This is a genomic window from Gluconobacter sp. Dm-62, assembly GCF_018256155.1.
GTDB lineage: Bacteria > Pseudomonadota > Alphaproteobacteria > Acetobacterales > Acetobacteraceae > Gluconobacter.
The window spans coordinates 1-115343 of the sequence record NZ_JAERLY010000004.1; the positions used below are offsets into that span (position 1 = coordinate 1).

Sequence of the window (115343 nt, forward strand, 5' to 3'; positions counted from 1 at the left end):
GTGTCGGTCTGAGGGGGCGTTTCGGGCTCCGCCACGGCTTCGAAAAGCGGCAGGGAAGAGCGGGAATCGGCCTGCTCGCGTTCGAACTGGGTGAGGAGGCGGCTGGCGCGGTTGACGACGGATTGGGGGATTCCCGCCAGTTTTGCGACATGCAGGCCCCAGCTCTTGCGGGCGGCACCGGGGCGGACCTCGTGTTGGAAGATCACCTCGCCGCGCCACTCTTTCACGGCCATCGTGTAGGGGGCGAGGCGGGGGAGGAATTCGGTCAGGGCGCCGAGTTCATGGAAATGTGTTGCAAAGATTGTCCGCGAGCCGAGCTGGGTATGCAGGGCTTCGAGTGTGGCCCATGCGATGGACAAGCCGTCGAGGGTTGCGGTGCCACGGCCGATCTCGTCCACGACGACGAGAGATTTCGGACCGGCCTGATTGAGAATCGCCGCCGTCTCGGTCATTTCGACCATGAAGGTCGAGCGGCCCCGGGCAAGGTCGTCCGCGCCGCCGACGCGGGAGAACAGGCGGTCCACGACGCCGATCTGGGCTTCCTTTGCGGGAACGGGGAGACCTGCCTGCGCAAGAATGACGGCGAGGGCGGTCTGGCGCAGGAAGGTGGATTTGCCGGCCATGTTCGGGCCCGTGAGCAGCATGGCGCGGTGTTCGGGCGGCAGGGCGCAGTCATTGGGGATGAAACGGGCATCCGCACTTCCCGATTCGGCCAATGCGGCTTCGACGACCGGGTGTCGGCAGGCAACGAGACTGAACTCTGTGCCGTCCGTGACGGTGGGGCGGCACCATGAGCCGCCTTCCGCGAGCAGGCCGCAGGAGCGCAGGACGTCGGCGAGGGCCAGGAACTCCGCGACCTCATCAAGGGCTGGAGTTTGCAGGATGCGGGCGCAGAGCTCGGCGAAAATGCGGCGTTCGAGCGCGGAGGCCTTGTCGGCGGCTTCGAGGATGGCACGGTCCAGACCGGCCAGGTCTTCGGTGGAGAAGCGGGCGAGGCTGGCCGTACCCTGACGGAAGGACAGGTCGGGGTTGTCGCGCAGTTTCGTGCCGGCGGCGGACGGGACTTCGATGACGTAGCCGAGCTGCGCGTGGTGTTTGATCTTGAGGTTTGAGATGCCGAATTTTTCGGACAGCTCGCCCTGCATCGCGGCGATGATGCGGCGGCTTTCGTCGCGCAGAAACATCAGTCTCCCGGCGAACCGCTCTGCCTCTGCGCCACCGGCGGCTATGGCGCAGGTCTTCTCGCCCCCTTCAGCGATATCGACATCCTCTTCCTGATCCCAGGCGACCCGACCCCGGCCATGACCGCCCGGATCGAGTTCATCCTCTACGCCCTGTGGGATCTCGGCCTGCGCGTCGGCCACGCCACGCGCTCCATCGCCGACTGCGTCCGCGACGCCGATACCGACCTCACCATCCGCACCGCCCTCCTCGACCTGCGCTTCCTGCACGGCGAACGCAGTCTGGCCCGCGACCTGCGCTGCGCCCTCGGCGCCGATCTGCAGAACGACCGGCTGTGCGAATTCGTCATGGGCAAGATTGGCGAACGCGAACAGCGCCACCGCCGCTTCGGCGACAATCCCTACATGGTCGAGCCGAACATCAAGGAAGGCCGCGGCGGCCTGCGGGACCTGCAAACCCTGAACTGGATGGGCCGCGCCGCCCTCGGCTGCGCTGTCTCGACACCGGACCGCAACGGCAAACCCGCCGAAGCCCCCCAGACGCCGTCCTTCGCGTCCTTCGGTCTTCTGACGGAACGTGAAGCACACCGCGCCCGCCGGTCATGGGACTTCCTGTGGACCGTCCGCCTGCACCTGCACTACATCACCGGCCGCGCCGAAGAACGCCTGACCTTTGACGTCCAGCCCGTCATCGGTGGCCGCATGGGTTACGCCACCCATGGCCGTCAACGTGGCGTCGAACGTTTCATGCGCCACTATTTCCTGACCGCCCGCGACGTCATGCGCCTCACCAGCGTCCTGCAACCCGTCGTGCTGATGCATCTTCAGGACCAGACCACGGGCGAGCCGCCCAAAGTCGTCCCCGGCCCCGAAGAGTTCCAGACCATCGCCGGCCGCATCTGCCCCATCGAACCCGTGACGTTTGCGGCCCAGCCCCGCGAAATGTTCCGCCTGCTCGACTGCGGCCGCCGCCATGACCTGCCGCTACATCCCATCGCGATGCAGCAGATCATCCGCAACGAACGCCACGCCGTCACCCTGCGAGACGATCCCGAAACCGCAAAAATTTTCCTGGACCTGCTCTGCGAGCCCAGCGCGGACGAAACCAAAGCCGTCCCGTTCTGGCTCCCGATCCTGAACGAAACCGGCCTCCTCGGCCGCCTCCTGCCGGACTGGTCCCGCGTCGTCGGACAGATGCAGTTCGACAGCTATCATATCTATACGGTCGATGAGCACATCGTCGAAGCCGTTCGCATGATGGGCCAGATCGAAGCCGGACGCATGGCGGACGAGATCCCCCTGGCCTACACGCTGGCCAGCGATATCCGCTCCCGCCGCGCCCTCTACGTCGCCGTCCTGCTGCACGATATCGGCAAGGGACGCGGCGGCGACCATTCCGAAATCGGTGCTGACCTTGCGCTGACCATCTGCCCGCAGCTCGGCCTCGACCCCGAGGAAACCGACACCGTCTCCTGGCTGGTCCTGCACCATCTGCTGCTGTCCCAAACCGCCTTCACCCGCGACATCGACGACCCCCGCACGATCCTCGACCTCGCCGACACCATCCAGTCCCCCGAACGCCTGCGTCTCCTCCTTCTCCTGACCATCGCCGACATGCGCGCCGTCAGTCCGAAGGTCTGGAACGCCTGGAAAGCCACCCTGCTGCGCGAGCTTTTCTCCCGCGTCGCCGAGGTGCTGGAAGGCGGACTGGCCGCCACCGAACGCGACAGCCGCGTCAACCATGCCCGCGAACTCGCCCGGGACGGCCTCACCGGCACCCTCCCCGAAAGCAGCATCGACCGCTTTCTGGACCTCGGCTACCCGAGCTACTGGCTCGGCTTCGACACCGACACCCAGATGCGCCACGCCCGCATGGTCCACGATTCGGACCGCTACCGCTCCCCCGTCACGGTAGAAGCCTTCCCCATCCCCGAACGCGGCGTCACCGAACTCACGGTCCTCTGCGCCGACCATCCGGGCCTGTTCTCCCAGATCGCCGGTGCCCTCGCCGTCGCAGGCGCCTCCATCGTGGATGCCCGCATCCACACACTGAGCGACGGCATGGCGCTCGACACCTTCTGGGTACAGGACGGCGAAGGCTGCTCCTTCGAGGAACCCCACCAGCTTGGCCGCCTCAACCATCTCGTGGAGCAGGCACTTTCGGGCCGTCTCGACATCCGCAAAGGCATCGAGGACGCCAGCCATCACAGCACCTCACGCCGGATGCGCGCGATCCATGTCCCGCCCCGCGTCGTCATCGACAACACGGCCTCGGACCGTCACACCGTCATCGAGGTCAACGGCCGTGACCGCCCCGGCCTGCTGCATGACATCACATCCGCCCTCAGCAGCCAGTCCCTCCAGATCTCCTCGGCCCACATCACCACCTACGGTATGCGCGCCGTGGACGTGTTCTACGTCCGGGATCTGCTGGGCCTGAAAATCACCGATCCGGTCCGCCTCGCCCGCCTGCGCGAGACCCTGCTCGCCTCCCTGACGAGCCCCCCGGTCACTGCGCCCGTAAACTGAGCACAGATGCGACATCCCGCAGCACGGCCTCCCATCCCGCAGCAACCGCCGCACCGGAGGGCGGCCGGAACTGCCGGACGTTTTTGTACCAATCCACGTCCTTCCACCGCCAGTCGCCGCCTTCACGATTGAGCAGCCATAACGGCCGCCCCAATGCACCGGCCATATGCGCCACGAGCGTATCCACACTGATCACAAGCGCGCACCGGCCCACTTCCCGCGCCAGATCCACAGGCGTCTCAAGCGGAACCCGCTCCATCCAGTCTGGCGCCTCGCCCGGCTGAAGTGCGACAAACCGCACACCGGACACCTGCCGCAAACCTTCCAGACAGCCAACCGGAACCGACCGCCTGCGATCGAACCGGTAAGACGGATTCCCCGACCAGCAGACCCCGATCCGCCCGGGCTCAGGCGCTTCCGAAACAGCCAGATAAGGCTGCACGGGCGGCACATCGTCGATCCCCAGAACAGCAGGAAAACTCAGCAAACTGATTTCAGCCGCCACCACCCCGTCCGCTGGCAGAATCCGCGCCTGATCCAGCCCCGGCATCAGGCCCGCCAGCGCCGCCGCGCGAAACCGCAGCCGCAATGGCCGCCGCATTGCCGCCTGCGTCAAGAAGCGCAGAAACTGCACCTCATCGCCCAGCCCCTGCTCGCCCACAACGGCCACAGGCTCTTCTCCCGCCGAGCCGTCCCATTGCGGAGCGCCCGAAGCCAGCCGCAAAAGCACCCGGCGGCTCTCAAAGTCTCGCCACCCTTCCGTAAAACGCCCCTGCCCCAGCAGAATGGTCGCCCGATTGAACCGGGCCCGTTCCGCTTCCTCCCCCGTTTCACCGACCAAAATTGCCCCAAAAAGTGCCTCAGCCTCCTCCAGCTGACCGACTTCCATCAGGGCAGTCCCCAGACTGTTGGCGATCCGCCCATCCGAAGGCCGGAGTTCCAGCGCCTGCCTTAATGTTTCACAAGCGGCCTGAAGATCGCCCAGCGCCATTTCCACAAGCCCCAGGCTATTGAGCGTCTCCGCCGTTTGCGCACCCGCTTCACATGCGCGATGCAGGATTTTCTGCGCCTCCTCAAACGCATTGGAGGCAAAAAGCGCGGCACCTAGGTTTGCCAGCGCAGCCCCATCACCCGGCCTACGACGCACAACCTGTCGAAACTGCCCAACAGCCTGCCCGCCCAGCCCATCATCGAGAAAAAGCGACCCAAGCCGCGTCCTCACATTACTGTCATCAGCCGAAAGATCTGCGGCTTTCCCTAGCGCCTCACGCGCCTCTCCCCGACGCCCCAGTGCCAGAAAAATGTCCGCCAGCGCGACATGCGCGCGCGGATCGCAAGGCTGCAATATCACGGATACATGCAACGCTGCCCGGGCGGCCTCCGCATGCCCCTGACTGAGTAACGCAAGCCCCAGCGTGATATGCATCCTGGCCTTCCGATCGGGCGAAATGGCGGCTTTCTGCAGCGCGCGCCCTACCAGCGCGATAGCCGTGGCGTCCTGCCCACTGGCCCGGGCCAGACACGCCATCCCATGCAGGGCATCAGGCTGCCCTGGCTCCGCAGCCAGAATGGAACGGAAGGCCGCCTCGGCCCCCGCAAGGTCCCCTGCATCGAAACTGGCAAAGGCAGCGTCGGTCGGATCTGTAGAAAACTGAGACATCATCAACTCTTCGTGCTCCAGAATTTCCAAACAATCCAGCCGGACAGGTGTTAACGAAGTTTTCACAGTTTCTTGGCCAATATTGTAAATCCAAGACTGAGTCAGGGGTTTTTAGACGATGTATCTTGAACAACGAACCGGCCCTGTGCCGGGCCTGGTGTACGCAACGGTCCGGCAGGGAATGACAACGCGTACGTTCCCTATCGAAGTCCGTCGCACTGCTTCCGGCCACTACATCTCACGCATGCCCGACAATCGATGGTCAATCGAGTGCCTGACCATTGAAGCAGCGCTCCTGATGCATGCTGCCGTCCTCTTCCCGGTCGAGCATGAAATGGCCCCCTGGCTTTCAAATCCACGTCCTGCGCCTCTGGCCGTCGATCACATTCCTGGCCCGATCAAAAGTCCCATTGCCGACGGTCAGGAACCACAGGTAACCACCCCGTCGAAGACCGAAGTGAACTCCTGACCCCACTTCGGCCTTGCCAAACAGATCTGGCGAGGCAATGTCAGAGGCATGAAAACCCGTCTCCTGCATGTCGCCGCCGCTACCGGTCTGGCGGCACTGGCCTTCACGGCCACCCCCGCCAGAGCGGATCACCCCTGGCAGGACGCCCCCGTCCCAGCCTCCATCACAGCGGATGCAGCGCTCTCCGGCGTTCAGCCCAAAATCCTTCTCGCTGGCGAAAACGGCTCTTATTTTGCCCTGAATGCTTCTGGCCACCCGGTTCGGATTGACGCCAGCAACACAGCCGCTCCCTTATCCAGCTCCAGCGTCCCGTCCGAACCTCTTGTCGCCCTGACCCGCTCAGGCTCTGATCTCTGGGGCCTTACAGCCGGTGACGCGCCGACCCTTGTTCGCATGTCTGAGGACGGATCGGTTCAGGCCCGCATTTCCCTGAGCGGCGCCACCGTGACAGGCAGTAACCTGATCGCCCTTCAGGTTCATGATTCCCACGCCTATCTGGCGGATGAAGGCAAACCCGCCCTCGTCGTGGCAAACATCCAGACCGGCAAGGCCACCCGCTTCCTGCCTTCCGATCTGTCTCTGACGGGTCGTCACCCGCTCCTGCGCGACGGCCAACCTCGCATGGGGCCGGACGGACACCCCATGGCAGGCGGTAATGTGCGCTTTCTGATGCTGGACGCCAAAGGTCAGTGGCTGTTCTACCAGCCCGCATGCGGTCCCATGTCCCGCATTGACACCGCACTGCTGACGGACACGGATTTCACGGCCGTCGAACAGCTCGACGGCATTACCGAATGGCGGACCACGCCCAGTCTCGGCGGCGCAACCCTGACCCCGGACAATGTTTTCTACCTGTCCGACATTACCGTCGGCAGCGTCCTGAAATTCGGCAGTGACCGCATCCCCCTGCGCATCCTCAAGGACCCGCGCCTCTTCAATGCCGGCGCCCCCGCCGTCTCCGACAGCCACCAGATGGCCGTTCTGGTCACGGAAGATGGCACAACACACATTCTTCGCATCGCCTTGCCCTGACAGGACGTGATATAAAATTCCCCATGCGCTACCGATCTACACGCGGCGAGCTGACCGCCGACGCCCCGAACTTCTCTGACATCCTTCTCGCCGGCCTCGCGGGAGATGGCGGTCTCTACATGCCGGAGAGCTGGCCGAAGATCAGCCCGCAGACCCTGCGCGAGTGGCGCACGCTCTCCTATCCGGACCTCGCCGCCGAAGTCATCGCCCTCTTCACCGAAGGCGCGATCGACGTCGAAACCCTGCGCGACATGACGCGTGACGCCTATGCGGATTTCGACCACGCCGCCGTGGTCCCGCTCGTCGAAGTCGAGCAGGATCTCTATTCCCTCGAACTGTTCCACGGCCCGACGCTCGCCTTCAAGGACATGGCGATGCAGATGCTCGGCCGCCTGTTCGATCACGTCCTGACCCAGCGCAACCGCCACGTCACGATCGTCGGCGCGACCTCCGGCGACACCGGCTCAGCCGCCATCGAGGCCTGCCGTGGCCGCGAACGCGTCTCCGTTGTCATCCTGCACCCCAAGGGCCGCACCTCGGACGTCCAGCGCCGCCAGATGACGACCGTTCAGGACGACAACATCCTCAACATCGCTGTCGAAGGCGATTTCGACACCTGTCAGGATCTGGTCAAGGCAATGTTCGCCGACCACGCTTTCCGTGACGAGGTCTCGCTCTCGGCCGTCAATTCGATCAACTGGGCCCGCATCGCCGCCCAGATCCCATATTACGTCCGCGCCGCCCTTGCCCTCGGCGCGCCGGACCGCGAAGTCTCCTTCTCGGTCCCGACCGGCAATTTCGGCAACGTCCTCGCTGCCTGGGCTGCAAAGCAGATGGGCCTGCCCATCAAGAAGCTCTGCATCGGCTCCAACCGCAACGACATCCTCACGCGCTTCGTCATCGACAACGACATGAGCGTGCGCACGGTCGAGCCTAGCCTGTCGCCGTCGATGGACATCCAGGTCTCGTCCAATTTCGAACGCCTGCTGTTCGAACTGCTGGACCGCAACGCCACACGCTGCGCCGCCATCATGCGCGAGTTCCGCGAAACCGGCCGCATGGCCGTCCCGCATGACGCCTGGACCCGCATGAAGGACGTCTTCGAGGGCATGACCCTCACCGACGAACAGACCAGCGAAGCCATGCGCCTGTTCTACAACGAGAGCCTCTATCTCGCGGACCCGCACAGCGCGATCGGCCTCGCCGTCGGCAGGCGTTTCCAGGAACCCGGCATCCCCATGGTCGCGGCCGCCACGGCCCACCCCGCCAAGTTCCCGGACGCCGTCATCGCCGCCACCGGCATCCACCCCAAACTCCCGCCGCACCTGTCCGACCTGTTCGAGCGCACCGAGCGCTATGAGTGCATGGACAGCCAGATTTCCGGCCTTCAGGACGCCGTCCGCGCCCATATCAAGCGCGGCTGATCGTCCAACACAGGCTCCCCAGCCGGGGAGCCTGCCTTCCTGCGACAATACGGAACCTCATGCCCGATACGATTGAAGTCACCAGACTCGATAACGGCCTGACCATCATCACCGAACGGATGGACCGCGTTGAAACCGTGTCTTTCGGAGCCTATGTCTCCATTGGCACACGCGACGAGACCGCCGCCAATAACGGCGTCTCCCACTTCCTCGAACACATGGCCTTCAAGGGCACCGAACGCCGCTCCGCCGCCCAGATCGCGGAAGACATCGAGAATGTCGGCGGCTACATCAACGCCTACACCGCCCGCGAAACCACCGCCTATTATGTCAAGCTGCTGAAGAACGACCTCGCGCTCGGCGTGGACATCATCGGCGACATCCTGACCCACAGCACGTTTCTGGACGCCGAAATCGAGCGCGAACGTGGCGTGATCCTTCAGGAAATCGGTCAGGCCAACGACACGCCTGACGACATCATATTCGACCAGTTCCAGGAACGCGCCTTCCCCGAACAGCCCATGGGCCGCCCCACACTGGGCTCGGAAGACCTCGTCTCGACCATGACGCGTGACACGCTCATGTCCTACATGCGCGAGCATTATACGACCCACAACATCACCATCGCCGCTGCCGGAAACCTGCACCATCAGGACGTCGTGGCTCTGGTACAGGAACACTTCCGCGACCTCCCCACCCATCAGACGCTCCGCCCCCGCGCGGCCGCGTATGAGGGCGGCGAACTGCGCACGACCCGCGAACTGGATCAGGCCCATCTCGTCATGGGCTTTCCGTCCGTCAGCTACATGCACCCCGATCATTACGCGGTCATGATCCTCTCGACGCTGCTCGGCGGCGGCATGTCCTCGCGCCTGTTCCAGGAAATCCGTGAGCGCCGCGGTCTGGTCTACAGCGTCTATTCCTTCGCCTCCCCCTTCAGCGACAGCGGCCTGTTCGGCCTCTATGCGGGCACGGGCGAGGAACAGACCGCCGAACTCGTCCCTGTCATGATCGACGAACTCAAGCGCCTTCAGGATGGCCTGAGCGAAGCGGAGCTGTCCCGCGCCCGCGCCCAGCTCAAATCCTCGCTCCTGATGTCGCTGGAAAGCACCGGCAGCCGCTGCGAACAGCTCGCCCGTCAGATCCAGGTCCATAATCGCCCGATCCCGACAGCCGAAACGGTTGGCAAGATCGATGCGGTGACGGAAGACGACATCCTGCGCGTCGCCCGCACCATTTTCTCCGGCACGCCGACCTTCACTGCCATCGGCCCCGTCGGCAACATGCCCTCGCTCGAGGACATCACAGCAAGGCTCGCCGCATGACCACAACGCCCGTCGAAGCCCTCCTCGCCGCAGCCCGCCGCCACGGCGCAGACCACGCGGACGCCATTCTTGTCCGCGACGAGTCCGAGTCCGCGCTCGTCCGAAAAGGCGTCCCCGAAGGCATCGAGCGCTCCGAGAGCGTCGCCCTCGGCCTGCGCGTCTTTCGCGGCAAACGCGCGGCCACGGTTTCGACGAGCGTTCTGAACGAGGCCGAGTTCGACCGTCTGGCCGAACAGGCCTGTGCCATGGCCCTGGTCGTCCCCGAAGACCAGTATGCCGGACTTGCCGAAGCCGCCCTTCAGGGCCGTTTCGACGCCGCCGGACTGAACCTCGAATGCAGTTCCGCGCCGAGCATGGACGACCTCCTCGCCCGCGCCCGCGAAGCCGAGGATACTGCCCTCTCCTTTGAAGGCATCACCAACACCAACGGCGCCTCCGCCGGTCACGGCCGCACCTCAGTCGCACTCGGCACCTCGGCAGGTTTCTTCGGCGCCTACAGCCGCACCGGACATTCCACCAGCGCCAGCGTCCTCGCCGGCGAAGGCGCCACGATGCAGCGCGACTACGCCTATCGCAGCGCCGTGCATCTGGAAGACCTCGAAAGCGCGACCATCATCGGCCGCGAAGCCGCCGAGCGGGTGCTGGCACGCATCAATCCCGGCCGCCCCCGCACCGGCACTTACAGCGTGATCTACGACCCGCGCGTCTCCGCCACGCTGCTCGGACATCTGGTCGGCGCCATCAACGGGGCCGCCATCGCGCGGGGCACGTCCTTCCTCAAGGACAGCCTCGGCAAACAGATCCTCTCCTCCGGCCTGACCGTCCATGACGATCCGCGCCGCATCCGGGGCGCGGCCTCCCGTCCCTTCGACGCCGAAGGCTGTGCCGCCCTGCCTCTGAACCTGATCGCGGATGGCGTGCTCCAGACCTGGCTGCTCGACTCCCGCAGCGGCCGCCAGCTCAACATGCCCACGAACGGCCGCGCCAGCCGTGGCGTCGCCTCGCCCCCTTCCCCGAGTGTGACAAATCTTCATCTCGCACCCGGAACCCTTTCTTCCGAAGCCCTGCGTTCCGATATCAGTGAAGGGATCCTGATCACCGAGCTCATGGGTTCGTCGGTCAACATGCTGACCGGCGATTACAGCCGTGGCGCTTCGGGCTTCATGATCCGCAACGGCGAGATCGCCGAACCCGTCGCCGAACTCACGGTGGCCGGCAATCTCAAGGACATGTTTGCCCGCATGATTCCGGGCAGTGATCTAATGTTCCGGCAGAGCGTTAATGCTCCGAGTATCCGGATCGACGGCATGAACATTGCAGGACTTTGATGCGTAATTTTCGACTTCTCCCGATCGCCTTTGCCTTTCTCTGCGTCCTCGGAACCGCAGACGCACGGCCAGGCGGCGGCAGCTCCATCGGAAGCCGTGGCTCCCACACCTGGAGCGTCCCCCCGCGCACATCCATTACGCCCGGCTGGGCGCGCCCGATGGACCAATCCGCAACCCCGCGTCCATCGCCCAATTACGGCTCACCGGGCTACGCTTCCCCGGCCCGTCCGATGCCCGGCTATGGCGCTCCGGCCTACAGACCCTCCTACCCTGTCCGCCATCCGTTCCTGAGCGGCTTCGCAGGCGGCTTTCTGGGCGCAGGCCTGTTCGGCCTCCTGAGCGGCCACGGCATGATGGGCGGCATGACAGGCGGAACATCGTTCTTTGGCTTCCTGTTTCAGGTGCTCATCATCGGTGGCCTGATCGCTTTCGTCCTGCGCATGTTCGGCAACCGCCGTCAGAACCAGATGGGCGGCAACCCGTCCGGAATGCCCGCAGGCGCGGCACCTCCGTTCGGCAATGCAGGCGGCAGCGCCCCCGTGACGCTTACCAACGATGACTACACGAGCTTTCAGCGGCTCCTGCTCGACATTCAGGCTGCCTGGAGCGCACAGAACATGCGTGCCCTCTCCAGCATGGCGACACCGGAAATGACGGGCTATTTCAATGCCCAGCTTTCCGATCTCGCCAGCCGTGGTGCCCGGAACATCGTCTCCAACGTCCAGTTCCAGCGCGGCGACCTCTCCGAAGCCTGGCGCGAGGGCAGCCTCACATACGCCACCGTCGCCATGCGCTACTCCATGACGGACGTCACCACGGACTCCATGGGCAACGTCATCGATGGCAGCTCCACAGAGCCCGTCACCGTCACCGAACTCTGGACCTTCGTCCGCGCCGATGGTCGCGGCAACTGGATCCTCTCCGCCATCCAGCAGGCTGGCTGACAGGCCCCAGAAACAGAAAAGGCCCGGGAAATCCCCGGGCCTTTTTATTGCCTGCACTCCGGCCGAAAACCGGACCCGTTACAGCCGCGTCAGCGTAATGACGTAAAAGATCACGGCCAGCAGCACCACGCCACCCACAATCCCCGTAATCCGGCTCAGACGCCGCTTGCGGGCGAGATCAATATCAGTGGTCATGCTCATCCGATCAGAACCCGGTCAACCAGAAGTCCACAGAACAGCAGAAAGAGATAAGCCAGCGAATACCGGAACGCGAACCGCGCGGGCCTGTCCTTCGTCAGGCTCACCCCTTCCGTATCCTGCTGATCCATCAGGACCCGGAACGCACAGAAAATGAACCCCAGATCCAGCAGACTGGTCACAACCGTATAGGTCAGCCCGACTTCATGCACGAAGCTCGGCACCAGTGACACAGCCGTCAGAATGAACGTGTAGATCAGGATCTGCCACCGCGTATGACGCGCACCCTTCACGACCGGCAGCATCGGAATGCCCGCCTTACCGTAATCCTTGCACGCATAAAGCGACAGCGACCAGAAATGCGGCGGCGTCCAAAGGAACACGATCGCAAACATCGCCACCGGCAGAACGTCCATGGAATTCATGGTCGCAGCCCAGCCGATCATCGGCGGAAACGCCCCCGCAGCGCCACCAATCACGATGTTCTGCGGTGTGCTCCGCTTGAGCCACATCGTATAAATGACACTGTAAAAGAAAATCGAGAACGCCAGAATACCCGCCGCCAGCGCATTGGTCGCCAGCCACAGCACAACCACGGACAGAACCGACAACACAACGCCATAAACCAGCGCCGCCTGCTCCGGCATCCGCCCGTCAGGGATGGGCCGCACGACAGTCCGCTTCATGATCGCGTCAATGTCGCGGTCATACCACATGTTGATCGCACCCGCGGCCCCGGCCCCGATGCAGATGCACAGAATGGTAATCAGCCCGATGGGAATGGACGGCCAGCGCGGCGCCACGGCCATGCCCGCAGCGCCCGTAAACACCACCAGCGAAATCACACGTGGTTTGAGAAGCGCCAGCCACTCACGCAGGGACGAATCACCATCCTTGCCCGGAACGGAAAAAACCCCCGAAGGGGCCAGAGGTGTCGCCGTATCGCTCATGCCGAGACCCGGGCACGCCCGGTCTCCCTCAACAGAAACAGCCCAACCAGCCCAAAGGCCAGCAGGCTGACACCCATCAGAACCTCACCGTAGATCATCACGCCCGGCACGATCGAACAGAACGCCCCCACAAGCATGAGACCCGCATGGACCCGGCTCAGCAAAGCAGGAACACGACCGGGGAGAAGCATCTCAACCCAGGCGTAAAACCCGCCACAAAGCGCCATGATCCCGCCAAACGCCACAGCCGTATGATCACCCGAATGCCCCGGAAGCCAGTCAGACAGCCAACCGGCCGTAAAGAGCAGGATACTACCAATCGCCCAGAGCGCCGCGCCATCCAGATCGCGCCTCTGCTGCCATACATCACGACACAGCGTCCCGATCAGCACAACCGAGGGCACGATCTGCGTCATAAGAACAAGGCTCGCCAGAACGCCGGATGGCAGCGATCCATACAACCCGTCCATCCACAAAAGCGGGCCGCCAATACCCATCAGGCCGAACACATAAGGTGCGACCATCCAGGAAGCCCCCGCACGGGCAGAGCGCGACAATAGTGCGGACGTCACCAGCCCAAGGGCAGGCGTCAGCATCAGCGCGGTTTCCGGCAGGTGCAGCGTCTCGATCAGAGCTGTGGTCGTAATCCCGTCCATCATACCGCGCGTCACAACCGCGGCCAGAACCGGCGCCACAAGAACAACGCTGCAGGAAGTCGCCAGCAGAGACCAGGCCAGCGGGGACATGTCACGGAAACGGCAGGTCCGTCCCTCAAGACACGTCGTAATCACATCCGTCGCGACAGCCAGAATACCGACCGCCCAGAGCAGCAGGGCCGCAAACGGCAGGATCGGAAGCAGCACTACGCCGGAAGACAGGAACCCGAACCCGGCCATCGTCAGTCCCCGAAGCACCGTCCGATCGGTTCCCAGCGCAGACGGCAGAAGCCACTGCCCAAAACCACCCAGCGCGGCCGGACACATGACGAAGAACGTCATGAGAATACCGTGGCAGAATGCCTGACCACTCGTGGAATGTGTCTGAAGAAATGGCAGGGCCAGCGACCCGCCCAGCAGACCGGCAAACAGTGCCAGCAAAATAAAAGACGTTCCGACTCGGCGGCTGGAACGGGCTGGGGCAGTATCGACGGCCTGATAAGTCATGATCGCGTAGTCGGTCCCTGAATTAGGAATACCGCAGCGAGCGTCGGAATACTCGGCGCCGACACAAGTGCGGAACCAAACGCCGATCAGGCGACCAGGGCTGCTGCGTCGCTTTTACTCTCGCATTGCGGCAATGTCACGAGTGTAAACAACCCGGCCGGCGGAACTGGCATCAGTGTTGCACGACGCAGGTCTTCTGGCGGCAGAAGCGACTCAATGGCAAAATCCGGATGCCAGCCGAGCGAACGCGACGCCCGGGCCATCCCACGCTCAACCGAAAGACGAAGACCGCCCGTCGCCAGGAAGTGGTTGACGAACAGGATATGGCCACCCGGCTTTACGACCCGCTTGAGCTCGGCCAGCAGCCGGTCCGGATGGGGCACGACGGATGCAACAAACATTGCAACCGCAATATCAAAACTGTCGTCTTCAAACGTCGTGGCTTCTGCATCCATTTCCAGCAGATCGTCCACATTCGTCAGATGATCCTGCAGAACACGGATCCGCGCACGCTCCAGCATGTCTTCGGAAAGATCGATTCCCGTAATCCGCTTGTCATGAGAATAGGACGGCAGCGCCAGCCCCGTTCCAACTCCGACTTCCAGAACCCTCTCTCCTGGCAGGGCATTGACCGCGGCCACTGCTCTCTTGCGCCCGTAACCCGAAATACCGCCGAAAACAGTATCGTAAACACGGGCCCAACGACGATAAGCCGTCTTGACGGCTTCCGCGTCCAGTGCAGAACGCGGGGAAAGGGTTGAGGACATGATGATATGCGACCTTCTCTGTCCGCTCGACCCTCACAGGCCCGAGCTGTCCGGAACTTGTTCAATTGGCACCTTCTTGCCCTCCCAGATATGCATCTGGCAAGAGATGCTGTGCGCATGACGTTTCAAGGCCATGTCTCGAAACAGGCCAGGGAGGACAACCATGCTGATCTATTTTTTAGCTTTGATTACCTTTGTCATCTGGGCGGCGCTCTACTGTCTTTATTTCCGGGAGCAAATCGCAACATGGTTTGCCAACCGTTTTGGAAAAGACAAACCACCGCATTCCGATGAGACCGCGACCGGACCCGTTCAGCCCCTGGACTACACCAGCCATCTCAAAAACGAATGATCCTGAAGTAACTGCCTAAAGCAGGAAGCCCCCGCCGATCCGTCAGTCACGATCCAGCCGGGGCATGCCAAACCGGACGCCGCCTTACGGCCATTCCGTTTGTCAGCCCTGAAGACGGGGGTGGCCGTCAATGTCAGCCACCGCATATGCTTTGCTTGCGCCAGTCTGCAAAAATCCTGGGGGCGCTCAGGCCCAGACCCGCTTTTCAATCGCATTCCAGATCAGCCCTGCACTGTTCATCCCGTCAAAACGGTCCAGTTCCTGCAAGCCCGTCGGCGACGTGACGTTGATCTCCGTCAGCCAGTTCCCGATCACGTCGATCCCCGTGAAAATCAGTCCGTGATCGTGCAGATACGGCCCGATCGACTCACAGATTTCCTTATCCCGCGCCGTCAGTTCCACACTCATGGCCCGACCGCCCACATGCATGTTCGAACGCGCCTCACCCGTTGCCGGAACGCGGTTGATGGCCCCAATCGCCTCGCCATCCACCAGAATGATGCGCTTGTCGCCCTGACGTACGGCCGGCTCATAACGCTGGATCATGAGTGGCTCACGCGAACGTGCGAAATGCATCTCAAGTAACGCACCCAGATTTTCATCATCCGGCTTGATCCGGAAAATCCCCGATCCACCATTGCCGTAAAGCGGCTTGACGATGATGTCCTGATACTTCTCACGGAATGCCAGAATTTCGCGTGTGTCCCACGTCACAAGCGTCGGCGGCATCAGATGCGGAAAATGCGTCACCAGCAGCTTTTCCGGCGCATTGCGCACAGCCACCGGATCATTCACCACCAGCGAACGCCCCTCGCCCACACCGTGCACGTGCTCAAGCATATGCGTCGCCGTGATGTAGCCCATGTCGAACGGCGGATCCTGACGCATCAGGATCACATCCGTCTGCCCCAGATCCAGCACCTGCTCTTCCCCAAACGTCGCGTGATTGCCACGCTCGCGCCGCACTTCAACGCGCCGTGCCCGCGCCTGAACCCGGCCACCCTGGCCCTGCCCTTCGACAAGACTTAGCGTCGTGACCGGATAGACCCACAGCTCATAGCCGCGCGCCTGCGCTTCGAGCATCATCGCAAACGTGGAGTCGCCATCAATATTGACGTACTCCAGAGGGTCCATCTGGACAGCAACGCGAAGAGAACGGGACATCGGAAAACTCCGGCAGGGAGAAAGGGGAGTGGTCCAGTCCTCTGTAACCGCATGACCCGGTTTTTCAAAATCCCGCACCACGGAGTTTCCTAAATGACTACCCCACGCCGCGCTCCGTTTCAGGCTCTCGTCCTGCCGTTCCGCAAAGCCGATCGCGGCACCGAATACGCCCTCTTCCGCCGCAGCGATTCCGGAGACTGGCAACCCATTGCAGGCGGGGGTGACGAAGGCGAAACACCCCATCAGACCGCAAAACGTGAAATGCAGGAAGAAAGCGGCCTGTCCGCTGACACCCTCCTGTTCCCGCTACAGGCAAGCGCCACCATCCCGGTCAGCCATTTCGCAGCCCGATCCGAATGGTCGCCACAGCTCTACGCCACCAGACAGACCCTGTCCCTCTCCGCCGAACACACGATCTGCGGATGGTTTTCCTACGAAGACGCGCGCCAGCACCTGAGTTGGGACTCCAACCGCACGGCCCTGTGGGAAACAGCCGAACGCCTGCGCGACGGTAAACTGCTGCCGTAAGCGCTCAGACCGTCGCCACCGCCACGGGATAGACAATCTTCAGGATCTCGATCTCAACCGGCCCGCGCGGCGTCTGCAACATCGCAACATCGCCCACGCGCGTCCGCATCAGTGCCCGCGCCACCGGCGAAACCAGACTGACCTCTCCCCGCACAAGGTCGGACTCGTCCACGCCAAGGATCGTCACGATATGCTCGACGTCATCCTCGTCCACATACGTCACGGTCGCGCCAAAAAACACACGGTCCCGCGTCGTCTGCCCGGCGGGGTCGACGATCACCGCATTTTCCAGCCGCTTGCCCAGAAACCGCATCCGCCGGTCGATTTCCCGCAGCCGACGCTTGCCATACTGATAGTCCGCGTTCTCCGAACGGTCGCCGTTACTCGCCGCCCAGGACACGATCTCCACAATGCGCGGCCGTTCCTTCTGCGCCAGCTCCTTCAGCTCGGCCTGCATGACCGCAGCCCCTTTCGGGGACAGATAATGCGAGAGCGGCGTCTTCTCAGCCATCTCAGCGCCCCCGGCCACGCTTCTTTTTCGCGGGATCATACCCGCCCCCACCTGGCCCCAAAGGCACAGGCGTCTTCGGAGCTTTCCGCGCGCCCGGACGCCCTGCCGTCGAAGACGCAATCGGCGGCGGCTCCAGCCCCATATCGATCGCTTCCAGACGCTTGACCTCATCGCGCAGCCGCGCAGCCTGCTCAAAGTCCAGATTGGCCGCAGCCTCGCGCATCCGCTTTTCCAGATCCTGGATCGTCGCGGGCAGCGACTTGCCGACAAACTGTTCCGTATCGCCAGCCCCGTCCGGCGCCACCGTCACATAATCCTGCTCGAACACCGACGACAGCGCATCCCCGATCTTCGAGCGCACCGTCATCGGCGTAATGCCATGCGTCTCGTTCCACTCCGTCTGCCGCGCCCGACGCCGCGCCGTCTCTTCGATGGCGAATTTCAGACTGTCCGTCATCTTGTCCGCATAAAGCAGCACACGTCCCTCAACGTTACGCGCCGCACGCCCGATCGTCTGAATCAGGGAAGTCTTGGACCGCAGGAACCCTTCCTTGTCCGCATCAAGGATGGCCACAACCGAACATTCCGGAATATCGAGCCCCTCACGCAGCAGGTTGATCCCCACCAGCACGTCAAACGCTCCGAGCCGCAGATCACGGATGATCTCGATCCGTTCCAGCGTATCCACATCCGAATGCAGATACCGGACCTTGACGCCCGCCTCCCCGAGATAATCCGTCAGATCCTCAGCCATCCGCTTGGTCAGCGTCGTCACCAGAACACGACCGCCTTTGCTGATCGCATCCCGGCATTCATGCAGCAGATCATCAACCTGCCCTTCGACAGGCCGCACATCCGTCACCGGATCAATCAGCCCCGTCGGACGGATGATCTGCTCAGCAAACACACCCGCCGTCTGCTCCATTTCCCAGGGCCCCGGCGTCGCCGACACGAAAATCGACTGCGGCCGGAACGCATTCCACTCCCCGAACGCGAGCGGACGGTTGTCGATGCAGGACGGCAGGCGGAACCCGTAATCCGACAGCACGCTTTTCCGCGCCCTGTCCCCACGCTCCATCCCGCCGATCTGCGGCACCGTGACATGGCTTTCATCAACGATCAGCAGCGCATCTTCCGGCAGATATTCGAACAATGTCGGCGGCGGGTCTCCCGGACCACGCCCCGACAGATAGCGCGAGTAGTTCTCGATCCCCTTGCACGCCCCCGTCGTCTCGATCATTTCCAGATCGAACGTGGTCCGCTGCGACAGGCGCTCCGCCTCCAGCAGTTTGCCTTCTTCAGTAAACTGCGTCAGCCGCCCTCGAAGCTCGTTCTTGATCCCGATCATCGCCTGATTGAGCGTCGGTCGCGGCGTCACGTAATGCGAGTTCGCATAGACGCTGATTTCCGCCAGATCTGCCGTCTTGTTCCCCGTCAGCGGATCGAACTCCACGATCTGGTCGATCTCATCGCCAAACAGCGACACCCGCCAGGCCCGGTCCTCGTTCTGCACCGGGAAGATGTCGATCTGCTCGCCCCGGACCCGGAACGTCCCGCGTTCGAACGCCGCATCATTGCGCCGGTACTGCAACTCCACCAGCGCCTTGATCAGCCGCTCACGGTCAATGGTGCCCCCAACCTCAAGCCGCACCACCATCTTTGAATACGTCTCGACCGATCCGATACCGTAAATGCACGACACAGATGCCACGATGATGACGTCATTACGCTCCAGCAGCGCCTGCGTGGCCGCATGGCGCATCCGGTCGATCTGCTCGTTGATCTGGCTATCCTTCTCGATATACGTGTCCGACCGCGGCACATACGCCTCCGGCTGGTAGTAATCGTAGTAAGACACGAAATACTCGACCGCATTATCCGGAAAGAACTGCTTCATCTCCCCGTAAAGCTGCGCCGCCAGCGTCTTGTTTGGGGCGAGGATGAGCGTCGGCTTCTGCGTCGCCTCAATCACTTTCGCCATACTGAACGTCTTGCCGGACCCCGTAACGCCCAGCAGAACCTGGTCCCGCTCGCCGCCCTCAACACCCTTCACAAGCTCCGCAATTGCCGTCGGCTGATCGCCCGCTGGTTCATAGTCCGACTTGACGACAAGCTTGCGCGTCTTGGGTTTGACGGGCTGCTTCTCGGGGAGAAACTGCGTCAGAGGCATCGACACGGCATTGCGAACGGAAGAGGAAGATTTTGTGGCCATCATGGCAAGATGGGAAACCCCGTGACACAGGGCAAGAGGCATCTGCACAGAGGCCCGAAAGGACAGTATTCCGCCTGCGTATCTTTATGACATTTTATTGCTGAAAGGGATGGAGGGACTCGCAGCCCGGCGGTATCAACACCCATGTCTCTTTGAAGGAAGAACCGTCATGGACGTCCAGACGATCGAGCAGACCTATAATCAGCTCCAGCAGCAGGCCCAGCAATCCGCGCAGGCGCTTCAGGCCCTCGGCTCCAAAATGCAGGCTGCCGCCCAGACCGGCGACATGCAGGCCCGCGAATGGTCTCTCGACCTGCGTGAACTCGCCCTCGCCTTCCAGGCCGAACAGCAGCAGGTCACGAACCTCCTGCAACAGCTCCATGCTGCCCTTGCCAACGCCCAGCAGGATTACGGCACGCAGGCCACCTATCAGGCCCCGACGCCGCAGGTCCCTGTCCAGCCAGTCCAGTCCGTACCGGACAATAATTTCGTTTCGAACATCCTCAATTCCGGATTCGCCCGCTCCGTCGAAGCCGGCGCCGGATTCAGCATCGGCAACGATCTGATCAAGGAAATCTTCTGATTTTCACACGATGTTTCTGAACTGATTTTTCCGGTACCCCTGCCCGGTAACCCACAGACACCCAACCCGGACCCGGCTGACCACCGGGTCAAGTCCTCTCCCCGCCTCAGGTTTCATTCAACAGAAACAAACCGTCTCCCGGTGCAGTTTTCAAAGAGGCTCCAAGAAATCATATACGAAAACAGAACGCTCTCATTAGAAACCCACGTCATGCGTCGTGGAATAAATTAAAATTCTTTCAAGAATTTGTTTTCAATAATCAAATGAATAAAAATCATTCTCCCTGAATACAGATCATATATTTGCCTGTATTCAGGAAAACCGCACCCACTCTGCTTACTGAAGCGAGGCGACAGGTGATGTATTTATGAAACATAGTGAAAAAACCGTGCGATTTTGCCAACAAATATGTTGTTATGTTTCTTTTTTATGACGTAGCGTGACCTTCAGGATTTACTTGGACAAGAATTAGGACCAGCCCGTGCAGTCAGACTTGGGACGATATCTCTTATCCGGTGTCGCGTTGATCGGCCTTCTGATCAGCCCGGCTCAAGCCGCTACTACCGATCATAAAACGCATCCGCATCGTTCGAACCACACCCGGACCACAGCGCCCGCACACCACGCGCAGCCTGCCCGTGCCCACAAGCACGTGGAAGTGGCGTCCGGCTCCGAAGACATGACCGTTCATGCGCAGCGCAGAGGCTCCCACAGCGCGGTGGAAGTCGTCACACGCGAAACGATGGATCACTTCGTCGCCGGCACCAGCCCGATGCAGATCCTCGCCCTCACGACACCCGGCGCGAACTTCGCCTCCGATGACGCTTTCGGTCTCGATACGGTCGCCAACACCCTCTATGTCCGCGGCTTCAACCAGACCCAGCTCGGTGTCTCGCTCGATGGTATCCCGATGGGTGGCCAGGGCTTCCACAACTGGAACGGCCTCGGCGTCGACCAGATGGAAATCCAGGAAAACATCAGCAGCCTGACCATGTCCCAGGGCGCAGGCGCACTGGACACGCCCTCGGCACAGACGCTCGGCGGCGCCATCACCTTCACCTCAGCGGATCCGTCCGACAAAGCCGGCGGCCAGATCAGCCAGCTCTTCGGCAGCTATAACGGCTTCAGAACCTTCGGCCGGGTGGACAGTGGCAAGCTGAACGCCAGCGGCACCAAGTTCTACGCCGCCTATGCTCGCACGGATCAGGATCTGTGGAAAGGATATGGGGACCAGCAGGAACAGCAGGCCAATTTCAAACTGGTCCAGCCCGTCGGTGACCGCGGCAAGATCACGGCTGTCTTCGACTACTCGAATTTCGAGCAGTACAACTACCTCAGCCTGACGAAGAACATGTGGCAGAAGATGGGACGCAACACGACCTATCTGAAACCCAATTACGCCCTCGCCAAGGAATACGCCTATTACGCCCAGAATGGCGGTGTCCCCGCTGGTCTTGAAGGCGTCCTGTCCAACGACGAAATCGGCGATTACGCCTATGACGGCACCCAGACCCAGAGAAACTACCTCTCGGCCATCACGGGCGAATTCCAGCTGTTCCCCAACGTCACATCCAAGACAATCGCCTACGCGCATGTCTCGAACGGTGATTACAGCGCCACCAACCCGTTCCTGACCTCGCCAACCTCGCAGGTCCCAATGGCGATGGAAACCGGTCATCCCGACGTCCGCCGTCTGGGTTTCGTCCAGAATTTCGACATCCATGCCGGTCATCACAACGATATCAAGACCGGTATCTGGTACGAGAACGACCGCTTCAATTACCCGATGATGATGTATGAAGATGGCGTCAATACGCCGCATTCCTCCATCGCCGACTTCAAAAACGGAACGACCTGGTGGGCGGATTCCTTCAACACCAACACGTTCCAGTTCTATCTGCAGGACACATACCAGATCATTCCGGGCATGACCGTTGAAGCAGGCTTCCGTTCCCTGCTGCAGACAACGCATGGCGGAACCAGCGTCGACAACACCAGCACGCTCTCGTCATGGGGCGTCTATTACAGCCACCCTGCGTCCGGTAACCTGACAGCCGCGAACGCGTTCCTTCCGCATTTCAACTTCGACTACCACTTCCTCAATCAGCACGAAGTCTATTTCGATATCGCTGAAAACATGCGGGCTTATGACTACTCGGCCCAGAGCTCCAGCGGCTCGCCCTGGTCCGGTCTCGGAAGCGCCTCCAACCCCGCACAGACCGTCTTCGACGAAAACAAGAAGTCCCTGCGTCCCGAGCGGACCTGGAACTACGTGGTCGGTTACCGCTTCAACTCCCACTTCTTCTCCGGAAGTGCCGATTTTTACCACACCGATTACTACAACCGCCTTGCCGCCATCACGAGCGGCTCCACCGGCAATACCTACAGCTCATTCATGAATGTGGGTCGGGAAACCATGAACGGCGCCGACGTCGCCGGTACGTTCCGCCCGCTGCCCGGTCTGGCCATCACCAACAGCTTCAGCTGGAACGATGCCACCTACGAAGACACGCATCTGCCGTATAACGGCGGTTACGTCAGCATCAAGGGCAAGCAGCAGGTTTACTACCCGAAGTTCATGTACAAGGCTGACGTGAGCTACACATGGCACCGCGCAACCTTCAACTTCAACACGACGTACACAAGCGCACGCCAGATGACCTACACCAACGATGAGCAGATCCCGGCTTACTGGACATCAAACCTCAACGTTGCTTACGATTTCGGCAAGGTCGGCTTCGCCCAGAACCTGAAGACCTCCTTCGGAATCACCAACCTGTACAACCAGAACTATATCGGTGGCGTCTATGGCGCAGCATCCGTCGCCGGTGACGACAACGCCAACCTGTTTGTCGCAGCCCCGCGCGAATTCTTCGGAACCGTCGCAGCACAGTTCTGATCCAGCCGCCAAAATCTGGCGCCCTTTACGGGTGCCAGATACTGCGCGTGCCCACACAATCCCTCTGCGTCAAAACATATCACATACATATTGTGATATTATCATGCCAATTCCGTTATCACCGCTCATGCTAATGTTATATTTAACATAAGCACAAACGTGTCATGCATCGTTCTGATCAATCCTGATCCAAGGATTTCAGCCCGATGCATACCCGATCACCTCGTCTTCCCTGCGGAATGGCCCAAAGCCCAGCCCGCCAGACGCCTCCCTGCGCAGGAGGCCTCTTCAAATGAACAGCGGTCCCCGCGTCCTCTCGATGATCATCGGAATTCTGGGCGCCCTTATGGCGGCCTTCCTGATCCTCGAAGGTCTCCACCTCATCGTTCTCGGCGGCTCATGGTTCTATACCCTTGCCGGTATCGCGCTGGCCGCCTGCAGCTATTACATGATCCGTCGCAACATCCTCTCGACATGGATCGCCCTCGGCCTCCTGCTCGCGACGATCCTGTGGTCTCTCGCAGAGGTCGGCATCAGCTTCTGGCCCAGCTTCTCCCGCCTGATCGTGTTCCTGTGCGTCGCCCTGACCGCGACCCTTATGGCCCCCTGGCTCAGCGGCCCCGGCCGGCGCTACTTCACCCGCCCCGTCACAGGCGCCACATCCGGCGCTCTCGGTGCGGTCATCGTGGCCTTCCTGGCCGGCATGTTTCAGGTCCACCCGACCATCGCCCCGCAGGACACCACGCACCCGCAGGACACCGCATCCGCAAACGAGCCCGATCAGACCGGCCATGACTGGCCCGCCTATGGCCGCACGGCTTCCGGCACGCGCTACGCCAGCTTCACGCAGATCAACCGGGACAATGTCGGCAAGCTCCGCGTCGCCTGGACCTACCGCACCGGCGACATGGCGCTGAACGGCGCCGAATTTCAGGGCACCCCCATCAAGATCGGCGATACGGTCTATATTTGCTCACCCCACAACATCGTCTCGGCGCTCGACCCCGACACCGGCACGGAAAAGTGGAAGTTCGACCCCCACGCCCAGACAAAAGTCTGGCAGCGCTGCCGCGGCGTCGGCTACTGGCATGACAGCACGGCCACGGACGCCAACGCGCCCTGCGCCTCCCGCATCGTCATCACCACGATCGATGCGCGCCTCATCACCATCGACGCCCGCACTGGCCAGGCCTGCACGGATTTCGGAACGAACGGCAACGTCAATCTCCTGACCGGCCTCGGCCCCACAGCACCGGGCTCCTACTACCCGACAGCAGCCCCCCTCGTGGCGGGTGACATCGTGGTCGTCGGCGGCCGCATCGCCGATAACGAACGCACCGGCGAACCTTCCGGCGTCGTCCGCGGCTATGACGTCCGCACGGGCACACTGGTCTGGGCCTGGGACGCCACCAACCCGCATCGCGGCACCACACCGCTGGCAGAGGGCGAAATCTATCCCGCCGAAACCCCCAACATGTGGGGCACCGCCAGCTACGATCCCAAACTCAACCTCGTCTTCTTCCCACTCGGCAACCAGACCCCCGACTTCTGGGGCGGCGACCGCAGCAAGGCCTCGGATGAATACAACGACGCCTTCGTCGCCGTGGACGCCAAAACCGGCGACGAACGCTGGCACTTCCGCACCGCCAACCACGATCTCGTGGATTACGACGCCACCGCCCAGCCCATCCTCTACGACATCCCGGACGGCCATGGCGGCACCCGACCGGCGATCATCGCCATGACCAAGCGCGGCCAGATTTTCGTGCTCGACCGCCGCGACGGCACCCCAATCGTCCCCGTGGAAATGCGCAAAGTCCCACAGGACGGCGCACCCGAGCACCAGTACCTGTCCCCCGTGCAACCCTATTCCGCCCTCTCGGTCGGAGCAGAGCGGCTGAAGGCCAGCGACATGTGGGGCGGCACGATCTTCGACCAGCTCCTCTGCCGCATCCAGTTCGCCTCCTACCGCTATGAAGGCGAATTCACCCCCGTCAACGAGAAACAGGCCACCATCATCTATCCGGGCTATTACGGCGGCATCAACTGGGGCGGCGGCGCCGTGGATGAAAGCACTGGAACGCTGCTGGTCAACGACATCCGCATGGCCCAGTGGGGCAAGTTCATGAAGCAGGAAGAAGCCCGCCGCAGCGGCTTCAAACCCAGCTCCGAAGGCGAATATTCCGAACAGAAAGGCACCCCCTGGGGCGTCGTCCGCTCAATGTTCTTCTCCCCCGCTGGTCTCCCCTGCGTGAAACCGCCTTATGGCACGATGAACGCCATCGACCTGCGCAGCGGCAAGGTCAAATGGAGCATGCCCCTCGGCACCATCCAGGACATGCCCATCCACGGCATGGTCCCCGGCCTCGCCATCCCACTCGGAATGCCGACCATGAGCGGCCCGCTGGCCACCCATACCGGTCTGGTGTTCTTCTCCGGCACGCTCGACAATTACGTCCGCGCGCTCAACACCGACACTGGCGAAGTCGTCTGGAAAGCCCGTCTCCCCGTCGCCTCACAGGCCGCTCCCATGAGCTACCTGTCCGACAAGACCGGCAGACAGTTCATCGTCGTCACCGCAGGCGGCCTGACCCGCTCCGGCGTCGACAAGAACCGCGGCGACTACGTCATCGCCTACGCCCTGCCCTCAGAATAAGAGCGCAGACACAAAAAAAGGGGCGCTTCCCGCAAAGGAAGCGCCCCCTTTTCATAACCAGAGCCCCTCAGAGCGAAGACAGCGCCGGTGGCACCTTCGCCTTCTCCAGAGCGTCCTTTTGACGCGCCGCCAGAACATTCACATCGAAGCCCTCGATCAGTTCCTCGAACATCTTGTGCCAGTTCAGCCGCGCTTCCAGACGCAGGAACGCACTGCCCAGCCCGATCGCAGAACGGTCCATCAGCACGAACTCACGCGGCAACCGCACACCGCCCGTCCGCTTGAGACCTTCATAGACCTTTTCGAGAACCTGACGCGCCTCGGCCGGATCATTGCTCTCCTGCATGGAGCACACACGATCCGTCATCAGCGGCCGGTAGAAGAACCGCGCCCATTCATTCAGGATATTCGCCGTCTCGCGCGAAATCCCGACAAAACCCCACTTGCTGTAAGCGTGGAACGCCAGTTCCTCGTTATTCTCCCGCAGCGCCGTGAACAGATCGATGATCCCTTCCACAAACCGCGGCGAAAAGACCCGCACAGCCCCGAAATCCAGCAGGTTCAGACCATAATCATCCCGCACGGTGAAATTGCCCATATGCGGGTCGCCATGAATGACACCATAGCGATAGACCGGCGTGTACCAGGCCTTGAACAGCGCCGTGGCCATCGCATTGCGATCCTCCAGCGGCAGGTTCTCACCCAGAACGGTCCGCATGCTGCGCCCGCTCACCCAGTCCATCGTCAGCAGCCGCCCGGTGGACATCTCTTCAACCGGAGCCGGCACCGTCACTTCGGGCGTGTTCGAAAGCATGTCCCGATACAGCCGCAGATGGCTCGCCTCACGCCGGTAATCCAGCTCTTCGCGCAGCCGGTCCGCCAGCTCGGTATAGACCTCGTCCTGACGGATGGCCGTCTCGAACTGCCGGTAAATCCCCAGCGCCGCCCGGAACTGCCGCAGATCCGAGTCCACAGCCGCCTGCATGTCCGGATACTGCAACTTGCACGCGACTTCGCGCCCGTCGACCAGACGCGCCCGATGCACCTGCCCGAGCGACGCCGCCGCCACGGCCTCATGGCTGAAGGAGCGGAAATGCTTTTCCCAACCCGCGCCAAGCTCGGCCTGCATGCGACGGCGCACGAAGCTCCAGCCCATCGGCGGCGCATTGGACTGCAAATGCGCCAGCTCTTCGGCGTATTCGTCCGGAAGCGCACCGGGAATGGTGGAGAGAAGCTGGGCCGCCTTCATCAGCGGGCCCTTGAGGTTTCCCAACGCCGACTTCAGGCCCTCTGCATGAACGCCCTTGTCCGTCTTGAAGCCCAGACGGTTACCCGCCATCCGTGCCGCAATGCCGCCGACCGCGCCGGAGGTCCGCGCCATGCGACGCAGCTCCCCCATGAGGCCGGTGTTGTCGAGATCCCTCGCCATGATGCTCCTCAGTCCTCCTGCTCGAGCTGATCAATCAGCCCCGAGATCACATCCAGTCCTTTACGCCAGAAACCCGGATCTGTCGCATCAAGTCCGAACGGCGCGAGCAGTTCCTTGTGTCGCAGCGTCCCGCCCGCTTCGAGCATGGTGCGGTATTTCGCAGCAAAACCCTCAGGTTTTTCCTGATAAACGCCATAAAGCGCATTCACCAGGCAGTCCCCGAAAGCATACGCATAAACATAGAACGGCGAATGCACGAAATGCGGAATATAAGACCAGTAGAGATCATAATCCGGTGTGAAGTGGAATACGGGCCCCAGACTCCGCACCTGAACCTCACGCCAGATTTCCCCCAGACGCTCCGGCGAAAGCTCACCCTTCGCCCGCTCGTCATGAACCTTCACTTCGAACTGGTAGAACGCAATCTGCCGGACAACCGTGTTCAGCATGTCCTCGACCTTCGCCGCCAGCATGTGACGACGACGCTTCGGATCGCTCTCCGCATCCAGCAGTGACTGGAACGTCAGCATCTCGCCGAACACCGATGCCGTCTCCGCCAGCGTCAGCGGCGTATCGGCATTCAGATAGCCCTGCGTCTTCCCGGCGAGGGTCTGATGCACGCCATGGCCCAGTTCATGCGCCAGCGTCATGACGTCACGCGGCTGCCCACGATAGTTCATCAGGATATATGGATGAACAGACGGCACGCAGGAATGGGAGAACGCCCCCGAAGACTTCCCTGCGACCGGAGCCGCATCGATCCACGGATGCGTCAGGAACTTCTGGACGATCTCACCCAACGCAGGATCGAACCCGGCATAGGCGTTGCGCACGATCTCTTTGCCCTGCTCCCAGTCGATTTTGCGCACATCCACACCCGGCAGCGGCGCATTGCGGTCCCAGTGCTCCAGCTTTTCCAGCCCGAGCCACTTCGTCTTGAGCGCATAATACCGATGCGCCAGCCGCGGATAAGCCTCGTCCACCGCGCCCACCAGCGCATCGACAACCTTGTCCTCGACCATGTTCGCCAGATTGCGCGAACTCGTCGGACGCGGATAAGCGCGCAGCTTGTCCCCGATCGCCTTGTCCTTGGCGAGCGTGTTGGTAATCATCGTCAGCAGACGCGAATTCTCACCCAGCACCGCGCTAATCTGCTCGGCTGCAGCCTCGCGCTTCGCACGATCCGCATTCGTCAGCAGATTGAACGCATCGCCCAGCGGCTTTTCTTCACCGTCGATCGTGACACTCAGAGTCGCCATGGTCTCATCGAACAGCCGGTTCCAGGCGATGCGCCCCGTCACCGACTTATCCATCAGCACCTGCTCGACCTCGTCGGAAAGTTGATACGGCCGGTACATCCGCAGATCCCGCAGATAGGCATCCCATTTGCGCATCTCCGGCGCCTCGCAGATCCGCGCCAGCGCCTCGTCGGGAATCCGGTTCAGCTCCAGCGTAAAGAACATCAGATCGGAGGCCACCTCCGTCATCCGCTCCTGCACACCCTGCGCAAACCGCCCCCAGACCGGATCAGTCGTATGCGCCGCAAAGCCAAGGCTTGAGAAAGACCCGATCTTTCCCAAGCCCTCCTCGATCGCCTCATACTCCGCAAACGCCTTGGCAAGCTCCGCACCAGTCAGCGTCTCCAGATGTCCCTTGTACGTCTCGCAGAAACGCCGCGCTTCCCCGGCTCCGCGGTCAAAATCCGCAGCCAGAACCGGATCTTCCGGCGAAGCATAAAGATCAGAGAGATCCCAGCGGGGCGGCATCTGCTCCACAGAGGAAGAATTGGGCGTGCCGTCAGCGGCAGAAAAGAGCATGGTCATATCCTGACCTTAGAGCCACAATCACCGCCGTCAAACGGGATGTTGATGACAAATCCGTAGTGTAAAACCATAACATGGGCCGCCACACCGGATCTTCCGACGCTTTATGAACAGATACCCCCCCCAGGCATCACCTCTGCCGGCATCCACGCCTCTGGCATCTTTCGAAAACCTGAGGGAGCGAATCGCAGGCCCCGATCTGGTCCGCACGGTCGCCATTCTCGATGTCCTGATCTGCCATGACGGAAGCCTGTTTCTGGACTGGTGGCACCGGCCTCTTCCCACGCATCTGGCAGTCCTCGGCTTCTACGGCGTCATGCTGTTCTTCGTCCTCAGCGGCTTTCTGATCGGCACAATCATGCTGGACCTGCTGGAGCGTGGAACCAGCGCGAAAGGCTGGGGCATTTTCCTGATCCGCCGCTGGCTTCGCACGCTCCCCGCCTATTATGCGTGGCTGTTCGTCCTGCTGATCCCGCTCGCTTATTTTGGTCCCTATGGCGTGACATGGAACGAAGCCCGCCACGCCCTGCCCTGGTTCCTGACCCTGACGCAAAATCTCGGCTGGCCTATGGTTTCGAACTGGTACGGCGTCACATGGTCACTCTGCGTGGAGGAATGGTTCTACATCGCCTTCCCCACCTTGCTGCTGACGCTGCTTGCCTGCCGCGTCAAACCGGCGCTGGCCTTCGGAACCACGCTTGCCGCCTTCTTTATCATCCCGCTCTGCTGGCGCCTGTCCCTGCCCACGGACGTCAACTGGGACGAAGTCACCAGCAAGATCGTCCCCTGCCGCCTTGATTCAATTGCATGGGGCATCGCCGCCGCCTGGCTTTACCGATCTTCGGAAGGCGTCGCCCGGCTCCACAGACCCCTGGCCATTCTCGGCACGGCCATCATTCTCACGATCTGGATGGCGGATCTCCTGACTATCCCTCTCTGGACACACCATTTCCAGACCATGGCCCTGTTCGACGTCGCAGGCTTCGGCTACGCGCTCTGCATGCCCGCAATGATGCGCCTGCGCACCCTGCCGCCCCTGATCGGCCCGGCAGTCCGCAGCATCAGCACCCACAGCTACGCGCTCTACCTGTGCCATCTCCCACTGGCCATGCTGGCCGGAGATCTCCAGACCCGCTACGGCCTCGGCCGCAGACACGCCGTCATCTTCACGATCCTCACCACCATCGGCGGCGCCGTCCTGTCATGGTGCCTCGTGGAACGCCCCTGCCTGAAACTCCGTCCCGGTCAGTCTCTGAATTAATCAGGTTAGAAACCTGCCTTTTTCTGATATTCCCGAATATAATTATAAATCTTATCTTTCGTGATTCCAAAATCACAGGTTTCATAGTCGATATATTTTTTGTAGATCGAGTAAATTCCGAGAGCCATCTCTCCATGAAAAATACAACTATTTATGATTTTATAATCATCATTAGAGAATATATTCGTATATTCTTTTTTATTCTCCATCATAAGAGAATATACCTTATTTGCCATTGATAATATTTCATTGGCACCGAACATTCCCAATATTGATATTTCAATACTATCAGAAAATTCGAAAACTGTTGCGATGAGATAACTCCTCAGCGAAGCCATCTCATCATGGGTTAATGTCAGATCACCGACAGTATCGACCATCTTCCTTACTACCTTCTTCAGGCCGAAAGCTGCGACAGGTCTTCCTGAACATAGCCGATGATCCGCGCATAATCGCGCGGCACGACATGCCAGAACCGCTCCAGCGTCCGCTCCCAGCAATGGAGCAGATCTTCGGCATAGGTGCTGCCCGTCTCCGTCACATGCCGCTCCACAAGTGCGCGAAGCTCCTGATCCCAGCGGCTGCCAGCCTGCACGCGGCTCCAGATTACCGTATCGGGGTTGATCTGCGCCTCAAACCGCCCCTTCACATCCAGCACGTAAGCCATGCCCCCCGTGAAACCGGCGCCAAAATTGTCGCCCGTCTCCCCAAGGATCACGACCGTCCCGCCGGTCATGTATTCGCAGCCATTCGAGCCACAGCCCTCGACCACGGCCGTCGCACCCGAGTTACGCACCGCAAAGCGCTCACCCGCCTGCCCGGCCGCAAACAGCGAACCCGCCGTCGCGCCGTACAGAACCGTATTGCCAATAATCGCGCTCTGCTCGGACGCCCACTGCGCCGCCGGTGACTTGCGGACAACGATCGTCGCCCCCGAAAGCCCCTTGCCGACATAGTCGTTGGCATCGCCCTCGACCTCGATCTTGAGCCCCTGCACACCAAACGCACCCAGCGACTGCCCGGCCGAACCGCGCAGCGACAGCGTAAGCTGCCCTTCCGGAAGCTCCTTCATGCCGAACTTGCGCGTAATCAGCCCCGAAACCCGCGTACCGATCGCACGATGCGTGTTCTGCACCGTGTAATGCAGATGCAGCTTCTCCCGGCGCTCAAACAACGCCGTCGCATCAGGGATGATCTGCCCGTCCAGCGTCTCGGGAACCTCGTTGCGCCCCTCACGGGTGCAGAACCGCGCATGACCACCCGGATCGGCCTGAACCAGCAGCGAGTTCAGATCCAGATCATCCAGGTAATCCGCACCACGCGACACCTGACGCAGCATGTCCGTCCGCCCGATCACCTCTTCAAGCGACCGCACACCCAGATCCGCCAGAATGTGCCGGATGTCTTCCGCAATCAGCGTGAACAGATTGATGACCTTCTCCGGCGATCCCCCGAACTTCTCGCGAAGCTTTTCATCCTGCACACACACACCCACCGGGCAGGTGTTGGAGTGGCACTGACGCACCATGATGCAGCCCATCGCCACGAGTGCGGCCGTACCGATACCGAACTCTTCCGCACCCAGCATCGCCGCCATGACAACGTCACGCCCGGTCTTGATGCCACCATCGGTCCGCAGCACCAGACGATGCCGCAGCCGATTCAGCATCAGCACCTGATGCGCCTCCGACAGTCCCATCTCCCAGGGCAGACCCGCATAATGGATCGAAGACTGCGGGCTCGCACCCGTCCCGCCCGAATGACCGGAAATCAGGATCGCATCCGCCTTGGCCTTCGCCACACCGGCCGCAATCGTGCCGATGCCGGTTCGCGCCACCAGCTTGACCGTGACGGTCGCCGTCGGATTGATCTGCTTGAGATCGTAAATGAGCTGCGCCAGATCCTCGATCGAATAGATGTCATGATGCGGCGGCGGCGAAATCAGCGTCACCCCCGGGGTCGCATGACGCAGACGCCCGATCAGCTCCGTCACCTTGAAGCCCGGAAGCTGCCCACCCTCGCCGGGCTTCGCACCCTGCGCCATCTTGATCTCGATCTCGCGGCAGTCATTCAGATACTGCGCGGTCACGCCAAAACGCCCGGACGCCACCTGCTTGATCGCCGAAGATGCATTGTCCCCGTTCGGACGCGGCTTGGAACGCTCAGCATCCTCGCCACCCTCACCAGAATCGGACTTCGCGCCAATCCGGTTCATGGCAATCGCCAGCGTCTCATGCGCCTCGGGGCTCAGCGCACCCAGCGAAATTCCCGGCGCCACCAGACGACGGCGGATCTGCGTGATGCTCTCGACCTCATCCACCGGAACCGGCGCATGGGCCGGCTTGAAATCCAGCAGATCACGCAGCGCCACAGGCGGCATCTGACGCACCGCATCCGCATAACGCCGGTACAACGTAAAGCTGTTCGCCGTCACCGCACTCTGAAGCATATGCACGAGCTGCCCGGAGAACGCATGCGTCTCCCCCTGACGGCGTAGTTTGTAACGCCCACCGACCGGCAGCGCCTCAACCTTCCGGTCCCACGCCGCCGCATGCGCGCCAAGAATGTTGCGCGCAATCCCCGGCAGACCAATCCCCGAAATCCGCGACGGCATGCCCGGGAAGAACTCGGCCACCAGAGCACGGGACAGCCCGATCGCCTCGAAATTATACCCGCCACGATAGGCCGAAATGATCGAAATGCCCGACTTGGACATGATCTTGAGCAGACCCTTGTCCACGGCCTTGCGATACCGCTCCATCGCCTCACGCAGGGACATCTTGCCAAACAGCCCGCGCCGCAGCCGGTCCGCCACGCAATACTGCGCCAGAGCCGGATTCACCGTCGTAGCACCCACGCCGATCGTCACGGCAATCGCATGAACATCGATCGCCCCGGACGTCCGCACGTTCAGCGACGTGAACGTCCGCAGCGAATTGCGCACCAGATGGATATGCACGGCTGCGGTGGCGAGGATCATCGGAATCGCAACGCGCGTCGCATCCGTATTGTCATCCGTCAGGAACAGATGCGTGCACCCGCCACGAACATGATCCTCAGCCTGCGCCCGGATGGACGCAATCGCTGCCCGCAGACCTTCCTCGCCTTCTTCGGCCGGGAAGGTGCAGTCGATCGCGCCCGCATTCTCGCCGCAGACCCGCCGCAGTTCGTCGAATTCACCAATCGTGAGCACCGGGCTCGGCAGCTGCAACAGATCGCACTGCTCCGGCGCCTGATCGAGAATGTTTCCCAGATTGCCCAGCCGCGTAATCAGGCTCATCACCCGCGTCTCACGCAGGGAATCGATCGGCGGGTTCGTAACCTGGCTGAACCCCTGACGGAAATAATGCGCCAGCCCGCGATAGATCTTCGACAGCACCTGAAGCGGCGTATCATCACCCATCGAGCCCAGAGCCTCAGCCGCATTCTCCACCATCGGGTGCAGAATGGTCTCCAGCTCCTCATGCGTCAGACTGACCGCCACCTGATGCCGCCGCAGCACATCCGGGTCCAGCGCCTCAGGCTCGACCACATCGCGCACGATCGGCTCGATATCGCGGATGCGCTTTACCCAGCCCTGGAAATCCTGACGCGACGCCAGCAGCTCCAGAAGCTCTTCAGACTGGTAAAGCCGCCCTTCCTTCAGATCGAGCGCCAGCGTCTGCCCCGGACCAAGCCGCCCACGGCTCCTCACGCGCGCATCCGGCACCCGGACCATCCCGGTCTCGGAGCCCACAATAAGCAACCCGTCCTGAGTGATGCTGTACCGCAGCGGACGCAGCCCGGCCCGGTCCAGCCCCGCCACAACCCAGCGTCCGTCCGTCGCACACAAAGCCGCCGGGCCATCCCAGGGCTCGATGACCGCATTGCAGTACCGGAACAGCGCCCGCGCCGCGTCAGACATCGCCGAGTTCGCACCGCCAGAGGCCGGCACCAGCATCGTCTTCGCCATCGGCGCATCCCGCCCGGCGAAGGTCAGCAGCTCGAACACATTGTCCAGCACCGCCGTATCGGAACCGGCAGCCTGCACGACGGGCTTGAGGTCCGCCATGTACGGGTCCAGCTCCGGATGCGCGAGCCGCGTCTCATGCGAGCGCATCCAGTTCGTGTTGCCCGAAATCGTATTGATCTCGCCGTTATGCGCTACTTTCCGGAACGGCTGGGCCAACTTCCAGGTCGGGAACGTGTTGGTCGAATACCGCTGATGGTAGATCGCAAACCGCGACACAAACCGCTCATCCAGCAGATCCGGATAAAAATCCGTCAGGTTTTCCGCAAGGAACATGCCCTTGTAGATCACCGAGCGGCAGGACATCGAACATACATACAGATCAACCTGCTGCGCCGTCGCCTGCTTCTCGATCCGCCGCCGCAGAACATAAAGATCACGCTCGAACTCGTCTTCGGACCGGCCGAGGCGGTTGCGGATCATGATCTGCTCGATTTCCGGCCGCGTCTGGTTGGCCTTCTCGCCAATGCATGCCGTATCAATCGGCACCTGACGCCAGCCATAGATCCCGTAACCGAAGTTCAGGATCTCCGTCTCAATGATCTGACGGCCCCGCTCCTGCGAGCCCAGATCGGTCTTGGGCAGGAACACCATGCCCACCGCAATGCGGCCGTCGATCGTATCGTCGCTGGAGCCATTATGGATCGCCTCGGCGAAGAAATCCTGCGGGATTTCCACATGAATGCCCGCGCCATCGCCGGTCTTGCCATCTGCATCAACCGCACCGCGATGCCAGATATTGCCCAGCGCCTCGATGCCCGCCTGAACCACACTGCGCGACGGCTTGCCATCCAGCGCCGCGACCAGACCCACACCACAGGAATCGCGCTCCTGCGACGGGTCATACAGCCCCTTCAGCCGTTCGACGTTCTCGGCATACTCGCGGATGAAATCGTTATTCTGTGTCATTCCGCGGCCTCCAGAGAACCGGTTACTGTTTCAGTCAGATGATGATGGATCGCATCGGCCGCATCCCGGCCGTCCTTGATCGCCCAGACAACCAGGCTCGCCCCGCGCACGATGTCGCCCCCGGCAAACACACCCGGTAGACTCGTCGCAAAGCCCCCGGGCGGCACCGTCAGAGTGCCCCAGCGCGTCACAGCCAGATCGGGAGCGGAAAACTGCCCCGGCAGATCCTCGGGATCAAAGCCAAGAGCCTTGATGACCAGATCGCCCTCGATCACGTCATGCTGCCCCGTGCCCTCGATGGACCGGCGCCCCGACGCATCCGGCGACCCCAGACGCATCTTCAGCACCCGTACACCCGACACGCTGCCATCGCCCAGAAACGCTTCCGGCGAGGCCAGCCATTCGAAATGTGCGCCTTCTTCCTCGGCATTGTAAACTTCCTGTCGCGACCCCGGCATATTCGCCCGGTCCCGACGGTAAACGCATGTCACACGCTCGGCACCCTGACGGATCGACGTGCGCACGCAGTCCATGGCCGTGTCACCACCGCCAATGACCACGACCCGACGCCCCTTCGCATGAAGTGCTGCGTCCTCGCCCGGATCTTCGTCATAGCCGCGACGGTTCGACGCCGTCAGGAAGTCGATCGCATCGACAACACCCTCAAGCCCGGCCCCCGGCACCTTCACATCACGCGAGCGATACACACCCGTCGCAAGAAACACCGCATCATGCCGCGCCCGCAGTTCCTCGAGCGCCATCTCACCTGCACCCGAACCAACAGACGTGGAGAGATGGAACACAATTCCCTGCGCCTCCAGCAGCGCATGACGCCGCGCAATGACATGCTTTTCCAGCTTGAAGCTCGGAATACCGTAAGTCATGAGCCCGCCCACACGGTCCTGACGCTCATAGACATGAACCTCATAACCCTGCGCCCGCAGCCGCTCCGCACAGGCCAGCCCCGCCGGCCCGGACCCCACGATACCGACACTGCGCCCAAGATCCCGGTCCGGAAGCGACGGCTTCACCCAGCCCTGCTCGAACGCATTTTCGGTAATGAACCGCTCGACAGCGCCAATGGTGACGCTCTCGAAGCCCTTGTTGATGACGCAGTTGCCTTCGCACAGCCGATCCTGCGGACAGATCCGCCCACAGATCTCCGGGAACGTATTCGTCGCGGACGACATCTCATACGCTTCCTCAAGGCGGTCCTCAGCCGTCAGCTTCAGCCAGTCGGGAATGTTGTTCCCCAGCGGACAATGCACGGAGCAGAACGGAATCCCGCACTGCGAACAACGCGACGCCTGCTCTTCCGCCCGGCTGCGCGCGAACCCACGATAAATTTCCCCGAAGTCCTGACGGCGCTCTGCAGCGTCGCGCTTCTCCGGAAGCACCTGGGGGTGGGTGACGAACTGCAACATCCGTTCGGCCATGCGTCGTGTCTCCTGCAAACATGCCAGTCCGAATGCAGCTATTCCGTCACTTTATCCAATAACAGTCAGTGATGCTGACCTTTCATGCGAAATGACCCATCTTCGCGCCGCATGAGCCATTTTTCACACAATATTTTAGGACCATATCGGTCCCTTCACTTCCGGAAGCGCCGCCAGCTCTCACAAATGCTGCCCTTCAGATACCCCGGCACAACGCTCCGCATCGCTGTGGGCGTAATCCCGAGCGACTTCAGATTGTCCGGCCCAGGCTGCACCACATTATCCTGCCCCATCATCACAACCTGATCGCGCGTCAGCAGATGCCCCGGCAGCGGCTCAAGAATTTCCGCCTCCAGCTTCGCCACCCAGCCCGGCACAGAGACCAGCAGCCGACGACGCCCTGAAGCCTCCAGCACAAACGCCATCAGCTCCTTCATCGTCAGCACATCCGGCCCACCAGCCTCGACCGTCATGCCCTCACGACCCGGCTCAACAAGCGCAATCGCCGCCTGCGCCACGTCCCCCACATAGACGGGCTGGAAATGCGTTCCCGCCGCAAAGACCGGCAGAACCGGCGAAAGCTTCGCAATCAACGCAAACATGTTGAAGAAACTGTCCTCCGGCCCGAAAATCACCGAAGGCCGCAACAATGCCGCTTCCGGAAACACCTCGCGCACCCCTTTTTCAGCCAGCCCCTTGCTGCGTCCGTAATTTCCCGGCGATTTTACGGACGCGCCGATAGCGGACATGTGCACATACTGTTCCACCCCCTCGCGTCGCGCCACGAGAGCTGCCAGTCGCGCCCCTTCCACATTAACCCGATGCATCGCCTGCACATCCGGCGACATGATCGAAACAAGATTGATCCCGGCATCCGCCCCATTGAACAGACGCTCCAGCGATTCTGCATCATTCACGGACGCCCTGATGAATTCCACGCGCCCATCGCCCGGAAATCGCGCCAGCGCCTGATCCGCATCCGGGTTGCGGCTCCCCACCCGCACCACATGCCCTGACGCTACAAGTCGCCCGACAAGATTGCGCCCGACAAAGCCTCCCCCGCCCAGAACCGCCACAACCCGGCGCCTGCCGCCATTCGCGACATCATTTCCAGCTCCGCCACCGGTCCCGTCCACGGAAAAATTTCTACGCATTTTTGCTTTTCTTTCAGTTTGGCTGTTGACGCCCCATACGTGCAGGGGTAAACGCCTCTTCACCGAGCCGGGATGCCTCAGGAAACTGAAAAAACCCGGTGCTTTCTGAGCCCAGATGGCGGAATTGGTAGACGCGCAGGTTTCAGGTACCTGTGTCCGAAAGGACGTGGAAGTTCGAGTCTTCTTCTGGGCACCACAGACGATCAGGCAGCATACTGCCTCGATCCTCTGGTGATCAAAAAAATTTGGTGACGACAAATGAGTTCGCAGACCGCCATCCATCTTCATGACGGCGATCTGCCGGATGACTTTGATCTTGGCCCTCTCGTCGCCATCGATACCGAGACCATGGGTCTCAATCCCCACCGTGACCGCCTCTGCCTCGTCCAGCTTTCAGCCGGCGACGGTGAAGCCCATCTCGTCCAGATCAAACCGGTCTCAATGGGCGGCCGTGGTTATGACTGCCCAAATCTCAAGGCGCTCCTGACAGACGATTCCGTCACCAAGCTGATGCATTTTGCACGCTTTGACGTCGCAGTCCTGCAGAACGCCTTCAACATCACAGTCCCGTCGGTCATCTGCACCAAGATCGCCGCCCGGCTGGTCTACACCTTCACCGACCGCCACGGCCTGGCCTATCTGTGCCGCGACCTGCTCGGCGTCGAGATCTCCAAACACCAGCAGAGCTCGGACTGGGGCGCTGACACCCTCACCCCCGAGCAGCTCCGCTATGCCGCTTCGGACGTGCTGTATCTTCACGCATTGTGGGATAAGCTCGAAGCCATGCTGATCCGTGAAAACCGCCGTGACCTCGCCCAGGCCTGCTACGATTTCCTTCCGGCCCGCTGCCGGCTAGACCTGCTGGGCTACGAAGAGCCCGACATTTTCTCGCATCGCGCCTGAGTTCCGGCCCGGCTGATCATGAACCGCCCGTCGCCCCGTCCGGCCCGTACCGCGCTCGATTCGGCGCTCCAGACCGCCGCCATCGAGCGCAATGGCCTTGAAGCCCTCGAACACGCCCTCAAGGGACCGCTCGGCCTTGCTTTCAGCGAAGCAGTGGACTGCATCGCCGGGAGCGCAGGCCGCCTGATCGTTACCGGAATCGGCAAATCCGGCCACATCGCCCGCAAGGTTCAGGCCACCCTTGCCTCTACTGGCACGCGGTCGCTGTTCCTGCACCCCGCCGAAGCTGCCCATGGCGATCTCGGCATGGTGGCGCCTGGCGACCTGATCCTGGCGTTCTCCAATTCTGGCGAAACCACCGAACTCGCCGCGATTCTGGCCTATGCCGCCCGACAGAACCACTGCGTAATCGCCATCACCGCGGTCGCCACGTCCGCCCTCGCCCGCGCCGCACGGATCCCGCTGGTCCTCCCCACCAGCACCGAGGCCTGCCCGATGGGTCTTGCCCCCACGACCAGCACGCTTCTGCAACTCGCCCTCGGGGACGCACTGGCCATCGCCCTGCTCGAAAAACGCGGCTTCACAGCCCGCGATTTCGGTGCCTTCCATCCCGGCGGCCTACTCGGCGCAAGGCTGCGCCCCATCAGCGAACTGATGCATACCGGCGAAGCCCTCCCGCTCGGACAGGGCAGTCTCCCACTGCGCTCCGTCATTCTCGAGATGACACGCAAGTCTTTCGGGTGCATGGGTGTCCTTGATGACAATGGTGTACTTCAGGGCCTTATTACGGACGCCGATCTGCGCCGCGCCATCTCCGGTGATCTCGACACGATCACGGCCGCAGACGTCATGAACCGGACCCCTGTTACCGCAACCCCCCTCACACTGGCGCAGGATGTCCTGCAACTCATGAACCAGCGCGCGCGCCCCATCACGAGCCTGTTCGTCGTGGACGAAAACCGCCGCCCCGCGGGAATCGTCCATATCCATGACCTCCTGCGAAGCGGCCTGTCATGAACACTCCTACACCTGACAATGGCGATCACCGCATCCGCCGGGATGATTTCGACCCCAACCGCACCGAAAGTCTGGCCCGTCTGGACAGCCTGCGCCGCGCCGCCTTCCAGCGGATCCGTCAGGCCCCGGACGCCGATCAGCTCGCCCGCCGCCGTTCGCTGCTGGGTTTCGCCAAATGGGCACTGCCCGGTCTGGCCCTCGTCCTCCTCAGCTCCATCGCCGCCTGGCCCGAGATTTCCCATCTCATGAATCAGAACCGCGCCGCCCTGAAGGAAATGGCCCGCCTGCGCGTGGAAAGCGGCAACATGGAACAGGCCACCTATCGCGGGCTGGACGTTCACAACCACCTCTACATGATCACGGCCCGCACCACCCACCAGCAGGGTCCTGACCGCGTGGATCTGGTCGATCCCGTCGCCGACATCCAGCTCTCCGGCAACTCCTGGGCGCATATCAAGTCCGATCGCGGCGTCTACATGCAACACGAACAGACCCTCAATCTCGACGATCATGTCGTGCTGTACCGCGATGACGGCCTCCTGATGAACGGCCCTTCCGCCGATCTGGACCTTAAGGCCGACGTTATCGCCTCGCGCGACTGGGTGCATGCAGAAGGACCTTTCGGCAAGCAGGACGCCCAAGGCTATTTTCTGGACCAGCATGCAGGTATCATGCAGTTTACAGGACCGGGACTAACGGTCCGCAACGATGACAACGGCCCTCCGAGTGCGGCGGCCCGCCAGCACCTGCAAGGACTGAAGACAGAGAAATGACTCCCCGCCCCGCAGCACTCCTACCGCTCCTCGTCGCCCTCCCCCTGGCCCTAACCCTTGCTCAGGCCCATGCGGACGGGCTGGACATGTCCCACGGCGATGCAGTGCAGCTCTTCTGGAAAAAAGAAGAGATCTACGACCGCAACGCTCAGACCGTCACACTCACGGGGGGCGCCCGCGCCGTCCGCGGTGACGTGACCGTCGATGCGGATACGCTGATCGGCTACCTGCGCAAGAAAACTCCACCCCCGGGGCAGCCCGCTCCCCCGCCGCCGCCGGCCGATGCCAAAGGCAACGGAAACGGCGACCCGATGGGCGGCTCGCTCGAGCTGTACCGGATCGAAGCACGCGGCAACGTCCATATCTACAACCAGACCGATCAGGGCTGGGGCGATCACGCCCTGTATGACATGGATCAGGCCGTCATGGTCATGACCGGCAAACACCTGAAGCTGACCACCCCGCAGGATGTCCTGACGGCACGCGATGTCATGGAATACCATTCCAAAACGCGCATGTCAGTCGGCCGCGGTGATGCCACCGTCACAACCAATGACGGCAAGCAGGTCAAAGCGGACGTGCTGGTCTCATTCAGCAAACCCAACGACGCTCCCCCCGCAGGTCAGCCACAAGCGGCCCAGCCCGCTGCCGACGCCTCCAATCCGATGGGCGGCGGCTCGTCGAAGCTGGACCGCGCCTATGGCTGGGGCCATGTCATCCTGCGCACCCAGACCCAGACCGGCACCGGCGATCGCGGAGTGTATGTTTTCGACACCCAGATCGCCCGCCTGATCGGACATGTGCATGTCACGCAGGGGCAGAACCAGAACAATGGGTCACAGGCCGTTGTGAACATGAAGACCGGCATCGCAACCATGCTGCCGGGCACGGATTCGCCCATTCAGGGGCTCGTCGTGCCGAACGAGGCCAACAGCAGCCAGGCACCCAAGTGACAGACAGCTACATCCCCCCTCAGCCGCCCTCAACCGGCCTGGTCGCAAGCGGCATCGGCAAGTCCTACAAGAAGCGCGCCGTCGTCAAGAACGTCTCGCTTCAGGTCCAGCGCGGCGAAGCGGTCGGCCTGCTCGGCCCGAACGGCGCGGGCAAGACAACGAGCTTCTACATGATCGTCGGCCTCGTTCAGCCCGACACCGGCACCATTACGCTGGACGGCGCCGATATCACGCAGCTCCCGATGTACCGCCGCGCCCGCCTTGGCGTCGGCTATCTGCCGCAGGAAGCCAGCATTTTCCGTGGCCTGAACGTCGAACAGAACATCATGGCCGCCCTCGAAGTCGTCGAGCCGGACCCGGAAAAGCGCGACCTGATGCTCAACGGCCTGCTGGCCGAGTTCGGCATCACCCATCTGCGCCGCTCCCCCTCGCTGGCTCTGTCGGGCGGTGAACGCCGCCGTCTGGAAATTGCCCGCGCGCTCGCCAGCCAGCCGAACTACATCCTGCTCGACGAACCCCTCGCCGGCATCGACCCGATCGCCGTCGGTGAAATCCGCGATCTCGTTTCTCATCTGAAAGACCGAGGCATCGGCGTGCTGATTACGGACCATAACGTCCGCGAAACGCTCGAAGTCATCGACCGCGCCTATATCATGCATGGCGGTCAGGTGCTGATGGAAGGCACCCCCGAAGCCATCGTCGCGAACGAAGATGTCCGCCGGGTCTATCTCGGAGAGAATTTCTCGCTGTAACATGCCGGGATGCTTGTCCCGGGCCTGATCCAGCGTCAGTCGCAGTCTCTCGTCATGACGCCTCAGTTGCGTCAGGCGATTGCCCTGCTGCAATACACACAGACCGATCTCGCCCAGCATCTCCAGCAGGTCTGCGAAACCAACCCGTTCCTCATTCTGGAACCCGGTGACACAGCCTCTGACGCCACATCCGCGTCAGACGACTTCCACGACGACGACCCGGACCGCTTCACCGCAGCCTCCGACCGCCCGGAAACCGCAGCTCCGCCCCCGTCCAACCGCGACGATCTGATCCTTCAGATCCGCCTCTCCATCTCACCGGACGAACAGCAGGCCGCCTTTCACCTGCTGGACAGTCTCGACGAAACCGGCCGCCTGCCCGTTTCCGTCACGGATCTCGCCGCCGAAATACATATGGACGCGCCGAAACTTGAAGCGATCCGCCAGACCCTCATGCATCTTGAGCCCGCAGGCCTCTTCGCCCGCTCACTCGAAGAATGCCTCGCCGCCCAGCTCCGGCTCCGCAATCGCCTCGACCCCGCGATGCAGATCCTGCTCGACAATCTGGATCTCCTCGCCCGCCGGGACTGGCGCAAACTGCGCGAAAAATGCGCCCTCGATCAGGACGACCTGCTGGACATGCTCGCCGAAATCCAGGCGCTGGATCCGCGCCCCGGCCTGAGCCTGCCACCCCCCACCCCACCGATCGAACCCGACCTGATCGTGCGCCCCAACGGCTCTGGCTTCCGCCTGACCCTCAACACACGCCTGCTCCCCAAACTCCGCCTCGACGACACACTGCGCGCGCAGATCGACAGCCGAACAGAAGCCGGAAAAATCCTTTTGGCCTGCGCCACCGAAGCCAACGCCCTGATCCGCGCCCTGCAAAGCCGAAAACAGTCGCTTCTCACGGTGGGCAGCGCCATCATCCAGCATCAGGCCGACTTCCTGCGCGATGGCCCTGCCGCCCTGCGCCCCCTGACCATGCGCGAAATCGCCGAGCGTACTGAATTGCACGAAAGCACCATCAGCCGCATCGTCAGCAACAAATACATCGACACCCCACAGGGCACAGTCCCGCTCAAACTGTTCTTCTCCACCGCCCTGACCTCCGAAGACGGCACCACCCAGAGCGCCCACGCCATCCAGCACCGCCTTCAGGCCCTGATCTCAGCCGAAGGCGACAACGTCCTGTCCGACGACGCCCTGACAACCCTTCTGCAACAGGAAGGCTTCTCCATCCAGCGCCGCACCGTCGCCAAATATCGCGAAGGTCTCGGGATCGCAAAATCCAGTCAACGCAAAAGACTGCGCCGTACCTCCTGAGAAACCGAGGCAGCCCCGTTCCCACACCCGACAGAACAGGACAGGCTAATTTCCCGCCTCTCTATTGAAAATAATTTGTGTCAAACCATGTTTAGGAGACAGGCAGCATCTCTCACAGACGCTGAAACGACAGGAATATTTCCAATGTCCAACGATGCCCTTCCCCATGAATCCTCGGCGCTACATCACCTCGCCGAAAAAGCGCACCGCCAGCCCAAATTACTGACGAAAAGCGAAGTCGAGGAACTGGCCCATTTCGTCCTCAAGGGCGCCGAAGGCGCGACTGAGGAACAGAAAGAAATTGCCAAACGCGCGCTGCATAATCCCGAAGGCGTGGAAAGCTCCGACATCACCGCCCTCGCCACCCAGATCCTGACAAGGAAGTAATTCCATGACCGGCCATTCCCACGAACTTCCCTCCCAGCAGAAACTCGAGCAGCGCCTCAAGGAAGTCGAACGCGACCTCGCCCGCGCTGAGACATCGGACCCCGAGCGCATCCATGCCCTGACAGCCGAAATCAAGAAAATCCAGTCCGAGCTTCAGGACTAATTTTTCCTATTACTGACCTGTTTTCTTACCGTCCAAGAGCACATCTCACGGCAAAGGCCACAATGAACAACCATCCCATACGCCTTCCATGGGTCGGATCGCGATACGAAGATACTCGTGTACTCATTATGGGTGAAAGTCATCATTGTGATCCTGCCGATGAGTTCTCCCTCAACCTGACCCTTCGCGCCGTTGGTGCAAATTGCGACGGGACTCTCCCGTCTACATTTTTCAACGATATCAAAGATGCCGTTCTCGGCGAATTCTCTAACGCGACGCCGTCAAAAGAATTCTGGAACCAGTTCGCATTCGCCAATTTCTGCCAAGGCGCTGTCATCCGAAAGGAAGGATCTCCGTTGGAGAAGGCAACCCCTCAGATGTACAGGTCGGGCGAACAGGCTTTACCTACAATTATTTCCCTGCTTAAACCTCGGAAAGTACTTCTATTCTCCAGAGAATGCTGGAAGAAATACACTAAAAATATTCCTTCCATCTCTCGCGACAAGAAATTCGATCCCATCACATGTCCTGACGGAAAAAAGGCAGAAGTCCATTACTATGCTTCTGACGAACTTCTTTTCGCCTTCAGCTGTCTTTCCCTTTATCATCCAGGCTCATGGAATCGATCTGGACAAAGTGCAGGATACTGGCACCCAGTCATAACCGATTTTCTATCGCGAGATTTTCCAACAAACAGCACTATAGCTAACAGCTTGCCTGTTTGACCGACTGATTTTTTATGGAAACAGCGCAAAAAAGCCGCCTTCCAAATCCGAAAGACGGCTTTCTCATTCCCAAAAACCCGGAAACAAAACCCTACTTCAACGCAGCAATCGCCGTCATCTCAACACGCCATTCCGGCACAGCCAGCTTCGCCTCAACCGTCGCGCGGGCCGGTTTGCTCGCCGTATCCAGCCACGCATCCCACGCCCGGTTCATCGCACCGATTTCTCCGATATCCGTCAGGAAAATCTGCACCGACAAAATCCGGCTCTTGTCCGTCCCGAGCGATGCCAAAAGTGCATCGATCTGGCGCAGGATGTCGATCGTCTGCCCTTCCGTATCGAGGCTGGCATCATCCGCAACCTGACCGGCCAGATAGGCCAGCCCGTTATGGACCACCACGCCCGCAAGGCGCTCTTCTTCGAGGTGACGGGAAATATCGGCGTTCTTGCTCACGGGCGTGGACCTTCTGGCTGGAGTTACTGAAGCAGGGTCGGGATCATCTCGTGTTCGAGGATCGCATCAAGCGCGCTCTCCTCATCGTCCGCGACCGCCATCGGCGTGCCGTCAGCGGCATGAATGGCCACGACCAGCTCCCCGTCATGCATGACAGATTTGACATAGGCGAGGTGGGACATGCCCAGCGTCAGGAGCTGAGGCCCCGTAATGCGGCGCAGATCCGCAGGGAGTTTGTCGTCCGAACGATCACCGTTTTCGAAGGGATTGTTCAATTCAGGTTCCTTCTGAAGCCGCAGCGACATCCCGCCCGGCCTTGAGTTCAGTCTGTAAGAAATGACCGCGCGACCGGCCTTATTCGTCGTCGATATCGCGCGCCGGGCGCGTCGTGCGCCGCGTTTTCACAACGGGCGGCACCACTTCGTGATGGACCGTCGGCCCCGGCGCAGGGCTGCGTCGCCCCTGCGAAATTGCAATCCGCTTGACCCGCACTTCCGGCTCCGGACGCAGAAGATCGATATGCAGCAGCCCGTTATCAAGCCAGGCACCACCGATCTCGATACCTTCCGCCAATACGAACGCCTTGTGGAACTGCCGCGCGGCAATCCCGCGATGCAGAAAAATGCGCCCCTGGCTGTCATCCGCCTGACGCCCGCGGATCACGAGCTGGTTGTCTTCCTGCGTGATCTGCAGATCGTCCATGACGAAACCCGCAACAGCCAGCGTAATGCGCAGGGCCGTGGAGCTGAGCTGCTCGATGTTGTAGGGGGGATAACCGTCGGACGTCGATTTGGCGGCACGCTCAAGCATCTGCTCGAGGTGATCGAAACCGAGGAACATCGGGGACGTGAACAGGCGACCGGACATAGGGCTAAAGCCTCCTCCATGAGCGAGACATACACAGGGCCGGTCCCATCATGCGGCAACCGGCTGACCCTACGATATGGTGTCCACCCCTACAGATGCAAGCTCTGCCCTCATGGGACAGCGCGGAAAACCTGCACTCAAACCTCATCTTGGACTGGCATTCGGCGCCCGCGCTCGCTACATCGCAGGGCATGAGCGAATTCGATTTCCTGTCCGGCATCGACGATGTGCCGCCCACCCCGATCCTGATCGCCCCCCAGCCCGTGCTGCGGGAGGTCACCCGCGACGTGCGCCCCGAAGACATCGCCTTCATCCGCGACCAGCTTCCGGGCATGTTTTCAGCCATGTACAAGGCTCCGGGCATCGGCCTCGCCGCCCCGCAGGTCGGCCTTGGCATGCGCTTCGCCCTGGTGGACGTGGCCGAGGAAGACGCCCCGCGTGAGCCCATGCTGCTGATCAACCCGGAAATCATTTCTGATTCCGATCAGCTCGCCGCGCGTGAGGAAGGCTGCCTCTCACTGCCGAACCAGTATGCCGAAGTCGTCCGTCCCGAATCGATCCGCGTGCGCTACCGCAACCTCGCGGGCGAAACGCTCGAGCGGGATGCGTCCGGCCTGCTCGCCACCTGCATCCAGCACGAGATGGACCATCTCGACGGCATCCTGTTCGTCGATCACCTCTCGACGCTCAAGCGCAACATGATCATGCGCCGCCTCGCCAAAGAGCAGAAACTCGGAAGGCGCTGATCCCCGATGCGGCTGATTTTCATGGGAACGCCGGACTTCTCGGTCCCGGCACTGCACGCCCTGCTCAAGGCAGGTCACGAGGTGGTCGTGGTCTACACGCAGCCACCCCGCCCGGCAGGACGCGGCAAGGCGCTCCGCCGCTCGCCGGTCCATGAAGCCGCCGAAGCCGCAGGCATCGAGGTCCGCACCCCTGCACGCGTCCGCCGCGATACGGCCGAACACGACGCCTTCGCCGCGCTGAACGCCGATGCCGCCGTGGTCGCCGCCTATGGTCTCATTCTGCCAAAAGCGATGCTGGACGCCCCGCGTCTGGGCTGCCTGAACATCCATGCGAGCCTCCTGCCCCGCTGGCGTGGGGCATCGCCCATCCAGTCTGCCATCCTCGCAGGAGATGCCCAGAGCGGCGTCTCCATTATGCAGATGGATGAAGGCCTCGACACCGGCGCGGTCCTGCTGGAAGAAGCCACACCGATCAGCGCGACTGATACCGCGAGCACGCTGCACGATCGCCTGTCCGAAATCGGTGGCCGGTTGGTTGTCCGTGCGCTCGCCGAACAGCCGAAACCTGTGCCGCAGCCCGAAGACGGCGTCACTTGCGCCGAACGCCTGACCCGCGATCATGGCCGCATCGACTGGACGCGCACCGCCGCCGAGATCGACCGCCAGATCCGCGGCCTCACTCCCTGGCCCGGCGCGTTCACAACGCTCGACGACGTAGTCCTGAAAATCGGCAGCGCCACTCCGCTGCCCACGGAAAGCCACAGCGCAGACCCCGGCACAACGCTCGACGATGCCCTGACCATCGCCTGTGGCACCGGCGCCCTGCGTCTCGACCGCCTGCAAAAACCCGGACGCAGCATGATGTCCGCTGCCGATTTCCTGCGCGGCCAGCCCCTCCCGAAAGGGACGCGCCTTGTCTGACACGCAGACCGCAACACCCACCGGTCTCAACCGCTGGGCGCTGCGCATCGAATATGACGGCACCGGCTATGTCGGCTGGCAGAAACAGCATGAAGGCACGTCCATTCAGAGCCTGATCGAGGCCGCTGCCACAAAACTCGTACGCAACCGTGCCGTCCCGAGCATCACGGCCGGACGGACCGATGCCGGCGTTCACGCTGCGGGCATGGTCATCCATCTCGATTTCCCGGATGACGCCCCGATCGATGCCCGACAGATCCGCGAAGGCATGGGCTACCACCTCAAGCCACACCGCGTGGTCGTGCTCGAAGCCGCAAAGGTCGGCCCGGAGTGGAACGCGCGTTTCTCCGCCACATGGCGCAGCTACCGCTACACCATCCTCAATCGCGTCGCCCGCCCTGGCCTGATGGAAAACCGCGTCTGGCACATCAAACGCCCGCTGGACGTCACGCTGATGCAGCAGGCCGCAAACCACCTGCTCGGCCCGCATGACTTCACGTCATTCCGCGCCGTGGCCTGTCAGGCCAGAAGCCCCATCCGCACGCTGGACATCCTGAACATCCACCGCGATGGCGATCTGGTCATGATCGACACGAAGGCGCGCTCCTTCCTGCATCATCAGGTCCGCAACATGGCCGGCACCCTGATGATGATCGGCTCACATCAGTGGCCTGTCGATAAAATGATCGATATTCTGGACGCCAAAGACCGCTGTGCAGCCGGACAGACAGCCCCGCCAGAAGGGCTCTGCCTGATGGATGTCGGCTACCCCGACAATCCCTTCACCCGGACCTAGGACGACAGCCCGAGCAGGTCCACAAACGCATTGTAATGCGGTGGCAGAAGCCACAACACCCAGAGCAGCCCCACCACCGGCAGCGTCTGCAACACGGTCATCAAAAACGCCTGCCACCTTGTGGTCACAAGCCCGACCTTCGTCACATACCAGGTCAGCCACAGCGTGTAGAGCTGCGCTCCAAAGGCGAGCCCCGCCAGCGCCTGACCGGATGCGGCCGCCCCCGGCAACACCAGATGCAACACACCCTGCGCCATGATGAGCATGGCCAGCGGCAGCCACCCACACCACAAAGACGCCGTAGCATAGCGCGTCCACAAGCCCTTACGGCTCAGAAACCCCGCATAAAACTCCGACACCACAAGCTGCAACAGCGTGCAGACCAGCGGCACCACAGCCCGCACCAGCCCCATGAACAGCTCCGCCGGCGGCAGCATAAACGCCATCCACACGCCGATCAGCGCCAGCGCAATGGTAGGCGCAAGCGCTGCAAACAACGCTCCCGCTCCAGGTGCGAAACAGTTGATTCCTTCGGACCGTCCCCGCCCCAGAAGCCACACGCCCAGAGGGATGGCCATGGTGCCAGAAGGTAGAAACTGACCCGGCCGTCCGGAATTCACAGTCCGTATCCTTCCATGAACGCCAGATAGATCCGCGTCAGATCCTCCAGTGTTCCAAGCTCAACGTTCTCGTCCCGCTTGTGCATGGTCGCTCCGACAAGCCCGAACTCCGCGACCTCGCAATACCGCGAAATGAACCGCGCATCCGACGTCCCACCGCCCGTATCCAGTCGGGGCACACGCCCCGTCACGGTCCGGACAGCCTCAGAAAGACACGTCACCGCATCGCCCGGCTGCGTCAGAAACGACTCACCACTGATCGACACATGCACATCCGCCTGCGGCGCATGACGTCGCACCACGTCCTCGATCCACGCCCTCAGCGCGGCCCCGGTATGCAGATCATTGAACCGGATATTCAGCCGCCCGACAGCCTGCGCGGGAATAACATTGGTCGCAGCATTGCCAACATCGATGCTCGTGACCTGAAGGGACGACGGATCAAACCACTCGCTCCCCGCATCCAGCTCCCGCGCCGTCAGTTCGGAAAACGCCGCCAGCAGACGATGCACCGGATTATCCGCCAGATGCGGATACGCCACATGCCCCTGCGTCCCCTGCACGGTTACAACAGCATTCATGCTGCCCCGACGCCCGATCTTGATGACATCACCCAGAGCTTCGGGATTGGTAGGCTCGCCCAGAATACAGAAATCCGGAAGCTCACCGCGCTCCGCCAGCCATTCCATGACCGGCTTGGTGCCGAAATGTGCCGGGCCTTCCTCATCTCCCGTAATCAGCAGCGAGATAGAACCCTTCAGCGGCCCCTGTTCCAGCCGCCGCGCCACGGCCGCTACGAAACAGGCCACCCCGCCCTTCATGTCCGCGATCCCGCGCCCATAAAGCCGACCGTCCTGAACCACGGCCGCAAACGGATCATGCGCCCAGCCCTCACCCGGCGGGACAACATCCGTATGCCCTGCAAAACAGAGCACAGGATGCCCCGTCCCCAGCCGGGCATACAGATTAGGCGTCGGCGCCTCAGCAGGACCAAACGGAAGATGGACCGTCTCGAACCCCATCCCTTCCAGCGCCGCAGCGAGAAGAGCCTGAGCCCCCCCATCCGCGGGGGTTACAGACGGACATCGCAGAAGATCCCGCGCCAGCGCCACAGGATCTGTCGGCAGGCGTGATCCGGTCACGATACTCAGTCGCGCAGAAGATCGTTGATGGACGTCTTCGAACGTGTCCGCTCATCCACACGCTTGACGATCACCGCACAGGCCAGCGACGGCATGCCCGGCTCCTTCGGAGGCAGCGTGCCGGGGATCACGACAGAATAGGCCGGAACCCGTCCCATAAAGATCTCACCCGTCGCACGGTCCACGATCTTGGTGGACGCACCAAGGAACACACCCATCGACAGGACGGAGCCCTTTTCGACAACCACGCCCTCGGCCACTTCCGAGCGCGCACCGATGAAGCAGTCGTCCTCAATGATGACCGGAGCAGCCTGCAAGGGCTCCAGAACGCCACCAATGCCTGCACCGCCGCTGATATGGCAGTTCTTGCCAATCTGCGCACAGGAACCAACCGTTGCCCAAGTGTCGATCATCGTGCCGCTATCGACGCGCGCGCCCACATTCACAAAGCTCGGCATCAGCACCACATTCGGCGCAATAAACGCGGAACGACGCACGATTGCACCCGGAACCGCGCGGAACCCGGCCTCGGCAAAACGGAACTGGTCCCAGCCGTCAAACTTCAGCGGAACCTTGTCAAAAGCAGGCTCGCCACCGCAACCACGCTCCATGACCCGGCTGTCATTCAGACGGAACGAGAGCAGGACGGCCTTCTTCAGCCACTCATGAACGATCCAGCCTTCTGCGGAAGGCTCGGCAACGCGCAAAGTTCCGGCATCAAGCGCGGACAGGGCTTTTTCCACGATGTCGCGGTCTTCGCCTTCCGTACGGGCGCTGAGAGTCGTACGGCGCTCCCAGAGAGCTTCGATGGCAGTACGGAGGGGTGCATTCGGCATCATGTCGGTCCGGTAAGAAGAAGCAGAAATCCGCCGGACCATGCGGTTCCGGGCGTTTCATGTCAACGGATCTTTACCCCGGACATCATCCTGCAGAGATCGCGGTATTGGTAATGACTTCTTAACCGCCGGCGCTTATGAAAACCAAAGGGCTTCAAAGGGCTGGCCCAGCTGGAAGCTCTTTCTGCGGGATTCGTCACCCTTGCCTGATATGCGTTCCCTGTTCTCCCAGATCATGAATGGCTCGTCCCCCGACAGCCCTGTCACGTCTCAGCATGACTTGCGAAACATGCTGGCGTCGACACTCGAAAGCCGCGAACGCTGGCGATCACTACTCTATCAGGCCGTGGATCTGGTTTTCGAAACGGACAACCGGGGCCGGATCATCGTGATTTCTCCCGAAACATGGCTCGGCCAACCCACCACCGCACTGATCGGACGCCCGTTCAGTACATTATGTGGCTCAGTCGACATCCTCCAGCCTCACACAGGCTCGCCCCTCCAGATCACAAGCCCGCAGGGTACGCCCCTGACCGTGATCCTTTCATCCTGCCCGTTTCACGACAGTGCAGGCCAGATCACCGGAACACGTGGCACCCTCAAGGCTATCTCCTCCCGCGTTGACACACCCGTCCACCCGCCGGCACCCGCCAAAGTCGAGGCCACACCTCTTCCTGAAAATAACGGGGTCGCCATCCTCGCGGCCGTCACAACCGCACTCCGCAAGGCCATCGTGCCGAGACTTGCCTCCGCCGCCGCAATGGAAGCGCTGCTCGCTCCCCTCGCGGCCGAAGGTGCCCTGCAGGATACGGCCAACCCGAAAAGCCTGCTCTACAGCTCCTCCCCTCTCCCCAGCGACATCCAGAATGTCCTGTCCACCAGCACGTCGCAAACCGGCACCAGTGTTTTCCGGGCGGGAACACGGCACGCCCTGATCTGTCGTGAGAACATCCGCAGCCTCAAGCAGCTCTACCTCGTCGTCTGGCGCGCCGAACCCTGGTCCATCGTGGACCAGCAGCTGTGCCAGACTGTCTGTTCCCTGCTGACAGGGTTCTGGGAACTGGACAGCATCCACCGCCGGATCCTGATCGATTCCGACTACGACATTTCGTCGAACCTGCTGAACTGGAACGGCCTGAAAGCGGAAATCGAACGCCGCGCCCGCCGGCTCGATCAGGAGACCATGCCCGCGACCCTGATCGTTGCCCGCGTCCCCGGCCTGACAGAACTGTCAAAGACCCACGGCTTCGAAGGCGGCGAGGATGCGTTGCGGCAGTGCGTGGCGCTCCTGCGCAAAGCTGTCCGCCCGACAGATGCCATTGGCCGTATCAGCAACAATGTTTTCGGGCTCTGGATGGACGGTGGCGATCGCTTCGCCGCAGCAGAACGGGCCGAACGTATGACGGCCCACGGTATTCCGATTCTGATCGACCCGCCGGTGCACCTGCCACTGCAACTCGGACTGGTCTCCCGCGAAGCCAACGCACAGGAAACACCCGAGACCCTGCTGGAACGCGGCATGCAGGCTTTGCAGGAGGGAGTGGCCGAAAACAGAAAATGGCGCTTCTCACACGAAGCGCCATAATCCTCAGTCCAGTTCCTGTATCTACCATTTACGCCTTGATCAGCGTTCCCGGCCCTGCCCGCGTGAACAGCTCCAGCAGGCAGCTATGCGGCACCCGTCCATCCAGAATCACGGCGGCCTTCGCACCCTTGCGCACTGCCTCGAGACAGGTTTCGACCTTGGGGATCATGCCCCCCGAAATCGACCCGTCCGCAATCCGGCGCAGGGCCTCTTCCGCACTCAGTTCCTCAATGAGCTTGCCGTTCTCATCCAGCACACCCGGAACATCCGTCAGCATCAGCAGACGCGACGCATGCACCGCACCGGCAATTGCACCGGCCGCTGTATCGGCATTGATGTTGTAGGTCTCGCCGTCCTCGCCAACACCCACCGGCGCGATTACTGGGATCAGACCAGAACCTAGCAGGGCATACAGAACCCGCGGATCAATCTTCTCCGGCTGCCCGACAAATCCCAGGTCAATAACCTTTTCGATTTCGCTGCCCGGGTCGCGCTTCGTGCGCGTCAGACGGCGCGCCTGAATCAGCCCACCATCCTTGCCGGAAATACCAACAGCCAGCGCGCCAGCCCGGTTGATCAGATCGGCCACCTGCTTGTTGACGCTGCCCGACAGAACCATCTCGATTACGTCGACCATCGACTTGTCGGTCACCCGCAGCCCGTCGATGAACTCCGAACGGATCTTCAGCCGGTCCAGCATCGCACTGATCTGCGGACCACCGCCATGCACAACGATCGGATTGATCCCGACCAGTTTGAGCAGGGAAATATCATAGCCAAACGCATGCGCCAGCTTGCCCTCACCCATGGCATGACCGCCATATTTGACGACAATCGTATCCCCTGCATAGCGCCGCAGGAACGGCAGCGCACTTGAAAGAATGGCGGCCTGCTGCTGGGCCTCTTCCGCATTCACGACAGGCGCCACGTCGGGCCGCTTTTCGCTGTGAGTCTTGCTGCGATTTTCGATGGGGGTCTTACTGGTCATGATCCGGACTGTCCTTCCCCTGACGTCTGGAGTGGCAGGGCAAAACGGGCAATTTCCGCCCGCAGATCCTCGATCCCGAACCCGGTCTCGCTGCTGGTGGAAATAATGCGAGGATACGCGGCAGCATGCTTGAGCGCCAGCGCCTCGACTTCCGCAGTCTTCGCAGCAAGCGCTTTGGGCTTCACCTGATCGCACTTGGTCAGCACGATCTGGAACACCACGGCCGCCCGATCCAGCAGCTCCATGACATCCTTGTCAGACGCCTTGAGCTCGATCCGCGCATCCAGAAGCAGGATAACCCGCTCCAGCGTGGTGCGCCCGCGAAGATAGGCGAACATCATGTCCTGCCAGTCTTCCTTGACCGACTTCGCCGCCTTCGCAAATCCGTAACCCGGCATATCCACGAGAGACAGCCGATCCGCCAGATTGAAGAAATTGAGCTGCTTGGTCCGACCCGGCTCGGACGACGCCCGTGCCAGCGCCCGACGCCCCGTCAGAGCATTGATGAGGCTCGACTTGCCAACATTGGACCGTCCGGCAAAAGCCACTTCAGGCCGGCCAACGGGAGGAAGCTGGTCGATCTTCTGCGACCCGAAGAAGAACTCGCATTCCCCCGCGAACAGAAGCCTGCCGTCCTCGATCTGGGCCTCGGTCGGAGGCCCAGGGATTTCCTTGATCATGTCCTGCTTCATGCCCTGATCCCGCCTCAGGTCCGGGACACCGGAACGGGCAGCCCGGTCCGACGCTGGATGAAGAGCTGCTGCGCAACCGTCAGAAGGTTATTCCACGTGTAGTAAACCAGAAGACTGGCCGGGAAGCCGGACATGAAGAACACATAGGCCAGCGGCATGAACTGCATCACCCGCGCCTGTGCCGGATCAAGGCTTGCCGTCGAACTCGTCTGACGCTGCAGCAGCCAGAACGTCAGACCCAGCGCCGTGCCCCAGATGCTGACATGCAGGAACGACGAGTAGTGCGTCGGATCAAACGGCAGCAACCCGAACAGATTGAACACGTTCGTCGGGTCCGGCATCGACAGATCGCGGATCCAGCCAAAGAACGGCGCATGACGCGCATCGATGCTGATGTTCAGAATCTTGTACAGACAGAAGAAGATGGGCGCCTGAATCAGCATCGGCAGACAGCCGCTCGCCGGGCTCACCTTTTCTTCACGATACAGCGCCATGACCTTCTGGTTCATGGCCATCGGATCGTCCTTGTTCTTCTCCCGGATCTCCTTGACCTTCGGCGCCAGCAGACGCATCCGCGCCGAAGACTGGGCAGCCTTGGAAGCCAGCGGGAAGAGAACGATCTTGACGATCAGCGTCAGCGCCATCAGCGCGAGGCCGAAATTGCCCAGATGCAGATACAGCCAGTGGAGCAGCGTCAGCAGCGGACGGGTCAGGAAACTGAACCAGCCGAAGTCGATCGCCTTGTCCAGATCCGGAATCCCGAGCTGCTTGCTGTAGCCTTGCAACAGGCTGACAACCTTCGCCCCAGCAAAAACATGGCTCTTCTCGGTGACGGAACCATTCGGCATGATCTGCTGTGCGCTCTGGGTGGCCATACCCACCTGATACGACCCCGGTGTGCCCGGAACGTAAGCGAAGCTCGCCGCAACAGGCGTACCGTCAGCCGGTGCCACGGCCGTCAGCCAGAACTTGTCGCTGATGCCATCCCAGCCAGTCGTGCCCGTGGACGACCAGGACACATGATCCGGATGGTCAGCCCCCTTGCGCAGATTCTTGTAGCTCTCGTCCTGCATCCGGCCACCAACGACGGCGATCGGACCTTCATGCGCGGTGAAAGCCCCTTCCGGCGCATCGTAATCACGCTGTACACGCTCGAACGGCACAAGCGCCACCGGCTGCCCGGAATGGTTCTCAACCGTCTGGCTCACGGCGAACATGTAGTGCGCGTCCAGACCGATCTGGATGGAGAACACCAGCCCCTGCCCGTTATCCCAGTGCAGCGTCACCGGATGATCCGGCGTCAGCGTCTCGTCCGCGCTTTCCCAGACCGTGTTCAGGTCCGGCACGCGGGCGTTGGAGCCTGGAGCATTCGTCCAGCCGATCACGACAAAATTGGGATGCGCGCTCCCCGCGTTGTCCAGCAGCCGCACCAGCGGGCTGTCCTTGGCAAGGGTCTCGCGATATTTCGTAAGGATCAGATCATCCAGCACAGCGCCCTTCAGATTGAGGGAACCCTGCACATCCGGCCCTGTCACCGGAATACGCCGCGCAGAAACCTGCGCCTGCGAAGCCGCATCAGGCGCGGCGTCAGAGGCAGACACAGCAGGCGTGCTGCTCTGAACCTGCGCTGCAGGCGCATGGGTGACGGGGTGGGGATCGTCCTGATGGGGCTTCGGCATGAAATAATCGAAACCGATCAGGATAAGGGCCGAGAGAAGTGTGGCCGCAATAATGCGCTTGATGTCCATCGGGCGGATGCCGGTCTTTCGTCTCACTGAATAGGGCTTGCGCCTCAAGTGGCCGAAAACCGCATTCAAAACAATAGCTGAAGGGCGTTTTTAATGCCGGTGTGGCTTCGGAGGCAGGTCCCTGCCCCCGTCAGACCAGGGGTGACAACGCCCGATCCGGCGTATCGCAAGCCATCCCCCGCGCACCGGCCCATGCTCACGGATCACCGTCAGCGCATAGGAACTGCATGTCGGATCGAACCGGCAGTTGGTACCAATGAAGGGGCTTATGAACAGCTTGTAGGCATCAATCAGCGACAGCATCAGGGCCGTAACGGCTTTCCTGATCACGGACGCAATCATTTCGCCCGGCCCCGGCCTTTGCCGGAATGTACAGTGGGATTTTCCCGGAAATTGACATCCAGTCCCTTGCGAAGGGCCTGACGCAGATCGTCCTTGAGAAGAGAAAAATCCCGCCCCCGGGTCCTGTCCCGTCCGATCAGGACGAAATCTCCGGAAGGCAGACCGTCTTCCCGCGCAACAAGGCGAAGGGCCTCGCGGAGGCGACGGCGGGTGCGGTTACGGATGACAGAATTACCGACTTTTTTCGTGACCGTGAAACCAACACGGGTTTCGGTCGCTTTGTCATCCGGCAGGATCTGCACAACCATACCGGGAGTGGCGACCTTGCGTCCCTTCCCGGCCACACGCAGAAACTGCGGCCGTTTTTTCAAACGGCCCGGTGTGTGAGTCGTGCCGATCGGGTCAAACTCAGGCGGAGAGCTTCTTGCGACCCTTGGTGCGACGGTTGGCCAGCACGCGGCGGCCGCCGACGGTTTCGCTACGCGTACGGAAACCGTGACGACGCTTGCGAACCAGCTTAGAGGGTTGATACGTGCGCTTCATGACGTTGATCCTTAAAAAACCAGGCGGACGCCTCAATTGTGGACATCCGCGTCGATCGGGCGCACGAAACGCCCGGTGATTGAGACCCGGGCTTGTAAGCACGCAGGCCCTTCATGTCAATGCTAGACCTACAGGAACTTCAGCTTATGACCGAGTCCAGCAACAGATCCCCTTCAGCAGCAGCAGTTCCTGCTCCCGAACGCCCTCAGGATTGCGGAACCTTCCGCCATGACCTGCGCAACGCGCTCGCCCCCGCCCTGCTCTGCGCCGATATTCTCGGCTCACACAAGGACAAGGCGGTCCAGCGCAACGCCCAGACCATTATCGATGCGCTGGAAAATGCCCTGAAACTGCTGAAAAATTCTACTTCTTCTCGATAAGCTCGATCTTGTAACCGTCCGGGTCCTCGACGAACGCAATGATGATCGTCCCGAACTTCAGCGGGCCGGCCTCACGCGTCACCTTCCCGCCCCCGGTACGGACCGTCTCAACAAGCGCACCGACATCGGGCACACCAATCGCAAAATGCCCGAACCCGGTTCCAACCTCGTAATCGGAGTCCTGATCCCAGTTATAGGTCAGCTCGATCTCGGCCTGCCCATGCTCGTTATCGGCGAATCCGATGAAGACGAGCGTGTAGCGCCCTTCCCGAACTTCCTTGCGACGCAGCTCCTTCATCCCGAGAAGCTTGTAAAATGCCAGACTCCGGTCGATATCCCGGATTCTCACCATCGTGTGCAGAAACGTGCTCATTCGTTATCCTTCAGATCTTCCGGCGTAAGCCCATACAGGAACAGCCCATAACGATCCGCCAGCTTCACACAGCCCGCAGGGTCCGTCATGAGCGTCACTCCGGGCTGGAACGCAACGCCCCGCAATCCGTTCCGGGCCGCGTTCTCCAGCGTCTCCGGCCCGATCGTCGGCATGTCCGCCCGAAGGTCCTGCCCCGTCTTGGGCATTTTTACCAGAACCCCACCACTTCCCGCCTGCATCAACCGCCCACACCGTCCCAGCATGGCATCCGTCCCCTCCAGAGCCTCCACTGCCAGCACGAGTCCGTTCTGGACAACACATCCCTGCCCGATGTCGAGGGCTGCCATCACCTTCAGAACATCAACGCCGCGGGCGATATCCTGCTTGGCCTGCGCATCGGGAAGCACACGGCCAAGAGTACCAGACCGGCCGGTGGCATGTTCGAGGAACTCGTGGGCGCCGCGGACGTGAAAGCCTTCTTCGCCAAGAACACGGACGACGGCACCGAGAAGGCCGTCATCTCCCGAGAAGATGGCGCGGCCCAGGCGTGCTAGAATGCGCGCGCCTTCCGCATCGGGACGCAGATCGCGCCAGGCGGGGCGGCGTACTGGTCCGATCAGAACCAGTTCACGACAATTGTGACGTTTGAGAGAACCGAGAATGTCACCCGCTGCGGCAAGGCGGATAATTTCGTGCGGATAAGGCTCCAGAAGTGCGCGGTCAGCAAAATCGCGGAAACCAATAACGAAAACCTTGCGACCCTTTGCGATGGCTGCGGCAGCGACTTGCGCGGGGAGTGGCCCCGAGCCCGCCAGAATGCCGATGCAGCCACGATCTGCCACGGTCAGGCGCCTTCGGTTTCGGACTGTCCTTCCTGACGCGCAACACGTGTCAGGCCTCGACGACTTGGAGCCTCCATGAAGTCCAGCATCTCGGCAATACGTGGGAGATGACCGTATTCCTGCCTGACTTCAGAAATACGGGTTTCCAGAACGGCTTCCGTAGCGCCATGACGCGGGTACAGTGTACGAAAAGCGCGTCGCATGGCCTGCATTTCCTCGGGCCCAACGCCGGAGCGCTTCAGGCCGATCCAGTTCAGGCCAACCAGACGGGCACGGTTTCCCAGGACACTTCCGTAGGGAATGACGTCCATTTCCACGCCGCAGACACCGCCAACGACAGCACCGCGTCCAATCCGGACGAACTGGTGCAACGCGGCGGACCCCATGATCTTGGCATCATCGTCAATTTCAACATGGCCACCCATGACGACGTTGTTCACGACAATTACACGGTCGCCGAGCACACAGTCATGGGCAATATGAGAATTGGCCATGATCAGACAGTTTGCGCCGATACGCGTCAGGGCATGTCCCTGCGCCGTACCACGATGAATCGTAACGTTCTCACGGATGACAGTGTTGGCGCCGACCTCGCACAGCGTGGGTTCACCAGCATATTTGAGATCCTGCGGAGCCAGCCCGATCGTTACGAATGGATAGACCTCAATCCCCTCGCGCAAGGTCGTATATCCATCCACAAGCACAGAAGCATGCAGGCAAACTCCGTCCCCGATGGTGACGTTGGGGCCAACGAGGCACCAGGGTCCGATACGCACGTTCTCGCCGATCCGCGCGCGCGGATCGACAAGGGCAGTCGCATGGATTTCAGCGGTTTCAGGGCGCTTGCCTGCCATCTGCATAAGGGTCAACCCATGATCATCGCACTGAAGGTCGCTTCGGCAACAGAAACGCCATCAACGCGCGCTACGCCTTTGAATTTCCAGACATTGGCGCGGGAACGCTCTTTGTCGACATGGATGCGAAGCTGATCTCCCGGACCGACCGGGCGGCGGAATTTCGCGTTTTCGATTGTCATGAAATAAACCAGCTTGCCTTCGAATGCCTTGCCGAGGGTCATGACAACCAGTGTTGCCGCAGTCTGGGCCATGGCTTCCACGATCAGCACGCCGGGCATGACAGGGTGGGACGGGAAATGTCCCTGGAAAAACGGCTCGTTGACCGTGACATTCTTGATGCCAATAGCCGACTGTCCAGCATGGATTTCGACCATTTTATCGATCAGCAAAAACGGATAACGATGCGGGATCGACTGCATGATCTGCAGGATGTCGATGCTCTCGGGAAGCTGATGGCTTTCTGCGGTATCTGTCGCGGGTGTCATCTGTTCAACTGGAGCGTCCACTCGGTCCATCGTTTCACCATGCCCTTCAAGCGGTATTGTCTGTCATAAGCTGCTCTGCGGCAGCGCGTATGGCTTCCCTTAGCAAACCTGAGGGGGAGTTACCATCCGCGCGGCAGGAGAGCTAGTCGCCGCTTTTGCGGGAAAGCTTTCGCAGAGTGGCAACATTCCGAAAAAACTCACGAAATGGCATGGCAGGACTGCCAATCACGTCCGCACCGGCATCTACATCCGACATCACGCCGCACTGAGCACCAATCCGGGCTTTCGTGCCAATCTTGATATGCCCAATCAAGCCAGCCTGCGCTGCGATTGTCACGAAATCGCCCAGTTCTGTTGAACCTGAAATCCCGGCCTGTGATACGACAATACAGCAGCGTCCCAGACGGGCGTTATGGCCAATTTGCACAAGGTTATCGATGCGAGTGCCCGCACCAATCAACGTGTCACGCATGGAGCCACGGTCGATGGTGGAATTGGCGCCAACTTCGACCCCGTCTTCCAGTACAACCAGTCCAAGCTGTGGAACCGTTTCAAACCCTTCTGGTCCAACGGCAAAACCGAACCCGTCCTGCCCGATGCGAACCCCTGGATAAAGCGTTACGCGGTCACCAATGCGGGCGTGCGACAGAGTAGCCTGAGCGCCGATGCGGCACCGTGACCCGATCTCAACGCTCTGGCCGACACTTGCGTGGCTGCCGATAATGGTATCCCGACCGATACGCACGCCGCTACTGATTACAGCGAAAGGGCCAATTTCGACATTTTCGCCAATCTCGGCGTCATCAGCGATCCACGCGGTTGGATGATGGATCCCCGTGGAAGCCGGGTCTGGGTGAAACAGCGTTGCAACGCGGGCCCAGGCAAGATACGGCGCCTTGCAGACCAGACCGGCCGTATCGGGCGGAAGCTTGTCAGAAAATGCTGGCGACAGAATAACGGCGCCTGCTTTCGTTTCCGCCAGAAGCGGCAGATAACGACGGTTGTCGAGAAAGCTGATTTCATCCGGGCCCGCAACGTGCAGGGGCGCAACGCCACGGAATTCGGACAGCCCCTTACCGGAGGCGGCCGTGACGACTTCGCCGCCTGAAACTTCTGCGAGCCGCTCCAGACCAAAAGGTCCGGAGCGCTGGAAGAAACGGCCATCACCTGGGCGGGTCTCGTTTGTTGTCATGTCAGACACGGCCTGTCGTCTCAGTGATGCTGACGAAGCACCGACTCGCTCGGTGCAGAGGCAGGGGCCTGCTGCGGCGCAGGCCCCTGGGCCTGACGCTGCTCGTCAGCCGTGGTGGGCATCTTGCCGGAACGTGCAAGCTGTTCAGGATCCACACCATCATCGGGGATGAAGACATGTGGCAGCGTCTTGTTGAGCTGGGCACCGACTTCCTCGGTAATGTCCTGGCCACCAACGTGCAGAACGACCTGTTCGGCATGCAGGATCAGGTTCATGTTATGCGCAGCCGCAACAGCGGCAATAATGCCGTTGGGCTCTTCCAGTTCCCGCTCGATCTGGTGCATGGCGACCTGAGCCGCCTCCTGAATCACGCGAGCCTGTCCACCGAAATCGTGCTGATCCTTGGCACGACGCTCCTGAAGATGACGCTCACGCAGTTGGATCTGGTCGGATGTCAGGCTGCGAGCCTGCGCCTGCAACTTCTGCTGCTCACCACGCCATGCAGCTTCTTCACGCTGGACAGCCTGAGCTAAACGATCACGACGGGCACCCAGAACCTGCTGGATTTCCTGCCAGGCGCTGGAAATCTGCATGACTGCCTGCACATTGATCACACCAATGACTGCGGCAGGAGGAGGAGCAGCTTTTGCAATACTCGGGGGCGCCGGGATGGGAGGCAGCGGCAGGACTGGAGGCGCCTGCTGCTGATCGTTTGGAGCGGCTTCTTCCTCCTCGTCCGGCGCAGCTTCCGGTACGCGACGCTGAACTGTGCGCGGTGGGGGGGCGTCAGGGTGAGCGGCCTTTGGAACGAACCAGCCGCCATTGCCGCTTGCCGCCTGGGCGTGAGCCCCCGGAGTGGAGACAAGCATCGTCGCTGCCAGAAGCGCGCCAGCCGAAACCGTGCGCATCAGGGAATTGAGGGTCATGACCACCTCTTGGCAAGGGGTTGAAGAACGGGATGGCAAGGATTCAGACAGCTTAGAACTGCTGTCCAAAACCGAAACGCAGCGGGTACAGACGGTCACCATGTTCTTTGCGGATCGGCACGGCACCATCGATATTGACGAGCCCGAACGGGCTCTTCCATGAGACACCAAGACCGCCCGAGACGCGTGGAATCAGGTTATCACCCGTGATCGGGGTGTAGTTGTCACCGTCATTCGTGCGGTTCGTGTACAGATGCTTCACGCGCAGACCTGCAAGACTACCGGCATCGATAAAGCCGCGACCCGAGATCCCTAGGTCATCGCCCATAGGCATCGGGAAGTTAAGCTGCGCGGAGGCCGTATACATGAAACGACCGCCGAGAAGATCTTCCTGTCCCTGCGCCGGGATATAGACACCGTTGATCTTGAGATGTCCCGAACGCGGCCCGACGCCACCCTGAAGGAATCCTCGCAGGTTTTCACCACCAAGATAGAAGTTATCGATGATGTTGCGGTTTCCGTTAGAGCTCCAGTCCCCCATGTAACCGACGCCACCCTTGAACTGGAAGGTCCAGTCATGGTTTCCGGTCAGGTCATCAAGCGGAACGTAATAAGCGCCATCGGCTTTTACGCGGGCATATTTCGAGTTTCCACCGAGACCGGCAAAATCACCGCCGACCTTGAACATGTAGCCACTATGTGGATTCATACGACGATCGCGACGATCGTAGGTGACGGACGTACTGATCTGGGACAGCAGCGACCATCCGGCAGACTGCTGAACGTAAATCGAAGGAACCCACTGGATCAGCGACGGATCTGCCGCGACGGTAGCCGCGTCATAGAAGTTGCCAACCTGACGATCGACGAGCGTATAGTTCCAGGACTGCGACAGGTAGCGGTTATACGCGTAACCCAATCGCAGGCTCATACCGTACTGGGATTCTTTATAGCTCTGATACGTCTGGTAGTTATTCTGGATGAAGTAGAAATCGGCACCGGCCACGAGGTTCCGGTTCAGGAAGTATGGATCCGTGATCGAGATGTCGGCCTGCTTTTCATAGTAGGCGACCGTACCGGAGATACCCGCATCCACGCCCGTTCCGAGCAGGTTGTGCTGCTTGATCGAGGCATTGCCTAGAATACCAACGTCTGTCGAATAACCGCCACCCAGCGAGAATTCACCGGTTGGCTTCTCAACCACGTTTGCAGAAACGTTTACGCGGTCCGGCGCGGAACCCTGTGTCTGGTCAACGGAGACGGAGCTGAAATACCCGAGATCCTGAAGACCAAGCTTGGAATATTTACGGTCAAACGGGGTGTACGGGTCCCCTTCCGCCATCGGCAGGTTCCGGCGGATCACATCATCATGGGTAATGGTATTGCCGTTGATGTCGATGCGCTCGACGTACACATGCGGACCTTCAGTGACGTCGAACAGCAGGTCAACGATATGCTTTTCCGGATTCCGGGCGATTTCTGAACGCACCATGGCGAACGGATGGCCGGTAGCCTGCAGCCATTCCTGCATGTTCTTGGTGTTGGTCTGGATCGCCGTACCGTCATAGACCTGATGCGGGAACAGTTCGACATGCGGACGCAGCATATCGGACGTCACATGCCGCACAGTTGAGCGGACATCCATCTTGCCCAGACGGTAACGGTCACCCTCGTGAATGGTGAAGGTGATGTAGAAAGATTTGTGATCCGGAGCCAGCTCGCCAGTTGCGTCGACCATATGGAAATCGACGTAACCGTTATGCAGATAGAAGCGGCGCAGCAGCTCGGCGTCATACTTCACGCGTTCAGGATTATATTCATCCGAGGATGAGAAGAAGCGGTACCAGATCGTCTCTTTGGAAGAAATAACCTGTGAAAGTCTCGCTTCACTGAATGCGTGATTTCCGACAAACACAATTTTCTTGATGAGTGTCTGCTGGGCCTCATTGATGTTGAACACCACATCAACGCGGTTATGTGACAGCTTGACGATCTGCGGCGTGACGGTCGCGCCAAAGCGAGCCTTGCCGGCGTACTGGTTCAGGATCTTCTGGCGGTCTGCCGCGGTCGTCTGGGCTGAGAATACGGCGCGAGGACGAAGGCTGATCTCCTTGCGGAGATCCTCTTCCTTCAGCGCATGATTACCCTCAAATACAATACGGTTGACGATCGGATTTTCGACAAGATCCACAAGAAGCGTGTTGCCGTCGCGATGCAGCGTCACGTCCTTGAACAGGCCGGTGGCGTAAAGCGTCTTCAGCGAGCGGTCGAGGTCGTCCTGATTGAATGTGTCACCTGGCTGGGCGACCATGTAGGACAGCACCGTACTCGTCTCGATACGGGTATTCCCCTTAACCGAGATGGCCTGAATGATGTTTCCACCGGGGGCTGATGCCGGGGCCTGATGACGAACGGAACGCGCCTGGGCCGTTCCGAGGACGACCGGCAGCAGGCAGGCTGATGCGAGAAGCACCAGACGCTTGTTCGAAGACCGGGAACCTCTTGACCGTGATCCTGACAAACCGGCTTTCCTTGTAACATATTTTTTGCAGGCGACTGACACGTTACGCCATTGGCGGAGGTATCCGATAACCCCTACCCCGCGCAAGATGCCCTGACGTGTTCAACTGTATCACAAGTCTTTTCAGAATATTTAGCTTACTGCGTGAAAGAGCCAGTGGAACAGTCCGATATTGGTCAGATCGTTGACCGTTGAAAAGAGAAAAAGAGCGCCAATCAGAGCCATTCCGACCTGCATGCTCACTTCCTGAACCCTGCGTGAGACAGGGCGTCCACGGATGGCTTCACAGACATAAAACACAAGACGCCCCCCATCGAGCACGGGAATGGGAAAGAGATTGATCAGCCCGAGATTGATCGAAAGCAGTGCCATGAAGGAAATAATGCTGGCCAATCCATAGCTGGCGACCTGCCCGGACAGTTGCGCGATGCGAATCGTACCGCCCAGCTCCTTCGCGCTTCGCTGGCCACTAAGGATCTGCCACACGCCCTGAAGCGTCATGACCGATTTGTCCCATGTTTCCTGCATGCCCATGATGAAAGCTGAAGGCAGGGAAACGGGACGACCACGTGAGATGGCGAATGCTACGCCAAGGCTCCCCATCTCGTGACCATCATTCTTCAAAGTATCAAGCGTGACTGGAAGGCTTAGCTCTTCAGTGCCGCGATGGATGCCAAGGACTGTTTGCTGCCCAGGATGGGCTGCGACGGTCGCCATGACATCTTCGGCACCCAGAATATGCGTGTTTCCGATCCGGGTAATGACATCGCCCGGCTTCACTCCTGCACGCTCTGCGGGGCTTCCGGCGGTGACCTGCGAGATATCCCCGTGAATTTCAGGCTTTCCGACTACAGCGAAAAGGACCGTGAAAGCCAGGATGGCGAAAATGAAGTTGAAGACTGGGCCCATAAGAATGACGATGGCCCGTGACCCTACGGATTTATCATGAAAGGTCCGTCCTGGAATCCACGCAGCTTTCTGTTCCTCGGTTGCGTCTTCTGGCCCTTCAAAACCATGTGGCTTGACGAACCCTCCCAGAGGAATGGCGCTGATACGCCATTCGGTACCGGATTTGTCATGCCAACGGTGCAACGCAGGGCCAAAGCCGATGGAAAAGGTATCAACTTTCACACCCCGCCAGCGCGCGGCAAGATAGTGTCCGAGCTCATGGATGAAGACGAGAATGCCCAAAATCAGGACATACGCCAGAACGGTCCGTAAAAGATCATGCATTCAGGGCGGTCTCACTCACGTCGTTTCGCAGACGCCCACTTTCCCGAAGGATATGGGCTTCTGCGAGAGCGCGGCCCCGGGCGTCCCAGAGCAGCACGTCATCAAGGGTCTTGAGTTCCGGGTTTTCGTCCATGGCCTGTAGCGCCGCATCAATTGTCTCGCCAATACCGAGGAAGCCAATGCGACGATTGAGGAAGGCCTCTACAGCCACCTCGTTTGCGGCGGAGAAAACGGCTGGTGCCGCGCCGCCTGCCCGCAGAACCTGTCGGGCAAGACGAAGGGGAGCAAACCGCACCTCGTCAGGGGCTTCAAACTCCAGACGACCATAGGCTGCAAGATCGAGGCGCTCACAAGGTGTGACCATGCGCTTTGGCCAGGCGAGCGTGTGAGCAATGGGAATACGCATGTCGGCCGAACCCATCTGGGAGACGAGGCTGCCATCGCGGAACTGCACCAGCCCGTGCACGACGGACTGCGGATGTACCAGAACGTCAATCCGGTCTTCAGTCAGACCAAACAGGCGAGCGGCTTCAATAACTTCCAGCCCTTTGTTTGCCATGGAGGCAGAATCGATTGTGATCTTGGCACCCATCGTCCAGGTCGGGTGCTTCAGGGCCTTTTCAGGAGTGGCTGCACGCATTTCTTCAAGGGATGATTTACGAAAAGGCCCGCCAGACGCCGTCAGAATGATTTTCTCGACGCTATCCATGTCGCAGACACCAAGGGACTGGGCGATGGCGTTGTGTTCCGAATCAACGGGCAGCAGGGTGGCCCCGGCTTCGGCGACCGCGCGCAGCATGACATCGCCCGCGCAGACGAGTGCTTCCTTGTTGGCGAGAGCCACGGCGTGGCCATTGCGGGCAGCAGCGAGGGTTGGTTCCAGACCTGCGGCCCCCGTGATCGCAGCCATGGTCCAGTCGGCTTCCATGGCGCCGGCTTCGATGACGGCCTGACGGCCAGCAGCGGTACGGATGCCTGTGCCTGCGAGGCAGGATTTCAGCTCCTCGTGACGGCTTTCGTCATGAATGACGGCGACTTCAGCGTTCAGACGCCGGGCCTGTTCGGCCAGGAGTGCCGCGTTGCAGCCTCCCACAAGAGCGCGTACCTCGATCTCATCCGGAATTCGGGCCAGCAGATCGACCGTGGATGTCCCGATGCTGCCGGTGCTGCCGAGTACCGTGATGCGGCGTCGTGCTTGGCGCGCAGAACCGTCAGTCATGAGAAGAACTCCCCTGAAAAATGGATGAGTGAGCAGAACCGTCAGTCAGGTCTGCAGGCATGATGGACCAGAAAGGCTGCGCGGACACAACGAGCGACAGAAGGGCGGCAGCGGGAGCCGCGGCGAGGAGCCCGTCGAAGCGGTCCAGAAGGCCGCCATGTCCGGGAATGAGGCGTCCTGAATCCTTGACGCCAAGACGGCGTTTGGCTGCGCTTTCCAGAAGGTCGCCACTCTGGGAAAATACGCTCAGAATTGCGCCACAGATCAGGCCACCAAACTGGGTGCCCGGGACTGTCAGCCAGGCAACCAGCCCTCCAGCCAGCGCCGAGCCAACCAGACCTCCGATTGCGCCAGAGCGTGTTTTTCCCGGTGAAATCGAGGGAGCCAGCTTGGGGCCGCCAAAAATACGACCGGTCAGATAGGCGAAACTGTCGCTCGCGATTACGACGGAAATGACGAAAAGAACGGACGCCATGCCAAGCGGCAGGTGTCGCAACCACAAAAGTGACAAGCCACCAATAATGGCGATGACCACGGGTACGCTGGCCGGAAACCCGAAGATCAGTGTGGGCCAGATCATCCAGAAGGCTGCGCTCCATTCTCCTTTCAGAGCCGCAAAACCGGCGATGACGGGCCAGGCCAGCAGGAGACAGCCACGCCATGTTTTCAGAGGCTGCTGGATGAGGGTTTCGCCTTCCCAAGCCAGACCGAACATGGCGAGCAGGATCAAAGCGTCATAGACCGGGCCACCCTGCCAGATGCAGAGCGCTGCAACGGGGATCAGCACTGCGGCGGACAGCAGGCGCAGGCGCAGGTCTGACCATCTGGCTGAGGCGGTGCTCATGCCGGACGACCGCCAAATCTGCGCTGGCGGCTTGCGTAACGTGAGAGCGCCTCAAGGAATTCGGCTTCACCGAAATCAGGCCAGAGCACATCCATGAAGACGAGTTCGGCATAGGCACTCTGCCAGAGCAGGAAATTGGAGAGCCGACACTCACCGCTGGTGCGGATGACCAGATCGGGATCGGGCATGTCGGATGTCTGAAGCGCATCGTCGAGCATGTCTTCACTGATGCTGTCAGCCGCGATTTTGCCCGCCACGGCGTCTTCGGCGAGGCGACGGGCGGCCTGCACGATATCGGCGCGGCCACCATAAGACAGTGCGAGCGTCAGGGTCAGGGTCGTGTTGTGAAGCGTCAGGGCTTCGGCCCGGCAAAGTTCTTCGCGCAGGGAGCCCTCGAACCGTTCCGGCTCACCGATGATCCGCAGCCGCACGCCCTGGGCATGAAGCTCGTTGATCTTGTGTCGCAGATAGAAGCGCAGCAGCGACGTCAGATCTCCGACCTCTTCTGCGGAACGGCGCCAGTTTTCCGACGAGAATGCGTAAAGCGTCAGGTAACGCACGCCCTGACTGATGGCAGTCCGAACGCATTGCTGCACGGATTCGGCACCCTGCCGATGCCCTGCGACGACCGGCAGCCTGCGCGCACGTGCCCAGCGGCCGTTCCCGTCCATAATCATGGCGATATGGACGGGAACGGCGCTCACGCCCCCTTCCACTGGGGAGGGGGTCGCACGTTCCGTTCGGGGAAGAAATCCAGCAGACAAGTGCGCAATCAGACCTGTTTGATCTCGCGTTCTTTGTCCGCGAAAATATCGTCGACCTTCTTGATGTACTGATCCGTCAGCTTCTGGACGGCATCAGTCCAGGTCTTCATGTCGTCCTGGCTGATCTCGCTCTTCTTTTCCAGCGCCTTGGTCTGCTCCATGCCGTCACGACGCACGCCGCGCACCGAAATCTTGCCGTTTTCAGTATATTTGGCAGCCGCACGGGCCAGTTCGTTGCGGCGCTCTTCGGTCAGGGCCGGAATGGGAACGCGGACCGTCTGACCGTCCGTGGACGGGTTAAGGCCGAGGCCGCTGTCACGGATGGCGCGCTCGACGGCGCTCACGACCGTACGGTCCCAGACGGAAACCGTCAGCATGCGGGCTTCAGGAACGGCAATGGACCCTACCTGCGACAGCGGGACTTCGGAACCATAGGCTTCGACGCGCACCGGCTCCAGAAGGTTAGGGCTGGCGCGCCCAGAACGCAGACCGGAGAGGTCACGGCGCAGGCTTTCGATCGCGCCATCCATGCGGCGGGTCAGATCGGCGAGGAGGTCGTTCAGGTCAGCAGACATGAGCTGTTCCTTTCAGTTCGACGTTGGTCTCAGGACAGAACCTGAAGATTTCGTTGAAAATGCGGAGATCAGTCCGCTTCGATAATTTTGGTGAAGAGTCCTTCACCACGCATGACGGCCCCGAAGGAGCCGGGAGCATGCATGTTGAAGACCACGATGGGCAATTTGTTTTCACGCGCAAGACTGATGGCGGCGGCATCCATGACGTTCAGGTCACGCGCCAGAACCTCAAGATAGGTCAGGCGATCATAACGCTGGGCGTCCGGATTGCGACGGGGATCAGCGGAATAAACGCCATCCACCTGCGTGCCCTTGAAGAGCGCATCGCATTCCATTTCGTTGGCGCGCAGGGCCGCGGCGGTATCCGTCGTGAAGAACGGGTTGCCGGTGCCGGCGGCGAAAATGACGACGCGGCCTTTTTCCATGTGGCGCACGGCGCGGCGGCGGATATAGGGCTCGGCAATGGCGGCCATCTGGATGGCGGTCATGACGCGCGTCTCCATGCCGCGACGCTCAAGCGCGTTCTGCAGCATCAGCGCGTTGATGACGGTGGCCAGCATGCCTGCATAGTCACCCTGCGCACGGTCCATGCCCTTGGCTGCGGCAGCGAGGCCGCGGAAGATGTTGCCACCACCGACAACGAGGCAGACTTCCACTCCGGAAGCCACCACATCGGCGATATCGGCGGCAACTGTGTCCACCATTACGGGGTCTACCCCTGACGGTCCGTCGCCCATAAGTGCCTCACCGGACACCTTGAGCAGGACGCGTTTGTAGGAGGGGCTCTGTTCTCGATTTTCGGTCATCATGCCCGTCTCTGGCTGGAAGTGTCTTGACGTGCGCCTGTCATACAGACGTGGCGGGATTGGAACAAGCGATGTCAGGATCGCCGGATTTTGAATGCTCCGGCACCTGCCTTTTTCAGTCATCCAGACCAATGGCACGAAGCCGGGCCTTCTCTTCATCCCACCCCGCACGTTCCTTGACGTTCAGGAAGAGGTGGCACTTGCGATCCAGAAGTTCCTGAAGCTCCATCCGCGCCCGGGCGCCGAGGGACTTGATCTTGTGCCCCCCCTCACCGATCAGGATGGCTTTGTGACCGGGACGAGAGACGTAGATCGTCACCTCGATCCGGACCGAACCATCCGGGCGCTCCTTGAAGCTCTCGGTCTCGACAGTTGCCTGATACGGGATTTCCTCATGCGTCTGCATGAAGATTTGCTCTCGAACCAGTTCTGCCGCCAGCAGTCGATCCGGCAGATCTGTCAGATCGTCTTCCGGATAAAGGAAAGGACCTTCGGGCAGCTCCGCGGCCAGACGGGCCATCAGGTCGCTCACGCCCTCGCCTGAACGGGCGCTCAGCATGAAGACATGCTCCACACTGATCAGACTGCCGATTTCCTGCGTCAGAGGCAGCAGCTCGCCACGCTCGACGAGATCCGTCTTGTTCAGCACCAGCCAGATTCGGCCCTTGCTTCCGGACAGCTTGGCGATGATTTCGCGGACATCCTCACGCAGACCGGATTTTGCGTCCACCAGCAGCAGCGTCAGATCCGCATCCTGCGAACCGGACCAGGCGGCGTTGACCATGGCCCGGTCAAGGCGACGGCGGGGTTTGAAAATGCCGGGCAGGTCGACGAGGATGATCTGGGCATTGTCCTGCATGACGATGCCGAGCGTCCGAAAACGGGTCGTCTGGGCCTTGGGGCTGACGATGGACAGCTTGGCTCCGGCAATCCGGTTGAGCAGGGTGGATTTCCCCGCATTCGGAGCGCCGACGAGAGCCACGAAACCGCAGCGCGTGGTCATGTTCTGATCCTTTATTGATGACATCTCAGGACGCCACATTCTGACCGAGGTGTTTCAGCAGGGCGGTTGCCGCTGCGCTTTCTGCCAGCCTCTTGCTGCCGGCTTCTCCCGTCCCCGTATGCCCCATGGTCGTGACGCTGACGCGAAAGACCGGAGCATGAGACGGACCGTCCGATGACAGGAGTTCGTAATTCGGGAGCGGCAGACCCTGAGAGAGCATGTATTCCTGCAGCAGGGTCTTGGGTTCCTTGTGTGGGCGGTCGGCGCTTTCGATCCTGGACTGCCAGTATTGATGCACCACCCGACGAGCCGGCTCCAGGCCGCCATCGAGATACAGTGCACCAAGAAGGGCCTCCATCGCGTCTGCACGGATGCTGGAAAGACGCCTGATGCCAGCATCCTCTTCATGGGGCGAAATCTGAAGCGAGGCGGAAAGACCGACCTGATCGGCGATTTCGGCCAATACCGTGCGCGAGACCAGATGAGCGTGACGGGGGCCAAGAGCGCCTTCCTGCTCGTCGGGATAACGCTCGAGCAACCACTCGGCCATCAGCAGACCGAGAACACGGTCCCCAATGAACTCAAGACGTTCATTGGAGCCGCTGCCCTTGGGACGCTGGTTTCGACGGGAACGGCGTGGATCACGACCGGAGACAGCTGAACGATGCGTCAACGCTTCGTTCAGTAGTTCTGGCTTTGCAAATCTGTGTCCAAGCGCCGTCTGCATTGATGCGAGGGCTTCTGAGGAAGAAAGTGTCATGTGACGGAATGCAGAAAACGGTTCCAGCGGATTTCGGTTGGCCAGTACCAGAACTGCCAGGCCGGGTGACGCATATCCATGGAGAACAGGACGATAGGCGCGCGGCCCACAAGGTTCTGCATCGGAACAAAGCCAAGATCGTCCGGACCGTCGCCCTGGAAACGGCTGTCGGCGCTGTCGTCACGGTCATCACCCATGGCGAAGAACGACCCCTCCGGCACGACATATTCAGGCGTATCGTTGGCGAAGCCCTCATCCGTCAGCTTGAGAATGTCATGCTCAACGGTGGGACGCCCCGCACTTCCGGGCAGGCTCTCGCGATAGCGGTCACCGCTCAGGAGGCGATTGTTCTCGTCCAGCACTTCGTAATGACCAAGCGATGTGCGCGGGACTTCGATGCCATTGAGGATCAGCTTGCCCCCCGTGACCTGAATATGGTCGCCGGGCAGGCCAATGATGCGCTTGATGTAATCGACCGACGTGTCGCGCGTGAACCGGAAGACCGCAACGTCACCACGATGCGGCGTGGAGTTCAGGATCCGGCCGCTGAACACGTTCGGGGAGAACGGGAAGGAGAACCGGGAATAACCGTAGCTGAACTTCGAGACCAGAACGAAATCCCCGATCTGCAGCGTCGGAATCATCGAACCGGACGGAATATTGAAAGGCTCCACCACAAGGGAGCGCACGGCAAATACGGCCAGCAGCAGCACGCAGAAATAGCGGATGCTCTCACCAAGCGTCTCTTCGCGGCGCGCAGGCTTGTCGCCAGCACTTTCTGAACCCTGCACGGGCCTGTTCTCCTTGATCATAGGACGCTCTTAACCCAGCTTGGCGGCGTTGGCGAGCGGTTCAATCCGCGCTGGCGACAGCAGTGGGACAGATTGGATGATGACCTGCGCGAGGGCAAAGGGCGGATCATCCGTCAGACTGACCAGAAGCTGCGCTTTCTGACCTGACGGCGTCAGTCTCTGCAAGGCCTCCCGCGCGCCTCCCGAGAGTTGAAGTTCAGGAGCGCCACTCGGACCATTACAGACCCCGATATTCTGAAGCTGCACGCCGTGAGCGAAACCCGTCCCCAGCGCTTTCGCGCAAGCTTCCTTCGCCGCCCAGCGCTTGGCGTAGCTGCCCATACGCGCTGCACCCGAAAGACGGTCAGCATGAGTCCGCTCAGCGTCTGTAAAGACGCGCGTGAGGAACCGCTCACCGAAGCGATCGACGCTCTGTTCGATGCGCGAGATCATGCACAGGTCCGTCCCCATGCCGAGTATCACGTCCTCACCCCTTGGCGCGCTCGACCTGCATGACCCCTACAGCCGTCCGGAAGGCTGCAATCATGGATGAGAGATGGCGCAGATCTTTCACTTCAAGATCAACAAGAATTTCCATGAAATCGAGCTGACGATTCACGATCTTGAGGTTGATGACGCTACCATTATGCTTGGCCGCCACATTGGTCAGGGTTGCCAGCACCTCAGGCTCGTTGGCAGCCACCACCGACAGACGCGCTGTGTAAGGTTCAGCCCCCTGACGACGGCCCAGGGCCTCATAGTCCCAGTCCACTTCCAGGAAACGCTCGGGAGTATCCGCAAAGCTGGACAGGTTCTGGCAACCGCGGCGATGAATGGTCACGCCCTTGCCCTGGGCGATGATCCCGACAATCGGATCGCCGGGCAGCGGACGACAGCACCCTGCAAAGCTGATGGCGATCCCCGAACCGATTCCCTTGATCGTGCTCCCGGAATGGGACGCAGTATTTTTGGAACCGGCATGCCCTGCGCCAAGCATAATGGACTGACCAAACCGCGGGGACAGGCCGGGGACCATTCGTGGCGCACGGACGCTCTGCCGCAACTCCGGATACGCCGTGTTAACCACGTCCTTGGGGCCGAGCTGCCCATTCCCGACGGAAACATACAGATCTTCCACCGAAGCCTGACGCAGTTCCTTGAGAATCCCGTCGAGGACCTTCTCGGAACCGTCCACACCCTCCTGACGGAAAGCCTTGGCGATGGCGGCGCGACCATTATCGAGATGGACCTGACGTTGCTGCTGGGCCACGAAACGACGGATACGGGCACGGGCCTTGCCGGTTGCGACGAAGCGCTCCCAGGATGGCGACGGCGTCCCGCCGCGAGCCGTCATGATCTCGACCTGATCGCCATTCTGCAGTTCGTGCCGCAGGGGCAGCAGGCGACCGTTAACCTTCGCACCGACGCAGGTATCGCCGACCTGACTGTGCACGGCATAGGCGAAATCGACGGGCGTTGCGCCACGCGGCAGGGAAATCAGCTGCCCTTTGGGGGTGAAGCAGAAAACCTGGTCCTGATACAGTTCGAGCTTGGTGTTTTCGAGGAATTCGTCGGGAGCCTGACTGTCCTCGAGAATTTCCAGCAGATCCTGAACCCAGCGTAGTTTGCGGGTCGGCGCACCGAAGGCTGAAGACAGGGCTGCGGCTTCACGCTCGCTCGGCGTTGCGTGTTCTTTATAGGCCCAGTGCGACGCCACGCCGTTTTCAGCCAGATCATGCATTTCGGCGGTCCGGATCTGGACCTCGATCTTCTGGTTGCGCGGATGACGCAACGTCACGCCAGTATGAAGGCTCTGATATCCGTTGGCCTTGGGCGTGGAAATGTAATCCTTGAAGCGCCCGGCAATCATTGGGTAGGCACCGTGGATCGCGCCGAGCGCCATGTAGCAGGCATCGCGCGTAGGCACGAGCAGACGGAACGCCATGATGTCCGAGAGCTGCTCGAACGCCACGTTCCGGCGCTGCATCTTCTCCCAGATCGAATAGGGCGACTTTTCACGCCCCGTGACCTCAACCTTGTCGATCCCGGTTTCGGCGCACAGGGCCATCAGTTCCTGACGGACCTGCTCGATGACATCCGCCCCCTGCCCGCGCAGGAAGTTCAGGCGCGCACGGATCGTCGCGTCGGCTTCAGGCTCAAGCTGCGCAAAAGAGAGATTCTGAAGCTCCGTCTTAACGCGATCCATACCGATGCGCTCGGCCAGAGGCGCATAAATATCCATCGTCTCGCGGGCGATACGCTGCCGACGGTCGGTCCGCTGCACGTAATGAAGCGTGCGCATGTTGTGCAGGCGATCCGCCAGCTTGACGATCAGGACGCGGATATCCCGCGACATGGCCAGAACGAGCTTGCGGAAATTTTCAGCCTGCTTGGTGCGATCGGACTGGAGCTCAAGGCGCGTGAGCTTTGTCACGCCATCGACGAGAGCCGCCACATCCTCGCCGAAACGGGCCTTCAGGGAGTCACAGGAAACGCCAGTGTCTTCAACCGTATCATGCAGCAGACCCACCATGATCGACGTCGCATCCATGCGGAAACCGGCGAGGATGTTTGCAACAGCGATAGGGTGGGTGATGTAGGCATCGCCATTGTCGCGGCGCTGCTCGTTATGAGCATTGGCTGCGACATCATAGGCAGCTTCGATCCGGGTGAGATCGGCAGACGGATCGTAGCTTTCGATCCGCCGAAGCAGTCCGGCGATGGACGGCTTGAAGTCTCCGCTCGCTACGGGCGGAGGCGCAGTCGGAGGAGATGCATCAGGCATGAAGCATATCCTCCCTTCAGTGAACTTGGGCAGAGATCAGCGACGACCCCGGCCACCCAGTTCGGCTTCAATGGCAGCGGCTTCGTCAGCAGACATGTTTTCTGCCATGTGAGCGTGCTCTTCCTCGGTGGAAACATCCTGCAGACCAAAGATGTTCTGGTCGGTCGGGATAAGGTCCAGCACTTCTTCGTCAACAGGCTCCGGCTCGGGCGCGCGGGCCAGGGAGCGGATGATGCCGTCACGCAGGACGGGCAGGCTCACCTTGTCTTCGGCGATTTCGCGCAGGGCGACGACGGTGTTCTTGTCGTTTTCACGATCCAGACGGATTTCCTCACCGCGCGACAGGCCACGTGCGCGCTGGGCGGCAAGCAGAACCAGTTCGAAACGGTTAGGAACCTTCTCGATGCAATCTTCGACGGTTACGCGCGCCATGCGACAGGCCCCCTTCGGGTAAGACAAGGAATAAAATAATAGAGAAAGCTGGCAATAACATGCGGTTCATGCGAATGCAATCCGCACCTGCCTCACCTCCGGAATTGAACCTGAGTGCTTCCAAGCTCGTTCGCAGCTGGAAGGCAGCCTCTGCCCCTGTCGCACAGGGAAACATATTTTACATACCAGGATTATCATTATGCTTCTGCGCCAGAACGAACGTACTGCCCTTTTCATCGACGGCGCCAGCCTCCACCACGCAGCCCGCAACTTGGGCTTTGAAGTCGATTTCCGCAGCCTGCGCAAACTGTTTGAAGCCGAATGTCTTTTTCAGCGGGCCTTTTATTATGCCGCGATGCCCGAAACAGATGACTACTCTCCGCTCCGCCCCCTGACCGACTGGCTGGCCTATAACGGCTATCATCTCGTTCTGAAAAATGCTCGGGAGTTTACGGATCATTCAGGAAGACGGCGTATCAAGGGAAATATGGATGTCGAACTGACAGTGGATCTTCTGGAACAGGCTGGCCGCCTCGATCACGCGGTGATCGTGAGTGGTGATTCTGACCTGCGACGCGCCGTGGAAGCGGTCCAGGCACGTGGGGTCCGGGTTACTGTCATTTCCTCGATGCGCTCGACGCCCCCCATGATCGGGGATGACCTGCGACGTCAGGCAGATCTGTTTGTGGAACTGGCCGATATCGCCCCGTCGTTTACGCGACGTCAGGCGGAACCGCGCAACACCCCATCCCGACAGGGGCCTGTTCGTCATCCTGCCGACATCAACAGTGACGAGAACAGTGATTCATGACACCTCGGGCTTCTACCGGATCGACCACCGCCTCTCCGCTTCCTCTTCCTGCGCTGGAAGGTAGCAGGTCAGGAATTGGGCCGCTTTCAGCCGAAATGCTGATTGTTTGCCTTGATCCGGAAGACGCTGTGGAGACTCTGGGCTCTTTTCTCCGGGCCAATCATATCGTTTTCGACGAAGCCGCCGCATTACCAGAGGACATTTTGGGGCGCATCACCTGTGTGATGCAGCCCCTGTCTCCCCAACCGCTGGCACTTCCCTCGGAGCTTGAAAGCTGTAGCGCCGCACTTTGTAACGAGCTGCAGAACATGCACCGCCTGAAACTGGTCCTGACGCTTGGGATCAGCGCTCATATCGCCGTGCTGGGAGCCTGTGGAATCCCGCTCTCGCGGCTTGATTTCCGTCCAGGCGAAATCACCCATCTTCCCGATGGTCTCCTTCTGGCAGATGGGTGTCACTTTCCGAGCGATTCCTTTCCCCCGGATATGCTGGCACAGCGTCGATCGGCCTTGACGGAACTCTCGCCCAAGATCCGCGCAGCTTTGCGACCAACTGCCTAACCCCTCGGCGCGTCCTGCCTTCCTGCGAACTTCACTGATCAAGCGCCGTTTTTTGTTTGCGAACGAGGCAGGAAACGGCTCAGAAGAAGCAGAGCCAGCACCCCGAGATAGGGGGCAGACACGCCGTTCAGGGTCTTGAAAGACATAAAAAAATGGATGCCTGCTAGTATTGCGGCAGGGTAGATCAGGCGATGGAGCAGCTTCCATCTCCGCTTGAGCCAACGCATTGACAAGGCATTGGACGTCAATGCGAGGGGAATGAGCAGAATGAGCGCGCTCATTCCCAGAATAATGAAATAACGGTGCGTGATGTCCGTCCAAAGAACGGTCCAGTCAAATCCGTGATCCAGCCCGACATAGGCGAGCAGATGGAGACTGGCGTAAAAAAATGCCAGCAGCCCGGCGAGACGCCGATAGCGAAGCAGGTTGATGCCAGTAAACCGCCTCATCGGCGCGAGAGCGAGACAGACCAGCAGAAAGCGGAAAGCCCATAGGCCAAGCGAGCGCTCAAAGACATTCACTGGATCAGCGCCGAGATCCCCGTGCTGCCCCTGCCAGACGAGCCAGGCGGCCGGCATCATACCGATCGGATACAGGATCAGACGCCAGTAGCGTTTCAGAGCACTGCCCCGACCGATGGAGCGAGGCGCGCGAATCTCAGGCATCAGAAGTTTTTCCGCAGGTCCATGCCGCGGTAAAGATCCGCGACCTGCTCGCCATAGCCGTTGAACATCAGGGTCGGCTGTCGTGAAGCGCCGAACAGGGAGTGGGAGCCGATAACCCGTTCGGTTGCTTGGCTCCAGCGGGGATGATCGACCTGTGGATTGACGTTGGCGTAGAAGCCGTATTCGTCAGGGGCCAGCCTGTTCCATGTCGCGGGGGGCTCGTGATCCAGCAGGCGGATACGCTGGATCGACTTTATGCCTTTGAAACCATATTTCCACGGCACGACCAGCCGGAGGGGCGCGCCGTTCTGGTTCGGGAGACTCTCGCCGTAGATGCCTAGCGCCAGCAGGGTTAACGGGTTCATGGCCTCATCCAGACGCAAGCCTTCAACATAAGGCCACTGAATGCCGGAAAGAGCTTCGTTCTGACCGGGCATTTCGGAGGGGCGCAGAACACTCTCAAAGGCGACATGCGTGGCGCGGGGATCGGGATCTGCGTCCTTCAGGAGGGACGCAAGCGGAATTCCATCCCATGGAATGACCATGGACCATGCTTCAACGCAGCGCATGCGGTAGATGCGCTCCTCGATTGCCGGGGAGCGCAGAAGCTGCTCCACATCCAGCCGGACCGGCTTGCGGACAAGACCCGTGATTTCCAGCGTCCATGGCAGCGGATGGAAATCCTGCGAATGGGCAGCAGGATCGCCCTTGTCCATGCCGAATTCATAGAAGTTGTTATAGTGGGTCACGTCTTCGTGTGGCGTAGGCGTAAGGCTTCCCGAATACGGCCAAGGATGTACCTTGAGCGACGCCGCATTTGCCGCGCCCGCAAGTGTCGTGAAAGCCGCTGCACCGCCGATGAGACTGCGTCGGGAGAGGTACATCTCCTTTGGAGTAATTTCGGATGGCAGGGGACGAGGGTAGCGAAAAAGCGCCATGATCAATTTCCGGACGTTACGAAACTCTGGCACCTATGATGCGTGAGTCTGTTGCAACGCATCATAAGGAGCCAATATCCATGCCCAGCCCTAAAATCGGTTTTATCGGCTACGGCGCAATGGCCCAGCGCATGGGGGCCAATCTCCGGAAAGCCGGTTATCCGGTCGTGGCGTTTGCGCCTTCGGGAGGCAAGGATGAGACGGAAATGCTCCCGTCTCCCCGCGCCATCGCAGAGGCTGCGGAAATTATCATTTTCTGTGTCCCGAACGATGCGGCAGAACACCAGTCCCTGTATGGCGAGAATGGTGCGCTTGAAGCTCTGACGCCGGGAAAACTTGTTCTCGACACATCCACCGTATCGCCAGATCAGGCTGATGCATTCGCGAGCCTTGCTGCCGAGCGAGGCTTTTCCCTGTTGGATGCGCCGATGTCCGGCAGCACACCGGAAGCCGAGACCGGCGATCTAGTCATGCTGGTGGGGGGCGATGAGGCGACGGTCAAGCGCGCGCAGCCGGTTCTGGACGTGATTGGCAAGCTGACAATTCATGCCGGGCCTGCCGGTGCGGCCGCGCGCCTGAAGCTGGTTGTGAATGGTGTGATGGGTGCGACGCTCAACATTGTTGCAGAAGGTGTGTCGTACGGGCTTGCTGCAGGGCTGGACCGCGATGTCGTGTTCGAGACGCTTCAGCAGGTGGCGGTCGTCAGTCCGCATCACAAGCGCAAGCTGAAGATGGGCCAGAACCGGGAATTTCCGTCGCAGTTTCCGACGCGGCTCATGTCCAAGGACATGGGTCTTCTGCTGGATGCCGGCCGCAAAGTGGGCGCGTTCATGCCGGGCATGGCGGTTGCCGATCAGGCGCTGGCCCTTTCAAACCGTCTGCATGCGGATGAGGACTACTCGGCCCTTATCGGTGCGATGGAACACAGCGTTGCCAATCTTCCCCATAAATGAGAACGATATGCGGGAGCGGCCGTCCCTGAGGACGGTCACCTCGCCTTATTTTGCCAAGGAGTGACATCATGGCTTTCGAACTTCCCCCCCTGCCCTACGCAGAAAACGCTCTTGCCGGTGCCGGCATGTGCCAGGAAACGCTGGAACTGCACCACGACAAGCACCATCAGGCCTATGTCACGGCCCTGAACGGTTTCGTGGAAAGCAAGCCGGAACTGGCTGGCAAGACGCTTGAAGAAATCATCGCGTTCTCCCACGGCAAGCCCGAAATTGCTCCGGTCTTCAACAACGCAGGCCAGCACTGGAACCACATCCTGTTCTGGAAGAACCTGTCTCCGACGGGCGGCAAGATCCCGACCGGTCTGGAAAAGAAGATTGCTGAAGACTTCGGTTCTGTTGAAGAGTTCAAGAAGCTCTTCAAGCAGGCCGCTACGACGCAGTTCGGTTCGGGCTGGGCTTGGCTGGTACTCGACAAGTCCGGCAAGCTTGCCGTGACGAAGACGGCAAACGGCTCCAACCCGCTCGCCGAAGGTCAGGGCAAGACGCTGCTGGGCCTCGACGTCTGGGAGCACGCCTACTACCTCGATTTCCGTAACCGTCGCCCGGACTATGTCACGAACTATCTGGACAAGCTCGCCAACTACGAGTTTGCGGAAGCTGAACTGAAGTCTGCCTGATTCCTTCCCGGATCATCAGGCAAAAAAACGCCCCGTCCGGTTTTCCGGGCGGGGCGTTTTTCATGAACGGGTCTTTTGAAAACCGGTTCAGGAATCGTTGGCAGGCTTTTCGCGGGACGTGATGTTCGTGATCGTGCTGCGGACAATCTTTACACGCACGCCCTGGGCGATCTCGACGTCCACTTCATCGCTGTCATCACGGGTGGCCTGCACGACGCCGACGATGCCGCCTGCCGTTACGATCCGGTCACCACGACGCAGGGAGCCCTGCTCGTCACGCAGTTTACGCGCGCGCTGCTGCTGGGGGCGGATCAACAGGAAATAGAACACCACGAAGATGAAAATCATCGGGGCGAACTGAAGCACCTGCGGATTGGAGAGCAGACCACCACCATCGGCGGCCTGGGCGGAAGAAATGAACAGACTGCTCATGGATGTAAGGGTCCAGTCTTGAGTGAAGCTGGCGGGGACCATATCGTCCGGGGGCTGCCCGTCAAGCACGGCGCCGATGTCTTTTGATCTCAACTCCTTTCGTTCCGGAACCGTTTCCCATGACCGACCATGCCCTGCTCAGTGTTCTCGAACGTATTGCCGACAGTCTGGAACGGATGAGTCCGCCTCCGCCGAACGCGGATATCCTGCACAAACATGACGCCTTTCTGTGGCAGGCCGCGCTGGGCGTGCTGACGCCGGTTGAGAAGGTTTCGGGCGTGCCGTTGTCGCTGCTTCAGGGTGTGAAGCGTCAGATGGATCAGGTCATGGCCAATACGCGGCATTTCGCTGAGGGCTTCAGCGCGAATAATGTCATGCTCTGGGGCGCGCGCGGAATGGGAAAATCCTCGCTCGTGAAAGCGGCCGTTGCGGCTGTGAACGAGGAGCAGAGGACGAAGAGCGGCGGGACACTCGCACTGATCGAGATCCAGCGAGACGAACTTTCATCGCTGCCGAAGCTGCTGGCCGTCCTGCGTACCACGAAACGCCGCTGTATCCTGTTCTGCGATGACCTGTCATTCGAGAGTCAGGATGCGGACTACAAGTCCCTCAAATCCGTGCTTGATGGCGGGATCGGCGGACGTCCGGAAAACGTCCTGATCTATGCGACGTCCAACCGCCGTCACCTGATGCCGCGGGATATGATCGAAAACGAGACGGGCAGTGCGATCAACCCATCGGAAGCCATTGAAGAAAAGGTCTCGCTTTCGGACCGGTTTGGTCTGTGGATTGGGCTTTATGGTGCGACGCAGGACGATTATCTGGCGATCGTTGAGGCTTATGCGACTTATTACAAGCTGCCGATTCCGCGCGATGAACTGCGACGCAAAGCGTTGCAATGGGCGATGGCGCGGGGCAGCCGTTCCGGTCGCGTGGCCTCGCAGTTCATCAGCGATCTGGCTGCGGAACTGGGTATAACTCCCGAACAGGAGGCCTGAATTTTACAGTTGCTTTTGCTCGTACAAGACATTGAAGGCACGAGAATAACAATATGATAATCCTGATGGTGATAATCGCCGCATTCTTTCTGGCCTACGCCGCACCCGATACGCCGGTCGGCAAGATCTGTCGTGATCAGCTTGTGACACGCCCCGGAAGATGGATGAGAGAATTTCCCCACGTTGTGGGTATTCTTGCGCTGGGGACTATTCTGCTTGTGGGTTGTGCCACGTGGTTACTGGGCCAGGATGGTTTTGCCGCAAGCCTACAGATGGCTCCGGATTTTCTCAGTTTCGCCACCAGCTTTGAAGTTATGTCCTTCGTCGAAACAGCGTCCAGCCTTGCGTTCGCGATGCTGCTAACGGGAGCAGGAAAAAATATTCTCGTTCTGCGGCAGTTATTCCGACGCACAGTGAGACGGAGCCGGCGTGTCGTGAGTAAGGCTCGCGCATGTCAGACGGGACGAAATGCCGACGACCCTGACCCGGCAGTTTTGCCAGCTTTCTCCTGACGATGAAGGCAGGCGGCCGAAGCCGCATGCCTTGTCTGTCGGTCAGAACGACGCGCTGATGGTGCCGAAGAATTCGCGGACGGCACCGCGCTCCATGGACTGGTAGTCGCCCACGGCAGGATTGTCGTTCTCACCCATCATGGAGATGTATTTTGTGTTGAACAGGTTATAGACGTTGAAGCTTGCCGTAACGTCCTTGAGAACGCTCACCTTGCCGAAACGGTACTGTGCCCCTGCATTGGCCAGCCAGTATCCGCCGATCGAGGTGTCGTTCATAAAGCTGTAGTAGCGGCGGCTGTAGTAGTTGGCATCGAAATGCGCCGTCATGCCTTTCCAGCTATAGGCCACGGATGTTTTGTACATCCATGCCGGATAGTTGACGATATTCTTGCCAGCAAGCGCGTAATAACCGCCGACCGTATCGACATTCCGGTCGTAGGTGCCCTTGTTGTAGCTTAGGTTGTTGCTGATGCTCAGGCCGTCGATCGGGGTGATGGTGATGTCGCCATTGGCACCCGTCATGGAAATATGCCCGAAATCGATGACCTGCGAGACCGGATTGGTCAGGGAGCCAACAGCCGCGGCCAGGATCGGGTGGATCAGGCTGGCGTGATAGACGGTCGCATTCACCTGAAGAAGCTTCGACGAATAGCGATAGCCTCCGAGATAGACCCAGGCCTTTGAGGGCTCGAGGGACTTCTTCTGGGCCTGGAACGTGGCCTGATCCTGCACGGAATAGACCGAGTTCGCGACGCCATAGGCCGAGACCTCATAGGCGCGCATGTTCTCGGCCACGTCCACATAGATCTCGTGATGGCGGTTGATGTGCCAGTCCAGATTGACGTGCGGCAGGAAGGCCTGCGAGGCCGTTAGGGAACCGTTGGGCAGCGCATCCGCGCCGGTCCAGTCGGCGTTATTATACTGTGCGCCACCGGATGTCGTGGCGGTCATGGACTTGAAGCCCGCATGCAGAGTCAGGCCTTCGGCAAGCTGGATGCTGTCCTGAAGGTGGAACTGCATGACGTTGGTAGTCCACTGGAAATTATAGCCTTCCAGGAAGGCTGGACCATACACGTCATAGGGACCAACGGCCTTGAGTGGTGCGCCCTGCCCCAGAAGCGGCTGCTGATAATTGAACAGTCCTGCCTGCTGGTTATTGTTTTCGTACCAGACGCCACCCTCAAAGGTATGGCGGCCCCATTTGTAACGCAGGCTGGTATCGAGACCGTAACGCTCCTGACGGTTTTGCCAGACTTCTTCGGAGAACGGAGCACCGTTCGGCGAGGGATCGTCCGAGTCCGTATAGCTGTAATATCCGGTCTGGCTGTGACCGTAGATCGTAGTGTTCCAGGTCAGGTGATCGGTCAGGGCGAGGTCAAAATGCAGGCCGCCCATGTAGTTGGTTTCGGACTGGCCACCATCATACATGGCGATGTTGGAACCATCGATTCCGGGCACGTTGCCATAACCCGCGGGCAGCGGACTTGTGCCGTTGGCGATGCCGTAAGCCAGACCGTAATTCGGATAGAGATGCGGGGTACGCCAGCCGAGGTTCTTCAGGATCCCGATGGACGTATCCGGATAGTTCCACTGGGCCAGGCTGGACCAGTTGAAGAAGGCCGACATGCGGCTGCGTTCATTGATCGGCTGGACGAGCTTGGCATCGACCTGCTGCATGAACTGGTCACCGCCGCCCATCCACATGCCTTCATCGGTGCGGGCATAAGACGTGTAGAGCTTCGTGCCGGTCTGGTTCAGCTTGCCGGAATCCAGACGGACATAGGTACGGTAAGAACCGTAGCTGCCGAAAGACTGGCTGACCTTGCCGCCACGCTTGTCGTCAGGGTCAGCAGAGCCGATCTGGATCGTTCCGCCCAGCGTGTTCATGGACGGCAATTCAACCGAACCCGCACCCTGCGACATGCGCATGGACTGGATGTCGTCGGGAATGATCGCGGAAGCGAGGCTCATGCCGCTGACGGACTGGTAGGTCTGATCGTTCAGGGGGACGCCATCCACCGTGACGCCCATCTGGTTCATGAAGAACCCGCGGACGTAAAGATTGGCGCCGAAGCTGTCGATGCCGAACGGATCGGTGGAGGTGAAACTCACGCCCGGCGTACGGTCCAGCATCTTGTATGCGCTGGTTCCGGGAACATACTGGCGCATGATGGCTTTGGAGACCGCCTGCTCGGCATCGCGGCCGGTCAGCTGGCGGCCGGTAACGGCGACGCTCTCTGTCGCGCGGGATTCCAGCGCCTCGGCCTTGGGGCGCGCAGAGCGACTGGGCATTTTCCCTGAGGCTGCGGCTGGTACAGCTTTGCCAGCATGACGCGTAGCGGCATGAGCATGGGCCGGGACCCGCGCCGTATCATCGGCTGCCGGAAGAGGCTGGTGACCCGCAGCCAGGGCTGACTGGCGGACTGCAAACAGTGCGATGGAGGAAAGAAGCAGAGATCTGGTTCGCACCGTGGCCGAAACTCCGGAAGATGGGTTTTGTGAACTTTGGGAAGCGGTCTCCTAAACGTGCCTGCACGCCCCGCAAAGCGCCAGCATTGCTAGATGATGTTTCAATGACACGAAAACGGTGGTTTTTATGCTGCATGTTGCGGGAAAGACGCGTTCCTTAAGTGACGAATGATCTCTTCCTGTGGTGGGGCTTTGCCTGTTAGGCTCGTTCTCAACAAGACGACGTCCCAGTTTCATCACGGATCAGGATACTCATGTCGCAGACTCTTTCTGCCTCTTCTGCTGCTGCCGAAAGCACACCTCCGGACACGGATCGGGTGATTGACCCGAATATTGGTGAATATTCACCAGTCGAAGATGTGATCCGAAAGACTGGCGATCTACGGCGCGTCATGTCCAATCCCGATTACTGGTATCCGGTGGCCTGGTCGCGCGAACTCAAACGCGGCAAGACCATCGGCACGCGCTATGCCGGACAGCCGATTGCGCTCGTACGCCCGATGGATGGCAGCGTGTTCGCACTGGAAGACCGCTGTGCGCACCGTCAGGTCCCGCTCAGCCTTGGCAAAGTCAGTGGTGAAGCGGTCCAGTGCTGTTACCACGGATGGGCCTATGGCCGTTCCGGACGCTGCATCGACGTGCCGTATCTGGGCAAGGGCAAGCTGCCGAACGGCGTGCGGACCTATCCGTGCCGCGAGGAAGGCGGACTGATCTTCATTTTCCCCGGCGATCCCGCAAAAGCCGAGAGCACTCCGTTTCCGCAACTGGGGTCGGTAGGCAATCCCGAATACAAGACCCGCCGCTTCGGTGAGACAGTCGCCTGCCACTACAGTTTCATGCATGAGAACCTGATGGATATGAACCATCAGTTCATGCACATGAAGCAGATGGGCCAGATGAAACCCCGCTTCCTTGGCGGCAAAGATGAGCCTGCACTTGTCGAGGCGCGCTACAGCTTTGCACGCACTGGCGGCAAGCAGCCCTGGGGCGAGACGTTCATTTTCGGCGAGCGGCGCGATACGAGCGAGAAATTCGCCCATAAAGACGTCATGACAATCCGAACGGAATATCCGTACCAGACGCTGCGTATCGCAACAGGGGACGAGCCACCGGTCATGGATCTGTGGATCGTCTATGTGCCGCAGGATGCGGAACAGAAGACCTGTCGCGTGTTCGGATTGCTGTCGATCCGTCGCCCGAAGGCGAAGCTTGTTCTGGACGTTGCCTGGCCGTTCCTCATTGCGTTCACCGAGCGGATCTTCAAGGAGGACCGGGATATCGTGGAGCTGGAACAGGCCGCGTGGAACGAACAGGGGGCTGACCGCAATCAGGAAGTTTTCCCGGTGATCAACATGCTGCGCCGTCTTCTGGCACGGTGTGGCGTTCCGACGGACCAGCCCGCAGGCCAGCAGGTTTCATCGTCCTGACATGACACCAGAACTCAAGGCAGGGAGCCTTGTACTACGCTCCCTGCAACTCGACGACGCTCCAGCAGTCCATCGTCTCATCAATGACTGGAGCGTCGTACGGATGCTCAGTCGTCTCCCCTTCCCCTATCCGCGGGATCTGGCGGAGCAGTGGATTGAGTCTACCCGCCAGGACAGTGCACAGGGCAATGCGCATCATTTTGCCATTACGCGTGACGGATCGCTTCTGGGCGCGATTGCGCTGGTGCTGTCCGATGATCGACGCTCAGGATCGCTCGGATACTGGCTGGCCCCGACGGCATGGGGACAGGGCCTGACGACGCAGGCAGGACGTCGCGTCGTGGAGTGGGGACTTACGGTCCTGCGGCTGGAAAAGATTACGGCTGACGCCGCGCAGGACAATGTGGCCTCGGCGGCAGTTCTGGGAAAGCTTGGTTTTGCGAAGGTGGGAACATCCACCCGGCGCTTCGTCTCGCGCGGACAGGACTGCCCGATTGATCTATTCGAACTGCCGCGCGCTTCGTTCCTTGCGAAGACGCAAGAGCCGTTTGAAGCTCCTCCACCACTCCCTGCCGAGGTCATTCCAGTCGTCGCGGAACAGCCAAAGCCCCGGACCTTGCTGGTCGTGGCCGCTGCCCTGCTTGATGCGCAGGGGCGGATTCTTCTCGCAAAACGTCCGGAGGGGAAGCGTCTTGCGGGACTGTGGGAATTTCCGGGCGGTAAGGTCGAACGCGACGAAACGCCTGAACAGGCGCTGGTCCGGGAAATGCGCGAGGAGCTGGGGGTTGATCTGACGGGGGCCTGTCTGGCGCCGTTCACATTCGTCAGCGAGAACGCGGGACCGTTTCATCTGCTGATGCCGCTCTATGTCGTGCGGCGCTGGCGGGGCGTTCCTACCCCGCGCGAGGGCCAGACGCTGCAATGGGTCGCGGCCGCCGATCTGGGCCGCTTCCCTATGCCGGATCCAGACCTTCCGCTGATTCCGCTTTTGCAGGAACTCTTAGGTTAGTTCAGGCGGAAGACCTGCTGCGGAGCACCCGCAACATCTGTACGGAACGCAAACAGTGAACCGGCCTGCGGTTCTTTTGCCAATGTCTCCGCATCCAGCCCCTTGCGAGCCGTCGTTACGAATACTGTCCTGAGATCATCGCCCCCAAAGGCAACTTTCGTAACGTTCGAGACCGGCATGGGGATGGGCGGAAGTTCCGTTCCGTCCGGCTTGAAACGCGCCACGCGCCCACCACCCCAGGTTCCGCACCAGACTGTCCCTTCGCTGTCGGTGACGATCCCGTCCGGATAGCCATGATCCAGCCGGGCGAACACACGCTCATTGGCCAGTTCACCGTTTGCGTCTATGTCAAAGGCGTAGATCGTCTGCTCCGGGCTGTCGCAGACATACAGGACCTTGCCACACGGCGAGACGGCCGGGCCGTTTGAAACGGTATAACCTTCGTCGTGATGGGTGATATCGAGCTTCTCACCGTCATGCACGATCCTGTAGATTGACCCTGAAGGGTTTTCCTCACCGTCATCCATGGTTCCGAACCAGATGCGGCCCTGCGGATCAACACAGCCGTCATTGAGGCGGTTGCGGGGCTTTTCGGCCTCTACAATCGTATGGCCTGAAAAATCACCCGTCTGCGGATCAAAACGCCGCAGGCCGTCCGGCATACCAGCGAGGAACACACCATCCGCAGCGGGGAGCAGAAACGCCACGCGGTCAGGAGCGGACCAGGTCCGGTGCGCTCCCGTCTCGGGCGTGAAACGGTGAATTTTTGCTTCCAGAATATCAACGAAATAAAGGGATTTTTCGCTGGCGATCCAGACTGGCCCTTCCCCAAGTGTTGCACGCAGATCCAGGAGACATTCGGGCTGTTGAAACGGAAGGCTGGTCATGTTTTCTCCTGATGAAAACGAAAGTTCAGGGCGGGTTTGTCCTCGACAACGCGGGGTGACCCGTTACGTTCTGTGGCGAAGACTATCAGGAGCGGACACATGCTTCAAAAAACTGCCTGTTTTCTCGTCATTGGCAACGAGATTCTCTCGGGCCGCACACAGGACGCCAATACGCGCGTTCTGGCTCAGGCGCTCAATGCGCAGGGGATCCGGCTCATGGAAGTCAGGGTCATTCCCGATATCGAAGACTGGATCATCCGGACTGTCCAAGAGTGCAGTTCGGCATTCGATGTCGTCTTCACGTCCGGCGGGATCGGCCCAACGCATGATGACATCACGGCCGAATGCGTCGCCACGGCCATGGGCGCGCCACTGGTTCGGCATGAAGAAAGCTTCCGGTTGCTGGAAGCGGCATTGGGGGCGGATCGCTTCAATGCGGCCCGCCAACGCATGGCCTATCTGCCGGAAGGCTCCACACCGATCCTTAACACGGTCTCCGTGGCGCCCGGTTTCAGCATCGGCAATGTGCATGTGATGGCCGGGGTTCCGTCGATCTTTGCGTCAATGGTGGGCTGGCTGGTGCCTCAGATGGAAAAAGGTGCGCCCCTCGTTTCCGCAAGCTGGCACGCCGCCGGGCTGAAGGAAGGCGATTTCGCGTCCGATCTGGCGACGTTGCAGAAAAATTTTCCGACGATCGATCTCGGGTCTTATCCCTACCACCTGCCGGAGGGTGCAAGCGGCGTGGCCCTCGTCGCCAAGGGTTATGACACTGCACTCGTGGGAAAAGCCGCACAGGCGATCCATGATCTCATCATGGCGCATGGGCGCGAGCCCCTGTCGGGTGAGCCTCCGCACAAACAGACAGCCTGAAAAAACAAACGCCGCTGCACGAAGCAGCGGCTTTCATAAAGACCTCAATGAAGAGGTGTGCGGGTCATGGACAGGAACTTGTCCCGGCGCTTCTGGATCAGCGCCGGTCCCGTCAGGCCCTTGAGAGAGCCGAGCTCTTCGGAAATCGCGTTCCCGATCGCCTTGACGGCCTCTTCCGGTGCGCGCTGTGCGCCCCCGATAGGCTCAGGAACGATCCGGTCGATCACGCCAAGGGATTGAAGGTCCTGCGCGGTGAGCTTGAGGGCTTCCGCTGCGGCCGGAGCCAACTTCGGGTCGCGCCACAGAATGGACGCAGCCGCTTCCGGCGAGATCACGGAATAGATCGAATGCTCGAGCATCAGGATGCGGTCGCCCGCACCGATGGCGATGGCGCCGCCCGATCCACCCTCACCGATCACGGTCACGATCAGCGGCACGGGAGCCTTGAGGCAGACGTCGATCGACTTCGCGATGGCCTGGGCCTGTCCACGCGCTTCGGCGTCGATTCCGGGCCAGGCACCAGCGGTGTCGATGAAGCTCAGAACCGGCAAGCCAAAACGCCCGGCCATTTCGATCAGGCGTTGCGCCTTGCGATAGCCTTCGGGGCGGGCCATGCCGAAATTGTGCTTCAGGCGCGTCTCGGTGTCGTGACCGCGCTCGGTGCCGACGACAACGACGGGCTCACCACGAAAGCGGGCCAGACCACCGATCATGGCGTCATCGTCACCGAAGGCGCGATCACCCGCCAGCGGCGTGTAGTCGGTTGTCAGCAGACGAACATAATCCAGAGCCTTGGGCCGCTGGGCGTGACGGGCCACCTGCACTTTCTGCAGCGGCGTCAGCTTGGCGTAAGTCGAGCGGAGCTGCTTGTCGGCCTTGTCGGACAGACGGGCAATCTCGTCATCGATATTAATGCCGCTGGTGCCGGAGTCCTTGCCCTGGCTGCCCATCTGGCGGAGTTCGTCGATCTTGGTCTCGAGTTCGGCGACCGACTTCTCGAAATCTAGGAATTGGCGCATGGCCAGCCCGATAGCACGACTGCGCCTCCGGAAACAGTCCCTGCGATATGCGGAATGATCTGCTCAGTTCCCGTCCGCCGGGGCCGCTGCTTTCTGCGCAAGCGGATGATGCGCCGCCACGGCCTGTCTCAGGCGTTCAGACATGACCTGCGTATAGATCTGGGTCGTGGCGATATCCGCGTGTCCGAGCAGCATCTGAAGTGCTCGCAGATCGGCCCCATGCGACAACAGGTGGCTCGCGAAAGAGTGCCGCAGAACATGCGGACTGACGCGGTCAGGGTCCAGACCGGCCTTGAGGGCACAGGCGAGCAGGATCTTGTCGAATCCCTGCCGTGTGAGAGATTTTTGCGGATTGCGTCCCGGAAAAAGCCATGGGCTACCAAGATCGCGATCAAAATGAACAAGCTGGTCAGCGGCCTCACGAGCGTTGCGTGACAAAGGCACCAGCCGCTCCCGCCCCCCTTTGCCCCGCACCAACAGCATCGGACCACGAACATGCACGCAGGTCGCCGGAAGCGCCAGCAGTTCGGAAATACGCAAACCGGTTGTGTAAAGCAGTTCCAGCGCGGCCCGGGATACAATGTCCCGGCGTTCGTTTTCATGACCGCGCGTACCGGTTTCCAATAAAAGCCGGATTTCCCCCTCGTCCAGCGGTCTGGGAAGAGAGGACGCTATTCTCGGAGCCTGCTGGCGTTCGGTAGGATCGTCCTGACGTACCGACTCGAGCATCAGAAAACGGTAGAACTGGCGCAGACAGGACAGGCGACGTGCGGCTGTCCGGGCTGCCAGCCCTGCGCGGGACAGCTCAGCCAGATAGGACTGTACCTGATCTGCCTGGACTTCAGACAAGACTACGGGCGCGCAGTGAGCTGCAAAATCCGCCAGATCCGAAGCATAGGCCTGCCGGGTTTTCAGTGCTGCGCCACGCTCGGCAGCGAGCATTTCAAGAAAGGCCTCGACATATCTGTCGCCGCCTCGGACGTCACTGCCACGAGACATGCTGGATGGATCAGTGAGCCGGAGCCGGTGCAACAGGAGCGGCCGCTGGCATTGGCTGTGTCGGCGCAGCCTTTGGCGCGGGCATTGTCGGCAGCGGTGTCGAAGGCGTCAGCGTAGCAGCAGGGGCCGCAGGGACCGGGGCGGCAGACGTGGCGACAGGAGCCGAGGCTGGGGCTGCCGATTGGGTAGGCTGTGCCATAGGAACAGGCGGCATGGCGGGCAGTGCCGCCTGCGGAGCTGAAGAGGCAGCAAAAGCGGCCCCTGACAGATCCTTGTGAACCATGGTCTGAGCCGGAGGCGTTGCGGTCATGCCCAGACGCAGAAACGCTCCGCCAGCACCCAGCACAAGAAGGATGGCGACAGCCCCGCCAATCAGCGGCAGGCGGGAAAAGGAACGGTCGATATTAGCCATGACAATACGGTCTCGAAGTGAGGGCAGGACGTGTTCCTTCTCCTATGATACGTAGCAGGGCATGTCACGCCTGCCTTTCCCCCTTTCAGCCAAGCCAGAACCCTTTTTCTCTCCCGATGGCACACCGTTGCGGACGGTCGTGCTCGTCGGGATGATGGGCGCTGGGAAAACCACCATCGGGCGCCGTCTTGCCCAGATATGCGGGCTGCCCTTCGTGGACGCCGATATCGAGATCGAAAGGGCGGCGGGCTGTTCGATTCCCGAAATTTTTGCCCGACATGGCGAAGCATCGTTCCGGGACGGTGAGCGCCGCGTTATCCAGCGACTCCTTGACGGACCGCCCTGTATCCTTGCTACGGGCGGTGGCGCCTGGATGGATGCCCAGACCCGGCGGCTCGTACGCCGACACGCCGTCTCGATCTGGTTGCGCGCTCCGGTGCATGTTCTGGTCAGGCGGGTTGCTGGCCGTGCGGGACGCCCCCTTCTTGCGCAGGGACGGCCTGATGAGGTTCTGGAGCGTCTGGTCGGCGTGCGCTACCCCGTCTACGCCGAGGCGGATATCATTGTAGATTGTGGAGACGAAACCGTGGAACAGGGCGTGCAGCGCGTGCGGGAAGTTCTGGGCGAATACCGCAGACCGGAGGCGGTTCACGTCTCGCTCAGCCACCACAGCTACGATGTGCTGATCGGACCGGACCTCATTTCCCGTGCCGGTGCGTGGCTTGCCCCCCACCTGCCTCAGAAGCGCGTCGTCGTCATCACAGATCAAACAGTGGCTGAACTGCATCTGCCACGACTTTTGGCCTCTTTTGAGGAAACCGGCATCCGCGCGGACGTTATTTCGGTTCCAGGCGGGGAAGAAAGCAAATCCCTCTCCTGCTACGGGGATGTCATGAACCGGCTGCTCTCCACCGGAATCGAACGCAAAACGACCATCGTGGCGCTCGGTGGCGGAGTCGTAGGCGATCTGGCCGGGTTCGTCGCGGCGACTGCCCTGCGTGGATTGCCGTTCGTACAGATCCCGACAACCCTTCTGTCTCAGGTAGACAGCAGCGTTGGCGGCAAAACCGGGATCAATGCGGCAGCCGGCAAGAACCTGATCGGCGCGTTCCATCAACCCATCGCGGTTCTCGCCGACAGTTCCGCCCTTGCCACCCTGCCTCGCCGGCAGCGCGTTGCGGGATATGCCGAAATCGTCAAATCCGGCCTGATCGCCGATCCGGAGCTGTTCGCCTGGTGCGAAGCACATGGGCAAGACGTTCTGGAAGGCGATCCAGCCGCGCTCGTGGAAGCCGTACGTCGGGCGTGCGCCTTCAAGGCGGCGGTCGTAGCCGCTGACGAAAAGGAACAGGCTTCCGTTGGCGGGCGCGCGCTCCTCAATCTGGGACATACGTTCGGACATGCTCTGGAAGCAGAGCTGGAATATGACGGACGTCTTTTACATGGTGAAGGTGTTTCGATCGGCATTCATCTGGCCATGGCGCTCTCGGTGGAACTTGGCTACGCCCCAGTTGAGGACCTGCTTCGACTGGACCGTCACCTGCGCAGCCTGGGCATGCCAGTCAGCTTTGACTGGTTCAGAGACTCGTTCTCGGCCGACATACTTCTGCACCACATGACTCGGGACAAGAAGATGCAGGACGGGAAGGTTGCTTTCGTTCTTCTGCGCGGAATTGGAAAAGCCTTCTCAACCCGGGAAATTCCCTCAGAAACAGTGCGTAATCTGCTCATTCGCGAGGGTTGCCGTCCGTGATGATTGTTAAAATTCCGTCACATCCTAGCTAAACGCCTGTTTTACCTCAATTTTTGCATAGCTGCTTTCCATGCTCGGCTCTGGCTTCTCAAGGAACCATGAGCTAAGGCAACGTGGACGCGAGGCGTAGTTCGTGAAGCGGGCGAAATGGACTGTGGCTTTTATGTCACTCCCCTACCCCGAGTAGAGTTGGAAGACCCTGACTGGCTTTGTCCCGGGGAACTCTGAGCTCTATATGCGCTTATGCATCGCGCTGGGTCCGTTGGTTAAAGCATTTTCCAACGGCTCGAACGTTAGTCACTAAGAGGACGAAAACATGCGTCTCCGCACGGCACTCCTTGCCATGACGTCGATGGTCGCCGCACCATCGCTTGCCATGGCCAGCACGATCACCGGTCCCTATGTCGACCTCGGTGGTGGGTACAATCTGGTCCAGAACCAGCACGGTCACTTCTCGCCGACGACACAGGCTGATGGCACGAGCAGCAATGCTGGTTCCCGCTCCCAGTACCGTCACCATGACGGCTTCACCGGTTTCGGTGCATTCGGCTGGGGCTTCGGCAATGGTCTGCGCGTTGAAGTCGAGGGTCTGTACAACTACTCTCAGCTCAACCATCGCAACCACACGGCAGCCACGGGTTCCACCCGCGGTTCCGACCAGGCCTATGGCGGCCTCGTCAACGTTCTGTATGACATCGATCTCGCCAACTTCGGCCTGAACGTTCCTGTCACGCCGTTCGTTGGTGTTGGCGCTGGCTACCTGTGGCAGCACTACAACCCGACCACGACCCAGTACGACAACGGCAATGTGACCCGCATGGGCGGAACGCAGGGCAGCTTCGCGTACCAGGGCATCGTCGGTGCAGCCTACGACATCCCGAATGTCCCGGGCCTGGCCGTCACGACCGAATACCGTTTCATCGGCCAGACCTTCGCCGATGGTCCGTATCGCGCCACGTCCTACAATGCTTCCGGCATTCACAAGGGCAACGTGAACTTCGACCAGCGCTTCTCGCACCAGTTCATCCTGGGCCTGCGCTATGCTTTCGACACGGCTCCCCCGCCGCCGCCGCCGGCTCCAGTCATCGTTCCGCCTGCTCCGACGCCGGCTCGCACGTATCTCGTGTTCTTCGACTGGGACAAGTCTGACCTGACGGGCCGCGCCCGTGAGATCGTTGCCCAGGCAGCCCAGGCTTCCACGCACGTCCAGACGACGCGCATCGAAGTCAACGGCTACACGGATAACTCCGCTGCTCACCCGGGTCCCCGCGGCGAGAAGTACAACCTGGGTCTGTCCAACCGTCGCGCTTCGAGCGTGAAGGCTGAGCTGATCCGTGACGGTGTCCCGGCTGCCGCCATCGACATCCACGGCTATGGCGAGTCCAAGCCGCTGGTTCCGACCGGCCCGAACACCCGCGAGCCGCAGAACCGTCGCGTCGAGATCATCCTGAAGTAATTCAGACATGATCTGACGCCGGGTCTTCGACTTCGGTTTCTGAGAAAGGCGTCCTTCGGGGCGCCTTTTTCTTTGAACAGACATTACGCTGAAAACGAAACTCCTCTTGCGGGTGCCGTTCACCACACGCTAGAGCCAGCCGTCCCGACACTCCGGAGAACTGTTCCTTGCGACGCAGCCGTATTTTCTATCCGCGCAGCCGCCCGGAAATCATCGATCAATTTCTGCGTTTCGGAACAGTCGGCGCCCTTGGGTTTCTTGTGGACTGGGGAACAGTTTCCCTCCTGCGAGATCCAGCAGGCCTGATCGCGGCAACCCTGATTGCCTATTTCGTTGCGGCAACCGGGAACTGGTGTCTCAACCGTTTCTGGACGTTCCGGCTATCCGCAGCTGAAAATCAGCACATGCTTCTGCAATGGTTGCGCTTCCTGTTGGCCAATTCGTTCGGATTTCTTCTCAATCGCGGCATGGTATTCCTGCTTTACGCCACGGTACCACTCACCGCGCACTATCCCGGCCTTGCTCTTGCTGCGGGTGCTCTCTGCGGCATGATCGCGAATTTCAATCTTTCACGACGCCTTGTTTTCCGGGCGCAGACACCTGAAACACCGCTGGAACTGGTTCAGATGGCTGTCGAAATCCCCGCTGCCGGCCTGAGCGCTCCGGAACCCGAACCGAACCTTTCGGGCATACAGGACGATAGTGTCCGGCTGCATGACCGCAATGACTGAGGGCTGCATTTCCAAGGCGCCCACAATAGTCTAGGACGAACAGATTATTTCCCTGTCTTCCCGGAACTGACGCTCCCTTATCATGACCAGCACCAACGATATCAGATCGGCCTTTCTCGAATACTTCGGTTCGCAGGGCCACCGCATCGTTCCATCGGCATCTCTCGTGCCTCAGAACGACCCGACACTGCTGTTCACCAACGCTGGCATGGTGCCGTTCAAGAACGTCTTCACTGGCCAGGAAACACGCCCCTATTCTCGTGCCACCACGGCTCAGAAGGTGGTGCGCGCAGGCGGCAAGCACAATGACCTCGACAACGTCGGGTACACGGCGCGCCATCACACGTTCTTTGAAATGATGGGAAATTTCAGCTTCGGGGATTACTTCAAGCCTGAAGCCATCGAGTTTGCCTGGACGCTGCTGACGCGCGATTTCGGTCTTCCGAAGGACAAGCTGCTCGCCACCGTCTATGCGGAAGACGAGGACGCAGCCGATCTGTGGAAGAAAATCGCCGGCCTGTCCGACGACCGGATCATCCGTATCGGCACGTCCGACAATTTCTGGCGCATGGGTGATACGGGGCCGTGTGGGCCGTGTTCTGAAATTTTCTACGATCATGGCGACAGCGTTTTTGGTGGACCGCCGGGAAGCCCGGATGAGGATGGCGACCGCTTCGTCGAGATCTGGAACCTCGTGTTCATGCAGTTCCTCGATCAGGCAGACGGCACCCGCGATTCCCTGCCCCGGCCTTCGATCGACACAGGAATGGGGCTGGAGCGTTTTGCTGCAATCATGCAGGGCAAGCGCGACAACTATGATACCGACACGATGCGCGCGCTCATTGAGGCGTCTGCCGATGTGATGCATCAGGACCCGGACGGCCCCTTCAAGTCCAGCCACCGTGTTGTCGCCGACCACCTGCGCTCTACAGCGTTCCTGATCGCGGACGGCGTGCTGCCCGCTAAGGACGGACGCGGCTATGTGCTACGCCGGATCATGCGTCGCGCCATGCGCCATCTGCACATGATGGGCGCCAAAGAGCCTGTATTCTATCGCCTGCTCCCGGCGCTGATTCAGCAGATGGGCGCTGCCTATCCGGAACTGGTTCAGCATCAGACGCTGATCGCACAGACGATGAAGGGCGAAGAAGAACGCTTCACGGCCCTTCTGGAGCGTGGCCTCACACTTCTGTCCGACGAACTGGACCGTCTGGATGATCAGGCCGCCCTTCCCGGCGATGTGGCGTTCAAGCTTTATGACACGTTCGGTTTCCCGCTCGACCTGACGCAGGACGCGCTGCGCGAAAAAGGCCGCACGGTTGACGAAACCGGCTTCGAAACCGCCATGGCCGAACAGCGCAAGCGCGCACGTGCAGCTTGGGTTGGCTCGGGTGATACGGCAGCCGAGACGGTCTGGTTTGATGCACGGGACAAGCATGGCCCCAGCGAGTTCCTGGGCTATGTGTCGGAAAAGGCCGATGCGGAAGTTCAGGGCATTTTCCGCGGCAATGACGAGCTGGCTTCAGCCCCTGCCGGAGACGACACGGTTGCGATCCTGCTGAACCAGACGCCGTTCTATGGCGAAAGCGGCGGTCAGGTGGGCGACCATGGAACGCTGACGGGGCCGGGCGTACGCGTCGAAATTACCGACACGCAGAAGCGCAATGGCGATCTGATCGTGCATTACGGCAAGGTTGTCGAAGGTACGCTCAAGCCGGGCATGGCAGTTCACGCCGAAATCGATCATGCGCGTCGCACGGCCGTTCGTGGTCATCATTCCGCAACGCATCTTCTGCATGAAGCGCTGCGTCGCCAGATTGGCACCCATGTGGCGCAGAAGGGCAGCTTAAATGCCCCGGAGCGTCTGCGCTTTGACATCAGCCAGCCGCGCCCGCTGACGGATGAGGAACTGGCGGCGGTCGAAGCCGAGGTCAATGCCCGCATCCGGGAGAACGCACCGGTCGAGACGCGTCTGATGACGCAGGACGAGGCCGTGGCAGAAGGCGCTATGGCGCTGTTCGGCGAGAAATATGGCGATGAGGTCCGTGTAGTCTCGATGGGCAAGGGCGACGATGATCGTGCGGCCTATTCGATCGAACTGTGCGGCGGCACCCATGTGGGTCGCGTCGGCGAGATCGGGCCGTTCCGGATCGTCTCGGAGAGCGGTGTCTCGGCTGGCGTACGCCGCATCGAGGCCGTCTGTGGTCTTGCTGCGGAATCGCTGGCGCTGGAGACGGAAAGCCGCCTGAAACAGATTGCGGAGCTGCTCAAGGTTCCTGTCACCGATGCGGCGTCCCGCGTTGCGGCACTACTGGAAGAGCGCAAGTCCCTAACGTCCCAGGTTTCGGACCTTCAGCGTAAGCTGGCGACCGGCGAAGGCGCCAGCGCGACGGAAAGCATCAACGGCATAACGCTCTCGGCGCGTGATCTGGGCGATGTCAGCCCGAAGGAACTCAAGGGTCTGGCGGAGAGCATTTCCCAGCAGATCGGCTCCGGTGTCGTGGCGCTCATGTCCAATGCCGATGGTCGTGGCAGTATTGTGATTGCCGTCACGAAGGATCTGACGGACCGTCTGGATGCCGTGAAGCTGGTCCGGGAAGCTTCGGCCCTGATGGGCGGAAAAGGTGGCGGTGGACGGCCGGACATGGCCCAGGCTGGTGGCCCGAATGCAGATTCGGACGTGGTGTTTGCAATGCTGCGCACGACATTGGCAACGGCGTAACCAACCGCATCATGGTATGTCAGGGCAGTGACAAAGCGTGGGACCGCCGGAATCATGCTTTACCTGCCCTGACAAAGCCTTCTAACTGCCCGGTAGTTCAAGATGAAGGAGAACACCATGGCCTGTGGTCGTGATACTCTGGCGAAACTGCTGGGCGGCGTCCGGAAATTCGAAACGGACGTTTATCCCGAGAGTGCGGAACTGTTTGAGAGCCTGGCCTCCAGCCAGTCCCCTTCTACTCTGTTCATTACCTGCGCCGACAGCCGGATCAGCCCCAGTCTCATTACCCAGACTGAGCCGGGCGAACTCTTCATTGTGCGCAATGTCGGCAACATTGTGCCGGCTTATGGCGAGATGCTGGGTGGTGTGTCATCCGCGATCGAATATGCGGTCGGTGCGCTCAAGGTAAAGAACGTCATCATCTGCGGTCACTCCAACTGCGGCGCCATGGGTGCACTGATGGACCTGAACTCGCCCAAGCTCGACAGCCTGCCGACGGTCAAGAGCTGGATGCGTCACGGTGAAGCCGCACGCGCTGCTCTGGGCGATCTGAAGGCCGAGGACGCAGGGCCGGAAGACATCCGCTCCCTCGCTGAATACAATGTCATGCTGCAGCTCGTGCATCTCCGCACGCATCCGGCTGTCGTGCGGGCGCTGGCGCAGGGCGAACTCAAGCTCCAGGGCTGGTTCTACGACATTCCCAAGGGCGAGATCCTCATCCTTGACGAAGGAACGCGCAAGACCCGCACTGTCGAGAGCGTTCTTGAGGAAATGTGCGCTACTGAAGGACAGGCAGCCTGAGGCAGGCTGTTGCCCCCATGCTGGCCAGTCTTTTTTGGGCTGGCAGCATGGGGGCTGTTTCTGCTCACACGCTTAAACTCTCGACCTGGAACATGGACTGGCTGACACTGCGGCCGTCCGGAGATCCGGCTCTGCCCGACGACGTGCCAGGGGGCGAGCATCGCGATTTTTCGAAACTTGCCGCTTACGCCCGACATCTGGATGCGGATGTCGTGGCTTTTGAAGAAGTGGATGGTCCGACCCCCGCTTCCCGTATTTTCAGTCCCAGAACCTATCAGATCATCCTCACGCCCGATCCAGTCGTGCAGCGGGTTGGCGTGGCTGTGCGGCGCGATCTGCATGTAACGGTGAATGAGGAACTATCGGCTCTCAATGTGGCCGGACCCGACGCACCACATCAGTTACGCGGAGGCCTGGATGTCACGGTCAGCGATGGTATTGCGAACCTGCGCCTTCTGGTTGTGCATCTGAAGACGGGATGCTGGGATCAGCCACTGAACCAGCGCCAGCATTCCTGCCCTACCCTGTATCAGCAGGTCCGCATTATGCGGGACTGGATGCTGGAGCGACAGGATGAAGGGGAAGCCTATGCGGTTCTGGGCGACTTCAACCGGCGCCTGACGCCACATGATCCTCTGATGCAGCAGATCGAGGCCGAAGCGCCCGTCACGCTCACGACAGCCGGCAGGGCCAGTCCGTGCTGGGGCGGGGAATACTTCATCGATCACATTCTGCTGGGAAATGCTGCTCGGGACTGGCTTGTGCCAGACAGTCTGCGGGTTATGACCTATAAAAATGATACAGTGCCTGCGGGACTGTCAGATCACTGTCCGGTTTCAGTCCGGTTTGAGATGCCCTGACGGGACGTTGCAGGATCTAATATTCCGGTCCATGAGAGAGCCTCTTCCCGCTGTTTGGTCCGGAGCGTCAGATGCCCTTTTCACGATCAGAATGGCCTGTGACGACCCTGCCCCCCGGGGTCGGCGTGCGGGTCGGGCGTTCCATGCCAACTCTGTCACCCGAAATCGAAGCCAGTGTGACATCGCACTGGAATGCAGCTCTCGCCAGACATCCCACGCTCTATAACGGGCGTGTTTTCTGTGCAGATGCGATCAGGGCCGAGGTCATTACCGGACACTGGTCGGAGTACAGACGTGTACTGGCCCAGATGCGCGAACCTGACCTTTATGGGTCTGACATATTACGGCCGCTGGCAGTCGTCGGGCTGCTGCGAACGACAGATGGGATCGTGATCGGGCAGCGTTCAGAAAAATCCATCTACTTACCGAGCTACTGGCAGGGTGCTCCGGCGGGGAATGTGGAAAGCCGTGATGGCGAGGCGGAGATCGATCTGGCGGCCCAGCTTCTGGCAGAATGTCAGGAAGAACTGGGTCTCACGGGTGCGGACTGTCTGGTTGGGAACTGTCTTCTGGCCTGTGAGCACCCACGGACACATATCGTGGATATCGGCATGGACATCTCAACCACACTGAATTTCGAAGCCTTGCAGGACCGTTGCCAGCGGCTTGGCAATGCGGAGTATCAGGCCCTGAAGCTGCTTCAGCCTGACACGCAAATACCAGAACTGCTCGTTCCAACACTGTTTGCCATGCTGGAGCAAAGCCGATGACCTACCGCATTCTCGATGCCTCAGCCCTGCAAAACTGGCTGGTAGAACGGCCTGACCTTTCAGGCCGTCTGGGAAGCCCAGCTGCCGAGTGGACCATTCGCGAAGTCAGTGATGGAAATCTCAATACGGTGTTTCTGATAAGCGGCCCGGCGGGGGCATTGTGCTGCAAGCAGGCGCTTCCCCATGTGCGCGTGGCGCCGGACTGGCCAATGCCTCTGGAGCGGGCGCTCTATGAATCGCGCTACATGCGGGCCGTGGCGCCTGCCGTTACAGGGCTGATGCCAGAGCTTTTTGCTTACGATGCAGACCTCTTCCTGCTCGTCATGGAATGTCTGACGGAGCATGAGGTTCTGCGCTCGGCCCTGATTGCGGATCGGGCGAGGCCGGGATTTTCTACTGTCATCGGGTCTTATGTCGCCCGGACTGTTCAGGCCACGGGCTGGGTCAGCCAGCCCTTCGAGACAGGGGCACATCTGCTCGAGCAGTTTTCCGGCAATACTGCCCTCACCCGTATCACGGTCGATCTGATCCTCACCGACCCGTATCGCGTCTGTGACCGGAATCCAGAGCCGGAAACAGGCCTGCGGGATGACGTCAAAGCTCTCCAGAACGATCAGGTCCTGCATCGGGCTGTAGGCCGGCTTCAGGACCGGTTTCTGACTGCCCGACAGGCCTTGCTACACGGAGATCTGCATACGGGTTCCATCATGCTGGATGATGGGGATGTGCGCGTCATTGACGGTGAATTCGCGACGATGGGACCCATCGGCTTTGATTGCGGGCTGTATCTGGGTAATCTCGCACTGCATCTCTGTGCAGCTCCGCACAAGGCGGCGGCACTTCGAGCAGAGATGCTGGCGTTCTGGCAGAGCTTTTCTACAGAAATGCGCTCCAGCCTTCGAAATGGCACCGGTGATCAGTGGACGCTGTCAGGGTCCGATATGCGGCAGGAACTCATTGAAGTGTTTCTGAGCGAAGTTCTGCATGATACGGCCGGGTTCTGCGGACTGGAAATGATCCGTCGAACGGTCGGCTTTGCCCAGGTTGCGGATTATGGCCTGTGCCACACGGAAGAAGCCCGTCTCCTCGCACGGCAGAAAGCGCTTCAGATCGGGCGCACACTGATTGTGGAAGGCGCGTCGCTAAGATCCTTCAATGCCCTTCTTTCCCTGATGGGACTGTAAGAAAAAACCCCGCTCCTCACAGAAGCGGGGTTTTTCCGTTTCAGACCGACGCCATGCCGATCTGCTTGATGTCATGGAACGCGAGATCAGGGTTCATCTCGATGGTCCGGCGCATCATGAAGGATGACGTTGCGAGGAAAACCGGGTCGCCATCCAGATCGTCGGCCATGGCGGAGCGGTTCAGGTCCTGAAACGCCTCGATCTTGGCACGATCCCCGGTGATCCAACGTGCCAGAGAATAGGGGGTGCTCTCAAAGCCGATAGACACCCCGTACTCGCCCTGAAGCCGTGACTGAAGTACGTCGAGCTGAAGCGTTCCGACCACGCCCACGATCGGCGACAGACCATCCTGCGGGCGGAAAAGCTGAACAACGCCTTCTTCCGCAAGCTCGACCAGAGCCTGACGCAGCTTCTTGGCCTTCATCGCGTCATCGAGACGGACACGACGCAGAATTTCGGGCGCGAAGTGCGGAACGCCGGTGAAGCGCAGGTCTTCGCTTTCGCTCAGCGTATCGCCAATGCGTAGCGTGCCGTGGTTCGGAATACCGACGACGTCGCCACCAAACGCCTCTTCGGCAAGCTGGCGGTCACGGGCAAAGAAGAACTGCGGCGTGTGCAGGGCGAACTGCTTGCCGGTCCGGACATGCTTCAGACGCATTCCGCGGGTCAGACGACCGGAACAGACGCGGGCGAACGCCATGCGATCGCGGTGGTTCGGGTCCATGTTCGCCTGGATCTTGAAAACCAGCGCCGTGACCTGATCCTCATTCGCCTTCACTTCCCGGGTCTCGGTCTGCTGCGCACGCGGCGCGGGACCGTAGGCGACGAGCGCATCAAGCAGGTCCGTGACGCCGATTTCCTTCATGGCCGAGCCGAAGAACACCGGGGACAGATGGCCTGCATCGAAGGACTCGCGATCGAACTCGGGCAGAGCGGCTTCGGCAAGCTCGACTTCTTCACGCATCTGGATGATGCGGGGATCGTCCTCACCGACGGGTTCTTTGGTGTGCACTTCCTGCGTGCGCAGATCGTAAGTCCCGATGAATTTTGCCGCACGTCCGATCGGCCAGGTGGCCGGAGACGTATCAAGAGCCAGCGTGTTGCCGATTTCATCGAGCAGCGAAAAACAGTCCTGCGCCTCACGGTCCATCTTGTTGATGAAGGTGACGATGGGAATGTCGCGCAGACGGCAGATCTCGAACAGCTTGCGGGTCCGGTCCTCGATACCCTTGGCGGCGTCGATGACCATGACCGCGCAGTCCACGGCCGTCAGGGTGCGGTAAGTGTCTTCGGAAAAGTCTTCATGGCCCGGCGTGTCGAGCAGGTTGAAGACGCAGTCGCCATATTCGAAGGTCATGACCGAGGTCACGACGGAAATGCCACGATCGCGCTCAATCCCCATCCAGTCGGACTTGGTCCGGCGACGCTCACCCTTGGCGCGGACATTGCCCGCCATCTGAATGGCACCGCCCGCACGCAGGATACGTTCCGTCAGGGTCGTCTTACCGGCGTCCGGATGAGAGATGATTGCAAACGTACGCCGACGAGCGATCTCGCGGGTGATTTCAGCGCTCTGCGCCTCTGACATGATGCCTCCGATGACAACAGAAATCCGGGAGAAGTCCGGGGCTGGTCCCTTCACAGTGTCCGGGATCAGATAACACGTCTGACAGCAGCAGAGGACACCCGGAAAGAAGCTTTCCGTTGGGAGGCGCAATTTGGAGAAGCGGGCTTTTTCCGTCAAGGGACAAAGGCGTTCTTCCCGTGGCGATTACCAGTGAAATCCGAGCGTATGGCCGGTCAGACTGCGGACGACATTGCGCACGGAGTCCACGGTCTTTCCTGCTGTTGTGCGCTCCATCACGGGCGGAATGATACGACAGCGCCGAGGCGTCCAGACAATGCTGCCATCCTTGCAGCGGACGGGTCGCGGCCCTGGCGGCGGGGGATGATAATGCATGTCAGGTGCGATGAAGGTATTGATGCCTCGCGCCTGGGCCGAGCAGGCAAGACCGGCACAGATCACAAATACGCTCAGCCCGACACGCATGGATACCTGTTCCCGATCATTCCGATACTGTACGAATCACTCGTTAACAGTGTGTTACATCGGAAGTGGGAGCCAGGCAAACCTGGAAGATTTTTCCAGTCTCTGAGGCAGAACGAAAAAAAATGCCGGATGGGCGAACCCATCCGGCATTTTTCGATCGCTTTCTGACCCGGACCGTAAGGCCCGGGATCGGATTAGCGGGAGTAGAACTCGACAACCAGGTTCGGTTCCATCTGCACCGGGTACGGCACATCCGTAAGAACCGGGGTACGCAGGAACGTGCCCTTCATCTGGCGGTGATCGACGTCAACGTATTCCGGCGTGTCGCGCTCACCCGTCTGAACAGCGTCAAGCACAATGGCGAGCTGCTTGGAGGAGTCACGAACCTCGATGACGTCGCCTTCCTTCACGAGGTAGGACGGAATGTTCACCTTCTTGCCGTTGACCGTAACGTGGCCGTGGCTGATGAACTGACGCGATGCGAACGGCGTGATCGCGAACTTCAGACGGTACACAACGGCATCCAGACGACGCTCGAGCAGACCAATCAGGTTCTCGGACGTATCGCCCTTGCGACGGACGGCTTCGTCATAATACTTGCGGAACTGCTTCTCGCTGATGTTGCCGTAGTAGCCCTTGAGCTTCTGCTTGGCCATCAGCTGGATGGAGAAGTCGGACGGCTTCTGCTTGCGACGCTGACCGTGCTGGCCGGGGCCGTATTCACGACGGTTGACCGGGGACTTGGCACGGCCCCACAGATTGACGCCGAGGCGACGGTTGATCTTGTACTTGCTCTCAAGACGCTTTGACATGGGTTAACCCCTGTACTCATCAGAACCGCCCCATGCTGCATGGCGGTCCGTTTTGTTGTGCCGGTAGGCCCTTTCCCGGATTGGAAAGAGCGGGCGCGCACCCAGATGCCGGGCCAGCGGGATTGCAGAATCCCGCACTGATGGACCGGCCGGTACGTCCACGTTTCCGGCTGTGCCGTCGCGCCTACAGGAGTCCCCGGGCGGGGTCAATCAAAACCTGCTTGCATGCCCGGTCATTTTCTTGCAGTGGGGGCCAGGAAGTTGCGCAACCACTTCAACTCCGGCTGCGCTAACTGTCCGGAACTCTCCTTCGCTTTTTTCCGAGCACTCCTGAAGGGGAGCAACACGCTTTTTCGAGTTTCCAGTATGAAAATCTATCGCTTCAATCCCAAGGCCGGCCGTATCGGCGAAGGTTCCCTCGAAGGACTGGTGCAGTCCCTTGATGCGCCCCTGCCCCCCAAGCCCGGGGAGAGCGTCATCAAGCGTGCCTTCAAGAGATTCGGCCTCGCCCAGATGCACATGTCCCATCTGGTGATCGACGACCGCACGATCTATCTGCGCGGCAAGGCGGACAGCGCCAAGGAACGCGACCAGATGATCCTGGCAGCCGGTAACGTCGCTGGCGTTTCAGCGGTCGAGGCCGAGATCGCCGTTCCGGCCGGAACGCCCGACCCCGAGTTCCTGGAGATCAAGACCAGCAAGACGCTGGACGAAGTCGCCGACAAGCTGCCGCAGGATGTCACGGGCGACGAGCTGCTTGATGCCAATCAGCCGCTTGTCACATCCAAGGATGACATTTATCCGGGTCAGACCATCCGCCTGCCCACTGAAAACTGATCTGTTTGCAGCGGCTCTTCCATGAAGGGGGAGCCGCTGCAGCTTTTCAGAATCCCCGCAGTGGCAGGACGGTCCTGACCTCCATTCCGGACTTGATTTTTTATGGACTCCATCGAACCTCTCGACGTCGAACGGGTGCGCCCACCCCACGGTGTCGGACCGGCAATGCTGTCCCTCATGCTGGCAACTTTCACCATCGGAACCGGCGAATTCGCCATGATGGGTCTGCTGCCGGAATTTTCCCATTCCCTGAACATCACCATTTCGCAGGCAAGCTGGGCGATCTCCGCCTATGCGATGGGCGTTGTCATCGGCGCGCCGCTGATTGCGATCATTGGCGCCCGCCTGCCCCGCCGCACGCTCCTGCTGTGGATGCTGTGCCTGTTCATCGCGGGCAATGTCGGCAGCATTCTCATGCCGGGCTTCGCCGGCATTGAACTCATGCGCTTCATCACGGGGTTGCCTCACGGGGCCTTCTTTGGCGTCTCGGCACTGATCGGCGCATCGATGGTCGAACGCGCCCGGCGTGGACGGGCCGTTGGCCAGGTGCTGTCAGGCATTATGATTTCGACGGTTATCGGATCGCCACTCTCCACCTATGCCGCCAATCATGTGGGCTGGCGCGTGGCTTACGGGAGTATCGCAGCTCTGGGCGTGCTGTGCTTCGTGGGCATCTGGTTCTTTGCCCCGCGTGACAGGCCACATCCGGGTGCGACCGCACTATCCGAACTCGGCGCTTTCAAGCGACCTCAGGTGTTGTTGACGCTGCTGACCAGTGCAGTCGGGTTCGGTGGCCTGTTCGGAATCTACACCTTCCTGACGACGGGCCTCACGGAAGTCACACATCTTCCGGGCTGGCTGGTGGCCGTCTATCAGGTCGTGTGGGGTCTGGGCATGGTGGCGGGAAATGCGCTTGGAGGCACCATGGCGGATCGCAGCATTGACCGGACAGTGATCGTTTCACTGACGGGAAGCATCGTCTTCATGCTGGGTTTCTGGCTGCTGCTCCCCTCGCCCTACGCCATGCTGCCGATCACGTTCCTTGTCCCGGCCGGGATCATCATGCTTTCCCCGGCCCTGCAAACACGATTGATGGAAGTCGCCGGAGATGCACAGACGCTGGCTGCATCTCTGAACCATTCGGCTTTCAATCTGGCCAATGCTTTTGGCGCCTGGCTGGGTGCGGTACTGGTCAGCTCCGGGTTGGGGCTCGGCTCCGTGGGATGGGGTGGCGCCCTGTTCTCGGCTCTGGGTCTGCTGATCTATTTCATCACGATCTGGCAGGGACGGGCTTACGCATCACGCGCAGCAGCCTGATCCCGAAGGCCACACACGTCACGGCCAGCGCCAGCGCCATGCCGATCCAGAGCCCCTCCACGCCGACATGCTGATTGAAGGCCAGCCATCCACCGAAAACCAGTCCGAGCAGACCATAGCTTGCAACGGCAATCAGCATGGGCGTCACAGCATCTCCACAGCCCCGTAGGGCACCGCTGAACACGCATTGCAGACCATCCACGATCTGGTAGAGCCCGGCGGTCCGCAGAAGGATGACGACAAGCGCCGTGGTTTCCGGATCCGGCGCTCGATTCGAAAAATAGAGCGGCAGGATTTTTTCCGGCCAGATCAACAGAAGCGAAGATGTAACGAGGCTCCAAATCAGGACAATCCCCGTTCCGGTCAGGGCCGCGCGTCGGCTCTGCTCCATTCGCCCTGCGCCGCGCCAGTAGGCCACGCGGACATTCGTGGCCTGCCCGATCGCCAGACACACCATGAACAGCAGTGAACTGACATTCAACGCAACCTGATGGGCGGCAAGACTGTGCGTTCCAAGCTCGCCGGCCCGCAGGCTGGTGATCTGGAACATCAGGATCTCTGCCGCTGCTCCCATCATCATCGGGGTGCCAAGCTTCAGCAGTTCCTTCATGACCGGCCATTGCACTGTGGTGGGCTTCAACACGGCGCGAACGCGTGGATGCGTCAGGCACAGTCCGAAAAGCGCGAAGCTGACGACCCAGCCGGTCAGCGTCGTGGCCGTCGCGGACCCGTAAAGCCCCATGGCAGGAAGCCCCGCCCATCCGTGGATCAGTGCAGCGTTGGTCAGACCATTGCAGACCGCCATGGCAGGCATGATCCAGAGCAGTAGCGTCTCAGCCCCCAGCGCTGGAAGGGCAACACGCAAAACACCAATGACGGCCAGATCGGGCAGCAGCGACAGCAGAAGAATGTCGATGAAGCGACTGCCATGGGTGACGACCTCCACAGGTTCGCCAATCGCGCCGAAAATCGTTTTCGAAAAAGCCAGCAGCAATGCGCAGGGGATAAAGACCGCAATGGCGAGCATGAGCGTTGCACTCATAACGCTGCGCCCGTCATGAGACGTGTGGCCATGTTCTTCTGCGCCGCGCCCATGCGACAGAAGCACCCCGGCCCCACCCAGAATGGCCTGGAATGTCACCATCGTTGTAAAAAAGAACGTGCTCGACAGGCCACCGATGGCCACTTCCGTCACACCAAGCCCACCCAGCAGGATCGTGTCGGTCACGCCCATGGCCATTTCGGAAAGCTGCGACAGCGCAAGCGGCAGAGCGACCCGGAAGAGCGCCAGCGCGTGGCTGCGCGGGGTTGTCGGGTCGGTCGGCGGATGGCTGGATAAGGTACTGCTCATGTGCCCCCTATTACAGGCGTCAAACCTGCCGACAAGAGTAACAAGCCTGTTGCACCTGAACCAAGGCTGGCGCATTGATCGGCATATGGCCGATCCTGCTGCAAACGTGCTCCGCCTGCACGATACCCATCTCCGCGAAAAGCGACCGTTCACGCCCCTCGATCCCACGAATGTGCGCGTCTATTTCTGTGGACCGACCGTCTATGACCGCGCGCATCTGGGCAATCTGCGGGCCATGATGTGCGCGGATATCCTCATCCGCCTGTTGCGGACGCTGTATCCGCGCGTGACCTATGTCCGCAATGTTACGGACGTGGACGACAAGATCAACGCGCGCGCAAAGGAAAACGGTGAAGACATTTCCGCCCTGACCGAGCGCACGACGCAGGCTTTTCATGAAGATCTCGCGTCACTCTTCATTCTGCCGCCCGATATCGAGCCCCGCGCCACTCATCATATCGATGACATGCTGGAAATGATCGCGCAGCTGGTCGAAAACGGCCATGCGTATGAGGCCGAAGGGCATGTGCTGTTTGCGGTGCGCAATTTCCCGTCCTATGGCGCGCTCTCCGGGCGGTCGCTCGATGACATGATCGCGGGGGCGCGTGTCGAAGTCGCCCCCTACAAGCGTGATCCGGGCGATTTCGTGCTCTGGAAGCCGTCCGAGCCGGATCTGCCAGGCTGGGACAGCCCATATGGGCGTGGGCGTCCGGGCTGGCATATTGAATGCTCGGCCATGTCGCACCGTTATCTCGGCGAGAGCTTCGACATTCATGGCGGTGGGGACGATCTGCTGTTCCCGCATCATGAGAACGAGCGCGCGCAGTCCATGTGCTGCTATCCGCACGGCAAGTTTGCCACGCACTGGGTCCATAACGGGATGCTGCTGTCGAACGGCGAGAAAATGTCGAAATCGCTCGGCAATTTCTTCACGATCCGCGAAGTTCTGGACCGTTCGCCCGCGGAACCGCTGCGCCTGCTGTATCTGGGCGCGCAATATCGCTCCACGCTGGATTTCAGCTGGGAGAAGCTGGAAGAAGCGCGCCGGGTTCTGGACCGGCTGTACCGGGCCCTTGAACGCGGCGACGCGCAGCCGGGTGCTGCTGTTCCTGCAGCCGTCATGGACGCGCTGTGCGATGATCTGAATACACCGCTGGCTATTGCCGCAGTGCACCCGCTGGCAGATGCCGCCATGCAGGGCGATCAGGACGCGGCCTCAAGCCTGCTGGCCGCCGGAAAGATGCTGGGCCTGTTCAATGTCACGCCTGCCGAATGGTTCCAGTCCGGCGTTGATGCGGGAGCCATCGAAAAGCTGATTGAAGAGCGTCTTGCAGCCCGAAAATCCCGCGATTTCGCCCGTGCCGATGCCATCCGTGCGCAGCTTGCAGCCGATGGCATCACTCTTGAAGACGGCCCCGGTGGCACAACATGGCGGAAGGCGTAACCATGACCGGACGTGACGGCGGGGCGGATATCGGCCCCCTTGGTGATTTCGATCCGGTTGTGATCCTTGTGCGCCCGCAGCTTGCCGAAAATATCGGTACAACGGCGCGCGCCATGGCGAATGGCGGGCTGTTCCATTTGCGCATCGTGGCCCCGCGCGATGGCTGGCCGCAGGAACGTGCCTGGTATGCGTCATCAGGCGCGGACCGGATTCTTGATGCAGCACAGGTATTTGAGACCGTGGATGACGCGGTGGCCGATCTGCACCGCATTTTCGCGACCTGCCCGCGCCCGCGCCATGTGGTCAAGCCGGTCATGACCGCGCGTGGAGCCGCGGCGGAACTGCGTGTCGCCTCCACCCGCGGTCTGCGTACCGGCATCCTGTTCGGACCCGAACGCGCCGGTCTGGACAACGAGGACATGGCCCGCGCTGATACGCTGGTCCGCTATCCGCTTAACCCGAAATTCATGTCGCTGAACCTCGCACAGGCCGTGCTGATCATGGCCTATGAGTGGTTCCTGACCGAGGACATGACGCCACCGCGCGAACTCATGACCAATGAGACGCATGTGGCGACGAAGGGGGAGATGGAGAATTTCATGTCCCATCTCGTCCGCGATCTGGATGAGACCAATTTCCTTAGAAATGAGCAGAAACGCCCCGGAATGTTGCGGAACCTGCGTCATTTCTTCACCCGAGGCGAAGTGACGGAACAGGAGCTTCGCACCCTTCACGGCGTTGTCAGCGAACTGAGCAGCGCCCGCAGGAACAGGAGCTGACCCCATGATCCACTGGCGCCACAGGAAACGGATGCAAGCCCGACCTGATCCCGGGGCGCCAGAAACACCACATGGGCACCCCACCGTCGTCGAGACGGTGAACAGGATCCGGGCCCATGTTCTGGAAGAGAATGGCCGCAGCGACATCATCCGCACCGGGCTTGATGCCGGGATTTTCGGGGACCTGTACCACACGCTCATGACCATGAGCTGGTTCACGTTTTTCTGGGCATCCATGGGGCTGTATCTGGCGATCAATGTCGCCTTCGCCCTCATGTATTACATCATCCCCCACAGCGTCAGCGGCGTTCCAAACGGGGATTTCCTCGACGATATCTTCTTTAGCGTTCAAACCATTTCGACTGTCGGCTACGGCACCATGTCCCCTGTGGGGCGCCTGACAAATACCATTGTCTCGTTCGAAGTTCTGGCTGGCATGATGCTGAATGCCGTCGCAACCGGACTGGTCTTCGCCCGGTTTTCGCGTCCCCGCGCACGCGTTCTGTTCAGCCATGTGGCCGTCGTATCTTATGACGATGTGATCCCGACGCTGACGATCCGTCTGGCCAACCAGCGCCGCACCCTGATCCTCTCGGCCAATATCGAAATGACGCTCACGCGCCTGATGCCGGATGAACGGGGGCGTCTCGTCCGGCGGTTCGACCGGCTTACGCTGGTGCAGTCCCACATGCCGATCTTCCGCATCAGCCTGAACGCGACCCATCTGATCGACGAACACAGCCCGCTTTTCGGTCTGTCAGCGGAGACGCTGATTGGCCAGAACGCGGAAATCATCATCACGATGGACGGGACGGACGAAATTTCATCCCAGACCGTTTTTGCCCGTCATGCCTATGAGATCGGACATGTGAAACACGGCTATCGTTTTTCGGATATGATCGCCAATCGTCCGGACGGGCGGGTGGAGGTCGATTTCCGTCGCTTCCATACGACCGAGCCGGGCGATACGCCCAAGGCGCCTGATTCTACCCCCTGACAGGAGACATCCCATGACGGACGACAGACATGATTTCGGTACCGGCTCACTGAAGGCTTCGGTCATATGTCATGGTGCCGAACTCCTCGCCCTGCACAACGGGACCGAGGATCTGCTGTGGAATGCCGGACCCGAATGGCCAAAGCATTCGCCAATCCTGTTCCCGATCATTGGCAAGCTCCCTGAGCACGACATCACACTCAATGGACAGCCCGTTCATCTCAAACAACATGGACTGGCCAGAGACCGGGTCTTCCGCTGGATCGCACGGACATCCGAAGGCTGCACGCTGGAGCTCGTGGACGACGCGGAGAGCCGGACGCTCTTTCCCGCCGCGTTTCGTCTGCAGGTCGTCTATCTGATCGAAAACAACACGCTGCGCGTCTCATATCACCTGCACAACCCGGACAGCACCGAGACGCTTCACGCTTCGCTTGGTGCCCATCCGGCGTTCCGCTGGCCGTTGAAGGATGGTGTGGCGAAGGACAGCTACAGGCTGGTGTTCGAATATGACGAGCCCCTGCCCGTTCGACGGGTCGGTGCAGACGGGTTAATGCTGCCTGAAAAATTCCACACGCCCATCCGGGACAACATCCTTCCTCTGACAGATGCGCTCTTTGCAAAAGACGCTGTTATCATGGAAAAACCGGAAAGCCGGTCCGTGGATATGGTGGATCCGGATGGGCATGGCCTCCGGTTCGTCTGGGGTGGCTTCCGCGAGCTTGGGATCTGGACGAAACCCGGCGCAGCGTTCCTGTGCATAGAACCTTGGTACGGCTATGCGACACCCTCTGGATTTACGGGGGATTTTTCGCAGAAACCCGGTCTCCTGCATTTGAAGCCGGGCGAGAGCTGGACGGCGTTCTGGTCCGTCAAAGCGATCTGAAAACAGGCCCGTCGCGCTTTTAAAAAAGGCGCGACGGGCAACAGGCTCAGGCCTGAATGGCGTCGAGCAGACGTGCGACAGTGCGTTCGCGCCCCATCAGTCCCAGCAGAACGTGCAGTTCCGGGCCGGCATCTTCGCCCGTCAGGGCCAGACGCAGCGGCATGAACAGCGTGCGTCCCTTGCGACCTGAGACGTCCTTGAGCGCATTGGTCCAGTCCTTCCACGTCTCCTCGCCCCACGGCTCTGCCGGGAGGGTGTCGAGGGCCTGCTGAAGGAAGGCGCGGTCTTCGGGCTGGGACGGCGGAATGATCGTGCCATGCACAACATCCCACCAGTGCGGGATCTCAGCGGACAGATCCACATTACCACGCACGGCGTGCCAGAACGTCTCGTCGGCCTCGGGCGGCAAGTGAATTTTTGCTTCTTCAAACGGCAGGTTGTGCAGCGCGCGCCGGTTCAAAGCGAGAAGCTGCGTCATGTCGAAACGGGCTGCCGATTTGGACACATGCGAGATGTCATAGGCCGCAATGGCCTCATCCATCGTCATGACCTGCGGATCATCCGAGGAGCCCACGCGGGCAAGATAGGAGACGATCGACATCGGCTCCAGCCCATCCTGACGCAGGGATTTCAGCGCCAGCGAGTCAAAGCGCTTGGACAGCTTGCCACCATCGGAATCCAGCAAAAGCGGCAGATGCGCAAAAGTGAAGCGGTTGGGCTTGGCACCCAGCGCCTCGGCAATGTCGATCTGTACGCCAGTATTGGTCACATGGTCTTCGCCCCGGACGATATGGGTGATGCCCATGTCCAGATCGTCGATCACGGAGGCCAGCGTGTAGAGGATCGTGCCGTCACCACGCACCAGCACCGGATCGGAAATGGCCGTCAGCTTGACCGAGCACTCGTCCATGACGAGGTCGTTCCACTTGCGGCTGCCATCGCTCAGGCGGAAACGCCAGTGCGGCGTCTTGCCATTGGCTTCGGCGCGCGCGCGCTGGTCGGCCGTGAGCTTGAGCATCGCACGGTCATAGATCGGTGCCTTGCCGCAGCGGATGCGGGCTTCGCGCTTGGCGTTCAGCTCGTATTCCGTCTCAAAGCACGGATACAGACGGCCTGTTGCCTTCAGCTTTTCAATGACTTCGGCATAACGGTCGAGACGCTCGGACTGGCGCACATACTCGTCCCATTTCAGCCCCAGCCATGACAGATCCTTGCCGATGGCTTCTTCATATTCAGGCTTGCCACGGCTGGTATCGGTATCGTCGATCCGCAGCAGGAATTTTGCGCCGTTATGGCGTGCGAAAAGGAAGTTGGCGACGGCAAGGCGCGCATTGCCAACATGCAGGTAACCGGTCGGGGACGGAGCGAAGCGCAGTTTCATGACGCCTTAATGCCGCATGATGCGCCGCGTTGCCAGAGCGGGTTTTCAGGAACGCCGTGCAAAGGAAGGAGAGCATGCCCCTTCCTCACAACAGCTATTCAGTGACGGATCACTTCGTGACGGTTTTCGTCGTCTTCGTCGTCATCTTCATCCGGCGGACCGGCGATTTCCTCGTCATCGACAAGGCGACGCGGGTCAATGGCGCGCCAGTCACGTTCCATCGGCGTCGCGCGGCTGGCTGCGAAGTCTTCAAGTTCCGTGGACGACTTCCAGCCATCTTCGCCAGCATCCACGACTTCGGCGTTTTCACCGAAGGCGAACCAGTTCTCGATCACTTCCTTGCTGCTCGCACCCGGCGTCCGGCAGCGCTCGATGCTGTCACGGACGTAAGCACGGGCATAGGCGTTGGCATGCATCAGGTCGATGAAGTCCTTGACCACCTCGACCGTATCGTCCTCGTCTTCCGACGCGCCGGACAGGTCGATGATGCGTACGTTCCACGTTCCCGGCTCGGTGACGGTTTCGGGTGCGCCTTCGACAGGGTCAATCGTATCGTCGGTCATGAAATGTCCTTGGATGTCTCGTGGCTGTCCCGGACCTTCTGGAGCAGGAACTCGCGTCCAAGCTTGACGCGGGGCTGCCCGTCATAGGCCACGATATCAGCCGTTGCATAGGTTTCGGACCAGCGGTCGGGAATAAAGGACCCGCTGCCGATCACGTCAATCGGGGCATGAGCGTCCCGCATCGTCGAGCATTTGGCGACGTTGAAGCCGGAAGACGCAACGATCCTGACATGATGGAACCCTGCATGGTCCAGGGCCTCCCTCATGCGCCAGATTGCCGCCGCCGATACGCCCGTCCCCACCAGATCGCGCAGTTCCTGATCGGAACGGTAGCGGCGGATGGTGCCCGGCGTGTGACGCTCAAGCACTCCATATGAGGTCTGGGGGTCCAGTCCTTCAAGGAAGCGACCGCCATGTGTGTCGAGACGGACACTCAGATGGCCCTTCGCAGCACGCTCCGGGAAGCGGCGGCAGACGGCTAGCGCATCCGTGATTTCCTGTCCGAAGTAATCCACCAGAACCGTTAGCGGATCATTCGGATAGACCTCGTCATACATCTCCGCCGCGCGCAGCGTGGAGCCTGCATAGCCGATCAGGGCATGGGGCATCGTGCCCAGCCCGGCCTCGAGACCAAAGAAACCGGCCGTGGCGTCATTGGCATTCCCGATGAAGCCGCGGGCCCCTTCCTTGCGGGCCGCGCGAGAGCCGACGCCTGCCGCATAGGCCATCTGTTCCTGCATCTCGAAGCCCGCGCAGTGTCGGGCATCCATGGCAAGGAACGGAATGGACGGCAGCGCCATGGCCATCTGGTAGGCGTTATGGGCGGCCACGCAGGTCGAGCCAATCCGCTGGAGCACCAGCGTTTCCAGCGGCGCAAGACGGGTGAAGCTTCCGCTCAGGTACAGGAGCGGTTCACCCGCGCCGACCCATTCCCCTTCGGTGTACATTTCCCGGCATTCCAGCTCGAAACCCTGAGCCTTCGCCACGTTCTTCAGCCACTGCGTGACAAGACCACAGGCCGCGATCACCGGGCGGCGGATGAACACCG

Annotated in this window: 108 protein-coding genes, 1 tRNA gene and 2 pseudogenes (1 of these 111 running past the window's edge); 51 read left to right on the forward strand and 60 right to left on the reverse strand. The window is 60.6% G+C overall.

Going from position 1 to position 115343, the window contains the following annotated elements; all coding sequences use genetic code 11:
- Positions 1-1220, reverse strand: a pseudogene (locus tag JK202_RS05980) (MutS-related protein); the annotation flags it as partial.
- Here JK202_RS05980 and JK202_RS05985 point away from each other — a divergent pair.
- A pseudogene (locus tag JK202_RS05985) lies at positions 1194-3710 on the forward strand ([protein-PII] uridylyltransferase); the annotation flags it as partial. The pseudogenes JK202_RS05980 and JK202_RS05985 overlap by 27 nt on opposite strands.
- Here the strand turns inward: JK202_RS05985 and JK202_RS05990 are convergent.
- Positions 3691-5373, reverse strand: coding sequence for a lipopolysaccharide assembly protein LapB (locus JK202_RS05990; protein WP_211559225.1), 1683 nt, complete (start codon positions 5371-5373; stop codon positions 3691-3693). The pseudogene JK202_RS05985 and the gene JK202_RS05990 sit on opposite strands and share 20 nt — an antisense overlap.
- 178 nt (positions 5374-5551) lie before the next feature.
- Here JK202_RS05990 and JK202_RS05995 point away from each other — a divergent pair, with 178 nt between their 5' ends.
- The 6 genes from JK202_RS05995 to JK202_RS06020 are packed head-to-tail and all read left to right on the forward strand — an operon-like array spanning position 5552 to position 11892.
- On the forward strand, positions 5552-5839 hold the full coding sequence (locus JK202_RS05995; RefSeq protein ID WP_249199737.1) for a hypothetical protein: 288 nt from the start codon (positions 5552-5554) through the stop codon (positions 5837-5839).
- Positions 5840-5887: 48 nt separating this feature from the next.
- On the forward strand, positions 5888-6871 hold the full coding sequence (locus tag JK202_RS06000) for a hypothetical protein (RefSeq protein ID WP_211559229.1): 984 nt from the start codon (positions 5888-5890) through the stop codon (positions 6869-6871).
- Positions 6872-6894: 23 nt separating this feature from the next.
- Positions 6895-8295, forward strand: coding sequence for a threonine synthase (gene thrC / locus JK202_RS06005; RefSeq protein WP_211559231.1), 1401 nt, complete (start codon positions 6895-6897; stop codon positions 8293-8295).
- 59 nt (positions 8296-8354) lie between these two features.
- Positions 8355-9620, forward strand: a complete 1266-nt coding sequence (locus JK202_RS06010; protein ID WP_211559233.1) for a pitrilysin family protein — start codon at positions 8355-8357, stop codon at positions 9618-9620.
- Complete coding sequence (locus JK202_RS06015; protein WP_211559235.1) at positions 9617-10948, forward strand: TldD/PmbA family protein; 1332 nt, start codon at positions 9617-9619, stop codon at positions 10946-10948. The genes JK202_RS06010 and JK202_RS06015 overlap by 4 nt, the downstream gene beginning before the upstream one ends.
- Positions 10948-11892 (forward strand): TIM44-like domain-containing protein, encoded by a 945-nt coding sequence (locus JK202_RS06020; RefSeq protein WP_211559237.1) that lies wholly within the window; start codon positions 10948-10950, stop codon positions 11890-11892. Before JK202_RS06015 ends, JK202_RS06020 begins: the two co-directional genes overlap by 1 nt.
- A 197-nt stretch (positions 11893-12089) precedes the next feature.
- Here the strand turns inward: JK202_RS06020 and JK202_RS06025 are convergent, their stop codons facing one another.
- From JK202_RS06025 to JK202_RS06035, 3 genes are all read right to left on the reverse strand, one after another.
- Positions 12090-13040 (reverse strand): heme o synthase, encoded by a 951-nt coding sequence (locus JK202_RS06025; protein ID WP_211559239.1) that lies wholly within the window; start codon positions 13038-13040, stop codon positions 12090-12092.
- Positions 13037-14203, reverse strand: coding sequence for a cbb3-type cytochrome c oxidase subunit I (locus JK202_RS06030; RefSeq protein ID WP_211559241.1), 1167 nt, complete (start codon positions 14201-14203; stop codon positions 13037-13039). Before JK202_RS06030 ends, JK202_RS06025 begins: the two co-directional genes overlap by 4 nt.
- Positions 14204-14289: 86 nt before the next feature.
- A complete protein-coding gene (locus JK202_RS06035) occupies positions 14290-14970 on the reverse strand; it encodes a class I SAM-dependent methyltransferase (protein WP_211559243.1) in 681 nt (226 codons plus the stop codon).
- A 163-nt stretch (positions 14971-15133) separates the two neighbouring features.
- Between JK202_RS06035 and JK202_RS06040 the strand changes: the two genes are divergently transcribed.
- The gene (locus JK202_RS06040) at positions 15134-15322 is read left to right on the forward strand and encodes a hypothetical protein (RefSeq protein ID WP_211559245.1); all 189 of its coding nucleotides are present in this window, start codon (positions 15134-15136) and stop codon (positions 15320-15322) included.
- Positions 15323-15508: 186 nt separating this feature from the next.
- On the opposite strand, the gene gshB is transcribed toward JK202_RS06040, so the two are convergent.
- Positions 15509-16486 carry a glutathione synthase gene (gene gshB / locus JK202_RS06045; RefSeq protein WP_211559248.1) on the reverse strand — a complete coding sequence of 326 codons (978 nt, stop codon included), beginning with the start codon at positions 16484-16486 and terminating at the stop codon, positions 15509-15511.
- 93 nt (positions 16487-16579) lie between these two features.
- Here gshB and JK202_RS06050 point away from each other — a divergent pair, with 93 nt between their 5' ends.
- Complete coding sequence (locus JK202_RS06050; RefSeq protein WP_211559250.1) at positions 16580-17014, forward strand: NUDIX pyrophosphatase; 435 nt, start codon at positions 16580-16582, stop codon at positions 17012-17014.
- Between the two features lie 4 nt (positions 17015-17018).
- Here JK202_RS06050 and greB read toward each other — a convergent pair whose 3' ends face one another.
- Positions 17019-17525 carry a transcription elongation factor GreB gene (gene greB / locus JK202_RS06055; RefSeq protein WP_211559252.1) on the reverse strand — a complete coding sequence of 169 codons (507 nt, stop codon included), beginning with the start codon at positions 17523-17525 and terminating at the stop codon, positions 17019-17021.
- A gap of 1 nt (position 17526) precedes the next feature.
- Positions 17527-19737 carry an excinuclease ABC subunit UvrB gene (gene uvrB, locus JK202_RS06060; protein ID WP_283091785.1) on the reverse strand — a complete coding sequence of 737 codons (2211 nt, stop codon included), beginning with the start codon at positions 19735-19737 and terminating at the stop codon, positions 17527-17529.
- Positions 19738-19906: 169 nt separating this feature from the next.
- Between uvrB and JK202_RS06065 the strand changes: the two genes are divergently transcribed.
- The 3 genes from JK202_RS06065 to JK202_RS06075 all read left to right on the forward strand — a co-directional run bounded on the left by JK202_RS06065 (position 19907) and on the right by JK202_RS06075 (position 25875).
- The gene (locus JK202_RS06065; RefSeq protein ID WP_211559254.1) at positions 19907-20320 is read left to right on the forward strand and encodes a hypothetical protein; all 414 of its coding nucleotides are present in this window, start codon (positions 19907-19909) and stop codon (positions 20318-20320) included.
- Positions 20321-20999: 679 nt separating this feature from the next.
- The gene (locus JK202_RS06070; protein ID WP_249199753.1) at positions 21000-23219 is read left to right on the forward strand and encodes a TonB-dependent receptor domain-containing protein; all 2220 of its coding nucleotides are present in this window, start codon (positions 21000-21002) and stop codon (positions 23217-23219) included.
- 292 nt (positions 23220-23511) lie between these two features.
- Positions 23512-25875 (forward strand): glucose/quinate/shikimate family membrane-bound PQQ-dependent dehydrogenase, encoded by a 2364-nt coding sequence (locus JK202_RS06075; RefSeq protein WP_211559256.1) that lies wholly within the window; start codon positions 23512-23514, stop codon positions 25873-25875.
- A 67-nt stretch (positions 25876-25942) separates the two neighbouring features.
- On the opposite strand, the gene JK202_RS06080 is transcribed toward JK202_RS06075, so the two are convergent.
- Entirely contained in the window at positions 25943-27304 is a 1362-nt protein-coding gene (locus JK202_RS06080; protein ID WP_211559258.1) for an AarF/ABC1/UbiB kinase family protein, read from the reverse strand.
- 8 nt (positions 27305-27312) lie between these two features.
- Positions 27313-29121 (reverse strand): M3 family oligoendopeptidase, encoded by a 1809-nt coding sequence (locus JK202_RS06085; RefSeq protein ID WP_211559260.1) that lies wholly within the window; start codon positions 29119-29121, stop codon positions 27313-27315.
- A 112-nt stretch (positions 29122-29233) separates the two neighbouring features.
- On the opposite strand from JK202_RS06085, the gene JK202_RS06090 reads away from it, so the two are divergent.
- Positions 29234-30388, forward strand: coding sequence for an acyltransferase (locus JK202_RS06090; protein ID WP_211559262.1), 1155 nt, complete (start codon positions 29234-29236; stop codon positions 30386-30388).
- A 5-nt stretch (positions 30389-30393) separates the two neighbouring features.
- Here JK202_RS06090 and JK202_RS06095 read toward each other — a convergent pair whose 3' ends face one another.
- From JK202_RS06095 to JK202_RS06110, 4 genes are all read right to left on the reverse strand, one after another.
- Positions 30394-30768, reverse strand: coding sequence for a hypothetical protein (locus JK202_RS06095; protein WP_211559263.1), 375 nt, complete (start codon positions 30766-30768; stop codon positions 30394-30396).
- 17 nt (positions 30769-30785) lie between these two features.
- Positions 30786-35306: a glutamate synthase large subunit gene (gene gltB / locus JK202_RS06100; RefSeq protein WP_211559265.1), complete on the reverse strand. Its 4521-nt coding sequence runs from the start codon at positions 35304-35306 to the stop codon at positions 30786-30788.
- The gene (locus JK202_RS06105) at positions 35303-36742 is read right to left on the reverse strand and encodes an NAD(P)-dependent oxidoreductase (protein WP_211559266.1); all 1440 of its coding nucleotides are present in this window, start codon (positions 36740-36742) and stop codon (positions 35303-35305) included. The genes gltB and JK202_RS06105 overlap by 4 nt, the downstream gene beginning before the upstream one ends.
- A 155-nt stretch (positions 36743-36897) precedes the next feature.
- Positions 36898-37896: a complex I NDUFA9 subunit family protein gene (locus JK202_RS06110; protein WP_211559269.1), complete on the reverse strand. Its 999-nt coding sequence runs from the start codon at positions 37894-37896 to the stop codon at positions 36898-36900.
- A gap of 109 nt (positions 37897-38005) precedes the next feature.
- Here JK202_RS06110 and JK202_RS06115 point away from each other — a divergent pair.
- The 10 genes from JK202_RS06115 (at position 38006) to JK202_RS06160 (ending at position 44895) form a co-directional block, all read left to right on the forward strand.
- Positions 38006-38092, forward strand: a tRNA-Leu gene (locus tag JK202_RS06115).
- 62 nt (positions 38093-38154) lie between these two features.
- The gene (locus JK202_RS06120; RefSeq protein WP_211559270.1) at positions 38155-38799 is read left to right on the forward strand and encodes a ribonuclease D; all 645 of its coding nucleotides are present in this window, start codon (positions 38155-38157) and stop codon (positions 38797-38799) included.
- Between the two features lie 18 nt (positions 38800-38817).
- Positions 38818-39816: an SIS domain-containing protein gene (locus JK202_RS06125; RefSeq protein WP_211559272.1), complete on the forward strand. Its 999-nt coding sequence runs from the start codon at positions 38818-38820 to the stop codon at positions 39814-39816.
- Positions 39813-40589 carry an LPS export ABC transporter periplasmic protein LptC gene (gene lptC / locus JK202_RS06130; protein WP_211559274.1) on the forward strand — a complete coding sequence of 259 codons (777 nt, stop codon included), beginning with the start codon at positions 39813-39815 and terminating at the stop codon, positions 40587-40589. Before JK202_RS06125 ends, lptC begins: the two co-directional genes overlap by 4 nt.
- Positions 40586-41542 carry an LptA/OstA family protein gene (locus tag JK202_RS06135; protein WP_211559276.1) on the forward strand — a complete coding sequence of 319 codons (957 nt, stop codon included), beginning with the start codon at positions 40586-40588 and terminating at the stop codon, positions 41540-41542. The genes lptC and JK202_RS06135 overlap by 4 nt, the downstream gene beginning before the upstream one ends.
- The gene (lptB, locus tag JK202_RS06140; protein ID WP_194264695.1) at positions 41539-42294 is read left to right on the forward strand and encodes an LPS export ABC transporter ATP-binding protein; all 756 of its coding nucleotides are present in this window, start codon (positions 41539-41541) and stop codon (positions 42292-42294) included. Before JK202_RS06135 ends, lptB begins: the two co-directional genes overlap by 4 nt.
- 9 nt (positions 42295-42303) lie before the next feature.
- Positions 42304-43620, forward strand: a complete 1317-nt coding sequence (rpoN, locus tag JK202_RS06145; protein ID WP_211559278.1) for an RNA polymerase factor sigma-54 — start codon at positions 42304-42306, stop codon at positions 43618-43620.
- Between the two features lie 144 nt (positions 43621-43764).
- Positions 43765-44007 (forward strand): hypothetical protein, encoded by a 243-nt coding sequence (locus JK202_RS06150; RefSeq protein ID WP_211559281.1) that lies wholly within the window; start codon positions 43765-43767, stop codon positions 44005-44007.
- Between the two features lie 4 nt (positions 44008-44011).
- Positions 44012-44170 (forward strand): hypothetical protein, encoded by a 159-nt coding sequence (locus JK202_RS06155; RefSeq protein WP_211559282.1) that lies wholly within the window; start codon positions 44012-44014, stop codon positions 44168-44170.
- A gap of 62 nt (positions 44171-44232) precedes the next feature.
- A complete protein-coding gene (locus JK202_RS06160; RefSeq protein ID WP_211559284.1) occupies positions 44233-44895 on the forward strand; it encodes a hypothetical protein in 663 nt (220 codons plus the stop codon).
- A gap of 91 nt (positions 44896-44986) precedes the next feature.
- Here the strand turns inward: JK202_RS06160 and JK202_RS06165 are convergent, their stop codons facing one another.
- The 3 genes from JK202_RS06165 to JK202_RS06175 all read right to left on the reverse strand — a co-directional run bounded on the left by JK202_RS06165 (position 44987) and on the right by JK202_RS06175 (position 46216).
- The gene (locus JK202_RS06165; protein WP_211559286.1) at positions 44987-45349 is read right to left on the reverse strand and encodes a RidA family protein; all 363 of its coding nucleotides are present in this window, start codon (positions 45347-45349) and stop codon (positions 44987-44989) included.
- Between the two features lie 23 nt (positions 45350-45372).
- The gene (locus JK202_RS06170; RefSeq protein ID WP_194688144.1) at positions 45373-45624 is read right to left on the reverse strand and encodes a DUF1150 family protein; all 252 of its coding nucleotides are present in this window, start codon (positions 45622-45624) and stop codon (positions 45373-45375) included.
- 79 nt (positions 45625-45703) lie between these two features.
- Positions 45704-46216, reverse strand: coding sequence for an Hsp20 family protein (locus JK202_RS06175; RefSeq protein WP_211559288.1), 513 nt, complete (start codon positions 46214-46216; stop codon positions 45704-45706).
- A 191-nt stretch (positions 46217-46407) separates the two neighbouring features.
- On the opposite strand from JK202_RS06175, the gene def reads away from it, so the two are divergent.
- Genes def through truA form a run of 3 tightly spaced genes read left to right on the forward strand, consistent with a single transcriptional unit; the run spans position 46408 to position 48679 of the window.
- The gene (gene def / locus JK202_RS06180; RefSeq protein ID WP_211559291.1) at positions 46408-46962 is read left to right on the forward strand and encodes a peptide deformylase; all 555 of its coding nucleotides are present in this window, start codon (positions 46408-46410) and stop codon (positions 46960-46962) included.
- Positions 46963-46968: 6 nt separating this feature from the next.
- Positions 46969-47883, forward strand: coding sequence for a methionyl-tRNA formyltransferase (gene fmt, locus JK202_RS06185; RefSeq protein ID WP_211559292.1), 915 nt, complete (start codon positions 46969-46971; stop codon positions 47881-47883).
- Positions 47876-48679 carry a tRNA pseudouridine(38-40) synthase TruA gene (truA, locus tag JK202_RS06190; RefSeq protein WP_211559295.1) on the forward strand — a complete coding sequence of 268 codons (804 nt, stop codon included), beginning with the start codon at positions 47876-47878 and terminating at the stop codon, positions 48677-48679. Before fmt ends, truA begins: the two co-directional genes overlap by 8 nt.
- On the opposite strand, the gene JK202_RS06195 is transcribed toward truA, so the two are convergent.
- Genes JK202_RS06195 through dapD form a run of 3 tightly spaced genes read right to left on the reverse strand, consistent with a single transcriptional unit; the run spans position 48676 to position 51277 of the window.
- On the reverse strand, positions 48676-49299 hold the full coding sequence (locus JK202_RS06195) for a hypothetical protein (RefSeq protein ID WP_349291834.1): 624 nt from the start codon (positions 49297-49299) through the stop codon (positions 48676-48678). The two genes, truA and JK202_RS06195, sit on opposite strands and share 4 nt — an antisense overlap.
- Entirely contained in the window at positions 49296-50441 is a 1146-nt protein-coding gene (gene dapE / locus JK202_RS06200) for a succinyl-diaminopimelate desuccinylase (RefSeq protein WP_211559297.1), read from the reverse strand. Before dapE ends, JK202_RS06195 begins: the two co-directional genes overlap by 4 nt.
- Positions 50442-50446: 5 nt before the next feature.
- Positions 50447-51277, reverse strand: coding sequence for a 2,3,4,5-tetrahydropyridine-2,6-dicarboxylate N-succinyltransferase (gene dapD, locus JK202_RS06205; protein WP_211559665.1), 831 nt, complete (start codon positions 51275-51277; stop codon positions 50447-50449).
- Between the two features lie 211 nt (positions 51278-51488).
- On the opposite strand from dapD, the gene JK202_RS06210 reads away from it, so the two are divergent.
- Positions 51489-52862 (forward strand): GGDEF domain-containing protein, encoded by a 1374-nt coding sequence (locus JK202_RS06210; protein WP_211559667.1) that lies wholly within the window; start codon positions 51489-51491, stop codon positions 52860-52862.
- Between the two features lie 28 nt (positions 52863-52890).
- Here JK202_RS06210 and argB read toward each other — a convergent pair whose 3' ends face one another.
- From argB to rpmH, 6 genes are all read right to left on the reverse strand, one after another.
- On the reverse strand, positions 52891-53850 hold the full coding sequence (gene argB / locus JK202_RS06215; protein ID WP_211559299.1) for an acetylglutamate kinase: 960 nt from the start codon (positions 53848-53850) through the stop codon (positions 52891-52893).
- Positions 53847-54530, reverse strand: a complete 684-nt coding sequence (yihA, locus tag JK202_RS06220; RefSeq protein WP_211559669.1) for a ribosome biogenesis GTP-binding protein YihA/YsxC — start codon at positions 54528-54530, stop codon at positions 53847-53849. The genes argB and yihA overlap by 4 nt, the downstream gene beginning before the upstream one ends.
- Before the next feature lie 26 nt (positions 54531-54556).
- On the reverse strand, positions 54557-56290 hold the full coding sequence (gene yidC, locus JK202_RS06225) for a membrane protein insertase YidC (RefSeq protein WP_211559671.1): 1734 nt from the start codon (positions 56288-56290) through the stop codon (positions 54557-54559).
- Between the two features lie 90 nt (positions 56291-56380).
- Positions 56381-56620 carry a membrane protein insertion efficiency factor YidD gene (gene yidD, locus JK202_RS06230; protein WP_349291835.1) on the reverse strand — a complete coding sequence of 80 codons (240 nt, stop codon included), beginning with the start codon at positions 56618-56620 and terminating at the stop codon, positions 56381-56383.
- Between the two features lie 8 nt (positions 56621-56628).
- Positions 56629-57030 carry a ribonuclease P protein component gene (gene rnpA, locus JK202_RS06235; RefSeq protein ID WP_211559673.1) on the reverse strand — a complete coding sequence of 134 codons (402 nt, stop codon included), beginning with the start codon at positions 57028-57030 and terminating at the stop codon, positions 56629-56631.
- Positions 57031-57040: 10 nt separating this feature from the next.
- Entirely contained in the window at positions 57041-57175 is a 135-nt protein-coding gene (rpmH, locus tag JK202_RS06240; RefSeq protein WP_062033507.1) for a 50S ribosomal protein L34, read from the reverse strand.
- A 146-nt stretch (positions 57176-57321) separates the two neighbouring features.
- Here rpmH and JK202_RS06245 point away from each other — a divergent pair, with 146 nt between their 5' ends.
- Positions 57322-57555 carry a hypothetical protein gene (locus JK202_RS06245; RefSeq protein WP_249199741.1) on the forward strand — a complete coding sequence of 78 codons (234 nt, stop codon included), beginning with the start codon at positions 57322-57324 and terminating at the stop codon, positions 57553-57555.
- On the opposite strand, the gene gloA is transcribed toward JK202_RS06245, so the two are convergent.
- The 19 genes from gloA to rpoZ form a co-directional block, all read right to left on the reverse strand.
- On the reverse strand, positions 57539-57928 hold the full coding sequence (gene gloA, locus JK202_RS06250; protein ID WP_211559303.1) for a lactoylglutathione lyase: 390 nt from the start codon (positions 57926-57928) through the stop codon (positions 57539-57541). The genes JK202_RS06245 and gloA overlap by 17 nt on opposite strands.
- Positions 57925-58770 (reverse strand): UDP-2,3-diacylglucosamine diphosphatase LpxI domain-containing protein, encoded by an 846-nt coding sequence (locus tag JK202_RS06255; RefSeq protein WP_211559305.1) that lies wholly within the window; start codon positions 58768-58770, stop codon positions 57925-57927. Before JK202_RS06255 ends, gloA begins: the two co-directional genes overlap by 4 nt.
- Before the next feature lie 2 nt (positions 58771-58772).
- Positions 58773-59630 (reverse strand): acyl-ACP--UDP-N-acetylglucosamine O-acyltransferase, encoded by an 858-nt coding sequence (lpxA, locus tag JK202_RS06260; RefSeq protein ID WP_211559677.1) that lies wholly within the window; start codon positions 59628-59630, stop codon positions 58773-58775.
- A gap of 5 nt (positions 59631-59635) precedes the next feature.
- Complete coding sequence (fabZ, locus tag JK202_RS06265; RefSeq protein ID WP_211559307.1) at positions 59636-60112, reverse strand: 3-hydroxyacyl-ACP dehydratase FabZ; 477 nt, start codon at positions 60110-60112, stop codon at positions 59636-59638.
- A 142-nt stretch (positions 60113-60254) separates the two neighbouring features.
- Complete coding sequence (lpxD, locus tag JK202_RS06270) at positions 60255-61304, reverse strand: UDP-3-O-(3-hydroxymyristoyl)glucosamine N-acyltransferase (protein ID WP_211559679.1); 1050 nt, start codon at positions 61302-61304, stop codon at positions 60255-60257.
- 20 nt (positions 61305-61324) lie between these two features.
- Entirely contained in the window at positions 61325-62230 is a 906-nt protein-coding gene (locus tag JK202_RS06275; protein ID WP_211559309.1) for an OmpH family outer membrane protein, read from the reverse strand.
- Positions 62231-62282: 52 nt separating this feature from the next.
- Positions 62283-64751: an outer membrane protein assembly factor BamA gene (gene bamA / locus JK202_RS06280; protein WP_211559311.1), complete on the reverse strand. Its 2469-nt coding sequence runs from the start codon at positions 64749-64751 to the stop codon at positions 62283-62285.
- A gap of 132 nt (positions 64752-64883) precedes the next feature.
- Positions 64884-65984, reverse strand: a complete 1101-nt coding sequence (gene rseP / locus JK202_RS06285) for an RIP metalloprotease RseP (RefSeq protein ID WP_211559314.1) — start codon at positions 65982-65984, stop codon at positions 64884-64886.
- The gene (dxr, locus tag JK202_RS06290) at positions 65977-67203 is read right to left on the reverse strand and encodes a 1-deoxy-D-xylulose-5-phosphate reductoisomerase (RefSeq protein ID WP_211559316.1); all 1227 of its coding nucleotides are present in this window, start codon (positions 67201-67203) and stop codon (positions 65977-65979) included. The genes rseP and dxr overlap by 8 nt, the downstream gene beginning before the upstream one ends.
- Positions 67196-68047 carry a phosphatidate cytidylyltransferase gene (locus JK202_RS06295; RefSeq protein WP_211559317.1) on the reverse strand — a complete coding sequence of 284 codons (852 nt, stop codon included), beginning with the start codon at positions 68045-68047 and terminating at the stop codon, positions 67196-67198. Before JK202_RS06295 ends, dxr begins: the two co-directional genes overlap by 8 nt.
- Positions 68044-68751, reverse strand: coding sequence for a polyprenyl diphosphate synthase (uppS, locus tag JK202_RS06300; RefSeq protein WP_211559319.1), 708 nt, complete (start codon positions 68749-68751; stop codon positions 68044-68046). Before uppS ends, JK202_RS06295 begins: the two co-directional genes overlap by 4 nt.
- 68 nt (positions 68752-68819) lie before the next feature.
- On the reverse strand, positions 68820-69386 hold the full coding sequence (gene frr / locus JK202_RS06305) for a ribosome recycling factor (RefSeq protein ID WP_211559322.1): 567 nt from the start codon (positions 69384-69386) through the stop codon (positions 68820-68822).
- Positions 69387-69454: 68 nt separating this feature from the next.
- Positions 69455-70195 carry a UMP kinase gene (gene pyrH, locus JK202_RS06310; protein ID WP_408872144.1) on the reverse strand — a complete coding sequence of 247 codons (741 nt, stop codon included), beginning with the start codon at positions 70193-70195 and terminating at the stop codon, positions 69455-69457.
- A gap of 112 nt (positions 70196-70307) precedes the next feature.
- Positions 70308-71195: a GTPase Era gene (gene era / locus JK202_RS06315; protein ID WP_211559324.1), complete on the reverse strand. Its 888-nt coding sequence runs from the start codon at positions 71193-71195 to the stop codon at positions 70308-70310.
- Positions 71196-71220: 25 nt separating this feature from the next.
- Positions 71221-71955, reverse strand: coding sequence for a ribonuclease III (gene rnc, locus JK202_RS06320; RefSeq protein ID WP_211559326.1), 735 nt, complete (start codon positions 71953-71955; stop codon positions 71221-71223).
- Complete coding sequence (gene lepB, locus JK202_RS06325; RefSeq protein ID WP_211559328.1) at positions 71952-72746, reverse strand: signal peptidase I; 795 nt, start codon at positions 72744-72746, stop codon at positions 71952-71954. Before lepB ends, rnc begins: the two co-directional genes overlap by 4 nt.
- 30 nt (positions 72747-72776) lie before the next feature.
- On the reverse strand, positions 72777-73229 hold the full coding sequence (gene acpS / locus JK202_RS06330) for a holo-ACP synthase (protein ID WP_211559330.1): 453 nt from the start codon (positions 73227-73229) through the stop codon (positions 72777-72779).
- 4 nt (positions 73230-73233) lie between these two features.
- Positions 73234-75531 (reverse strand): bifunctional (p)ppGpp synthetase/guanosine-3',5'-bis(diphosphate) 3'-pyrophosphohydrolase, encoded by a 2298-nt coding sequence (locus tag JK202_RS06335; protein ID WP_211559332.1) that lies wholly within the window; start codon positions 75529-75531, stop codon positions 73234-73236.
- 36 nt (positions 75532-75567) lie between these two features.
- The gene (gene rpoZ, locus JK202_RS06340) at positions 75568-75963 is read right to left on the reverse strand and encodes a DNA-directed RNA polymerase subunit omega (RefSeq protein WP_211559334.1); all 396 of its coding nucleotides are present in this window, start codon (positions 75961-75963) and stop codon (positions 75568-75570) included.
- Between the two features lie 199 nt (positions 75964-76162).
- Between rpoZ and JK202_RS06345 the strand changes: the two genes are divergently transcribed.
- On the forward strand, positions 76163-76774 hold the full coding sequence (locus JK202_RS06345; RefSeq protein WP_211559336.1) for an NYN domain-containing protein: 612 nt from the start codon (positions 76163-76165) through the stop codon (positions 76772-76774).
- Positions 76771-77334, forward strand: coding sequence for a hypothetical protein (locus tag JK202_RS06350; RefSeq protein WP_211559338.1), 564 nt, complete (start codon positions 76771-76773; stop codon positions 77332-77334). The genes JK202_RS06345 and JK202_RS06350 overlap by 4 nt, the downstream gene beginning before the upstream one ends.
- Before the next feature lie 38 nt (positions 77335-77372).
- Here the strand turns inward: JK202_RS06350 and msrQ are convergent, their stop codons facing one another.
- Both msrQ and msrP read right to left on the reverse strand, forming a co-directional pair.
- Positions 77373-77999, reverse strand: coding sequence for a protein-methionine-sulfoxide reductase heme-binding subunit MsrQ (gene msrQ / locus JK202_RS06355; RefSeq protein ID WP_211559340.1), 627 nt, complete (start codon positions 77997-77999; stop codon positions 77373-77375).
- Positions 77999-78937, reverse strand: coding sequence for a protein-methionine-sulfoxide reductase catalytic subunit MsrP (gene msrP / locus JK202_RS06360; RefSeq protein WP_211559342.1), 939 nt, complete (start codon positions 78935-78937; stop codon positions 77999-78001). Before msrP ends, msrQ begins: the two co-directional genes overlap by 1 nt.
- Positions 78938-79017: 80 nt before the next feature.
- Between msrP and JK202_RS06365 the strand changes: the two genes are divergently transcribed.
- Positions 79018-79890: an NAD(P)-dependent oxidoreductase gene (locus JK202_RS06365; RefSeq protein WP_211559344.1), complete on the forward strand. Its 873-nt coding sequence runs from the start codon at positions 79018-79020 to the stop codon at positions 79888-79890.
- 68 nt (positions 79891-79958) lie between these two features.
- Positions 79959-80567 (forward strand): superoxide dismutase, encoded by a 609-nt coding sequence (locus JK202_RS06370; RefSeq protein ID WP_211559345.1) that lies wholly within the window; start codon positions 79959-79961, stop codon positions 80565-80567.
- 87 nt (positions 80568-80654) lie between these two features.
- Here the strand turns inward: JK202_RS06370 and yajC are convergent, their stop codons facing one another.
- Positions 80655-80999, reverse strand: coding sequence for a preprotein translocase subunit YajC (gene yajC / locus JK202_RS06375; RefSeq protein ID WP_099285371.1), 345 nt, complete (start codon positions 80997-80999; stop codon positions 80655-80657).
- Positions 81000-81118: 119 nt separating this feature from the next.
- Here yajC and JK202_RS06380 point away from each other — a divergent pair, with 119 nt between their 5' ends.
- Both JK202_RS06380 and JK202_RS06385 read left to right on the forward strand, forming a co-directional pair.
- Positions 81119-81997 (forward strand): ATP-binding protein, encoded by an 879-nt coding sequence (locus tag JK202_RS06380; RefSeq protein WP_211559347.1) that lies wholly within the window; start codon positions 81119-81121, stop codon positions 81995-81997.
- 65 nt (positions 81998-82062) lie between these two features.
- Positions 82063-82509 (forward strand): hypothetical protein, encoded by a 447-nt coding sequence (locus JK202_RS06385; RefSeq protein ID WP_211559349.1) that lies wholly within the window; start codon positions 82063-82065, stop codon positions 82507-82509.
- Between the two features lie 42 nt (positions 82510-82551).
- Here the strand turns inward: JK202_RS06385 and JK202_RS06390 are convergent, their stop codons facing one another.
- Positions 82552-84978 (reverse strand): TonB-dependent receptor domain-containing protein, encoded by a 2427-nt coding sequence (locus tag JK202_RS06390; protein ID WP_211559351.1) that lies wholly within the window; start codon positions 84976-84978, stop codon positions 82552-82554.
- Positions 84979-85370: 392 nt separating this feature from the next.
- Between JK202_RS06390 and JK202_RS06395 the strand changes: the two genes are divergently transcribed.
- Complete coding sequence (locus tag JK202_RS06395) at positions 85371-86405, forward strand: Rieske 2Fe-2S domain-containing protein (protein WP_249199762.1); 1035 nt, start codon at positions 85371-85373, stop codon at positions 86403-86405.
- 1 nt (position 86406) lies between these two features.
- Positions 86407-87414, forward strand: coding sequence for a bifunctional GNAT family N-acetyltransferase/(deoxy)nucleoside triphosphate pyrophosphohydrolase (locus JK202_RS06400; RefSeq protein WP_211559355.1), 1008 nt, complete (start codon positions 86407-86409; stop codon positions 87412-87414).
- Here JK202_RS06400 and JK202_RS06405 read toward each other — a convergent pair.
- On the reverse strand, positions 87411-88301 hold the full coding sequence (locus JK202_RS06405; protein ID WP_211559357.1) for an SMP-30/gluconolactonase/LRE family protein: 891 nt from the start codon (positions 88299-88301) through the stop codon (positions 87411-87413). The genes JK202_RS06400 and JK202_RS06405 overlap by 4 nt on opposite strands.
- A 99-nt stretch (positions 88302-88400) precedes the next feature.
- Here JK202_RS06405 and JK202_RS06410 point away from each other — a divergent pair, with 99 nt between their 5' ends.
- The gene (locus JK202_RS06410; protein WP_211559359.1) at positions 88401-89171 is read left to right on the forward strand and encodes a molybdopterin-binding protein; all 771 of its coding nucleotides are present in this window, start codon (positions 88401-88403) and stop codon (positions 89169-89171) included.
- 44 nt (positions 89172-89215) lie between these two features.
- On the opposite strand, the gene JK202_RS06415 is transcribed toward JK202_RS06410, so the two are convergent.
- From JK202_RS06415 to JK202_RS06425, 3 genes are all read right to left on the reverse strand, one after another.
- Entirely contained in the window at positions 89216-90190 is a 975-nt protein-coding gene (locus JK202_RS06415; protein ID WP_211559361.1) for an acetyl-CoA carboxylase carboxyltransferase subunit alpha, read from the reverse strand.
- A 63-nt stretch (positions 90191-90253) separates the two neighbouring features.
- A complete protein-coding gene (locus tag JK202_RS06420) occupies positions 90254-91189 on the reverse strand; it encodes a tyrosine recombinase (RefSeq protein WP_211559364.1) in 936 nt (311 codons plus the stop codon).
- Between the two features lie 10 nt (positions 91190-91199).
- Positions 91200-91601 carry a hypothetical protein gene (locus JK202_RS06425; RefSeq protein WP_211559365.1) on the reverse strand — a complete coding sequence of 134 codons (402 nt, stop codon included), beginning with the start codon at positions 91599-91601 and terminating at the stop codon, positions 91200-91202.
- Positions 91602-91662: 61 nt separating this feature from the next.
- Here JK202_RS06425 and aroB point away from each other — a divergent pair, with 61 nt between their 5' ends.
- The 8 genes from aroB to mtnK all read left to right on the forward strand — a co-directional run bounded on the left by aroB (position 91663) and on the right by mtnK (position 101878).
- On the forward strand, positions 91663-93354 hold the full coding sequence (gene aroB, locus JK202_RS06430) for a 3-dehydroquinate synthase (RefSeq protein WP_211559367.1): 1692 nt from the start codon (positions 91663-91665) through the stop codon (positions 93352-93354).
- Between the two features lie 316 nt (positions 93355-93670).
- Positions 93671-94810, forward strand: a complete 1140-nt coding sequence (locus tag JK202_RS06435; protein WP_062502195.1) for an OmpA family protein — start codon at positions 93671-93673, stop codon at positions 94808-94810.
- Positions 94811-94977: 167 nt separating this feature from the next.
- Complete coding sequence (locus JK202_RS06440; protein WP_211559369.1) at positions 94978-95541, forward strand: GtrA family protein; 564 nt, start codon at positions 94978-94980, stop codon at positions 95539-95541.
- 82 nt (positions 95542-95623) lie between these two features.
- Positions 95624-98263, forward strand: a complete 2640-nt coding sequence (gene alaS / locus JK202_RS06445) for an alanine--tRNA ligase (RefSeq protein ID WP_211559371.1) — start codon at positions 95624-95626, stop codon at positions 98261-98263.
- Between the two features lie 117 nt (positions 98264-98380).
- Positions 98381-99064, forward strand: coding sequence for a carbonic anhydrase (locus JK202_RS06450; protein WP_211559683.1), 684 nt, complete (start codon positions 98381-98383; stop codon positions 99062-99064).
- Positions 99065-99081: 17 nt separating this feature from the next.
- Entirely contained in the window at positions 99082-99924 is an 843-nt protein-coding gene (locus JK202_RS06455; RefSeq protein ID WP_211559373.1) for an endonuclease/exonuclease/phosphatase family protein, read from the forward strand.
- Positions 99925-99995: 71 nt separating this feature from the next.
- Positions 99996-100694, forward strand: a complete 699-nt coding sequence (locus JK202_RS06460; RefSeq protein WP_211559375.1) for a hypothetical protein — start codon at positions 99996-99998, stop codon at positions 100692-100694.
- Complete coding sequence (gene mtnK / locus JK202_RS06465) at positions 100691-101878, forward strand: S-methyl-5-thioribose kinase (RefSeq protein ID WP_211559377.1); 1188 nt, start codon at positions 100691-100693, stop codon at positions 101876-101878. Before JK202_RS06460 ends, mtnK begins: the two co-directional genes overlap by 4 nt.
- Positions 101879-101918: 40 nt before the next feature.
- Here mtnK and JK202_RS06470 read toward each other — a convergent pair whose 3' ends face one another.
- The 3 genes from JK202_RS06470 to rpsD all read right to left on the reverse strand — a co-directional run bounded on the left by JK202_RS06470 (position 101919) and on the right by rpsD (position 104740).
- On the reverse strand, positions 101919-103466 hold the full coding sequence (locus tag JK202_RS06470) for a peptide chain release factor 3 (protein WP_211559379.1): 1548 nt from the start codon (positions 103464-103466) through the stop codon (positions 101919-101921).
- 183 nt (positions 103467-103649) lie between these two features.
- Positions 103650-103928: a hypothetical protein gene (locus JK202_RS06475; protein ID WP_211559381.1), complete on the reverse strand. Its 279-nt coding sequence runs from the start codon at positions 103926-103928 to the stop codon at positions 103650-103652.
- 194 nt (positions 103929-104122) lie between these two features.
- The gene (rpsD, locus tag JK202_RS06480; RefSeq protein ID WP_211559383.1) at positions 104123-104740 is read right to left on the reverse strand and encodes a 30S ribosomal protein S4; all 618 of its coding nucleotides are present in this window, start codon (positions 104738-104740) and stop codon (positions 104123-104125) included.
- A gap of 366 nt (positions 104741-105106) precedes the next feature.
- Here rpsD and JK202_RS06485 point away from each other — a divergent pair, with 366 nt between their 5' ends.
- On the forward strand, positions 105107-105577 hold the full coding sequence (locus JK202_RS06485) for a BON domain-containing protein (RefSeq protein ID WP_211559385.1): 471 nt from the start codon (positions 105107-105109) through the stop codon (positions 105575-105577).
- A 102-nt stretch (positions 105578-105679) separates the two neighbouring features.
- The gene (locus JK202_RS06490) at positions 105680-106894 is read left to right on the forward strand and encodes an MFS transporter (protein WP_211559387.1); all 1215 of its coding nucleotides are present in this window, start codon (positions 105680-105682) and stop codon (positions 106892-106894) included.
- Here the strand turns inward: JK202_RS06490 and JK202_RS06495 are convergent.
- Complete coding sequence (locus JK202_RS06495) at positions 106848-108245, reverse strand: MATE family efflux transporter (RefSeq protein WP_211559390.1); 1398 nt, start codon at positions 108243-108245, stop codon at positions 106848-106850. The two genes, JK202_RS06490 and JK202_RS06495, sit on opposite strands and share 47 nt — an antisense overlap.
- Before the next feature lie 85 nt (positions 108246-108330).
- Between JK202_RS06495 and cysS the strand changes: the two genes are divergently transcribed.
- The 4 genes from cysS to JK202_RS06515 are packed head-to-tail and all read left to right on the forward strand — an operon-like array spanning position 108331 to position 112351.
- Positions 108331-109689 carry a cysteine--tRNA ligase gene (gene cysS, locus JK202_RS06500; protein WP_211559392.1) on the forward strand — a complete coding sequence of 453 codons (1359 nt, stop codon included), beginning with the start codon at positions 108331-108333 and terminating at the stop codon, positions 109687-109689.
- A gap of 2 nt (positions 109690-109691) precedes the next feature.
- Complete coding sequence (locus JK202_RS06505; protein ID WP_062033653.1) at positions 109692-110468, forward strand: RNA methyltransferase; 777 nt, start codon at positions 109692-109694, stop codon at positions 110466-110468.
- A gap of 4 nt (positions 110469-110472) precedes the next feature.
- A complete protein-coding gene (locus tag JK202_RS06510) occupies positions 110473-111465 on the forward strand; it encodes an ion channel (RefSeq protein ID WP_249199746.1) in 993 nt (330 codons plus the stop codon).
- 13 nt (positions 111466-111478) lie between these two features.
- Positions 111479-112351 carry an aldose 1-epimerase family protein gene (locus tag JK202_RS06515; protein ID WP_211559394.1) on the forward strand — a complete coding sequence of 291 codons (873 nt, stop codon included), beginning with the start codon at positions 111479-111481 and terminating at the stop codon, positions 112349-112351.
- Between the two features lie 46 nt (positions 112352-112397).
- Here JK202_RS06515 and gltX read toward each other — a convergent pair whose 3' ends face one another.
- The 3 genes from gltX to JK202_RS06530 all read right to left on the reverse strand — a co-directional run.
- Complete coding sequence (gene gltX, locus JK202_RS06520; protein ID WP_211559396.1) at positions 112398-113732, reverse strand: glutamate--tRNA ligase; 1335 nt, start codon at positions 113730-113732, stop codon at positions 112398-112400.
- Between the two features lie 98 nt (positions 113733-113830).
- Positions 113831-114295 carry a hypothetical protein gene (locus JK202_RS06525; RefSeq protein WP_211559399.1) on the reverse strand — a complete coding sequence of 155 codons (465 nt, stop codon included), beginning with the start codon at positions 114293-114295 and terminating at the stop codon, positions 113831-113833.
- Positions 114292-115343, reverse strand: the 3' portion of a protein-coding gene (locus JK202_RS06530) for a nicotinate phosphoribosyltransferase (RefSeq protein WP_211559400.1). The gene runs 163 nt beyond the window's last position; the window shows 1052 of its 1215 coding nt (coding positions 164-1215); its start codon lies off the right edge, out of view — the gene reads right to left on this strand; its stop codon occupies positions 114292-114294. The genes JK202_RS06525 and JK202_RS06530 overlap by 4 nt, the downstream gene beginning before the upstream one ends.

What these genes read in the sequence shown, in the direction of transcription:
- JK202_RS06525 (WP_211559399.1), bottom strand. Translation starts at nt 114,295, where the DNA reads ATGACCGACGATACGATTGACCCTGTCGAAGGCGCACCCGAAACCGTC.
- yajC (WP_099285371.1), bottom strand. Translation starts at nt 80,999, where the DNA reads ATGAGCAGTCTGTTCATTTCTTCCGCCCAGGCCGCCGATGGTGGTGGT.
- JK202_RS06155 (WP_211559282.1), top strand. Translation starts at nt 44,012, where the DNA reads ATGACCGGCCATTCCCACGAACTTCCCTCCCAGCAGAAACTCGAGCAG.
- greB (WP_211559252.1), bottom strand. Translation starts at nt 17,525, where the DNA reads ATGGCTGAGAAGACGCCGCTCTCGCATTATCTGTCCCCGAAAGGGGCT.
- JK202_RS06295 (WP_211559317.1), bottom strand. Translation starts at nt 68,047, where the DNA reads ATGAGCACCGCCTCAGCCAGATGGTCAGACCTGCGCCTGCGCCTGCTG.
- aroB (WP_211559367.1), top strand. Translation starts at nt 91,663, where the DNA reads ATGTCACGCCTGCCTTTCCCCCTTTCAGCCAAGCCAGAACCCTTTTTC.
- rnc (WP_211559326.1), bottom strand. Translation starts at nt 71,955, where the DNA reads ATGACACTTTCTTCCTCAGAAGCCCTCGCATCAATGCAGACGGCGCTT.
- JK202_RS06400 (WP_211559355.1), top strand. Translation starts at nt 86,407, where the DNA reads ATGACACCAGAACTCAAGGCAGGGAGCCTTGTACTACGCTCCCTGCAA.
- JK202_RS06415 (WP_211559361.1), bottom strand. Translation starts at nt 90,190, where the DNA reads ATGCGCCAATTCCTAGATTTCGAGAAGTCGGTCGCCGAACTCGAGACC.
- JK202_RS06025 (WP_211559239.1), bottom strand. Translation starts at nt 13,040, where the DNA reads ATGAGCGATACGGCGACACCTCTGGCCCCTTCGGGGGTTTTTTCCGTT.
- JK202_RS06470 (WP_211559379.1), bottom strand. Translation starts at nt 103,466, where the DNA reads ATGTCAGAGGCGCAGAGCGCTGAAATCACCCGCGAGATCGCTCGTCGG.
- gltB (WP_211559265.1), bottom strand. Translation starts at nt 35,306, where the DNA reads ATGACACAGAATAACGATTTCATCCGCGAGTATGCCGAGAACGTCGAA.
- JK202_RS06020 (WP_211559237.1), top strand. Translation starts at nt 10,948, where the DNA reads ATGCGTAATTTTCGACTTCTCCCGATCGCCTTTGCCTTTCTCTGCGTC.
- JK202_RS06435 (WP_062502195.1), top strand. Translation starts at nt 93,671, where the DNA reads ATGCGTCTCCGCACGGCACTCCTTGCCATGACGTCGATGGTCGCCGCA.
- mtnK (WP_211559377.1), top strand. Translation starts at nt 100,691, where the DNA reads ATGACCTACCGCATTCTCGATGCCTCAGCCCTGCAAAACTGGCTGGTA.
- JK202_RS06425 (WP_211559365.1), bottom strand. Translation starts at nt 91,601, where the DNA reads ATGGCTAATATCGACCGTTCCTTTTCCCGCCTGCCGCTGATTGGCGGG.
- JK202_RS06475 (WP_211559381.1), bottom strand. Translation starts at nt 103,928, where the DNA reads ATGCGTGTCGGGCTGAGCGTATTTGTGATCTGTGCCGGTCTTGCCTGC.
- JK202_RS06105 (WP_211559266.1), bottom strand. Translation starts at nt 36,742, where the DNA reads ATGGCCGAACGGATGTTGCAGTTCGTCACCCACCCCCAGGTGCTTCCG.
- JK202_RS06455 (WP_211559373.1), top strand. Translation starts at nt 99,082, where the DNA reads ATGCTGGCCAGTCTTTTTTGGGCTGGCAGCATGGGGGCTGTTTCTGCT.
- JK202_RS06450 (WP_211559683.1), top strand. Translation starts at nt 98,381, where the DNA reads ATGGCCTGTGGTCGTGATACTCTGGCGAAACTGCTGGGCGGCGTCCGG.
- rpoN (WP_211559278.1), top strand. Translation starts at nt 42,304, where the DNA reads ATGCTTGTCCCGGGCCTGATCCAGCGTCAGTCGCAGTCTCTCGTCATG.
- era (WP_211559324.1), bottom strand. Translation starts at nt 71,195, where the DNA reads ATGACCACGCGCTGCGGTTTCGTGGCTCTCGTCGGCGCTCCGAATGCG.
- JK202_RS06090 (WP_211559262.1), top strand. Translation starts at nt 29,234, where the DNA reads ATGAACAGATACCCCCCCCAGGCATCACCTCTGCCGGCATCCACGCCT.
- JK202_RS06210 (WP_211559667.1), top strand. Translation starts at nt 51,489, where the DNA reads ATGCGTTCCCTGTTCTCCCAGATCATGAATGGCTCGTCCCCCGACAGC.
- JK202_RS06510 (WP_249199746.1), top strand. Translation starts at nt 110,473, where the DNA reads ATGATCCACTGGCGCCACAGGAAACGGATGCAAGCCCGACCTGATCCC.
- JK202_RS06405 (WP_211559357.1), bottom strand. Translation starts at nt 88,301, where the DNA reads ATGACCAGCCTTCCGTTTCAACAGCCCGAATGTCTCCTGGATCTGCGT.
- rpsD (WP_211559383.1), bottom strand. Translation starts at nt 104,740, where the DNA reads ATGTCAAAGCGTCTTGAGAGCAAGTACAAGATCAACCGTCGCCTCGGC.
- JK202_RS06050 (WP_211559250.1), top strand. Translation starts at nt 16,580, where the DNA reads ATGACTACCCCACGCCGCGCTCCGTTTCAGGCTCTCGTCCTGCCGTTC.
- JK202_RS06335 (WP_211559332.1), bottom strand. Translation starts at nt 75,531, where the DNA reads ATGCCTGATGCATCTCCTCCGACTGCGCCTCCGCCCGTAGCGAGCGGA.
- JK202_RS06460 (WP_211559375.1), top strand. Translation starts at nt 99,996, where the DNA reads ATGCCCTTTTCACGATCAGAATGGCCTGTGACGACCCTGCCCCCCGGG.
- lpxD (WP_211559679.1), bottom strand. Translation starts at nt 61,304, where the DNA reads ATGACAACAAACGAGACCCGCCCAGGTGATGGCCGTTTCTTCCAGCGC.
- JK202_RS06395 (WP_249199762.1), top strand. Translation starts at nt 85,371, where the DNA reads ATGTCCAATCCCGATTACTGGTATCCGGTGGCCTGGTCGCGCGAACTC.
- JK202_RS06015 (WP_211559235.1), top strand. Translation starts at nt 9,617, where the DNA reads ATGACCACAACGCCCGTCGAAGCCCTCCTCGCCGCAGCCCGCCGCCAC.
- JK202_RS06380 (WP_211559347.1), top strand. Translation starts at nt 81,119, where the DNA reads ATGACCGACCATGCCCTGCTCAGTGTTCTCGAACGTATTGCCGACAGT.
- JK202_RS06075 (WP_211559256.1), top strand. Translation starts at nt 23,512, where the DNA reads ATGAACAGCGGTCCCCGCGTCCTCTCGATGATCATCGGAATTCTGGGC.
- JK202_RS06010 (WP_211559233.1), top strand. Translation starts at nt 8,355, where the DNA reads ATGCCCGATACGATTGAAGTCACCAGACTCGATAACGGCCTGACCATC.
- msrQ (WP_211559340.1), bottom strand. Translation starts at nt 77,999, where the DNA reads ATGCCTGAGATTCGCGCGCCTCGCTCCATCGGTCGGGGCAGTGCTCTG.
- msrP (WP_211559342.1), bottom strand. Translation starts at nt 78,937, where the DNA reads ATGGCGCTTTTTCGCTACCCTCGTCCCCTGCCATCCGAAATTACTCCA.
- thrC (WP_211559231.1), top strand. Translation starts at nt 6,895, where the DNA reads ATGCGCTACCGATCTACACGCGGCGAGCTGACCGCCGACGCCCCGAAC.
- JK202_RS05995 (WP_249199737.1), top strand. Translation starts at nt 5,552, where the DNA reads ATGACAACGCGTACGTTCCCTATCGAAGTCCGTCGCACTGCTTCCGGC.
- JK202_RS06350 (WP_211559338.1), top strand. Translation starts at nt 76,771, where the DNA reads ATGACACCTCGGGCTTCTACCGGATCGACCACCGCCTCTCCGCTTCCT.
- JK202_RS06515 (WP_211559394.1), top strand. Translation starts at nt 111,479, where the DNA reads ATGACGGACGACAGACATGATTTCGGTACCGGCTCACTGAAGGCTTCG.
- cysS (WP_211559392.1), top strand. Translation starts at nt 108,331, where the DNA reads ATGGCCGATCCTGCTGCAAACGTGCTCCGCCTGCACGATACCCATCTC.
- frr (WP_211559322.1), bottom strand. Translation starts at nt 69,386, where the DNA reads ATGTCTGCTGACCTGAACGACCTCCTCGCCGATCTGACCCGCCGCATG.
- alaS (WP_211559371.1), top strand. Translation starts at nt 95,624, where the DNA reads ATGACCAGCACCAACGATATCAGATCGGCCTTTCTCGAATACTTCGGT.
- JK202_RS06000 (WP_211559229.1), top strand. Translation starts at nt 5,888, where the DNA reads ATGAAAACCCGTCTCCTGCATGTCGCCGCCGCTACCGGTCTGGCGGCA.
- rseP (WP_211559314.1), bottom strand. Translation starts at nt 65,984, where the DNA reads ATGCATGATCTTTTACGGACCGTTCTGGCGTATGTCCTGATTTTGGGC.
- yidC (WP_211559671.1), bottom strand. Translation starts at nt 56,290, where the DNA reads ATGGACATCAAGCGCATTATTGCGGCCACACTTCTCTCGGCCCTTATC.
- JK202_RS06120 (WP_211559270.1), top strand. Translation starts at nt 38,155, where the DNA reads ATGAGTTCGCAGACCGCCATCCATCTTCATGACGGCGATCTGCCGGAT.
- JK202_RS06160 (WP_211559284.1), top strand. Translation starts at nt 44,233, where the DNA reads ATGAACAACCATCCCATACGCCTTCCATGGGTCGGATCGCGATACGAA.
- yihA (WP_211559669.1), bottom strand. Translation starts at nt 54,530, where the DNA reads ATGATCAAGGAAATCCCTGGGCCTCCGACCGAGGCCCAGATCGAGGAC.
- JK202_RS06345 (WP_211559336.1), top strand. Translation starts at nt 76,163, where the DNA reads ATGCTTCTGCGCCAGAACGAACGTACTGCCCTTTTCATCGACGGCGCC.
- JK202_RS06420 (WP_211559364.1), bottom strand. Translation starts at nt 91,189, where the DNA reads ATGTCTCGTGGCAGTGACGTCCGAGGCGGCGACAGATATGTCGAGGCC.
- rpoZ (WP_211559334.1), bottom strand. Translation starts at nt 75,963, where the DNA reads ATGGCGCGCGTAACCGTCGAAGATTGCATCGAGAAGGTTCCTAACCGT.
- JK202_RS06040 (WP_211559245.1), top strand. Translation starts at nt 15,134, where the DNA reads ATGCTGATCTATTTTTTAGCTTTGATTACCTTTGTCATCTGGGCGGCG.
- rpmH (WP_062033507.1), bottom strand. Translation starts at nt 57,175, where the DNA reads ATGAAGCGCACGTATCAACCCTCTAAGCTGGTTCGCAAGCGTCGTCAC.
- JK202_RS06110 (WP_211559269.1), bottom strand. Translation starts at nt 37,896, where the DNA reads ATGCGTAGAAATTTTTCCGTGGACGGGACCGGTGGCGGAGCTGGAAAT.
- JK202_RS06030 (WP_211559241.1), bottom strand. Translation starts at nt 14,203, where the DNA reads ATGACTTATCAGGCCGTCGATACTGCCCCAGCCCGTTCCAGCCGCCGA.
- gloA (WP_211559303.1), bottom strand. Translation starts at nt 57,928, where the DNA reads ATGAGCACGTTTCTGCACACGATGGTGAGAATCCGGGATATCGACCGG.
- JK202_RS06410 (WP_211559359.1), top strand. Translation starts at nt 88,401, where the DNA reads ATGCTTCAAAAAACTGCCTGTTTTCTCGTCATTGGCAACGAGATTCTC.
- JK202_RS06365 (WP_211559344.1), top strand. Translation starts at nt 79,018, where the DNA reads ATGCCCAGCCCTAAAATCGGTTTTATCGGCTACGGCGCAATGGCCCAG.
- def (WP_211559291.1), top strand. Translation starts at nt 46,408, where the DNA reads ATGAGCGAATTCGATTTCCTGTCCGGCATCGACGATGTGCCGCCCACC.
- JK202_RS06490 (WP_211559387.1), top strand. Translation starts at nt 105,680, where the DNA reads ATGGACTCCATCGAACCTCTCGACGTCGAACGGGTGCGCCCACCCCAC.
- JK202_RS06370 (WP_211559345.1), top strand. Translation starts at nt 79,959, where the DNA reads ATGGCTTTCGAACTTCCCCCCCTGCCCTACGCAGAAAACGCTCTTGCC.
- JK202_RS06125 (WP_211559272.1), top strand. Translation starts at nt 38,818, where the DNA reads ATGAACCGCCCGTCGCCCCGTCCGGCCCGTACCGCGCTCGATTCGGCG.
- fmt (WP_211559292.1), top strand. Translation starts at nt 46,969, where the DNA reads ATGCGGCTGATTTTCATGGGAACGCCGGACTTCTCGGTCCCGGCACTG.
- JK202_RS06150 (WP_211559281.1), top strand. Translation starts at nt 43,765, where the DNA reads ATGTCCAACGATGCCCTTCCCCATGAATCCTCGGCGCTACATCACCTC.
- JK202_RS06080 (WP_211559258.1), bottom strand. Translation starts at nt 27,304, where the DNA reads ATGGCGAGGGATCTCGACAACACCGGCCTCATGGGGGAGCTGCGTCGC.
- JK202_RS06095 (WP_211559263.1), bottom strand. Translation starts at nt 30,768, where the DNA reads ATGGTCGATACTGTCGGTGATCTGACATTAACCCATGATGAGATGGCT.
- JK202_RS06495 (WP_211559390.1), bottom strand. Translation starts at nt 108,245, where the DNA reads ATGAGCAGTACCTTATCCAGCCATCCGCCGACCGACCCGACAACCCCG.
- pyrH (WP_408872144.1), bottom strand. Translation starts at nt 70,195, where the DNA reads ATGATGACCGAAAATCGAGAACAGAGCCCCTCCTACAAACGCGTCCTG.
- dapD (WP_211559665.1), bottom strand. Translation starts at nt 51,277, where the DNA reads ATGCCGAATGCACCCCTCCGTACTGCCATCGAAGCTCTCTGGGAGCGC.
- JK202_RS06035 (WP_211559243.1), bottom strand. Translation starts at nt 14,970, where the DNA reads ATGTCCTCAACCCTTTCCCCGCGTTCTGCACTGGACGCGGAAGCCGTC.
- uvrB (WP_283091785.1), bottom strand. Translation starts at nt 19,737, where the DNA reads ATGGCCACAAAATCTTCCTCTTCCGTTCGCAATGCCGTGTCGATGCCT.
- JK202_RS06505 (WP_062033653.1), top strand. Translation starts at nt 109,692, where the DNA reads ATGACCGGACGTGACGGCGGGGCGGATATCGGCCCCCTTGGTGATTTC.
- dxr (WP_211559316.1), bottom strand. Translation starts at nt 67,203, where the DNA reads ATGACTGACGGTTCTGCGCGCCAAGCACGACGCCGCATCACGGTACTC.
- lptC (WP_211559274.1), top strand. Translation starts at nt 39,813, where the DNA reads ATGAACACTCCTACACCTGACAATGGCGATCACCGCATCCGCCGGGAT.
- JK202_RS06275 (WP_211559309.1), bottom strand. Translation starts at nt 62,230, where the DNA reads ATGACCCTCAATTCCCTGATGCGCACGGTTTCGGCTGGCGCGCTTCTG.
- lpxA (WP_211559677.1), bottom strand. Translation starts at nt 59,630, where the DNA reads ATGCAGATGGCAGGCAAGCGCCCTGAAACCGCTGAAATCCATGCGACT.
- JK202_RS06385 (WP_211559349.1), top strand. Translation starts at nt 82,063, where the DNA reads ATGGTGATAATCGCCGCATTCTTTCTGGCCTACGCCGCACCCGATACG.
- JK202_RS05990 (WP_211559225.1), bottom strand. Translation starts at nt 5,373, where the DNA reads ATGATGTCTCAGTTTTCTACAGATCCGACCGACGCTGCCTTTGCCAGT.
- JK202_RS06085 (WP_211559260.1), bottom strand. Translation starts at nt 29,121, where the DNA reads ATGCTCTTTTCTGCCGCTGACGGCACGCCCAATTCTTCCTCTGTGGAG.
- JK202_RS06245 (WP_249199741.1), top strand. Translation starts at nt 57,322, where the DNA reads ATGACCGAGTCCAGCAACAGATCCCCTTCAGCAGCAGCAGTTCCTGCT.
- JK202_RS06135 (WP_211559276.1), top strand. Translation starts at nt 40,586, where the DNA reads ATGACTCCCCGCCCCGCAGCACTCCTACCGCTCCTCGTCGCCCTCCCC.
- JK202_RS06070 (WP_249199753.1), top strand. Translation starts at nt 21,000, where the DNA reads ATGACCGTTCATGCGCAGCGCAGAGGCTCCCACAGCGCGGTGGAAGTC.
- fabZ (WP_211559307.1), bottom strand. Translation starts at nt 60,112, where the DNA reads ATGACACCCGCGACAGATACCGCAGAAAGCCATCAGCTTCCCGAGAGC.
- JK202_RS06485 (WP_211559385.1), top strand. Translation starts at nt 105,107, where the DNA reads ATGAAAATCTATCGCTTCAATCCCAAGGCCGGCCGTATCGGCGAAGGT.
- JK202_RS06065 (WP_211559254.1), top strand. Translation starts at nt 19,907, where the DNA reads ATGGACGTCCAGACGATCGAGCAGACCTATAATCAGCTCCAGCAGCAG.
- JK202_RS06175 (WP_211559288.1), bottom strand. Translation starts at nt 46,216, where the DNA reads ATGTCCGGTCGCCTGTTCACGTCCCCGATGTTCCTCGGTTTCGATCAC.
- argB (WP_211559299.1), bottom strand. Translation starts at nt 53,850, where the DNA reads ATGACCAGTAAGACCCCCATCGAAAATCGCAGCAAGACTCACAGCGAA.
- gltX (WP_211559396.1), bottom strand. Translation starts at nt 113,732, where the DNA reads ATGAAACTGCGCTTCGCTCCGTCCCCGACCGGTTACCTGCATGTTGGC.
- gshB (WP_211559248.1), bottom strand. Translation starts at nt 16,486, where the DNA reads ATGTCCCGTTCTCTTCGCGTTGCTGTCCAGATGGACCCTCTGGAGTAC.